At 65.3% G+C, this 114,856-nt stretch carries 103 protein-coding genes and 1 tRNA gene (2 of these 104 cut by a window edge); 47 read left to right on the top strand and 57 right to left on the bottom strand.

The window, feature by feature from the left end; translation table 11 throughout:
- Positions 1-1,570, bottom strand: partial view of an OPT family oligopeptide transporter gene (locus AC56LV_RS04115; RefSeq protein ID WP_499556162.1) — the 5' portion only. 677 nt of this gene lie to the left of the window's left edge; only the first 1,570 of its 2,247 coding nucleotides appear in the window; its start codon is at positions 1,568-1,570; its stop codon lies beyond the left edge, outside the window.
- 205 nt (positions 1,571-1,775) lie between these two features.
- Here AC56LV_RS04115 and AC56LV_RS04110 point away from each other — a divergent pair, with 205 nt between their 5' ends.
- Both AC56LV_RS04110 and AC56LV_RS04105 read left to right on the top strand, forming a co-directional pair.
- On the top strand, positions 1,776-4,205 hold the full coding sequence (locus AC56LV_RS04110) for a penicillin-binding protein 1A (RefSeq protein WP_499556777.1): 2,430 nt from the start codon (positions 1,776-1,778) through the stop codon (positions 4,203-4,205).
- Between the two features lie 96 nt (positions 4,206-4,301).
- Positions 4,302-4,661, top strand: coding sequence for a DUF1428 domain-containing protein (locus tag AC56LV_RS04105; protein WP_499556161.1), 360 nt, complete (start codon positions 4,302-4,304; stop codon positions 4,659-4,661).
- A 14-nt stretch (positions 4,662-4,675) separates the two neighbouring features.
- Here the strand turns inward: AC56LV_RS04105 and AC56LV_RS04100 are convergent, their stop codons facing one another.
- Entirely contained in the window at positions 4,676-5,905 is a 1,230-nt protein-coding gene (locus AC56LV_RS04100; RefSeq protein WP_499556160.1) for an AMP-binding protein, read from the bottom strand.
- Between the two features lie 154 nt (positions 5,906-6,059).
- Here AC56LV_RS04100 and AC56LV_RS04095 point away from each other — a divergent pair, with 154 nt between their 5' ends.
- The 7 genes from AC56LV_RS04095 (at position 6,060) to AC56LV_RS04065 (ending at position 12,447) form a co-directional block, all read left to right on the top strand.
- On the top strand, positions 6,060-6,482 hold the full coding sequence (locus tag AC56LV_RS04095) for a PAS domain-containing protein (RefSeq protein WP_499556159.1): 423 nt from the start codon (positions 6,060-6,062) through the stop codon (positions 6,480-6,482).
- On the top strand, positions 6,479-7,840 hold the full coding sequence (locus tag AC56LV_RS04090; protein ID WP_499556158.1) for a sensor domain-containing diguanylate cyclase: 1,362 nt from the start codon (positions 6,479-6,481) through the stop codon (positions 7,838-7,840). Before AC56LV_RS04095 ends, AC56LV_RS04090 begins: the two co-directional genes overlap by 4 nt.
- Positions 7,830-9,620 carry a putative bifunctional diguanylate cyclase/phosphodiesterase gene (locus AC56LV_RS04085; protein ID WP_499556157.1) on the top strand — a complete coding sequence of 597 codons (1,791 nt, stop codon included), beginning with the start codon at positions 7,830-7,832 and terminating at the stop codon, positions 9,618-9,620. The genes AC56LV_RS04090 and AC56LV_RS04085 overlap by 11 nt, the downstream gene beginning before the upstream one ends.
- A 116-nt stretch (positions 9,621-9,736) precedes the next feature.
- On the top strand, positions 9,737-9,997 hold the full coding sequence (locus tag AC56LV_RS04080) for a hypothetical protein (RefSeq protein ID WP_499556156.1): 261 nt from the start codon (positions 9,737-9,739) through the stop codon (positions 9,995-9,997).
- Between the two features lie 119 nt (positions 9,998-10,116).
- Complete coding sequence (locus tag AC56LV_RS04075; protein WP_499556155.1) at positions 10,117-10,389, top strand: hypothetical protein; 273 nt, start codon at positions 10,117-10,119, stop codon at positions 10,387-10,389.
- Between the two features lie 90 nt (positions 10,390-10,479).
- Positions 10,480-11,487, top strand: a complete 1,008-nt coding sequence (locus AC56LV_RS04070) for an HDOD domain-containing protein (protein WP_499556154.1) — start codon at positions 10,480-10,482, stop codon at positions 11,485-11,487.
- Positions 11,488-12,447, top strand: coding sequence for a 5'-nucleotidase (locus tag AC56LV_RS04065; RefSeq protein WP_499556153.1), 960 nt, complete (start codon positions 11,488-11,490; stop codon positions 12,445-12,447).
- Here AC56LV_RS04065 and AC56LV_RS04060 read toward each other — a convergent pair.
- Positions 12,444-13,763 (bottom strand): GDSL-type esterase/lipase family protein, encoded by a 1,320-nt coding sequence (locus AC56LV_RS04060; protein ID WP_499556152.1) that lies wholly within the window; start codon positions 13,761-13,763, stop codon positions 12,444-12,446. The genes AC56LV_RS04065 and AC56LV_RS04060 overlap by 4 nt on opposite strands.
- A gap of 157 nt (positions 13,764-13,920) precedes the next feature.
- Between AC56LV_RS04060 and mfd the strand changes: the two genes are divergently transcribed.
- The 3 genes from mfd (at position 13,921) to AC56LV_RS04045 (ending at position 18,771) form a co-directional block, all read left to right on the top strand.
- Positions 13,921-17,367 (top strand): transcription-repair coupling factor, encoded by a 3,447-nt coding sequence (mfd, locus tag AC56LV_RS04055; RefSeq protein ID WP_499556151.1) that lies wholly within the window; start codon positions 13,921-13,923, stop codon positions 17,365-17,367.
- Complete coding sequence (serB, locus tag AC56LV_RS04050; protein WP_499556150.1) at positions 17,364-18,218, top strand: phosphoserine phosphatase SerB; 855 nt, start codon at positions 17,364-17,366, stop codon at positions 18,216-18,218. Before mfd ends, serB begins: the two co-directional genes overlap by 4 nt.
- A 106-nt stretch (positions 18,219-18,324) precedes the next feature.
- Positions 18,325-18,771: a hypothetical protein gene (locus AC56LV_RS04045; RefSeq protein WP_499556149.1), complete on the top strand. Its 447-nt coding sequence runs from the start codon at positions 18,325-18,327 to the stop codon at positions 18,769-18,771.
- 32 nt (positions 18,772-18,803) lie between these two features.
- Here the strand turns inward: AC56LV_RS04045 and AC56LV_RS04040 are convergent, their stop codons facing one another.
- The 3 genes from AC56LV_RS04040 to AC56LV_RS04030 all read right to left on the bottom strand — a co-directional run bounded on the left by AC56LV_RS04040 (position 18,804) and on the right by AC56LV_RS04030 (position 20,606).
- Entirely contained in the window at positions 18,804-19,121 is a 318-nt protein-coding gene (locus AC56LV_RS04040) for a DUF805 domain-containing protein (RefSeq protein ID WP_499556148.1), read from the bottom strand.
- A 233-nt stretch (positions 19,122-19,354) separates the two neighbouring features.
- On the bottom strand, positions 19,355-19,669 hold the full coding sequence (locus tag AC56LV_RS04035) for a hypothetical protein (protein ID WP_499556147.1): 315 nt from the start codon (positions 19,667-19,669) through the stop codon (positions 19,355-19,357).
- Positions 19,670-19,838: 169 nt separating this feature from the next.
- Entirely contained in the window at positions 19,839-20,606 is a 768-nt protein-coding gene (locus AC56LV_RS04030; RefSeq protein WP_499556146.1) for a DUF72 domain-containing protein, read from the bottom strand.
- 134 nt (positions 20,607-20,740) lie between these two features.
- Between AC56LV_RS04030 and trxC the strand changes: the two genes are divergently transcribed.
- Positions 20,741-21,178, top strand: a complete 438-nt coding sequence (trxC, locus tag AC56LV_RS04025) for a thioredoxin TrxC (RefSeq protein ID WP_499556145.1) — start codon at positions 20,741-20,743, stop codon at positions 21,176-21,178.
- 75 nt (positions 21,179-21,253) lie between these two features.
- Positions 21,254-21,616 carry a DUF4870 family protein gene (locus AC56LV_RS04020; RefSeq protein WP_499453473.1) on the top strand — a complete coding sequence of 121 codons (363 nt, stop codon included), beginning with the start codon at positions 21,254-21,256 and terminating at the stop codon, positions 21,614-21,616.
- A gap of 30 nt (positions 21,617-21,646) precedes the next feature.
- Here the strand turns inward: AC56LV_RS04020 and AC56LV_RS04015 are convergent, their stop codons facing one another.
- The 4 genes from AC56LV_RS04015 to phaC all read right to left on the bottom strand — a co-directional run bounded on the left by AC56LV_RS04015 (position 21,647) and on the right by phaC (position 26,887).
- Positions 21,647-22,807, bottom strand: a complete 1,161-nt coding sequence (locus AC56LV_RS04015) for a cystathionine beta-lyase (protein ID WP_499556144.1) — start codon at positions 22,805-22,807, stop codon at positions 21,647-21,649.
- A 12-nt stretch (positions 22,808-22,819) separates the two neighbouring features.
- Positions 22,820-24,181, bottom strand: a complete 1,362-nt coding sequence (gene rimO, locus AC56LV_RS04010; protein ID WP_499456746.1) for a 30S ribosomal protein S12 methylthiotransferase RimO — start codon at positions 24,179-24,181, stop codon at positions 22,820-22,822.
- Positions 24,182-24,355: 174 nt separating this feature from the next.
- Positions 24,356-24,922, bottom strand: coding sequence for a polyhydroxyalkanoate synthesis repressor PhaR (gene phaR, locus AC56LV_RS04005; protein ID WP_499556143.1), 567 nt, complete (start codon positions 24,920-24,922; stop codon positions 24,356-24,358).
- Between the two features lie 204 nt (positions 24,923-25,126).
- Positions 25,127-26,887, bottom strand: coding sequence for a class I poly(R)-hydroxyalkanoic acid synthase (phaC, locus tag AC56LV_RS04000; protein WP_499556142.1), 1,761 nt, complete (start codon positions 26,885-26,887; stop codon positions 25,127-25,129).
- A 61-nt stretch (positions 26,888-26,948) separates the two neighbouring features.
- On the opposite strand from phaC, the gene AC56LV_RS03995 reads away from it, so the two are divergent.
- On the top strand, positions 26,949-27,194 hold the full coding sequence (locus AC56LV_RS03995) for a hypothetical protein (protein ID WP_499556141.1): 246 nt from the start codon (positions 26,949-26,951) through the stop codon (positions 27,192-27,194).
- A 24-nt stretch (positions 27,195-27,218) separates the two neighbouring features.
- Here AC56LV_RS03995 and pgeF read toward each other — a convergent pair whose 3' ends face one another.
- Both pgeF and AC56LV_RS03985 read right to left on the bottom strand, forming a co-directional pair.
- Positions 27,219-28,004 carry a peptidoglycan editing factor PgeF gene (gene pgeF, locus AC56LV_RS03990; RefSeq protein WP_499556140.1) on the bottom strand — a complete coding sequence of 262 codons (786 nt, stop codon included), beginning with the start codon at positions 28,002-28,004 and terminating at the stop codon, positions 27,219-27,221.
- Positions 28,001-29,098 carry an RluA family pseudouridine synthase gene (locus tag AC56LV_RS03985; RefSeq protein WP_499556139.1) on the bottom strand — a complete coding sequence of 366 codons (1,098 nt, stop codon included), beginning with the start codon at positions 29,096-29,098 and terminating at the stop codon, positions 28,001-28,003. Before AC56LV_RS03985 ends, pgeF begins: the two co-directional genes overlap by 4 nt.
- A gap of 65 nt (positions 29,099-29,163) precedes the next feature.
- Here AC56LV_RS03985 and AC56LV_RS03980 point away from each other — a divergent pair, with 65 nt between their 5' ends.
- Positions 29,164-30,003 (top strand): outer membrane protein assembly factor BamD, encoded by an 840-nt coding sequence (locus AC56LV_RS03980; protein WP_258837823.1) that lies wholly within the window; start codon positions 29,164-29,166, stop codon positions 30,001-30,003.
- A 97-nt stretch (positions 30,004-30,100) separates the two neighbouring features.
- Here the strand turns inward: AC56LV_RS03980 and yaaA are convergent, their stop codons facing one another.
- The gene (yaaA, locus tag AC56LV_RS03975; protein ID WP_499556776.1) at positions 30,101-30,880 is read right to left on the bottom strand and encodes a peroxide stress protein YaaA; all 780 of its coding nucleotides are present in this window, start codon (positions 30,878-30,880) and stop codon (positions 30,101-30,103) included.
- Between the two features lie 36 nt (positions 30,881-30,916).
- Here yaaA and AC56LV_RS03970 point away from each other — a divergent pair, with 36 nt between their 5' ends.
- Both AC56LV_RS03970 and AC56LV_RS03965 read left to right on the top strand, forming a co-directional pair.
- Positions 30,917-31,384, top strand: a complete 468-nt coding sequence (locus tag AC56LV_RS03970) for a putative toxin-antitoxin system toxin component, PIN family (protein WP_499556138.1) — start codon at positions 30,917-30,919, stop codon at positions 31,382-31,384.
- Between the two features lie 35 nt (positions 31,385-31,419).
- Entirely contained in the window at positions 31,420-32,577 is a 1,158-nt protein-coding gene (locus tag AC56LV_RS03965; protein ID WP_499556137.1) for a pyridoxal phosphate-dependent aminotransferase, read from the top strand.
- 30 nt (positions 32,578-32,607) lie between these two features.
- Here the strand turns inward: AC56LV_RS03965 and paeA are convergent, their stop codons facing one another.
- The 18 genes from paeA to AC56LV_RS03875 form a co-directional block, all read right to left on the bottom strand.
- The gene (paeA, locus tag AC56LV_RS03960; RefSeq protein WP_499556136.1) at positions 32,608-33,939 is read right to left on the bottom strand and encodes a polyamine export protein PaeA; all 1,332 of its coding nucleotides are present in this window, start codon (positions 33,937-33,939) and stop codon (positions 32,608-32,610) included.
- A gap of 109 nt (positions 33,940-34,048) precedes the next feature.
- Positions 34,049-35,107: a tetratricopeptide repeat protein gene (locus AC56LV_RS03955; protein WP_499556135.1), complete on the bottom strand. Its 1,059-nt coding sequence runs from the start codon at positions 35,105-35,107 to the stop codon at positions 34,049-34,051.
- Entirely contained in the window at positions 35,104-35,994 is an 891-nt protein-coding gene (locus tag AC56LV_RS03950) for an ExeA family protein (RefSeq protein WP_499556134.1), read from the bottom strand. The genes AC56LV_RS03955 and AC56LV_RS03950 overlap by 4 nt, the downstream gene beginning before the upstream one ends.
- Positions 35,994-37,826, bottom strand: a complete 1,833-nt coding sequence (mshL, locus tag AC56LV_RS03945) for a pilus (MSHA type) biogenesis protein MshL (protein WP_499556133.1) — start codon at positions 37,824-37,826, stop codon at positions 35,994-35,996. Before mshL ends, AC56LV_RS03950 begins: the two co-directional genes overlap by 1 nt.
- Before the next feature lie 21 nt (positions 37,827-37,847).
- A complete protein-coding gene (locus AC56LV_RS03940) occupies positions 37,848-38,210 on the bottom strand; it encodes a hypothetical protein (protein WP_499556132.1) in 363 nt (120 codons plus the stop codon).
- Positions 38,195-38,917: a hypothetical protein gene (locus AC56LV_RS03935; protein ID WP_499556131.1), complete on the bottom strand. Its 723-nt coding sequence runs from the start codon at positions 38,915-38,917 to the stop codon at positions 38,195-38,197. Before AC56LV_RS03935 ends, AC56LV_RS03940 begins: the two co-directional genes overlap by 16 nt.
- Positions 38,914-39,573, bottom strand: a complete 660-nt coding sequence (locus tag AC56LV_RS03930; RefSeq protein ID WP_499556130.1) for a PilN domain-containing protein — start codon at positions 39,571-39,573, stop codon at positions 38,914-38,916. The genes AC56LV_RS03935 and AC56LV_RS03930 overlap by 4 nt, the downstream gene beginning before the upstream one ends.
- A complete protein-coding gene (gene pilM, locus AC56LV_RS03925; RefSeq protein ID WP_499556129.1) occupies positions 39,570-40,502 on the bottom strand; it encodes a type IV pilus biogenesis protein PilM in 933 nt (310 codons plus the stop codon). Before pilM ends, AC56LV_RS03930 begins: the two co-directional genes overlap by 4 nt.
- Before the next feature lie 188 nt (positions 40,503-40,690).
- On the bottom strand, positions 40,691-41,149 hold the full coding sequence (locus tag AC56LV_RS03920) for a prepilin-type N-terminal cleavage/methylation domain-containing protein (RefSeq protein ID WP_499556128.1): 459 nt from the start codon (positions 41,147-41,149) through the stop codon (positions 40,691-40,693).
- Between the two features lie 270 nt (positions 41,150-41,419).
- Positions 41,420-42,664, bottom strand: coding sequence for a type II secretion system F family protein (locus tag AC56LV_RS03915; RefSeq protein ID WP_499556127.1), 1,245 nt, complete (start codon positions 42,662-42,664; stop codon positions 41,420-41,422).
- Positions 42,665-42,682: 18 nt separating this feature from the next.
- On the bottom strand, positions 42,683-44,386 hold the full coding sequence (locus tag AC56LV_RS03910) for a GspE/PulE family protein (RefSeq protein WP_499556126.1): 1,704 nt from the start codon (positions 44,384-44,386) through the stop codon (positions 42,683-42,685).
- A gap of 266 nt (positions 44,387-44,652) precedes the next feature.
- Positions 44,653-45,393 (bottom strand): PEP-CTERM sorting domain-containing protein, encoded by a 741-nt coding sequence (locus tag AC56LV_RS03905; protein WP_499556125.1) that lies wholly within the window; start codon positions 45,391-45,393, stop codon positions 44,653-44,655.
- 358 nt (positions 45,394-45,751) lie between these two features.
- Complete coding sequence (locus AC56LV_RS03900) at positions 45,752-48,103, bottom strand: carboxy terminal-processing peptidase (protein WP_499556124.1); 2,352 nt, start codon at positions 48,101-48,103, stop codon at positions 45,752-45,754.
- Between the two features lie 181 nt (positions 48,104-48,284).
- Positions 48,285-48,875, bottom strand: a complete 591-nt coding sequence (locus tag AC56LV_RS03895) for a hypothetical protein (protein WP_499556123.1) — start codon at positions 48,873-48,875, stop codon at positions 48,285-48,287.
- Between the two features lie 4 nt (positions 48,876-48,879).
- Positions 48,880-49,431 (bottom strand): thymidine kinase, encoded by a 552-nt coding sequence (locus tag AC56LV_RS03890; RefSeq protein ID WP_183551718.1) that lies wholly within the window; start codon positions 49,429-49,431, stop codon positions 48,880-48,882.
- Positions 49,432-49,521: 90 nt separating this feature from the next.
- Positions 49,522-51,774 (bottom strand): penicillin acylase family protein, encoded by a 2,253-nt coding sequence (locus tag AC56LV_RS03885; protein ID WP_499556122.1) that lies wholly within the window; start codon positions 51,772-51,774, stop codon positions 49,522-49,524.
- A 31-nt stretch (positions 51,775-51,805) separates the two neighbouring features.
- On the bottom strand, positions 51,806-52,597 hold the full coding sequence (locus AC56LV_RS03880) for a ParB N-terminal domain-containing protein (RefSeq protein WP_183553612.1): 792 nt from the start codon (positions 52,595-52,597) through the stop codon (positions 51,806-51,808).
- Positions 52,598-52,792: 195 nt separating this feature from the next.
- Positions 52,793-52,877, bottom strand: a tRNA-Leu gene (locus tag AC56LV_RS03875).
- 247 nt (positions 52,878-53,124) lie between these two features.
- Here AC56LV_RS03875 and paoA point away from each other — a divergent pair.
- From paoA to paoC (AC56LV_RS03855), 4 genes are all read left to right on the top strand, one after another.
- Entirely contained in the window at positions 53,125-53,772 is a 648-nt protein-coding gene (gene paoA, locus AC56LV_RS03870; protein ID WP_183551712.1) for an aldehyde dehydrogenase iron-sulfur subunit PaoA, read from the top strand.
- Positions 53,769-54,722, top strand: a complete 954-nt coding sequence (locus AC56LV_RS03865; protein ID WP_499556121.1) for an FAD binding domain-containing protein — start codon at positions 53,769-53,771, stop codon at positions 54,720-54,722. Before paoA ends, AC56LV_RS03865 begins: the two co-directional genes overlap by 4 nt.
- Before the next feature lie 3 nt (positions 54,723-54,725).
- Positions 54,726-56,933, top strand: a complete 2,208-nt coding sequence (gene paoC / locus AC56LV_RS03860) for an aldehyde oxidoreductase molybdenum-binding subunit PaoC (RefSeq protein ID WP_499556120.1) — start codon at positions 54,726-54,728, stop codon at positions 56,931-56,933.
- Between the two features lie 153 nt (positions 56,934-57,086).
- Entirely contained in the window at positions 57,087-59,288 is a 2,202-nt protein-coding gene (gene paoC / locus AC56LV_RS03855; RefSeq protein WP_499556119.1) for an aldehyde oxidoreductase molybdenum-binding subunit PaoC, read from the top strand.
- A gap of 28 nt (positions 59,289-59,316) precedes the next feature.
- On the opposite strand, the gene AC56LV_RS03850 is transcribed toward paoC (AC56LV_RS03855), so the two are convergent.
- Both AC56LV_RS03850 and AC56LV_RS03845 read right to left on the bottom strand, forming a co-directional pair.
- Positions 59,317-59,526 carry a hypothetical protein gene (locus tag AC56LV_RS03850; RefSeq protein WP_183551699.1) on the bottom strand — a complete coding sequence of 70 codons (210 nt, stop codon included), beginning with the start codon at positions 59,524-59,526 and terminating at the stop codon, positions 59,317-59,319.
- A 16-nt stretch (positions 59,527-59,542) separates the two neighbouring features.
- Complete coding sequence (locus tag AC56LV_RS03845) at positions 59,543-59,950, bottom strand: hypothetical protein (RefSeq protein ID WP_183551696.1); 408 nt, start codon at positions 59,948-59,950, stop codon at positions 59,543-59,545.
- Positions 59,951-60,080: 130 nt separating this feature from the next.
- Between AC56LV_RS03845 and AC56LV_RS03840 the strand changes: the two genes are divergently transcribed.
- On the top strand, positions 60,081-60,758 hold the full coding sequence (locus AC56LV_RS03840) for an SOS response-associated peptidase (protein WP_499453421.1): 678 nt from the start codon (positions 60,081-60,083) through the stop codon (positions 60,756-60,758).
- 135 nt (positions 60,759-60,893) lie between these two features.
- Positions 60,894-61,265: an Lcl C-terminal domain-containing protein gene (locus AC56LV_RS03835; RefSeq protein WP_183551690.1), complete on the top strand. Its 372-nt coding sequence runs from the start codon at positions 60,894-60,896 to the stop codon at positions 61,263-61,265.
- A gap of 30 nt (positions 61,266-61,295) precedes the next feature.
- Here the strand turns inward: AC56LV_RS03835 and AC56LV_RS03830 are convergent, their stop codons facing one another.
- Complete coding sequence (locus tag AC56LV_RS03830; RefSeq protein ID WP_499556118.1) at positions 61,296-62,741, bottom strand: M20/M25/M40 family metallo-hydrolase; 1,446 nt, start codon at positions 62,739-62,741, stop codon at positions 61,296-61,298.
- Between the two features lie 100 nt (positions 62,742-62,841).
- On the bottom strand, positions 62,842-63,978 hold the full coding sequence (locus AC56LV_RS03825; protein ID WP_499556117.1) for a metallophosphoesterase: 1,137 nt from the start codon (positions 63,976-63,978) through the stop codon (positions 62,842-62,844).
- Between the two features lie 196 nt (positions 63,979-64,174).
- On the opposite strand from AC56LV_RS03825, the gene AC56LV_RS03820 reads away from it, so the two are divergent.
- From AC56LV_RS03820 to AC56LV_RS03800, 5 genes are all read left to right on the top strand, one after another.
- The gene (locus tag AC56LV_RS03820; protein WP_499556116.1) at positions 64,175-64,666 is read left to right on the top strand and encodes a glycine zipper 2TM domain-containing protein; all 492 of its coding nucleotides are present in this window, start codon (positions 64,175-64,177) and stop codon (positions 64,664-64,666) included.
- Positions 64,667-64,940: 274 nt separating this feature from the next.
- A complete protein-coding gene (locus tag AC56LV_RS03815) occupies positions 64,941-65,903 on the top strand; it encodes a protein kinase domain-containing protein (RefSeq protein ID WP_499556115.1) in 963 nt (320 codons plus the stop codon).
- On the top strand, positions 65,900-68,260 hold the full coding sequence (locus AC56LV_RS03810) for an FtsW/RodA/SpoVE family cell cycle protein (RefSeq protein ID WP_499556114.1): 2,361 nt from the start codon (positions 65,900-65,902) through the stop codon (positions 68,258-68,260). The genes AC56LV_RS03815 and AC56LV_RS03810 overlap by 4 nt, the downstream gene beginning before the upstream one ends.
- Positions 68,221-69,795, top strand: coding sequence for a hypothetical protein (locus AC56LV_RS03805; protein ID WP_499556113.1), 1,575 nt, complete (start codon positions 68,221-68,223; stop codon positions 69,793-69,795). The genes AC56LV_RS03810 and AC56LV_RS03805 overlap by 40 nt, the downstream gene beginning before the upstream one ends.
- Before the next feature lie 7 nt (positions 69,796-69,802).
- On the top strand, positions 69,803-70,279 hold the full coding sequence (locus tag AC56LV_RS03800; protein WP_499556112.1) for an SH3 domain-containing protein: 477 nt from the start codon (positions 69,803-69,805) through the stop codon (positions 70,277-70,279).
- A 381-nt stretch (positions 70,280-70,660) separates the two neighbouring features.
- Here AC56LV_RS03800 and AC56LV_RS03795 read toward each other — a convergent pair whose 3' ends face one another.
- Positions 70,661-70,888, bottom strand: a complete 228-nt coding sequence (locus AC56LV_RS03795) for a hypothetical protein (RefSeq protein WP_499556111.1) — start codon at positions 70,886-70,888, stop codon at positions 70,661-70,663.
- Positions 70,889-71,139: 251 nt separating this feature from the next.
- Between AC56LV_RS03795 and AC56LV_RS03790 the strand changes: the two genes are divergently transcribed.
- Positions 71,140-71,388: a DUF7660 family protein gene (locus AC56LV_RS03790; RefSeq protein WP_499556110.1), complete on the top strand. Its 249-nt coding sequence runs from the start codon at positions 71,140-71,142 to the stop codon at positions 71,386-71,388.
- Positions 71,389-71,965: 577 nt separating this feature from the next.
- Here AC56LV_RS03790 and AC56LV_RS03785 read toward each other — a convergent pair.
- The 6 genes from AC56LV_RS03785 to AC56LV_RS03760 form a co-directional block, all read right to left on the bottom strand.
- Positions 71,966-72,232, bottom strand: coding sequence for a hypothetical protein (locus tag AC56LV_RS03785; RefSeq protein ID WP_499556109.1), 267 nt, complete (start codon positions 72,230-72,232; stop codon positions 71,966-71,968).
- A 221-nt stretch (positions 72,233-72,453) separates the two neighbouring features.
- Positions 72,454-73,191: a hypothetical protein gene (locus AC56LV_RS03780; protein ID WP_499556108.1), complete on the bottom strand. Its 738-nt coding sequence runs from the start codon at positions 73,189-73,191 to the stop codon at positions 72,454-72,456.
- Between the two features lie 68 nt (positions 73,192-73,259).
- Positions 73,260-75,389 (bottom strand): two-component system response regulator, encoded by a 2,130-nt coding sequence (locus AC56LV_RS03775; protein ID WP_499556107.1) that lies wholly within the window; start codon positions 75,387-75,389, stop codon positions 73,260-73,262.
- A 33-nt stretch (positions 75,390-75,422) separates the two neighbouring features.
- Positions 75,423-76,364, bottom strand: coding sequence for a polysaccharide pyruvyl transferase family protein (locus tag AC56LV_RS03770; RefSeq protein WP_499556106.1), 942 nt, complete (start codon positions 76,362-76,364; stop codon positions 75,423-75,425).
- Positions 76,365-76,385: 21 nt separating this feature from the next.
- Entirely contained in the window at positions 76,386-77,672 is a 1,287-nt protein-coding gene (locus tag AC56LV_RS03765) for a lipopolysaccharide biosynthesis protein (protein WP_499556105.1), read from the bottom strand.
- Positions 77,673-77,933: 261 nt separating this feature from the next.
- Complete coding sequence (locus AC56LV_RS03760; protein ID WP_499556104.1) at positions 77,934-78,410, bottom strand: GNAT family N-acetyltransferase; 477 nt, start codon at positions 78,408-78,410, stop codon at positions 77,934-77,936.
- A 175-nt stretch (positions 78,411-78,585) separates the two neighbouring features.
- Between AC56LV_RS03760 and AC56LV_RS03755 the strand changes: the two genes are divergently transcribed.
- The gene (locus AC56LV_RS03755; RefSeq protein WP_499556103.1) at positions 78,586-79,566 is read left to right on the top strand and encodes a PP2C family protein-serine/threonine phosphatase; all 981 of its coding nucleotides are present in this window, start codon (positions 78,586-78,588) and stop codon (positions 79,564-79,566) included.
- 138 nt (positions 79,567-79,704) lie between these two features.
- Positions 79,705-81,294 (top strand): FHA domain-containing protein, encoded by a 1,590-nt coding sequence (locus AC56LV_RS03750; RefSeq protein ID WP_499556102.1) that lies wholly within the window; start codon positions 79,705-79,707, stop codon positions 81,292-81,294.
- 201 nt (positions 81,295-81,495) lie between these two features.
- Here AC56LV_RS03750 and AC56LV_RS03745 read toward each other — a convergent pair whose 3' ends face one another.
- The 8 genes from AC56LV_RS03745 to AC56LV_RS03710 all read right to left on the bottom strand — a co-directional run bounded on the left by AC56LV_RS03745 (position 81,496) and on the right by AC56LV_RS03710 (position 94,054).
- Complete coding sequence (locus tag AC56LV_RS03745; RefSeq protein ID WP_499556101.1) at positions 81,496-82,386, bottom strand: pirin family protein; 891 nt, start codon at positions 82,384-82,386, stop codon at positions 81,496-81,498.
- 69 nt (positions 82,387-82,455) lie between these two features.
- The gene (locus AC56LV_RS03740; protein WP_499556100.1) at positions 82,456-84,732 is read right to left on the bottom strand and encodes a bifunctional serine/threonine-protein kinase/formylglycine-generating enzyme family protein; all 2,277 of its coding nucleotides are present in this window, start codon (positions 84,730-84,732) and stop codon (positions 82,456-82,458) included.
- A gap of 7 nt (positions 84,733-84,739) precedes the next feature.
- Positions 84,740-86,785, bottom strand: coding sequence for a coiled-coil domain-containing protein (locus tag AC56LV_RS03735; protein WP_499556099.1), 2,046 nt, complete (start codon positions 86,783-86,785; stop codon positions 84,740-84,742).
- A 133-nt stretch (positions 86,786-86,918) separates the two neighbouring features.
- A complete protein-coding gene (locus AC56LV_RS03730) occupies positions 86,919-87,923 on the bottom strand; it encodes a hypothetical protein (protein WP_499556098.1) in 1,005 nt (334 codons plus the stop codon).
- Entirely contained in the window at positions 87,920-88,999 is a 1,080-nt protein-coding gene (locus AC56LV_RS03725; protein ID WP_499556097.1) for a hypothetical protein, read from the bottom strand. Before AC56LV_RS03725 ends, AC56LV_RS03730 begins: the two co-directional genes overlap by 4 nt.
- A 30-nt stretch (positions 89,000-89,029) precedes the next feature.
- Positions 89,030-89,581, bottom strand: a complete 552-nt coding sequence (locus AC56LV_RS03720; RefSeq protein WP_499556096.1) for a hypothetical protein — start codon at positions 89,579-89,581, stop codon at positions 89,030-89,032.
- A complete protein-coding gene (locus AC56LV_RS03715) occupies positions 89,578-90,864 on the bottom strand; it encodes a hypothetical protein (protein WP_499556095.1) in 1,287 nt (428 codons plus the stop codon). Before AC56LV_RS03715 ends, AC56LV_RS03720 begins: the two co-directional genes overlap by 4 nt.
- Positions 90,865-90,955: 91 nt before the next feature.
- Positions 90,956-94,054, bottom strand: coding sequence for a penicillin-binding transpeptidase domain-containing protein (locus AC56LV_RS03710; protein ID WP_499556094.1), 3,099 nt, complete (start codon positions 94,052-94,054; stop codon positions 90,956-90,958).
- A 225-nt stretch (positions 94,055-94,279) separates the two neighbouring features.
- Between AC56LV_RS03710 and AC56LV_RS03705 the strand changes: the two genes are divergently transcribed.
- Together AC56LV_RS03705 and AC56LV_RS03700 are read left to right on the top strand one after the other, a co-directional pair.
- A complete protein-coding gene (locus tag AC56LV_RS03705; RefSeq protein ID WP_499556093.1) occupies positions 94,280-94,516 on the top strand; it encodes a hypothetical protein in 237 nt (78 codons plus the stop codon).
- 163 nt (positions 94,517-94,679) lie between these two features.
- Entirely contained in the window at positions 94,680-95,264 is a 585-nt protein-coding gene (locus AC56LV_RS03700) for a YXWGXW repeat-containing protein (RefSeq protein WP_499556092.1), read from the top strand.
- On the opposite strand, the gene AC56LV_RS03695 is transcribed toward AC56LV_RS03700, so the two are convergent.
- Positions 95,261-97,207, bottom strand: a complete 1,947-nt coding sequence (locus tag AC56LV_RS03695) for a S9 family peptidase (RefSeq protein ID WP_499556091.1) — start codon at positions 97,205-97,207, stop codon at positions 95,261-95,263. The genes AC56LV_RS03700 and AC56LV_RS03695 overlap by 4 nt on opposite strands.
- An 87-nt stretch (positions 97,208-97,294) precedes the next feature.
- Here AC56LV_RS03695 and AC56LV_RS03690 point away from each other — a divergent pair, with 87 nt between their 5' ends.
- From AC56LV_RS03690 to AC56LV_RS03680, 3 genes are all read left to right on the top strand, one after another.
- Positions 97,295-97,963, top strand: coding sequence for a ribonuclease HI family protein (locus AC56LV_RS03690; protein WP_499556090.1), 669 nt, complete (start codon positions 97,295-97,297; stop codon positions 97,961-97,963).
- A complete protein-coding gene (locus AC56LV_RS03685) occupies positions 97,957-98,616 on the top strand; it encodes an HD domain-containing protein (protein ID WP_499556089.1) in 660 nt (219 codons plus the stop codon). The genes AC56LV_RS03690 and AC56LV_RS03685 overlap by 7 nt, the downstream gene beginning before the upstream one ends.
- 68 nt (positions 98,617-98,684) lie before the next feature.
- Positions 98,685-99,953: a TCR/Tet family MFS transporter gene (locus tag AC56LV_RS03680; protein ID WP_499556088.1), complete on the top strand. Its 1,269-nt coding sequence runs from the start codon at positions 98,685-98,687 to the stop codon at positions 99,951-99,953.
- 192 nt (positions 99,954-100,145) lie between these two features.
- On the opposite strand, the gene AC56LV_RS03675 is transcribed toward AC56LV_RS03680, so the two are convergent.
- Positions 100,146-102,302 (bottom strand): TonB-dependent receptor plug domain-containing protein, encoded by a 2,157-nt coding sequence (locus tag AC56LV_RS03675; protein ID WP_499556087.1) that lies wholly within the window; start codon positions 102,300-102,302, stop codon positions 100,146-100,148.
- 275 nt (positions 102,303-102,577) lie between these two features.
- Here AC56LV_RS03675 and asd point away from each other — a divergent pair, with 275 nt between their 5' ends.
- The gene (gene asd, locus AC56LV_RS03670) at positions 102,578-103,429 is read left to right on the top strand and encodes an archaetidylserine decarboxylase (protein ID WP_499556086.1); all 852 of its coding nucleotides are present in this window, start codon (positions 102,578-102,580) and stop codon (positions 103,427-103,429) included.
- Between the two features lie 6 nt (positions 103,430-103,435).
- On the opposite strand, the gene AC56LV_RS03665 is transcribed toward asd, so the two are convergent.
- A complete protein-coding gene (locus tag AC56LV_RS03665; protein WP_499556085.1) occupies positions 103,436-104,407 on the bottom strand; it encodes a LysR family transcriptional regulator in 972 nt (323 codons plus the stop codon).
- A gap of 108 nt (positions 104,408-104,515) precedes the next feature.
- Between AC56LV_RS03665 and AC56LV_RS03660 the strand changes: the two genes are divergently transcribed.
- The 3 genes from AC56LV_RS03660 to AC56LV_RS03650 all read left to right on the top strand — a co-directional run bounded on the left by AC56LV_RS03660 (position 104,516) and on the right by AC56LV_RS03650 (position 106,598).
- Positions 104,516-105,112, top strand: a complete 597-nt coding sequence (locus AC56LV_RS03660) for an FMN-dependent NADH-azoreductase (protein ID WP_499556084.1) — start codon at positions 104,516-104,518, stop codon at positions 105,110-105,112.
- A gap of 139 nt (positions 105,113-105,251) precedes the next feature.
- Positions 105,252-106,046, top strand: coding sequence for a pirin family protein (locus AC56LV_RS03655; RefSeq protein ID WP_499556775.1), 795 nt, complete (start codon positions 105,252-105,254; stop codon positions 106,044-106,046).
- Between the two features lie 81 nt (positions 106,047-106,127).
- Positions 106,128-106,598 (top strand): hypothetical protein, encoded by a 471-nt coding sequence (locus AC56LV_RS03650; protein WP_499556083.1) that lies wholly within the window; start codon positions 106,128-106,130, stop codon positions 106,596-106,598.
- Positions 106,599-106,618: 20 nt separating this feature from the next.
- Here AC56LV_RS03650 and AC56LV_RS03645 read toward each other — a convergent pair whose 3' ends face one another.
- Both AC56LV_RS03645 and AC56LV_RS03640 read right to left on the bottom strand, forming a co-directional pair.
- Positions 106,619-106,891: a hypothetical protein gene (locus tag AC56LV_RS03645; protein WP_499556082.1), complete on the bottom strand. Its 273-nt coding sequence runs from the start codon at positions 106,889-106,891 to the stop codon at positions 106,619-106,621.
- Positions 106,870-107,370 carry a hypothetical protein gene (locus tag AC56LV_RS03640; protein ID WP_499556081.1) on the bottom strand — a complete coding sequence of 167 codons (501 nt, stop codon included), beginning with the start codon at positions 107,368-107,370 and terminating at the stop codon, positions 106,870-106,872. The genes AC56LV_RS03645 and AC56LV_RS03640 overlap by 22 nt, the downstream gene beginning before the upstream one ends.
- Before the next feature lie 430 nt (positions 107,371-107,800).
- Between AC56LV_RS03640 and AC56LV_RS03635 the strand changes: the two genes are divergently transcribed.
- Positions 107,801-108,775, top strand: a complete 975-nt coding sequence (locus tag AC56LV_RS03635) for a succinylglutamate desuccinylase/aspartoacylase family protein (RefSeq protein ID WP_499556080.1) — start codon at positions 107,801-107,803, stop codon at positions 108,773-108,775.
- 3 nt (positions 108,776-108,778) lie between these two features.
- Here the strand turns inward: AC56LV_RS03635 and AC56LV_RS03630 are convergent, their stop codons facing one another.
- Positions 108,779-109,075: a DMT family transporter gene (locus AC56LV_RS03630; RefSeq protein ID WP_499556079.1), complete on the bottom strand. Its 297-nt coding sequence runs from the start codon at positions 109,073-109,075 to the stop codon at positions 108,779-108,781.
- Between AC56LV_RS03630 and AC56LV_RS03625 the strand changes: the two genes are divergently transcribed.
- From AC56LV_RS03625 to AC56LV_RS03605, 5 genes are all read left to right on the top strand, one after another.
- Positions 109,068-109,364 carry an ArsR/SmtB family transcription factor gene (locus AC56LV_RS03625; RefSeq protein ID WP_343027329.1) on the top strand — a complete coding sequence of 99 codons (297 nt, stop codon included), beginning with the start codon at positions 109,068-109,070 and terminating at the stop codon, positions 109,362-109,364. The two genes, AC56LV_RS03630 and AC56LV_RS03625, sit on opposite strands and share 8 nt — an antisense overlap.
- A gap of 9 nt (positions 109,365-109,373) precedes the next feature.
- Positions 109,374-110,438 (top strand): alkene reductase, encoded by a 1,065-nt coding sequence (locus AC56LV_RS03620; RefSeq protein ID WP_499556078.1) that lies wholly within the window; start codon positions 109,374-109,376, stop codon positions 110,436-110,438.
- A gap of 242 nt (positions 110,439-110,680) precedes the next feature.
- Positions 110,681-113,335: an aminopeptidase N gene (gene pepN, locus AC56LV_RS03615; RefSeq protein WP_499556077.1), complete on the top strand. Its 2,655-nt coding sequence runs from the start codon at positions 110,681-110,683 to the stop codon at positions 113,333-113,335.
- A gap of 7 nt (positions 113,336-113,342) precedes the next feature.
- Positions 113,343-114,110: a hypothetical protein gene (locus tag AC56LV_RS03610; RefSeq protein WP_499556076.1), complete on the top strand. Its 768-nt coding sequence runs from the start codon at positions 113,343-113,345 to the stop codon at positions 114,108-114,110.
- A gap of 98 nt (positions 114,111-114,208) precedes the next feature.
- Positions 114,209-114,661 carry an acyl-CoA thioesterase gene (locus AC56LV_RS03605; protein WP_499556075.1) on the top strand — a complete coding sequence of 151 codons (453 nt, stop codon included), beginning with the start codon at positions 114,209-114,211 and terminating at the stop codon, positions 114,659-114,661.
- Here the strand turns inward: AC56LV_RS03605 and arsC are convergent.
- Positions 114,645-114,856: the 3' portion of an arsenate reductase (glutaredoxin) gene (gene arsC, locus AC56LV_RS03600; protein ID WP_499556074.1), read on the bottom strand. The gene runs 136 nt beyond the window's last position; only the last 212 of its 348 coding nucleotides appear in the window; its start codon lies beyond the right edge, outside the window; the stop codon is at positions 114,645-114,647. The two genes, AC56LV_RS03605 and arsC, sit on opposite strands and share 17 nt — an antisense overlap.

Genomic DNA, 114,856 nt, shown 5'->3' with positions numbered 1-114,856 from the left:
CCTGCGGGCCATGCAGCGTGCCGGTGTCGGTCAACCGGGACGCATCGACCGTCAGGCCTGGCGCCACCTGCGCTGCCGGCACGTACACGGTGCCAGCATCATTCAGCTTGAGCAGCACCGGCCCCAGGATCAGCGCCGATGCAAACGCGCCGCACAGGATCGCGTACTGCTGCATGCGCGGCGTGGAGCCCACCAGGTAGCCGGTCTTCAGATCCTGCGACGTGGTGCCGGCATTGCTGGCGGCGATGCAGACGATCGCGCCGACCGATAGCGCCGTCACGTAATACTGGCCGCCCGTCCAGCCCATCAGCAAGAAGATCAGGCAGGTAAACAGCAGCGTGGCCACGGCCATCCCGGAAATGGGATTGGACGACGACCCGATCTCGCCCACGAGCCGCGACGACACGGTCGCGAACAGGAAGCCGAACACCAGGATCAGCACCGCGCCGAGCACGTTCATGTGCAGCGGCGTCGCCAGCGAGATCACGGCGACGATCGCGAGGCACCCGATGACGACCCACTTCATCGGGATATCGCGGTCGGTGCGCAGCGAAGCGTCGGCGCTGCTGCCGTTCTTCATGCCGGCCAGGCCGCCGCGCAAGCCGTTCCAGATCGTCGGCAGCGAGCGCGCCAGCGAGATCAGGCCACCCGTGGCCACAGCGCCAGCGCCGATGTAGAGAATATAGGCGCTGCGGATATCGTCGCCCGTCATGTCGCGGATCGGGATCGTGCCGGGCGAGAGCGGCGTGCTGGCCAGCTCGCCGAAGAATTTGATCATCGGGACCAGCATCAGCGACGCCAGCACGCCGCCGGCGGCCATCGTGAAGGCGATGCGCGGTCCGATGATGTAGCCCACGCCCACCAGCTCGGGCGAGATCTCGGCGCCGATGCTACCCGTCTTGAGCGGCGCGCCGAACTCGAAGTTGACGGTGTCGCGCCACCCCTTGAACGACACGCTGAGCGTCTTGTACAGGATGCCGATGCCAAAGCCCCCGAAGATCAGCAGCGCGCGGCGCTTGGCGATGCGCGCCGCGTCGCTGCCGGCGATGCGCACTTCGCCTGCCGCGTCACGTGAGACGTCGGTGGCCGCGGCCTTGAGCACTTCGGCGCAGGCCGTGCCTTCCGGGTATTTCAGTTCGCGGTGCTGGTCGACGATCAGCGTGCGGCGCAGCGGGATCATCATCAGGATGCCCAGCAGGCCACCGAGCACGCCCACCAGCAACACGCGCGAGATTTCCAGGTCAAAGCCCAGGATCAGGATCGCCGGCATCGTTACCCCCAGGCCGAAGGCCAGCGATTCGCCGGCCGAACCGGCCGTCTGCGCGATGCTGTTTTCCAGGATCGTCGATTCGCGCGCGCCAAGCTGCTTCGCCACGCCGAACAGCGTGATGGCGATGACCGCCACCGGGATCGAGGCGCTGACGGTCAGGCCGACCTTGAGCACCAGGTACAGCGACGACGCGCCGAAGATCATGCCCAGGATGACGCCCATGATCAGGGCGCGTGGCGTCATTTCTGCCAGTTGGGCATGGGCGGGAATATACGGTTTGAAGCTTGAGTCGGGCGGCATGGTGTCCTTGTTGTCGGGCGTAGCTCGCCACTGCGGACGAACCGAAAGCAGGAATATCGCACATGCACGTACGGAAAGAAAGCGCGCGCTGAAAGCGGACTATAATCGCCCGATCCCGGCCCACCACGTGGCCTGCAGCAAGTTTCACAGTGAGAGTTCGGCATTGAAAGCGACCAACCAACAGTCCGGAAAAACCCTGCTGGGCATGAAGCGCGCGTACGCGTACGTGCTGATCTTTTTCGCTGTGCTGTTGCTGATCGCGGGCGGCCTGGCGATCGGTGTGTGGAGCGCGATCAGCGCCAAGGTGCCGCCGATCGACGCCGTCACTGACTACCGCCCCAAGATCCCGCTGCGCATCTACACGCAAGACAATGTGCTGATCGGCCAGTTCGGTGTCGAGCACCGCGACTTCGTCCCGATCGCGAAAATCCCCGCGATGATGAAAAGCGCCGTGCTCGCGATCGAGGACACGCGCTTCTATGAACACGGCGGCATCGACTTCATCCGCGCGATGGGCGCGGCCCGCGCTAACCTGCGCGGCGGTTTCCGCCAGGGCGCATCCACCATCACGATGCAGGTCGCGCGCAACTTCTTCCTTACTAATGAAAAGACCCTCACGCGCAAGCTGACCGAAGTCGCCCTCGCCTACAAGATCGAAAACTCGCTGACCAAGGACCAGATCCTCGAGCTGTACATGAACCAGATCTACCTGGGCCAGCGCTCGTACGGTTTTTCGAGCGCCGCGCGCAGCTACTTCGGCAAGACGCTCGATCAGCTGTCGCTGGCCGAGACGGCGATGCTGGCCGGCCTGCCGCAGAATCCGGCGCGCACCAATCCCGTGTCGAATCCAAAACGCGCAGCGGCGCGCCAGCACGCCATCCTCAAGCGCCTGCTCGAACTGGGCACGATCACCCAGGCGCAGTACACCGCGGCGCTGGCCGAACCGCTGCGCGTCAAGCGCGACGCCGGCCAGAAATTCGATACGCCGGCCCAGTATGTCGCGGAGCTGGCGCGCCAGGCGGTTTACGAACAGTTCGGCGAAGAAGCCTACACACGCGGCATTGTGGTCACGACGACGATCCGCGCGGCCGAGCAAAAGGCCGCGTATGAGTCGGTGCGCCGCAACGTGCTGGCCTACGATGGCCGCCATGGCTACCGCGGCCCCGAGGCGCGCGTCGAGCTGCCAACGGAGCCCGAACAACGCGACGAAGCCATTGCCGATGCGCTACAGGCGCGCCGTTCCAGCGACGGCTTGCTGGCCGGTGTCGTGCTGGCGGCCAGCACGAGCCAGGTACGGGTGACGCTGCTGTCCGGCGAAGACATCGTCGTCAAGGGCGCCGGCCTGAAGTTCGCCAGCCCCGGCCTGCAGCCAACGGCGCGCGAGTCGCTGCGGATCACGCCGGGCGCGGTCATCCGCGTCAGCAAGGACAAGGCCGGCGACTGGGCCATCGTGCAGGTGCCGCAGGTCGAGGCGGCGTTCGTCGCGATCGACGCCGACACCGGCGCCTACCACGCGCTGGTCGGGGGCTTCGACTACAACCTGCAAAAGTTCAACCACGTGACGCAGGCGTGGCGCCAGCCGGGATCGAGCATCAAGCCGTTCGTGTATTCAGCCGCACTTGAAAAAGGCTATTCGCCCACCACACGCATTCTCGATGCGCCGATCGAACTGCCCGGGGCCAGCGAAGACAATCCGTGGCGCCCGCAAAACGACGACGGCGTGTTCGACGGCGAAGTCACGCTGCGCCAGGCGCTCGTCAAATCCAAGAACGTGCCGACCGTGCGCGTGCTGCGCGCGGTGTCGGTCGATTTCGCGCACCAGTATCTCGAGCACTTCGGCTTCGACCTGGCGCGCCATCCGCGCAACTACACGATGGCGCTGGGCACGGGCGCCGTCACGCCGCTGCAGCTGGCCGGCGCGTACTCGGTGTTTGCCAACGGCGGCTACCGCGTCAAGCCCTACCTGATCCAACGCATCGTCGATGGCAATGGCAGCGTGATTGCCGAAGTCCCGCCATCCCAGGGCCCGCAGGAAGCCAACCGCGTGATCACGGCGAGAAATGCCTTCGTCGTCGACAGCATGCTGCGCGACGTGGCCCGCTTCGGCACCGCCGCCGGCTCGGCCAGGCAGCTCGGCCGCACCGACCTGGCCGGCAAGACCGGCACCACGAACGATGCCATTGACGGCTGGTTCGCCGGCTACGCGGGCAAGGTGGTGGCGGTATCGTGGATGGGCTACGACGAACCGCGCTCGCTGGGCGGCCGCGAATTCGGCGCGACGCTCGCAATGCCGATCTGGATTGATTACATGCGCGTGGCGCTGGCCAAGGTCCCGCCGCAGGAGCGCACGCCGCCGGACGACCTGGTCAACGATGGCCAGGACTGGATCTATCCCGAATACGCGGATGCGACCGAAACGCGCACCATCGACATCGCGCTCGCACCGCCGGCTGCGCCCGTCGACGAATTCCAGCAGCCGCTCGACGATGCGCCGCTCGAAGGACCGTCGCCGCTGGAGGCCCTGCCCAACGTGGCGCCGTCTGCGCCGGTGCAGCCGCCCCAGCAACCGCAGCCGCCCGCGCTCCCCCCGCAACAGCCCCCGCAAGCGCCACCACCCGACAACAGCCTGTGGTAGCCTGAGGTTCCCGGCATCAGCGTCGGGAACCTCGTGCGCCGTGTACTGGTTGGTTAAAGACGCGCGCCGCGCATCCAACCGTCCAGGGAGATCCACATGGCATATGTCGATGGTTTTGTCCTTCCGCTTCCCACCTCCAGCATCGAAGCATACCGCGCCCAGGCGCAGCTGGCCGGCGCCGTCTGGCGCGAGCATGGCGCACTTGAATACCGTGAATGGATCGCCGACGATGTTCCGGCCGGCGTGCACACATCGTTCCCGCAGAGCGTGCAACTTGAAGAAGGCGAAACGGTGATCCTCGCCTGGGCCGTCTACGAATCGCGCGCCCATCGCGACGAGGTCAACGAAAAAGTCATGAACGATCCGCGCCTGGCCGCCATGATGCAGCCGGGCGGCGTGCCGTTCGACGGCAAGCGCATGTTCTTTGGCGGGTTCGAGAACTTCGTCACGCTCTAGACCCGCACACGCCGCTAGACGTCGCTGTCGATGATCCAGTCGGCCAGCTTGCCGCTCGCCCCACGCGGCAGGCGCGGCCCGAACGAATAGGCCGCCGGGCATTCGGGCGCTGCCAGGCGCTCGCTGAGCCAGGCCTGCAAACCGGCCTGCAGACCGGCGTCAAGCGTGACGCCGTCACGCACCACCACAAAGGCCTTGAGCCGCTCGCCTTCATCAGGCCGCATGCGGCGCACGCTCGCCTCCAGCACGGCCGGATGCAGCCGCAGCACATCGGCCACATAGCCCGGAAACACATTGATGCCGCCGACCTGCACCGCCTGGTCGATGCGCCCGTCCGGCTGAAAACGCCCGTCGTCGCGCCACGCCAGCCGGTCCTGCAACACCGCTGGCTGACGCGTCCCGTCCGGACACTGGCGCTCCAGGTCATTGGCCTGACCAGTGCGTGACCAGTACGGGAACAGCGTATAACCGCCCTCCGGTTCGTCGCGCCAGCCGACGCCGGCGGTCTCGGAGCTGCCATACACCTGCACCAGCCGCGCCAACCCCGTGCCGAGCGCAGCGCGGGCCACATCTGGCGGACACGGCGCCGTCGACGTCACGCCGACGACGTCCGGCGCCAGCGGCCCCGCAGCCTGGCCGAACGCGCGCCACAGATCGGGATGCCCGATGACGAGGTCGCCCGCCGTCAGCCGGGCCGCCAGCGCCGCCGGCGCGTGCCCGCGCAGGTCGCACACAGCGTCGATACCCAGGCGGCGCGGCAGCAGGACCGTAAACAGGAAGCCATAGATATGGTGCGCCGGCACCAGGCTGACGATGCGCCGGCGGCCGGGCAGCAATTGGGCGAGCGCCTCGACCTCTTGCCACAACAAGGCCAGCGGATGCGTGCATGGCTTGGGGGTGCCGCTGCTGCCCGAGGTACGAAACGTCAGCGCGCTCCCGTCCGCATCCAGGCCGGCGCGCGCCGCGGCCAGCCAGTCTGCCAGGCGCGTGCGCACCAGCAATGGCGCGTCGGCCGTCCCCTGCAAGTGCAATTGCGTTTCCAGCGCCGACGCCAGACCCATCAGCTCGAGGGAATCGGCGCCCAGGTCCACGCGCAGATCGAGCGATGCAGGCCAGGGTTGCGCCAGCGTCTGCCTGCCAGGCCGCAGCGCCGCCAGTTCTGCGCCCAGCAGGTCGGCGACCAGGCGCTGCAAGCCCGTCCCGTCGCGCCACCAGCAGGCCGCATCATCCGGTTTATGTGTCATGAAATGTGAGAACATGAAGAGGAAAGCATGGTGACGTTGAAACGTGAGGCTGTCAATTTGCCGCGGACTGTGGTGAAAGACACATTCTCGCAATTAAATAGTGAATTGTTGCAATCGGGCAATTGACACGTGTTTATTGCACATGGCAACATCGATGACCAATATCCAATGGCCGCGCGTCGGCACCCAATTCATGACTTTTGCCTTTGACTTTCCCGAGCTGGCCACCCGACTCGACGCGTGTTCTTCCGAAGAACTGGACCAGCTCGATTTCGGCGTCATCGGTTTCGACGCGAACACCGAGGTCAACCGGTACAACGCATTCGAGTCGCAGGCCGCCGGCCTGTCGCCACAGCGCGTCCTGGGCCAGCCGCTGTTCACCAACGTCGCACCATGCATGAACAATTTCATGGTCGCGCAGCGTTTCGATGACGCGCTGGAACAGAATAATGCCCTCGACGAAACCATCGACTACGTCCTGACGCTGCGCATGCGTCCGGTAAAAGTCGCCCTGCGCCTGCTGTCCACCCCGGGCAACGCGACGCGCTACGTTCTCGTCAAGCGACAGCCAAAGTGACTGACGACCTCGCCCAGCTCAGCGCGGAATACGAGGCGCTGATCCAGTTCCTGTATCTCGCCCCGGTTGGGCTGGTGCAGCTCGACGGCGATGGCGACATCGCCATGATCAACCCGATCGCGGCCCAGCTCCTGATGCCGCACTCGCGCAATGGCGGGCTGGACAACCTGTTCGTCGCGCTCGAGGACATCGCGCCCGACCTGCGCAACCTGTGCCAGCAAAGTACAGTCCAGAGCGGCAAGATCTGCGACGGCATGCACGTGCACCTGCATGCCGGCAGCGGCTGCAGCAAGCGCATGCCGCAGATCCTGTCGATCACCCTTCTCCGGCTCGACGCCAGCCGCATCATGGCGGTCATCGACGACATCACCGAGCAGGTGCGGCGCGAATGCCGCCAGCGTCAGAACGACGCCTGGCTCAATGCGGTCCTGACCGGCATCACCGATTACGCATTGGCCAGCCTGGATTCCCAGGGCCGCCTGTGCGAATGGAACCCCAGCATCGGTCGCGTGACCGGCTTCGGCCCCGCCGCCGAGGGCCAGAGCTACACGATGTTCTATCCAGACGATGCGATCACGCCCGAGCGCGCGCTGGACCGCCTGCGCGAAGCCGACGCCGACGGCTGGGCGCTGGACGAAAGCCGCCTGCTGCGCGCTGACGGCAGCGCATTCTGGGGCAGCGTGATGATCGCACCGCTGCCGGAAGCCGACCGTGACGCCGCCGACGGCGCGCCGAGCCTGCCCTGCGAAGAGGGCCCGGCCTACTGCCTGATCCTGCGCGACGTGTCCGACAAGCGCGACATCGCCGAGCGCCGCCGGCGCGAAGCGTTCAGTGACCACCTGACTGGCCTGGCCAACCGCCGCGCGCTGTTTGACGCGGCCAGCCAGGAGTTCGAACGCAGCCGCGCCGCGCCGCGACCGACGGCGATGATCATCCTCGACGCCGACCACTTCAAGGCCATCAACGACCGCTACGGGCATCCGGGCGGCGACGCCGTGCTGCAGCACCTGGCGGCGATCCTGCTCGACTTCTTCCGCGAAGTCGATGTCGTGGCGCGCATCGGCGGCGAGGAATTCGCCGTGCTGCTGCCGTCGACCGACCTGGCGCATGCGCTGGATCTGGCCGAACGCCTGTGCGCGCGCGTCGCGCTGGACGCCAAGAGCTTCGACGGCCAGGCGATCGTGTGCACGATCAGCGCCGGCGTGGCGGTCTCGGTTGACGGCCAGTGCGGCGTCGACCTGCTGATCAAGCAGGCCGACCAGGCCCTGTACACGGCCAAGCGCGCAGGCCGCAACCGCGCCCTGGCCTGGCAATCCGAAACCGTCGCTGCCCCCCAGGAGGCGCTCGATGGAGCCTAAAGTGCAGCACGAGGCGGTCGACGCCTATGAAGCGCTGGTGCAGTTCCTGTACCGGGCCCCGATCGGCCTGGCCCAGACCTCGCTCGACGGCACGGTCGACATGCTCAACCCGATGGCGTCGCGGCTCCTGATGCCGCTGGCCACCGCGCAGGGCCTGGACAATCTGTTCGACGTGCTCGCGCCCGTGGCGCCGCATCTGGCGTCGATGGTCGAGGCCTTTCTCGAACCGTCCGGCATGATCTGCGAAGGTCTGCGCCTGCCGGTGGGCGTGCCGCACGCCGCCAGCGGGAGCCTGCAGGTGCTGGCGCTGAACCTGATGAAGCTCGACCCCGAGCGCCTGATGGCGACCGTGGCCGACGCCACGTTCGAAGTGCAGCGCGAGCAAGAGGTGCTGTCGCGCCGCCTGCGCAACGCCGCGCGCACCGACAACCTGACCCGCATGCCCAACCGCGAAGCGGTGCGCGACGCGCTGCAGCACCTGCTGGCGCAGCCGGTGTCCGACGTCGGCTTTGCGGTGCTGACCGTCAATTGCGACCGCTTCCGCCAGCTCAATGACAGCCTGGGCCAGGCGGTCGGCGACCATCTGCTGATGCACATGGCCGACCGCCTGCGCGGCGCGCTGCGCCCGGCACTGGGCCGTATTGAACCGGGCACGCAGGCCGGTCAGCTCGCAGCCCGCACGGGCGGTGACGAATTCGTCGTCCTGCTCGACGGCCTGCGCGGGCGCGCCGACGCCGAACGCATCGCGCTGCGCCTGCTCGACGCGCTGGCCCACCCTTACCTGGTCGACGGCCACGATATCGTCTGCGGCGCCAGCGTCGGCCTGGCATGGAGCCTGGACGACCCGGAGATCGCACTGCGCGAGCCGGACGACGTGCTGCGCGACGCCGGCATCGCGATGGTCGAGGCCAAGCGGACCGGCGGCAACCGCCACGTGGTGTTCGCGCCGAGCATGCGCGAACGCGCCGCACGCCGCGCCGGCATCGAAGCCGAACTGCGCCAGGCCCTGGTCGAAGAACAGCTGTTCGTCGTGTACCAGCCAGTCGTGCGCCTGCTGCCGTGTGGCGGCGTCGATTACGCCGCCGGGGTCGAGGCACTGGTGCGCTGGCGCCATCCGGTGCGCGGCATCGTGCCGCCGATCGACTTCATCGAAGTGGCCGAGGAATGCGGCCTGATCGGCATGCTGGGCGACTTCGTCCTCGAACGCGCCTGCCGCGACTTTCTTGACTGGCGCGCACGCCTGGGCGAGCGTGCCCCCGGCCTGATGGCCGTGAACCTGTCGCGCGCGCAGCTGGCGCAACCAGGGTGGATCGACGGCGTGCGGCGGATCCTGCGCGACACCGGCATGCCGCCGGGCTGCCTGCAGTTGGAGGTGACCGAAAGCCTCGCCGCGCAGGACCAGGATATCCAGCAGCGCCTGCACGACCTGAAGGCTCTGGGCATCCAGCTGGCGCTGGACGATTTCGGTACCGGCTATTCGTCGCTATCGAGCCTGCACCTGCTGCCCGTGGACACGGTCAAGATCGATCGCTCGTTTGTCTGCCAGGCCGATACCAGCGCCCATCATCGCGTGCTGATCGAAGCCACCGTCAAGGTTGCCCGCAGCCTGGGGATGACCACGGTGGCCGAGGGCATCGAGACGCAGTCTCAGCTGGACGTGGTGCGCAACCACCTGTGCGACAAGGTGCAAGGCTATTTCTACAGCAGGCCACTACCGGCTGCCGAGCTGCTTGCCTGGCTGGCCACCCACGATGCGGAAGTTCACTGCCCCCTGCACTGACGCTTGCGCTGACGTGCGCTGGGCGTGTCGTCCTACAAGAATGAACTCTTTGTTCCTATTCGTGTAAACCCGTAGTGGCTTGATGATAAGACAACTTAATCATCACGGAGACTACCATGACACGCACCCTCGGAACCGCACTGATCGCAGGCATGATGGCATTTGGCCTGGCAGCATGCGACACCCCAAGCAAGACGACCGACAGCATGTCGGGCTCGAGCAGCACGATGTCGACCACCGGCTCGGCGCAGGCCCCAAGCACCAACGCAGGCCAGGGTAGCTGGAATTCGGGCGCCACCGGTGCTACCGGCGTGAACAGCGCCTCGGGCACCACCAGCAACAACGAGCCAGTCACCAACTCGGCCACCGGCCGCTGATCCGGCAGCAGTAGCAGAAGCACGATCCCACAGCGGTGCACCGTGCGCGTGGGTAGTCAGTCGGCCACCTCCAGGTGGCCGCACCTGACCATGTCATTCAACTCTCAAGGAGCAATGCTATGAAAACTCTTCACACCGCACTCATCGGCGGCATCATGGCCTTCGCACTGGCCGGCTGCAACACCACCGACACCATGGGCACCAACAGCAGCAGCGGTTCGTCCTCGATGGGCTCCACTGCTGCCGGTTCGACCGGCAATGCGACGGTCGATGCACAAATGGGCATTACCCCAACCAATGGCACCAATACCGGTGCGCCAATGGCCACTGGCACTGCAAACACGCCAACCAACACTGGTCACACGACGACCAGCTCGGATACGAAGCAGTAATGTGATTCACGCATGGCCGGGTCCCCGGTCGTGCGTCGGGCTGGCGCGGTAGAATCGCTCCATGCCCATATTTTTCCAGATCTCTTTCCCATGAAGCGCTGGCTCGCACGCCTGTTCGGTGCCGTGCCCGCAGGGCCTGTCGACCACTCTCCCTCCCCGTCTACCTTGCCGCCGTCCGATGCCGTGACCGCGCCGATCGCTCACGAGCAGCCCGCGCCTGACCTTGACCTCGCGTTTTTCCATTGGCTGGCCGGTCCTCACGTGACGGGTGCAGCAGGCGACGAAACCCTGGTGCTCGACGAACTGGCGCGGCTCGTGCGCGACCCGCACACCGCAAGCACGCTCGTGCCGCGCGTGCCGGCCGTGATCCCGCAAGTGCTGCGCAGCCTGCGCAGTGACGCCGCCTCATCGGCCGACCTGGCGCGCCAGGTGGCGCAGGACGCCGTGCTGGTGGCGGAAGTCCTCCGCGAAGTCAACAGCCCGTACTACCAGCCAAGTTCGCCAGTGCACAACCTGGAAGGCGCGCTGCTGCTGCTTGGCCAGAACGGCCTGCGCATGCTGCTGGCGCGGGTGGCGTTTCGCCGGATTATCAGCCTGCAGACCAGCCGCCTGGCGCGCCTCGTCGCGCCGCAATTGTGGAATCAGTCCGAAAAATGCGCGCAGGCGGCCAGCCTGCTGGCGCCCAGCCACGGGGCCGATCCGTTCGAAGCGTATCTGGCGGGGCTGATGCACAATGTCGGCCTGGTGGTGGCGCTGCGCGTGATCGATGGACTGCTGCCCACCGGCGGTTTGCCAGACAGTGATGCCTTCGGCCTGCGCCTGGTGCATGCCGCGCGCCTGATCTCCGCCGGGATTGCCGGCCAGTGGGAACTTCCGCCGGCCATCGGCCACGCCATTGCGCATCTGGGCGACGCCGCGACCGTGTCCACCAGTCTGCCCGCTGCGCTCGGCGAGGCCGACCGCCTTGCCAAGCTGCACATGCTGGCCGGGGGCGGCCAGCCGGTATTCGTGGGCGCCGCGGCAGCCTTGCCGGCAGGCCTGCGCCAGGTCTACGATACCTTCAACGACACCGACAACACCAACCGGCAGGACACCTGAATGCCCTTTCCCATCGAAGAAAAACTCGTGATCGGCGTTGCTTCCAGCGCGCTGTTCGACCTGTCCGACTCGCATCAGGTGTATCTGGACGAGGGCCCGGAAGCCTACCGCAGCCACCAGGCGCGCCAGCGCGACGTGATCCTGGCGCGCGGCGTCGCGTTCCCGTTCATCCGGCGTTTCCTGAGCATCAACCGGTGCTTTCCGCAACAGGCGCCCGTCGAAGTGGTGCTGTTCTCGCGCAATTCGCCCGAAACGGGCCTGCGCGTGATGCGCTCGATCGCCCACTACGGCCTGGACATCTCGCGCGCCGTGTTCATGAGCGGTAAATCACCCTACCCGTACCTGCCCGCGTTCAACACGGCCCTGTTCCTGTCCGCGAACGAAGAGGACGTCAAGAGCGCCATTGCGGTCGATTACCCGGCCGGTCTCGTGCTGCCGTCCGCGATCGCCGACGAAGAAGACGACATCGAGCTGCGGGTGGCATTTGACTTCGACGGCGTCATCGCCGACGATGAATCCGAGACGGTCTACAAGCGCAACAACGACCTGGGCGAGTTCCACGCCCACGAAACCCTGCACATGGCGCGCCCGCACCAGCCTGGCCCGCTGGCCCGGATGTTTCGCAAGCTGGCCATGCTGCAGCAGCTGGAACACGACGCACAGCAGGCCGACCCGGACTACCGCCGCATCGTGCGTATTGCCATCATCACGGCGCGCAGCGCGCCGGCGCACGAGCGCGTCGTGACGACGCTGGGCAGCTGGGGCGTGTCGGCCGACGAGACGTTCTTTCTGGGCGGGATGGACAAGGCGCGCGTGCTGTCGGTGTTCAAGCCGCACATCTTTTTTGATGACCAGCTCACGCATCTCAAATCCGGCCCGGGCGGCACGATCCCGATGGTGCACGTACCGTTCGGCGTTGCGAACCGGCGCGTTGTCGAACGCACGGACACAATTCCCTAGAGCCGCGGCAGCGCCATCAGGCGGTCGAGTTCCGGCTGCATCGCCTTCGCCCAGATCGCATAGCCCGCTTCGTTCGGATGCAGCAGGTCGGGCATGATCGTCTTGCTCAGCGTGCCAGCCGGCGTCAGGAATGCGCGGTTCACATCCAGGAACACGACCCGGTTGCCATCGGCCAGCGCCGGCAACTGCGCATTGATTGCTTCGTTGGTGCGCCGCAGTGGGCTCTCGGGCGTCGCATCGCGCGGGAAGATCGCCACCAGCAGGATGCGCGTGCGCGGCAGGCGTTGCTTGATCTCGTCGAGATTGCGGCGAATGCCCGCCACGGTACTGGCCGGGAAATCGCCGCGCAGGCCCGTGTTGTTGGTCCCGATCATCAGCACCGCCACCTTCGGATCGAGACCGTCGACGGCGCCATTCTGCAATCGCCACAACACGTTTTCGGTGCGGTCGCCCCCAAAGCCGAGGTCCAGCGCATCAAACTTCGCATAGTGCGTCTGCCAGACGGGCGCCCCTTCCTTTTCCCAGCCCTGCGTGATCGAGTCGCCGATGAAGACCAGTTGCGGGCTGCGCGCTTCGCGCACCATCTGCTGTGCCTCGTCCAGTTTCTGGCGATGGCGGGGCAACCACCAGTCGATCGACCAGGCTTCGTCGAGCTTGGCGGGCGTGACGGCCACGGTGCGCCAATCTGCGCATGCCGTGTTGGGCGTGCCGCCCGCTGCAATGGCCACGTTGGCGATGCTGACCTGGCCGCTGCCCGTGCCTTCCAGCGCAAACGGCCTGGCGACCTGCGAGAAATCGTCGCCATCGCGCGCGAAGCACGACAGCGCCAGCACGACGCGCTGCCAGCCCTTGCCCTGCGCGGCGCGCCCCGGAAGCACGTACGGCACCTGGCGTTCGCAGGATGGACCGCACCCGACCTTGACCATGAGGCCACCGGCGTCGAGCGCATCGACCTTCAGGTCGAACGCCAGCGTGCCGCGCGCCAGGAATGGCCGCAGGTCCCGCGGCGCCGTTTGCAGCGCCACGCCGCTTTTCCAGATCTTGCGCCATTGCAGCGTGAGCGCCGCGCCGCCCTCGGTCCGTTTGCTGCGCACAAGTTCAATGGCGCTGTCCGGGAAGGTCGTGCGCAGCGCGGCGTCAGCGGTGACCTTTTCGCCATCCAGCCGGTGCGTGGTATCGGGCGCCAGCGCCAGGATGGCGACACCGGGTCGCGGCGTATCGCCCAGCAGGACCACCGGCGCTGGCGGCATCGCACTGGCTGCTCCGCTCAGCAGGTATGAAACAAGCATTGGCAAGGCCGTGTAGACAGGGCGCATCGTATCTCCATTGTTTTTATGTTAGCGCAATCATGCCCGTGATTCAGTTTCAGGACAAGCCGCCGCTCTCCACGCGGCGCGGCGGGCGGACACGCCTTCGACTATAATTGGCGACCACTTTCCAGCGCATTTTTCACGGATATCTCAAGCACGCGGCATGCCTTTCGACCTCGAGAAACACCTCCCCAAAGCAGGCCATCGTTTCGTCCTGCCGCTCCTTCACGGTTCGTCCGACGCCTATGCGCTGGCGGTTGCCGCCCTTGCTCTCAAGGCCCAGGGCCAGATGCTCACCGTCGTCGTGGCCAATGCCAGCGACGGCCAGCGGCTGCTCGATGAAATCCCGTGGTTCGCCGATGGCAAGCTGGCCTGCCACCTGCTGCCGGACTGGGAAACGCTGCCGTACGATGCGTTCTCGCCGCACCAGGACCTGGTGTCCGAACGCCTCGCCACGCTGCACGAGATCCGCAACGGCCAGTGCGATGTGCTGATGGTGCCTGCGACCACGGCGCTGGTGCGCCTGGCGCCGCCGTCGTTCCTGGCGGCCTATACCTTCTTCTTCCGCCAGGGCGAGCGCCTCGACGAAGCACGCCTCAAGGCGCAGCTGACGCTGGCCGGCTACACGCATGTGTCGCAGGTGATGTCGCCGGGCGAGTACTCGGTGCGCGGCGGCCTGATCGACCTGTTCCCGATGGGTTCCGCCCTGCCCTACCGGCTTGACCTGTTTGGCGACGAGATCGAATCGATCCGCACGTTCGACGCCGACACCCAGCGCTCGCTGTACCCGGTGCGCGAAGTGCGCCTGCTGCCAGGCCGCGAATTTCCGATGGACGAAGCGGCGAGAACCGGCTTTCGCGGCCGCTGGCGCGAACGCTTCGAGGGCGATCCGTCACGCTCGCCGATTTACCGCGACATCGGCAACGGCATCGCCGCTGCCGGTATCGAGTACTACCTGCCGCTGTTCTTCGACTCGACCTCGACGCTGCTGGATTACCTGCCGGACGGCGCATCGCTGGCACTGGTCGGCGATATCGAAGGCGCGATCAACCGCTTCTGGATGGACACCGAGTCGCGCTACCGCTTCCTGAAAAGCGACCGTGAGCGCCCGATCCTCGAGCCGACCGAACTGTTCCTGAGCACCGAGCAGTTCTTCACCTGCATCAAGCCGCACGGCCGCTGGAACATCGCGCGCGACCCGCTGGCACCTGCATCCGAACTGTCGGCGCCGATTCCCGATGTTGCCGTCAACCGCCGCCTGGACGATCCGCTGGCCAGCCTGCGCACCTATCTGTCACGCAGCGACACGCGCGTGATGATCTGCGCCGATTCGGCCGGCCGGCGCGAAACGCTGCAGCAGTACTTCAGCGAATACCGGCTGGATCTGACGCCGGTCGAAGGCTTCGAGGGCTTCCGCGCCAGCGACGCCCGCCTTGCGCTGGGCGTGGCGCCACTGCAGGCTGGCTTCGAGCTGCTCGATGCGGGCGCCGGCCACCTGGTGTTCATCACCGAGACCGAGCTGTATGCCGGTTCGGGCCGGCGCGCCGGCAAGAAGAAACAGGAAGCGACGAGCCAGGTCGAGTCGATGGTGCGCGACCTGTCCGAGCTCAAGATCGGCGATCCGGTTGTGCACATCAACCACGGCATCGGGCGCTACATGGGTCTGACCAGCATGGACCTGGGCGAAGGCGAGACCGAGTTCCTGCACCTGGAATACGCGAAGGACACAAAGCTGTACGTGCCGGTCTCGCAGTTGCACGTCATCGCCCGCTACTCGGGCACGGCGGCCGAAGACGCGCCGCTGCATTCGCTCGGCTCGGGCCAGTGGGAAAAGGCCAAGCGCAAGGCGGCCGAGCAGGTGCGCGATACGGCTGCCGAACTCCTGAACCTGTACGCGCGGCGCGCGCTGCGCCAGGGTCACGCGTTCGAATATTCGAACGTCGACTACGAAAACTTCTCGCAGAGCTTCGGCTTCGAAGAGACGCCCGACCAGGCCGAGGCGATCCACAACGTCATCAAGGATATGACGTCTGGCCGCCCAATGGACCGGCTGGTGTGCGGTGACGTCGGCTTCGGCAAGACCGAGGTCGCGCTGCGCGCGGCGTTCATCGCCGTCATGGGCGGCAAGCAGGTCGCGATCCTTGCGCCGACAACGCTGCTGGCCGAGCAGCATGCGCAGACCTTCGCCGACCGCTTTGCCGACTGGCCCGTGAAGATCGCCGAGCTGTCGCGTTTCCGCACCGGCAAGGAGATCAACAATGCGATCAAGGGCATGGCCGACGGCACGCTCGACATCGTGATCGGCACCCACAAGCTGCTCTCGCCGGATGTGAAATTCACGCGCCTGGGCCTCGTGATCATCGACGAAGAGCACCGCTTTGGCGTGCGCCAGAAAGAAGCGTTGAAGTCGTTGCGCGCCGAAGTCGACGTGCTGACGCTGACCGCGACGCCGATCCCGCGCACGCTGGGCATGGCGCTGGAAGGCTTGCGCGACTTTTCGATCATCGCCACCGCGCCGCAAAAGCGCCTGGCGATCAAAACTTTCGTACGGAGCGAAGACGGCTCGATCATCCGCGAAGCCTGCCTGCGTGAACTCAAGCGCGGCGGCCAGATCTACTTCCTGCACAACGAAGTCGATACCATCGAAAACCGCCGTGCAATGCTGCAGGAGCTGCTGCCCGAGGCCCGCATCGGCGTGGCCCACGGCCAGATGCACGAGCGCGACCTCGAAAAAGTCATGCGCGACTTCGTGGCGCAGCGTTTCAACATCCTGCTGTGCACGACCATCATCGAGACCGGCATCGACGTGCCGACCGCGAACACCATCATCATGCACCGCGCCGACAAGTTCGGCCTGGCGCAGCTGCACCAGCTGCGCGGGCGCGTGGGCCGCTCGCACCACCAGGCGTATGCCTACCTCCTGGTGAGCGACGTGCAGAACCTGACCAAGCAATCGCAGCGCCGCCTGGACGCCATCCAGCAGATGGAAGAACTGGGCAGCGGCTTTTACCTGGCCATGCACGATCTGGAAATCCGGGGTGCGGGCGAAGTCCTGGGCGAAAACCAGTCCGGCGAGATGCTGGAGATCGGCTTCCAGCTGTATTCGGACATGCTCAACGAGGCGGTGCGCTCGCTCAAGGCCGGCAAGGAACCCGACCTGGCCGCACCGCTGTCGTCGACCACCGAGATCAATCTGCACGTGCCCGCCCTGCTCCCGGCCGATTACTGCGGCGATGTGCACGAGCGCCTGTCGATCTACAAGCGTCTGGCCAATTGCGAAAGTGCGGATCGCATCGACAGCATGCAGGAAGAGCTGATCGACCGCTTCGGCAAGCTGCCCGAGCCCGTGAAGGCGCTGGTTGAGACGCACCGGCTGCGCATCGCCGCCAAGGCCGTGGGCATCGTCAAGATCGACGCCCACGGCGAAGCGGCCAGCCTGCAGTTCATGGAAAAGCCGCCGATCGATCCAATCAGGATCATCACGCTGATCCAGAAGAACCGCCACGTCAAGCTGGCCGGCCAGGACAAGCTGCGCATCACGGCCAGCATGCCCGACCTGTCGGCGCGCGTGAACCAGATCAAACAGACCATCAAACAACTACTCGCATGAACACGACGATGAATCTGGTGCTGCAAGGCCCACAGGCCGACCAGGCCACGCTGGCACGCCTGGCGCAACTGGCCAATCCGCAGCGCACTATGGGCCTGGGCGCGCATGCGTTGCGCTGCGAAGGCGTGACATTCGACGCCGAGCTGAAACAGCGCATCGACGCTGCTACGTTCGAGGCTGGCGTGGACGCGACCTTCATCGCCCCCGGCCGCTCGCTGGCCGATGTGCGCCTGGTGGCGATGGACATGGATTCGACGCTGATCACCATCGAGTGCATCGACGAAATCGCCGACATGCAGGGCCTCAAGCCGCAGGTGTCCGAGATTACCGAGGCAGCGATGCGGGGCGAACTCGATTTCTCGGAAAGCCTCAGGCGCCGCGTGGCCCTGCTGGCGGGGCTGGACGCGGGCGCGCTGCAACGGGTGTATGACGAGCGCCTGCGCATCTCGCCGGGTGGCGAGGCGATGCTGCAAGCCGTGCAGGCGGCCGGCATCAGGACGCTGCTGGTGTCGGGCGGGTTCACGTTCTTTACCGAGCGTCTCGGCGCGCGCCTCGGGCTCGACTACACGCACGCGAACGTGCTCGAGATCGCAGATGGCAAGCTGACTGGCCGCGTCGTCGGCGGGATCGTCGATGCGGAAGAAAAGAAACGTACCGTCGAACGCGTTTGCGCTGAACTGGGCATCTCGCCATCGCAGGCGGTCGTGATGGGCGACGGCGCCAACGACCTCGCCATGATGAGCGTTGCCGGACTGTCGGTGGCGTTTCGCGCCAAGCCGGTCGTGCGCGCGCAGGCCGATGTGGCGTTGAACTTTTCCGGGCTGGATGGGTTGCTGACGATTCTGGCCTGATGGCTGACCACGCTATGTACCGGTAGTTTGCAAGCTGTAACAGCGTGTAAAACCGTGCGCCGCCTTGTCCGCAAGCTCGTATGATGGCTTGATCAGGAGGAGCGCCATGAAAAATCTTGCCATCATTATCGTGTCTCTGGGCGCGCTGGCCGGTTGCGCCGCGCCAGGCCCCTACTACAGCAATCAAGGTTATGCCCAACCGGCAGATCCGAGCCAGTGGCGTGTCGTGTCCGTGACGCCCGTGCCGATCGGCACCGGTGCACGTGTGGCATCGTCGGGTGGCAGCACCGTCACCTCGACGCCCGTGCCTGCGACCAGCTATTCGACGCCGTACTATACGCCGCAGCAGCCGGTGTATGTCCAGCAGCAACCCGTGTATATCCAGCAGCAGCCGGTCTACGTACCGCAGCCAGTGTATGTCGAACAGCCGAACTACTGGTATCCGCCGATCTCGATCGGACTGGGCTTCGACTTTGGCCGCAGCAGCTGGCGCGGCCATCGCGGTCGAGGCTGGGGCGGGCATATCGGGTCGCATTTCCCGTACCGCAGATAATGCACAACGAAGCCGGCTGATGCCGGCTTTTTTTATGCATCAATACTGGTGACTTTGCTCTTTTGGGCCAGAAACACGATCAGCACAAGCGAGCCGATGAAGGGAATGAGAATAAGAAGCTGCCACCAGCCACTTCTGCCGGTGTCATGCAGCCGACGAGAGGCGCTGGACAGGGACGGAATAAGCAGTGCTACCAGCCCGATGAAATTAATGACGTCAGGCGAGAAGTACAGTAGAACCGTGACAAGCACGTTGAACAGATAAAACCACCAGAACTCGGACCTGACAGCGGTACCACTAAAATCCGCGTACTTCTTCAAACAGCGAATGACTGCAGTAGACATGTTCATCGAGTTGGCATTTTTCGTTCTATTTGACGAGGAATCAATTGAGCGCCCGTTGGACCGGCACAGTTCATACGCTGCCCGTCATCGGTGCTCAAGCAGATAAAGTCAGTACATGGCCGAATCTGACACTCGACTCACTATATCAGGCGGCGAGCAACGAAAACGCGCAGACTGTCACAGTGGTTGAAAAGAAAAGCGGGGGTTATCGATTCTGATTCTGGCCGGATGCTCGGCGATCAATTTGCAAACAGATCGTGCGAATCGAGAATGGCCCATGCGATCTCGGGCCGCATGTTCAGGCAGCGCCGCACTGCAGCCGGCACGGATTGCCGCACCTTCTTGCACAGACCGGGCCGGTCTTCGAGCACGATCACAATGCCACGCACGCTGCGCACTTCATTTGGCCCCGGCGCGATGTGCAGCGTCGCGCCAATGTTCTTGTGGATCAGTCCCTGCACGTGCTGCAGGTCGGCGTAACTGTCGACGCGCTCGATCCGCTCGATCAGCTTGAGCTCTTGCTGGCGCGTGATCATCAGTGGTCGCTGATCCAAGTGAGGATCGGCCAGGACGCGCGCCCGGTCGCAGACGCAGGCACCCGGTGGGCACTCGACGCGCAGGGGCACGGCGACAGGCTGCGGCCCTGGGTTCTGGCCCGGCTCTGACTGGACGGCGGTGGATGAGTTCACTCGGACAGCACGGTGACGTTTGGACCCGCTGATTCTACCCCCCCCAGTCGCCCGATGGAGCAACTTCATGCGCCATCAGTTCGAGCGCATTGGGCACGGCCGCGCCCTCGGCTGTATTGTCGAAGATGCACCACACCGTGCGCCCCGCCGCGACCTCGCAATCGATGCGGCTGCGCCAGCGGACGATCTCGTCAGCCGGATACGCGGAATAATAGATACGCGGCGCGCCGTGCAGGCGCACGTAGACGTGGGTATCGCTCGTCGGCTCGTGCTCACCGGGCTGGCCGGCAGCAGGATCCGCGATGACGCGTACTACGCCGCACTCGCGCAGCGTCGCCGTGGCAGATTCCGAAAACCAGCTGGGGTGACGCGCTTCGAACGCAATGCTGCACCCGAAACGTTCACGCACCTGTCCGAAGAATGCATGCGCCAGCACGTCGTCGAAACCGAAACGCGGCGGCAGCTGAACCAGCAGGCAGCCCAGCTTGTCGCCCAGCATGCCGGCTTCGCCCTGGAAACGGTCAAGCAGCGCATCGACATCACGCAACCTGGCGTCATGCGTGATCGCGCGTGGCACCTTGACCGCGAAGCGGAAGTGTTCGGGCACGCTGGCGGCCCAGCGCGCATAGGTTTCGGGCTTGTGCGGCCGGTAGAACGATGAATTGATTTCCACCGCAGGGAACACGGCGGCATAGCGCTCAAGGTGGCTACCCTCTGCCGGAAACGCGGCGAAGTCCTTGCTCCCAAGGCTCCAGCCGGCGCAGCCGACCAGGGGGCTGCCGGGGGTATTCTGCTCAGGCATACGATCGTCTCATTTGTATTATTGCAACCATTCTAGCGAGCCGGGGCAGCGGGCGGCGCATGGCAGCGTGCAGGCGACGTCAAGGCGGAGCCCCGCTTACAATAAGGGCATCGTATCGAACGGAGGAAGCCAGCATGACCGAACCAACCCACATCGTTTGCCCGCACTGCGACGCCGTCAACCGCATGCCGCACTCGCGCCTGCAGGACGCGCCCACCTGCGGCAAATGCGCGCAGCCGCTGTTCACGGGACGTCCGCTGGACGTCGACAGTGCGCGCTTCGAGCGCCACATCGGCCGCAACGATATTCCCGTGCTGGTGGACTTCTGGGCCGAATGGTGCGGCCCATGCAAGATGATGGCGCCGGCGTATGCCCAGGCGGCCGGGCAACTCGAGCCCGCCGTACGCCTGCTGAAAGTGGACACCGAGCGTGCGCAGGATCTGTCGGCGCGCTTTGCGATCCGCAGCATCCCGACGCTGGCGCTGTTCAAGGGCGGCCGTGAAATCGCGCGTCAGTCCGGCGCGATGGATGCGGTGCGCCTGAGCGCCTGGATACGCCAGCACACTGGGTAAAGCGGCGCGGTAGCGACCGCTGATGGTGCTGCTACAATGGCAACAAAGGGGGTTGTCCCCGCACGAGGAGACGGTATGTCGCAAGAACTGATTCTGGAACGAGGCGTCGAAGACAACAAGCACTGGGCGCGCATCCTGTATGTGATCCATGCGCTGACGTTCTTCTTTTCGCTCGGCATGCTGTCGATCGTGCCGGTGATCGTCAACTACATCAAGCGCCCGGACACGGCCGGTACGATGGTCTACACCCACCACACGTGGATGATCCGCTCGTTCTGGTGGTACGTGGTGTGGATGGCGGTTGGCGCGGTGCTGTTCGCCACCATCATCGGCATTCCCGCCGCGTGGGTGGTGTGGCCCGTGGCGTGGATCTGGAAAGCGTATCGCCTGATCCGCGGCTTCATCGATCTGAACAACAACCGCGCGATGCCGGTGTAAAAAAATGGGGCCAGCGGCCCCATTTTCATGTCATAACGCGTTGAAGGCCTGGGCCAGATCGGCGATCAGGTCGGCCGGGTCTTCCAGACCCACATTGAAGCGCACCAGTACCCCGCCCTCCCACTGATCGCGCAAGCTGTTGATCCGGTACGGCATCACGAGGCTGTTGGGTCCGCCCCAGCTGTAGCCGATGCCGAACAGGGTCAGCGCATCGACCATGCGATCGACCTGCGCCTCGTTCAATCGTGCGTCGAACACCACCGAGAACAAGCCACCTGCCCCGGTAAAATCGCGCTGCCAGAACGCATGGCCCGGGCAATCCTCGAATGCCGGATGCAGCACCTTCGCGATCTCGGGCCGTGCCTTGAACCAGGCGGCCAGTTCGCGCGCGCTGGCGTCGTGCCGCTCGAAGCGCATCTTCATCGTCGGCAAGCCGCGCTGCACCAGATACGCATCGTCCGGGCTCACGCCCAGGCCCAGGCGCATGTGCGCCAGCGCCAGCCGGTCGTTCAGCGCGCGGTCGCGCGTGATCACGGCGCCCATCAACAGGTCGGCGCCGCCCGACTGGTACTTGGTCAGCGCATGCATGACGATGTCCGCGCCCAGATCGAACCCGCGCAGCGCGAGGCCGGCCGACCACGTGTTATCGAGCGCCACCAGCACGCCCCGTTCGTGCGCCGCGTGGCACAGGGCCGGCAGATCGGGCACTTCCATCGACACCGAGCCCGGCGCCTCGGCCCACAGCAGCTTGGTGTTCGGCTGGATCAGCGCAGCGATGCCGGCGCCGATCATCGGATTGTAATAGCGTGCAGTGACGCCGAAATCCGCGCTGAGCCAGCGGCCCAGTTCACGGTTCGGGTTGTAGACGTTCTCGGGCAACAGCACATCGTCGCCGCTTTTGAGCAGCGCGAAGTCGACCATCGCGATCGCCGCCAGGCCCGACGGCGTGAGCAGGCAATGGTTGCCGCCCTCGATCTCGGCCAGCTTGCCTTCCAGCGTGAACGTGGTCGGCGTGCCATGCAAGCCGTAGGTGTAGGCGGTCTTGTCTGTCCAATGGCTCGCGCGCATCGCCGCCGTGTTCGCAAACAGCACGGTCGACGCGCGGTGCGTCGCCGGCGGGAAGGCGTCGAACCCCGCCGGTGCGACATAGTCGCTATGGACCAGCGTGGTCTGGATCGACTTGGCGCTCATGGGCTCAGCCGCTTAGACGGGATTGGCCCACAGGTCGTGCGCATCGGCCTTCGTGATGACGACATCGGCGAACTGGCCGACGACCAGTTTGCTCTTGCCCGGCACGAGTGGCCGCTTGATGTGCACGACGCCGTCGATCTCGGGCGCATCGGCGCTCGAACGGCCGATCGCTTCGCGCGCGCCCACTTCGTCGATCAGTACGCGCAGCGTCTTGCCGACCTTGGCCTGCAGGCGCTTGGCCGAGATCTCTTCTTGCAGGAGCATGACGCGCGCGCGGCGCTCTTCACGTACTTCTTCCGGCACCGGGTTCTCGAGCAGGTTGGCCGTCGCGCCTTCGACCGGCGAATAGGCAAAGCAGCCCAGGCGATCGATCTGCGCTTCTTTCAGGAAGTCGAGAAGATACTCGAATTCGGCCTCGGTCTCGCCCGGGAAGCCGGCGATGAAGGTCGAACGGATCGTCAGGTCCGGATTCATCGAACGCCATTTCAGGATGCGCTCGAGGTTGCGCTCGCCGCTGGCCGGGCGCTTCATGCGCTTTAAGACATCCGGGTGCGCGTGCTGCATTGGAATGTCGAGGTATGGCAGCACGTGGCCATCGCCCATGAACGGGATCGCATGGTCGACGTGCGGGTATGGGTAGACGTAATGCAGGCGCACCCAGGCGTCGTACTGGCGCGCGAGCTGGCCCAGCGCTTCGACCAGCTGCGTCATGTGCGTCTTGATCGGGCGGCCATTCCAGAAGCCGGTGCGGAACTTGACGTCCACGCCGTAGGCACTGGTGTCCTGCGAGATCACGAGCAGTTCCTTGACGCCCGACTTGAACAGGTTCTCGGCTTCGACCAGCACTTCGTCGATGCGGCGCGAGACCAGGTCGCCGCGCATCGACGGGATGATGCAGAAGCTGCAGCGGTGGTTGCAGCCCTCGGAAATCTTCAGGTAGGCGTAATGCTTCGGCGTGAGTTTCACGCCGTGGTCCGGCACCAGGTCGATGAACGGATCGTGCGGCTTTGGCAGGTGCAGGTGGACCGAGTCCATCACCTCGGCCAGCGCATGCGGACCGGTCACGGCCAGCACCTTCGGGTGCACCTTGGTGATGATGTCGTCGCCGGCAGCATCCTTCTTGGCGCCCAGGCAGCCGGTGACAATCACCTTGCCGTTTTCGGCGAGCGCTTCGCCGATGGCGTCGAGCGACTCCTGCACGGCAGCATCGATGAAGCCACAGGTGTTGACGATCACGAGATCCGCCCCGTCGTACGAGTTGGCGGTTTGATAGCCCTCGGCGCGCAACTGGGTCAGGATCTGCTCGGAATCGACCAGCGCTTTCGGGCAGCCAAGCGAGACAAAGCCGACCTTCGGCGCAATCACGCCGGGCATGGGCGCCGGAATGATGACGCCAGGCGCCTTGGCTGCGGCAGCCAGGCTGCTAGAGTTGGCGGAAGGACTACGACGAAGTTCAGTCATGGGCAGCGGAAAAGTGTTTGGGCAATCCGCGATTGTACCTGAACCGGGCCTCGAAGGTGAGGCCCTGCTGCCCGAATACCGGGTGGTTTATTTCTTGTCCGTCGGCGGGGGCGTCATGCCCGGGAACGGGAACACGCCGAACATCGCCTTGCTCTGGCTTTGCATCTGTTCCTGCATCTGGATGAACAGGTTCTTGCTCTGGTCGATGTAGTTGTTCATCATGCCCTGCATCATCGGGCCCTGGACGTTCATGAACTGGGTCCACATCTCCGGACTGAACGGCTTGCCCTCGATCGCGCCGGCGGCGTTGCTGGTGAACTTGTTCTGGATGTCGGTGAACGCCTGGACGTTCTTTTCCAGGTACGAGCCCATCATGCCCTGCATCGCATGGCCGTAATAGCGGATGATCTGCGCCAGCACCGAGCTCGAGAACATCGGCACGCCATTCGCTTCTTCTTCGAGGATGATCTGAAGCAGGATCGCGCGGGTCAGGTCTTCGCTGCTCTTGGCGTCGACCACCGTGAAATCGTCAGCGTCGAGCACCAATTGCTTGACGTCCGACAGCGTAATGTAGGAACTGGTCTGCGTGTCGTACAGGCGACGGTTGGGGTATTTCTTGATCAGGCGTTCTGCACTCTTCTTCACACTGCTCATCTCTGGTTCCATGGTCTGCGGCGCCGCTTCATGAGCCGCGCACTTATGATTATTCTGGCCAGCGTGGCCGGCTCGTCTCCACCCAGCCCACGGCCGAATCGACCGTGGGGGATAACAGACACCTTACCATGCAATTGTGGCGGTTGCAGCAATTACCAGATGCATCACAAGTATGGCTTTTATGTCAATACGTAGCATCGACTGCTAGTCGGCCCTGACCTGCACATAGCGCCCCGGCGCTGGCTCGGACGGTGGATAGTCGCTGCTGCCAGCGACGCTTGGGGCCGGCACTTGCGCGCCGCCGTTCTCCGCCAGAAATTTCGCCCACGCCGGCCACCAACTGCCTTTGTGCTCTGCAGCACTCTCGAACCAGGCAGCATCCGTCTTCGGGCGTGACTTGCCACCCTTGTCGTTGGCCCAGTAACTGCGCTTGTTTTTCGAGGCCGGGTTGATCACGCCGGCGATATGGCCCGACGCACCCAGCACGAAGCGGTTCGCTTTCGGGTTGCCGGGATTGAGCAACTGCATCGAGGCGAATGCCGCCGTCCACGGCACGATATGGTCTTCCTTCGAGCCATAGACGAACACCGGCGCATCGATGGCGCCCAGATTGACCGGCACACCGCACACCGTCAGTGCGCCCGGTTGCTTGAGCTTGTTTTCCAGATACATATTGCGCAAGTACCAGCAGAACATCGGCCCTGGCAGATTGGTGCTGTCAGCGTTCCAGTACAACAAGTCGAAAGCCGGTGGTTCCTTGCCCTTCAGGTAATTTTGCTGGACATAGTTCCAGACCAGGTCGTTCGGCCGCAGCGACGAGAACGTCGTCGCCAGGTCGCGGCCCGGCATCAGGCCGCCAGCGGCGAGCTTCTGCTCGCGCAGCGCTACCTGGGTTTCGTCGATGAACACCTCGAGCACGCCGGCGTCCGAAAAGTCCAGCAGCGTGGTCAGCAGCGACAGGCTGGCTGCCGGCTGGCGCCCGCGCGCCGCCAGCACGGCCAGCGCCGTGGCGGCGATGGTGCCGCCGACGCAGAAGCCGAACACGTGTGCTTTCTCTTGCCCGGTAATCTCTGCCACGACGTCGAGCGCGCGGATCGCGCCATCTTCGACGTAATCGTCCCAGCGCAGGTGCGACTGGCTGCGGTCCGGGTTGCGCCAGGAGACCATGAACACGGTGTGGCCCTGCTCCACCACGTAGCGCACCAGCGAATTTTCGGGCTGCAGGTCGAGGATGTAGAACTTGTTGATGCACGGCGGGATCATGACCAGCGGCACGCTGTGCACGTTCGCCGTGGTCGGCGTGTACTGGATCAACTGGAACAAGTCGTTTTCGAACACGACCTGGCCGGCCGTATTACCGACATTGCGGCCCACTTCGAATGCTGCTTCATCCGATTGCGAAATGCGGCCCTTCTGCATGTCGATCAGCATATTGCTCAGGCCCTTGGTCAGGCTTTCGCCCTGGGTCTCGATCATGTGCTGCTGCGCTTCCGGATTCGTGGCCAGGAAGTTGGCGGGCGACATGGCGTCGATCATTTGCTGGACCGAGAAGCGCAGCTTCTGGCGCTCGCGCGGACCGACCTCGACCGCATCGGCCATGGCCATCATGCATTCGGCATTCAGCAGGTACGAAGCGGCCGAGAACGCCGACAGCGGATTGCCGCGCCATTCGGCTGCCGCGAAGCGCCGGTCGCTCAGCTCTGGCGTCTTGCCCAGCATGACGTCTTGCCACAGCTGGGTTGCTTTCTTGAGATAATCGTCACGGATCGCTTCCATGCGGGCCGTGTCGATGCCGGCGCCGGCGTCTTTCAGGAAACCGGCCAGCGGACTGGCGCCGCCAGGGGCCGGCATCACTGGCATGGCTGGCATCGTGGACATCATCGTCATCCAGGGCTGCCAGGCGGCAGGATCGGACCATTGGGACAACCAGGCGGCGGCAAGCGCTTGTGGATCAGGCATGTTCATGTGGGCATCCGTTGTTAGAATCGCGTGTCTTCAACCAGGAACTACAACAAGGAACTACTGCATGTGGATCGTTGCCATTGCCTGGATCTATGTCGTGGTGCTCATGGCAGCAACCGAGCCGACCGTCGTGGGCGGCATCATGACCTTCGTGTTTTATTGCGCACTGCCATTATCCATACTTTTTTATATCACCGGCGCGAGACGGCGCCGCGCGGGCAGGCAAACGGCGCAGTCACGGCGTCACGCCGGTACGCGGCGGGAGTCGCCCGCAGAGGACATGGATGACGGGGGCGGTGACGGCGACTGAGCCGTACCGCATCGCGCACCGGGTCTATTCAAGCCAGATAACACTGGCCTGGCGGCCGGTCACGCCATCGCGGCGGTAGGAATAAAACCGCTCCGGCGCACTGGCCGTACACAACCCGCCACCATGCACGCGTTCGACACCGTCACGCGCCAGCATCAAGCGGGCCAGCGTGAACATGTCAGCGAGGTATTTACCGGGGCGACCCGGGTAGGCAGAGAAGCAGGCACGTGTTGCGTCACCCGGCAGCGCCGCGGCAAATGCCGCCACCACGTCGTCGCCAACCTCGAACGCATCGGGACCGATAGCCGGCCCCATCCACGCTGTGATCTCGCCCGCGCCGGCCGCACGCATGGCGCGCACGGTCGAACCCAACACCCCACCGGCCAAGCCGCGCCAGCCGGCGTGCGCCGCGCCCACCACCTTGCCATCCAGATCGGCAAACAGCACCGGCAGGCAATCGGCAGTCAGGATGGCGCACACGACGCCAGGCATCGTGGCGATGCTGGCGTCGCCCGTGCGCACCGGCTGGCTCGGGCCCACAGTGCCGGCGTCGACGACGTCAGCGCCATGCACCTGGGCGATCCAGGCCGGACGGCCCGGCAGCCAGGCTTGCAGCAAGGCGCGGTTGGCGACGACGGCGTCTGGCGCGTCGTTTACGTGCAGGCCCAGATTCAAGCCCCCGCCGCCCTTGCCGTCGTCGTACGGACCGACGGAGACGCCGCCATCGCGGCTGGTCGCCAGCGCGCCGACGGTTGCCGGCAAGTCCGGCCAATCGGGCCAGACCAGCGCTGACCGGTCCAGCGTGCTCATGCGCGGTAGGTGACGACGCCGTTGTCGTCGTCCGCGGCGTCCTCGGTCGCCGTGCCGAACTCGCCCAGCTCCGGCTCTTCGATCCCTGCACGCGCGATCAGCTCGGCGAAATCGCCGGCCAGCGGCACGGTCCATTCGCATTGCTCACCAGTGGTGGGATGCACGAGGCCCAGACGGCGCGCCTGCAGCGCCTGGCGCGGGAACACTGGCGTCAGGTGACGCTTGCCGTAGACGGCATCGCCGACAAGCGAAAAGCCCAGCGACTGCATGTGCACACGAATCTGGTGGGTGCGGCCTGTTTCAAGGCGGCAGCGCACCAGCGTGACCGGACGCCGATCGAGCTCGCCGGAAATAACGCGCTCGTAATGGGTGATCGCCGGCTTGGCGAACGGGCTGCTCGAGACGGCCATCTTGACGCGGTCTTTCGCGTCGCGCCCCATCGGACTGTCAATCGTGCCGGACAGGCGCGGCGTGCCCCACACCAGCGCGAAGTATTCGCGCTTGACAGTGCGCGCCTGCAGCTGGCGCACGAGGTCGGTCTGCGCGGCCAGCGTTTTACCCACGACCATCAGGCCACTGGTATCCTTGTCGAGACGGTGGACGATGCCGGCGCGCGGCACGCCGACCAGTTGCGGGCAGTGATGCAGCAGGCCGTTGAGCAGCGTGCCGGTCCAGTTGCCCGAACCCGGGTGCACGACGAGGCCCGCCGGCTTGTTGACGACCATGATGTCGTCGTCTTCGTACACGATGGTGAGATCCATCGCTTCCGGCGCGAACGCCGTGTCTTCAGGCGCAGCTTGTGGCACGACGACAATGGCTTCGTCGCCATAGGCCGTGTCCTTGCCCCGGGCCGGTTTACCGTCAACCGTGATGTGGCCGCTTTCGAACCATTGCTGCAGGCGGCTGCGCGAGAACTGGGGCACCAGGCCAGCCACTACCTTGTCGAGGCGCTGGCCGCAATGTTCTTCTTGCAGCGCCAGGGTGATGGGCGACAGATCGGTGCCTGGCAACGGGACGAACCCGATCTCCAGTTCATCGTCAAAATCAGGGTCAATCGGTAAATCCGCCGGATTCGGCGCAGGAGTTAATATCACGTGAGTCCCATCGGCTATAATCAGCCGTTCGTTGAATCTAGGTAAAACATTTCTTGCAAAAAGCTATGCAAAAAAAATTGTCTGTGTTGGTCGCTACTTGCGCCCTCGTCGGTCTGTCGGCATGCAGTATGCTGCCAAAGGCCAAGGACGAGTCCAAAAACTGGTCGGCGGAGAAATTATACGCTGAGGCGCGCGAAGAGATGGCAGGTGGGCACTACGAAGCCGCAATCCCGTTGTTCAACCGGCTCGAAACCAACTTCCCGTTCGGCGTGTACGCAACACAAGCGCAGATGGAAGTGGCGTACGCCCACTACAAGTCGGCTGACCAGGCGCAAGCGCTGGCGGCGGTCGAGCGCTTCATCAAGCTGCACCCGAACCACCCCCAGGTCGACTACATGTACTACCTGCGTGGCCTGATCAATTTCAACGATCAGCTCGGGTTCTTCAGCTTCGTGTACTCGCAGGACCCGACCGAGCGCGATCCGCGTGCAACGCGTGAAGCGTTCGCGGCGTTCAAGGCGCTGGTCGACAAGTACCCGAACAGCAAGTACGCGGCCGACGCGACCGAGCGCATGAGCTACCTGATCAATGCGATGGCCCAGTACGAAGTGCACGTGGCGAATTATTACTACCGCCGCGGCTCGTACCTGGCGGCGCTCAATCGTGCCCAGGATGCGGTGACCAACTACACCGACGCCCCGGCGCGCGAAGAAGCGTTGTTCATCATGATCCGCTCGTACGACAAGCTCGGCATGCCGCTGCTGCGCGACGATACGCAGCGTGTGTTCGCGCTGAACTATCCGGACAGCTACTTCCTGAATCCGAACGCACGCGGCGATGCGCCGTGGTGGAAGTTCTGGTCCAAGGGTGGCGCCAAGGCGGCGCCGAAGGATGCAGTGCAGTAGGGTGGACGGCTGTGCCGTCCACGCGTTCACACCTCGGTGCGCGATAGGCAAAGGTGATTTGAACGCGTGGGCGGGGTACCCGCCCACCCTACGACGTTTACGCGACAGCGTCGGCGATGCGGCGCCGGAACACCCACGAGCGCTCGTTTGACGCCGCCGGCTCGAATGCGTAGCCATCCATATCAAAGTCCTTGAGCCCCTCGGGATCGGTGATGCCGTTCTCGGTCGCATAACGCGCCATCATCCCCCTCGCCCGCTTGGCATAGAACGAAATGATCTTGTACTGGCCGTTCTTCCAGTCCTGGAACACGGGCTCGATGACGGGCGCGGCCAGCAGCCTGGGCTTGACCGACTTGAAGTACTCGGTCGAGGCCAGATTCACCAGTGCCGCCGAGCCGTTCTCTGCCAGTTGCTGGTTCAGGGCAGCGGTGATCGTCTCACCCCAGAACGCATACAGATCCTTGCCGCGCGGGGTAGCCAGCCGGGTGCCCATTTCCAGGCGATACGGATGCATCTGGTCCAGTGGCCGCAGAACGCCGTACAGGCCCGACAGGATGCGCACGTGGCGCTGGGCAAACGTCAGCGCCTCAGTGTTCAGCGTACGCGCATCGAAGCCCGTGTACACGTCACCATTGAATGACATGATCGCCGGCCGCGCTTCACCATGATCGACATCCCAGTGGGCGTAGCGCCCGACGTTGAGCATCGACAGCGCGTCGGACAGGTCCATCAGTTCGCTGATCGATGCGGGTGAATGGCTGCGCAAAACCTCGATCAGTTCGCCTGCATGGGCAATGAAGTCGGGCGTGGACTGGTGCGGCGTGGTCAGAGGCGATTCGAGATCGAGGGACTTGGCGGGAGACAGGACAATCAGCATGGCCGTACGAAACTTTTCCATAAATAAACAACCGACATGATAACCGCTCCAGCCCCAACCATCGTCATCGACACCAATGTGCTGCTCGACCTGTTCGTGTTCCACGATCCGCGCTGGACCGACCTGCTCGCCGCGATCGAATCGAAGGAGATCGACGCCATCACGCGCGCCGACTGCCGCGCCGAATACCTGGCCGTGCTGCACTATCAGCACCTGCCGCTGGACGACGACAGCCGCCTGGCGGCCGCCGCCCGCTTCGACGCCCTGCTGCGCCTCGTTGACATCGATTCGAAAGCGATTCGCCTGCCCGTGTGCACCGACCGCGACGACCAGAAATTCATGGAGCTCGCGCGCGACGCCGGCGCGTCGATCCTGATCAGCAAGGACAAGGCGCTGCTCAAGCTCGGGCGCAAGACGGCGCAGGCGGGGCTGTTTCGCATCATGCTGCCAGAGGTGTGGGTCGCTATGTGGCGCCAGGCCAGGGCCGAAGGCACGCTAGAATAAGGCTTTACCCAACTGCTTTCGATCAGGATGCATTCATGAGCCTTCCACCGCTGGTCTCCCGCCTGCCGCACGTCGGCACCACCGTGTTCACCCGCATGTCGCAACTGGCCATCGACCATGGCGCCGTCAACCTGGGCCAGGGTTTCCCCGATTTCGCGTGCGATCCGGCGCTGGTCGACCTGGTGACCGACGCAATGCGCGCCGGGCATAACCAGTATCCGCCGATGACCGGCCTGCCGGCACTGCGCCAGGCGATCGCGGCCAAGATCGAGGCGACCTACGGTCATCGCTACGATGCGAATACCGAAATCACTGTGACTGCCGGCGCCAGCCAGGCCATCCAGTCGGCGATCCTGGCTGTCGTACACCCGGGCGACGAGGTGATCGTCATCGAGCCGGCCTACGATTGCTATGCGCCGGCCATTGCGCTGGCGGGCGGTGTGGTGGTGCCGGTGACGATGCGGCTGGACGCCGATGGCTACCGCGTGGAATGGGCCGACGTGCGGGCCGCGGTCACGCCGAGCACGCGCATGGTCGTCATCAACACGCCACACAACCCCACCGGCACGATCCTGCGCCAGGCCGATCTCGAGGCCCTGGTGGCGATCGTGCAGCACACGCAGATCCTGGTGCTGTCGGACGAAGTCTACGAGCACATGGTGTTCGACGGCGAGCCGCATGCATCGGTAGCGCGCCATGCTGCGCTGGCCGAACGCGCGTTCGTTGTGTCGAGCTTCGGCAAGACGTTTCACGTGACCGGCTGGAAGATCGGCTATGTCGCCGCGCCGGCAGCCCTGATGGTCGAGTTTCGCAAGGTCCACCAGTACAACGTCTTTTGCGTCAACGCGCCGATGCAGCACGCGATCGCCGCTTACCTGGAGGACCCGGCGCCGTGGCGCGACCTGCCGGCGTTCTACCAGGCCAAGCGCGACCTGTTCCGCGCCGGGTTGACCAAGTCGCGCTTCACGCTGCTGCCATCGGACGGCACCTACTTCCAGTGCGTGCGCTACGACGCGATCTCGGATCTCGGCGAAGCGGACTTCGCCGAATGGCTGACGCGCGAGATCAAGGTGGCCGCCATTCCCGTCTCGGCGTTCTACAGCCAGCCGAAGGAATCGCACGTGGTGCGTTTCTGCTTCGCGAAAAAAAACGAGACGCTGCAGCTTGCGCTGGAGCGTCTCGCACGGTTGTAGGCTCAGTCGTAAGCGCAGTTTCGCCGATATTTAGTGGGCGGCAGGCGTCGCCGCCCCGAGCGCCTTCTGCCCCGGGTCGAGGCGCTTGACCAGTATCTGGTCGATCCGGTGATGGTCGACGTCGAGCACCTCGAAGCGCATGCCTTCGTATTCGACGCTGTCGGTCTGCTTGGGCACCTTGCGCAGCATGAACATCATGAAGCCGGCCGCCGTTTCGTAGCGCTCTTCTTCCGGCAGCGACTGCAGGTCGATCACGCGCTTCATCTCGGCCACCGGCGTGCTGCCGTCGATCAGCCACGAACCATCTTCGCGCTGCATCGTTTGCTGGTCCGCTTCCAGCGGGCTGCCCCAGCGGCCCATCACGGTCACCATGATGTCCGACAGCGTGATCACGCCAACCACAAACGCATACTCGTTGATGACGACCGCGAACGTCTCCTTGCTGGAGCGGAAGCGGTCAAGCAGCTCGGACAGCGTCAGGCTGTCCGGGATGATCAGCACCGTGCGGATCGTCGATTCGCTCAGGTGAAAGTGCGACTGGTTGTTCAGCAGGCGCACCAGGATGTCGCGCGTGTCGACATAGCCGACCACGCGATCGATCACGCCGTCGCAGACGGGGAATTTCGACAGCGAGTGCGCTGCGATCTTCTGGCGCACGCTCTCTTCGGGTTCGGTCAGGTCGAAGAACACGATGTTCTCGCGCGTCGTCATCGTCGACGTCACGGCGCGCGACTCGAGTTCGAACACGTTCTCGATGAAGTGCTGCTCCTGCTTTTGCAGCACGCCGGCCTGCGCGCCCGCTTCGACCACGGCCGAAATTTCATCGAACGTGATGCGGTCTTCGCGCGTCATGTTGATGCCGAATAGCTTGAACAAGCCGTTGGCGATCACGTTCAGTGTCCACGAAAACGGCTTGAACAGGCGGATGACGAACAGCACCGGGCGGATCACCGCCATCGCCGTCGTCTCGGGCGAGATCAAGGCCAGGCGCTTGGGCATCAGGTCCGAGAACAGCACGAACAGCGTGGTGACGAACACGAACGACAGCGTGAAGGCGATGTTTTCGCGGCCCGGGCCCGTGTAGAACACAGACAGCCACTCGAGGAAGAACGGGCGCAGCGCCCCTTCGCCCAGGATACCGCCGAGGATCGCAATGGCGTTCAGGCCAAGCTGCGAAGCGGCAAAGAAGTCGGCCGAATGCGCCTGCAGCGCCATGACCTTGCGGGCACGGTCATCGCCCGCCTCGGCCAGCAATTTGAGTTTGATTTTGCGGGCGCCTGCCAGCGAAATTTCGGTGAGCGACAGGAAGCCCGCCGCAAGCACCAGCACGGCCAGCAAGGCCAAATGTTCGAACAAGTTCATGGGACACCCGGGGTACTGTTATTGGGTCACGCTCGTTGACCGGGGAGCTGCGCAGGGGTACCTGCGCAGGCATGACACTTTACCATGCCCGCCCTCCCCGGCGGCGGCCTCAACGACCGGGTTGGCCCAGCCGGCGCTCGACGAAGGCCTGCAGTTCGGGCGACAGCGTCCCGCTGGCCTGCGCCTGCATGAAGGCGGCGCGGCTTTCGGCGTCGCGCTTGTCAGCCTGCAGCGCGATGCCCAGGCCCATCCACCACACACCGTTGCCGGGCGAGCGCTTGAGCGCGGCCTGGTAATGATCGGCCGCTTCATGCACACGGCCTTCGCGCTGCAGCACGCCGGCCAGGAATGCGTGGTACTCGCCATTGCCCGCCGCATAGGGCAGCGTGCGCGTCATGGTCTCGATGGCCGGCCCGCCCCGTTCGAGCTGCAGGCGCGCCAGCAGCATCGCCAGCGCCGGCTGGCGCGCGTCGATTGCGAGCGCGGCCTGCAACTGGCGCATCGCATCGTCCGGACGGCCCGCTTCGATCAGCAGGCCCACCAGCGTCTGGCGCGCCGCTTCGTGGCGCGGATCGATCTGCAGGCCCGCTTGCAGCGTGGCGATGGCTTCCGTCACGCGGCCGTCTTCCAGCACGCCGAGCGCGCGCCGGTAGGCGTTTTCGGCCCGTTGCGACGGCGTGTCGGTGCGGCCGGCAGGCGGCGCAGCCGGTGTGTTCTTCGCCACCGAAACCGTGCGTGGTGCGGGCTTGGCGGTTGGTGCCGGAGCGACCGGCCTGACACGCTTGGGCGCCGGTGCTGGTGCCGGTGTGGGCTCGGGTGCTGGTTCCGGTGCCGGCTCCGGCTCCGGTGGCGGCGCTGGCACGGCTGGCGCCACATCGACCACCTGCACCGGCGCCGCCGCCGGCATGTCCACTACCACCGCCGTGCGTGCCGGGGCCGGCGCAGCCGCCAGCATGGCCGGCGTTGGCGCAGGCGCCGTCTGCATCATCTTCCAGCCGGCGACACCGGCGCCGACCGCCAGCAGCGCGCCACCAAACAGCGCCGCGCGCAGCACCGGTCCACGCCGCTCGGGCGCCGCCACGGGCCGCACGTCGGCCGGCAGCGGCGCCGCGCCAGGCTGGCCGGCACGGGCATCGAGGTCCTTGAGCATCTTGTTAATGGGGCTCATGGCGCCACCACCCAGGCAAACACGCCAAGGGCGCCCATGACGATTGCGCCGCCCGTCAGCCACTGGCGGATCGCGCGGCCCACACCCACCGTGTCACGCGCAGCGATGGCGACATGGCCACCTGCGACCTGCTGCTTGCCCTGGCCATAACTGAGCATCATCGCCTTGTGCGCCATGATGTTGACCAGGCGCGGCACGCCGCCGCTGGCCTGGTACAGGCTGCGGATCGCGGCGCTGGAAAACAGCCGCGCGCCGGTGAAGCCGGCCACGCGCAGCCGGTGCGCCAAATAAAAATCGATGTCGTCGCGGTTCAACGGTCCCAGGTGGTAGTGGAACGTGATGCGCTGGGCCAGCTGGCGGATCGAGTCCAGTTGCAGCTTGCGATTGAGCTCGGGCTGGCCGAACAGGACGATCTGCAGCAGCTTGCGCTTTTCCGTTTCCAGGTTCGTCAGCAGCCGCAGGGCTTCCAGGCTGTCGACGGGAATGGCCTGCGCTTCGTCCAGGCACAGCACGACGCGCAGGTCCTGCGCGGCCAGTTGCAGCAGGCGCAGGTTGATCGCCTTGAGTAGCTGGTGCTGGTCGACGTCGCGCTCGAGCACGATCTCCAGTTCGTCGGCCAGCGCCAGCATCAACGTGCGCGGTTCGAGGTACGGGTTCGGGATGTAAGCCGTGACGAATCCCTCACCGAGCGTCGCCATGAACTTGCGGCACAGGAGCGTCTTGCCGGTGCCGACTTCGCCCGTGATCTTGATGAAGCCTTCGCCGCTGCGCGCCGCCACCAGGAGCGTGTTGAGGGCTTCCTGCGAACGCGGGCTGCCGAAGAAAAAGCTGGTATCCGGCGTGATCCCGAACGGCAGCTCGCGCAGGCCAAAATGCGCCGCGTACATCAGTCAACGCCCCAGCCAGCAGCACGGCTGCGGGGATCGAGCTGCTCGATGCGGCGGCTCGCGTCCATCATGTCTTCGCTCCAGTCGCTGGCGCCTTCGACGATGGTCGGCTTGATCAGGACAACCAGCTCGCGCTTCTGGTTGGTCCGGTTCTTGTTGCGAAACAGGTTGCCCAGGAGCGGGATCTTGTCGGCGCCCGGCAGCTGGTCGGTGTCGCCGGTGGAGGCCTGGCGCATCAAGCCGCCGATGGCAACCACTTGCCCGTTACGGCCGCGCACGATGCTGTCGAGTTCCGACGTGCTCGATGCTGCCAGCGGCAGGCGCAGCGTGCCGCCCGAGCCCAGGTCGACATCCTTGTTGACGGTGGTGACCTGGCTGACCGACGGGTGCACGTGCAGCAGGATATTGCCATTGGCGTCGATCTGCGGCGTCACGTCGAGCACGACACCGGAGAAGAACGGCTGCACCGTCACGCTCGGGCTGACGATGCTGCCGTTGTCGCCGGTCGTGATGTTGTTGGTCACACCGGTGACGAAGAATTCATCGGTGCCGATCTTGAGCACGGCCTTCTGGTTGTTCACCGCGGCGATGCGGGGGCTCGACAGCACGTGCACACTGCCCTGCGACTCGAGGAACGTGATCAGCGCCGCGAAGTTATTCGTCTGGAAGGCGAAGCCGAACAACGAACCGGCCGCCGTGGCAGCATTCGACAGCGAGAAGCCGGTGCTGGCCGCGAGGCCCTGGCCGCTGTTGATGACAGGCGGCTGGCCGCCCGTGTACGGCAGTGGCGCCAGGTTGGCGCCGGGCGAGATCAGGCCACCGGAAACGCGGTTCGGGTGCGAGCCGCGGAACGATGCGAACGAGGCCCAGTTGATGCCGCTCTGGAAGCTGTCGTTGAGTTCCACCTCGAGGATCTTGGCTTCCAGGATCACCTGGCGGTCGACGGACAGCTGGGTGGCCTTCAGGTAGGCGTCGACGTTGCGCAGTTCGTCCGGCATCGCGCGGATCACAAGCACGCCCGATTGCGGGCTGACGACGACGCTGCGCCCGCCTTCTGTCGAGCCGACGATGGCGGCAATCGACAGTTTTAAATCGCCCCAGAAGTCGTTGTCCGAGTGTGTGCGCACGTCGGTGCTGTTGGTCTGGGTCTGGCCGTTGCTGCTGTTGTTGTTATTGTTGTTGCCGTTGTTACCGTTCTGGTTGCCGTTGTTCTGGCTGCGGTTGTTGTTGCCGCCACCGCCGCCGCCGCCGTTGTTATTGTTGTTGCCATTGCCGGCGTCGGCCACCGAAGTGGAAGACACGCGCAGATTGGAACTGCCGCTGCGCTGGGCCGTCAGGTAATTCACATGGAACATGCGGGTCTGCATCGTCAGCGGGCGGATCGCGATGCGGGCGCCGTCGATCTTGTAGTCGTAGCCATACATGTCGCGCACCGCTTCCAGCGTTTCGACCAGCGTCACGTCCTTCAGGTTGGCGCTGATATTGCCCGTCACGTCCGGGTGCACGAGCATGTTGTAGCGGGTGCCGGCCACGATCGAGCGGAAGAACTGCTGCGCCGGGACGTTGTTGAAGGCGACGTTGAAGCGCTCTTCCAGCGCCGGCCTGGCCTTGGGCAGCTGGCTGGCCAGCGTCGCTGCCGGCGGCAGCAGCGCATTGGCCACCGCGTCGTCCACTGCGGGGCGGGCGCCCTGCTGGGTGCTGGCTTTCGTCAGCTCTTTCGTGATCGCGTCATAGGTGGCGTTCTGTGGCGCGCTCTGGCAGCCGCCAAGGAGCACGGTGACGGCGAGCGCCACGGCCAGCGCGCGCGGCGCCATTACAAACTTGGGTGTCATGGTGGGTACGTACTTCATTGGTTAGCGGGCAACCGGCGTCATGCCGGACAGCGGTGCATCCATGCGCAGCACCTGGCGCGCGTTGCCGCGCACGAGGATGACCTCGCCAGGCTTGATACTCGTGATCCGTGCGCCCTTGTAGCTCTCGCCCAGGCGCAGCGTCTCGCCGTCGATGACGGCCACGTGGCGCCCGCCCGCATGCGGCGCGATCAGCACCGATTGCAGGCGCGGGACATCGCGCTGCACGGCCGGATCGAGCGCGATCCGGTCCATGCCGGCCGGCGGGCGGGTCGGGTCCTGCAACGGCTGCGCGACGGCAGGCAGCTGGCACAGCGCAAGGCATGCCAGCACGGTCTTGGTCAGGTTCTTCACAGCTTCATCCATTGTCGGTCCAGGCTGAGCGTATGCAGCGTGAGCGTCAGGCGCGCGGTCGGATAGGTTTCGACGTCGAGCTGGGCGCGGCCCCAGAACATCCGCGTCGGCATCGCGTCGAGTGTGCTCATGTAGTCGACCATGTCGAGGTAGTTGCCACGCACGGTGACTTCGACACCGTGCCGGTACAGCAAGGGCACGTCGCCCCCCGCTGCAGGCGCAGGTGTTGCCGGCGCTGCCGGTGCTGCCGTGGCTGCCGTGGCTGCAGTGGCGCCCGGTGCGGCCAGCGGTTCGGCCGGCAGTGTCCGCATCGAGACGAGCTTGAGGCGGCCGTTGGCGCGCAGGATGCCTTCGACCAGCGGTCCCATGCGCTCGGGCGGCACCAGGCCGTGTTCAAGCGCCAGCAGCTCGCTGCCCAGTTGCCCCATCTCCTGCTGCATCGTGTTAAGGCGGGTGCGGGACTGGGCGTCGGGGTCGATCCGGGAAGCCTCCACGCGCGCCGTGATCTCGCCATCGATGGCGGTGCTCGCGGCCTGCTGTTGCTCAATCTGCGTGCGCAGCGCTGCCTGCTTCGCATCCTGCGGCGCCAGCACGAACGTGTGCCCGGCAAACACCAGCACGGCGATGGTGGCGCCGAACACCATGCCGCGCTCGCGCAGCGACAGGGCGTCGATACGCGCCGCAAGCTGGAGCACGCGCTGCCTGATCGACGCGCTCATGGCCGTGGCTCCTCGGCGACCGACTGCAGGCTGAATTCGACATACGGCGCGGCGCGGGTGGCGGGCTGGCCGTCCGCGCCGGGCGCGGCTGCCGGCACCGGCAGCGGCGCCGCTTCGCCGATTTGCAGGCTGGCGAACGACTTGCCCTGCATCAGGGGCTCGCTTGTCAGGCGATTCAGGTAGCCAGGCACCATGGCCGGGTCCATGGCACGGCCGCGGATGCCGATCTGGGCGCCGCCCGCATCGACCGTCACGCCGGTCAGCCACAGCCCCGGCATGCTCTGGCGCGCGAGGGCCTTGAAGTAGCCGCCGAAGCCGTTCGTGTCACCCAGTTCGCCCCGTGCCAGCGCGCCCGATACGTGGCGCATGGCGGCCAGCTTGCGGTCGGCGCCAAGGAGCTGGTCCGCCATCGTCGCGTCTTTCGCCCGCGGCACGAATTCGGTATTGACCGAGGCCAGGCGTGCTTGCTGCTTGTCGAGCTGCACCGCACCGGCATCGGCCTGCTGCTGCAGTTCGGCCGTGCGTATGCTCCCCATCAGTGCCAGGCCGGCGATGCCGACGACGATCACGCCGGCGGCCAGCGCCAGCTGCGCTGCCGACAGCACGTGCTTTTGCGGCTGGAACGCCGGATTGAACAGATTGATTTGCTGGCTCATGCGCCCTCCCCGTCCCGCAGCGCGCCGCCGATGGCCAGGAAAAAGCGCTGCTGCTGGGCCAGGTCGGCCAGCTCGGGCGTGCGCGACAGGTCGAACAGGCTCGCCAGGTTCAGCGTTTCGACCGGCGTGTACAGATTGCTGGACAGGTATTCGTCGAGCCCCGTCACGGCCGATGGGCCGAGAATGAGCTTGGCGACGCTGATGAACGAATACTGGCGTTCGAAATGGTCGAGCGAGCGCTGCAGCTCGAGCGTGATCTTATCGAAGCTCGCGTTCTTGCGGTCGTGGTCGGGTTCGAGCAATTGCGCCAGCGTGACATCGAAGCGGCGCGACAGGTAGAGCTCGCCGCGGTACGACACCGTCAGCAGGCCACCGTCATTGCCAAACGACAGCATGGCAATGCCGCGGCCTTCCGGCTCGAGCATGGCCGACAAATTGCGCTGAGCCATTTCCGGGATATCGATGGCGGCCAGTTCGACCTTGGCGTCCAGGAACAGTTTCTGGCGCGGCGCGATGATGCTGTTTTTTGCCGCGACAACGAACACCGATTGCTGGGCGCGCGAGTTGGCGTCCAGCGCGATGTCGAGCACGTCGATGGTGGCTTCGGCGGCGGGAAAGTCGAGGACGTCCTTGAGGCGCCAGCGCATCGCCGTTTTCATCTCTTCGCGTGGCACGCTGGGCGCTTCAACGTTGAGCATCTGGTATTCGCCGCCACTGAGCAAGGTGCTGCAATGGCGTAGGCTGGCCTGGCTGTCGCGGCCAACCTTGTCGATGGCCTCGGCAACCGATGGGGCAGTCACCGGCGCGGCAAGGCGCAGGACGGGCTTGGCGTCCGGCATGCGCTCGACACTGGCGGCCAGCACGTGCTCGCCGGCAATGACAAAAGCGAGCCAACCGGTTTTCTTCCTGGATTTCTTAAACAAACGCATGCAGGCCGCTGATTGTTAGCAGTAAAGGTCGTCACCGACAAAGTCTTGATTATAGACAAGAGTGATTGAGAGAAATCACAAAAAATCACAGTATCGGTGATGTTGATGTGCAGCATGTGGCAACCATGCCACCAGCGATAAAAAAAGGCGCTGCCATGGCAGCGCCTGTTCGATCGGCTACTGGCGAATTATTCGCACTTCTCGGTATTAACGACGATGACTGGCGCTGGCACGGCAGCCGTGGCTTCGTTGTAGGAGACAAAGCACGTTCCATTCAGCGCTGCCGGCATGTTAGCTGGCCTGAAGATGATTTGCTGACCATTCGGCGTCGGCGTGTATTCTTTTGGATCCAAACCGGCTGCCAATGCGATCGTGCCTTGGGTTGGGTAGCCAAAGAGCATGTCAATGCTTGCTCCTTCAACGACGATTGTGCTCGCGTTATTGATCAGCCACTTACCATGCAGCATCGACGACGCAGCGGAGATCGCGCCCCTCGCGCCTTTCAGCGAGGCCCCGCGTGCATCGCCACTCAGGCTCGCGAACTTCGGCAGCGCCGTTGCTGCAAGAATGCCCAGGATGACGATCACGACGATCAGTTCGATCAGGGTGAAACCGCCTTGCGCGCCTTTGTTGAAACCTTTGTTCATCGCTACTCTCCGTATGATTGAAAGGATGAAAATCCTTTCGACTGTATGATTGAGGACCGGTGCACCAAGGCACGCAGTAGACCGATCCCTCTGATATCTTTGCCCTCATCCCGGCCTGACGGCGGAGAGCGCACAAAGAATTCTACATTGGCCTAGGGAAATTTCGATATACAGGAAGAACTTTCCACAAAGTATTTTGAGCTAACGCGAATTTCCCGCCCGGCAACCCCCGATTTGGTGCCATTACGCAACACTCGTCTGCGACCCGTGTTATTTCGGATGCAATGCGGCCTGTCCCAGATCCCAGATCGGCAGGAAAATACCCAGCGCCAGAATCAGCACCATAACGCCCAGGAAGGTAATCAGGATCGGCTCGATCTGGCTCGAGAGCGTCTTGAGCTCATAGTCGACTTCGCGCTCGTACATCAGGGCGATCTCATCCATCAGGTCATCGATCGAACCGGTTTCCTCGCCCACGGCGATCATCTGCAGGACGATCGGCGTGAACACGTTCGCAGCGGTGGAGGTACGCAGGATGCTCTCCCCGCGCTCAACGCCATCGCGCATCTGGTCGATACGCGAACTGAGATAGGCGTTATCCGCCGTCTGCGACACCACCGTCAATGCCTGCACGATCGGTACGCCACTGCGCAGCGACAGCGCGAAGCTCCGCGCAAAGCGCGCCATCGTTCCTTTGTGGATGATCTTGCCGGCAACTGGCAGGCGCAGCTTGACGCGGTCCCAGATCAAGCGGCCATTCACCGTGCGGGCCCAGGCCTTGAAGCCGACGATCGACGCAACGGTCACGCCAGCGAGTGCTGGCCACCAGGCGATCGTGAATTGCGAGGTCGTCAGCAGCACGCGCGTCATCAAGGGCAATTCGGCGCCAAACGACGCGAACACCGAGGCAAACTTGGGGATCACAAAAATATTCACGACGACCATCGCCAGCACCATGGCGATGACAACAAAGGTCGGATACCGCAGCGCCGTCTTGACGCGCTCGCGCATGTCGCGATCGAACTCGAGGTGATCGAACAAACGCAGGAAGACTTCCTCCAGGCGCCCCGTCATTTCACCGACCTTAACCATCGACAGGTAGAACGGCGTGAACACGAGCGGGTGGCGGCCCATCGCGATCGACAGCTCACGGCCGGCGTCGAGCGACTCGCGCAGGTCCTTGATGATGCGTGCGAACGACGTGCTGATGGCCGACTCCTGCAGACCGGCCAGCCCGCGCATGATCGGCACGCCTGATTTCAGTAGCGTGTAGATCTGGCGGCTGAACAGTTGCACGTCCATCGACGTCACCTTTTTTTCGAACAGGCGCTCGCGCCAGCCCAGGCTGCTGCCAGCGCCGCCGCTGGTCGCGCGGCGCTTGGTCACGCTGATCTCGAGCGGCGTCACGCCGCTGCCGAACAACTGGTCGGCGACGGCGCCGCTGTCGGCGCCTTCGAGCACGCCCTGCAGCAACTCACCGCGTCCGTCGCGGCCTTTGTAGGCGAAAAATGGCATCGTTTATTGGCCCTCGCCTTAATCGTCGAACTGGTTACTGACCCGCATCGCCTCGGAGATCGTCGAGCGCCCCTGCACGGCCAGGCTCACCGCATGGCGGCGCAGCGTGTCGCCGCGCATCTCGGCCTGGGCCACTTTCAGGAAGTGCCCCGGATCAGGATGGTTGACGGCCTCGGTCACGGCGCGCGTCATTTCCAGCAATTCATAGACGCCGGTACGGCCCCGGTAGCCGGTGCCATTGCAATGCGAGCAGCCCTTGCCGTGGAAGAAGCGCGTCGTCGCGGCGAGCTCTTTCAGTTCCGAGCGCAGCCATTCGACTTCGTTTGCGGCCGGCTGGTAGTCGACCGTGCAGCTCTCGCAGATCACGCGCACCAGGCGCTGGGCCAGCACGGCCTGCAGCGAGCCGCCGACCATGTAGCGCGGCACGCCCATGTCCATCAGGCGCAGCGGCGTGCTGGCCGCATCGTTCGTGTGCAGCGTCGAGAGCACCAGGTGACCCGTCATTGCAGCGCGCAGGCCGATCTGCGCCGTTTCCTGGTCGCGCATCTCGCCGACCAGCACGATGTCCGGGTCTTGCCGCAGCGCCGAGCGCAGCACGCGCGCAAACGAGAGTTCGATCTTGTCGTTCACCTGCACCTGGTTGATGCCAGACAGGCGATACTCGACCGGGTCTTCGACCGTGATCAGTTTTTTCTCGACCGAATTGAGTTCGGCCAGCGCGCTGTAGAGCGTCGTCGTCTTGCCGCTACCGGTCGGCCCGGTGACCAGCACCAGCCCGTTCGGGCGCGCGACAATCGCGCGGAACCGCTCCACCAGGCGCGCCGGCATGCCGATGGCGTCCAGGCGCAGATTCGTGCCGCCCTGGTTCAAGAGGCGCATGACGACCGATTCGCCGTACTGCGTCGGCATCGTCGAGATACGCACGTCGATGCGCTGGTTGCGCACCTTGACAGCAAACCGGCCATCCTGCGGCAAGCGTTTTTCGGAGATGTCCAGGTCGGCCATCAGCTTGAGGCGCAGCGCCAGCGGCGTGGCCACTTTCAGGTCGGCCTCGGTCTGCAGGTGCAGCACGCCGTCGATGCGAAAACGGATCTGCAGGCGCCCGTCCTGCGGTTCAATGTGGATGTCCGATGCGCGCACCTGGGCGGCATCGTCGAACACCGATTGCAGCAGCTTGACGATCGGCGCTTCTTCAAGCCCCGGGTTGGCCGCCAGCGCACCGAAGTCGATGGACACGTCGCCCAGGTCGGCTTCGACCTCGCGCGCCAGGCCCGTGATCTCGCCGGTGCGGCGATAGATACGGTCGATCGCGCCCAGCACTTCGGTCTCGTTGACCACGGCCAGCTCGACGCCCTTCTTGATCAGGCGCGCGATTTCATCGTAGGCGAACAAATCGGTCGGGTCAGACACGCCCACCAGCATGGCGTCGCCCCGGTCTTCCAGCACCAGTGCGCGAAAACGGCGCGCAGCCGTCTCGGGCAACAGCCGCACCAGGTCGGCGTTGATGTTGTAGAACTTGAGGTTGATATACGGAATATCGAGCTGGCGCGCCAGTGCGCCGGAAATCTGGTCCTCGGTAACATAGCCGCTTTCGACGAAAACACGCCCGAGCTTGCGGCCGGTGCGCTTCTGGTCCGCGAGGGCTTGCTGGAGTTGTTCTTCACTCAACAGCTTTTGTTGCATCAATACTTCGCCGAGACGCACTTTCTCTGGCCGTGCCATACCGTTCCTTGGTCTAATTCTTGCAGCAGAGATTCTATGCCAGAAAGAATAAAAATTGATTCAAGGAATTAAAATGTGTCGGCTTTTGGCGTCATCCTATGGCCGCACAATGACGAAATCCTATCGAAACCTGCAATCGCAGCATTCCAGGCTGACAAACCCGGCGTCAGACTACTGATGCCCAAATGCCTATGGCGCCAGACCAGGCTGGCGCCATATTGATCGGGCAGCGCATCATGGCCGCCCTGCGGTGCAAGTCAAGATGCTTACTTGACCTTGCGACGGCGGCCGATCATGCCCACGCCGGCCAGACCAGCCAGCATCAGCGCGATCGTACCTGGCTCAGGCACTTCGTTGATCTCGTTTGGCAGGATCAGGCTCGGGTCAGCGGCGACCGGTGCTGCTGCGCCCGCATCCGTTGCTGGCTGGGTGGCATTGCCACCACCCATGTCGCCCGTCACAGGCGGCAGGCTCACCTCGACGCTACCGCTGCCACCGGCTACTGGCGCGGTGCCACCGCTAGCCGCACCGGTGCCAGTGCCGCTACCACCAACTGCCGCGCCGCCGCCGACAGCGCCGCCAGCCGCTGGCGATGTTGCGCCGCTGCCGCTCTGACCGGTTTGCCCTTGTACGATCTTGACGCCGTCGCCATCGTTGATGACTGCTGCCGAGTTACCAAAGCGCGCTGCCAGCAGGCCGTTACCGGCGCTCAGCACGTAGCTCGCGTCGATGCCTTGCTGCACGAACAGCTTCTGGGCATCCGATTGCGACAGACTGGCGCTGGCTTTGCCGACGAGCACTGACGTCAGGTCCGTATTGGCATTGTGCGCAATGCCGCCGACCAGGCTGACACCGCTACCGAGCACACCGGAGCCAATAACACTGGAACCGTTGCCCGAGTTCCAGCCGGTTTGGAACACCGGTTGCGAAGCCGAGGACACGACATCAGCCTGGGCTGCGCCTGCAGAAATCAGAAGCGATGCAACAACGAGGTGGCGAATTGACATGAACGTAACTCCTAGGAAAGTAAAAATTATTATTTTTGCAAGCACGAAGCCATCCTAGCATGCGTTTCGGAAAGGGAACTATCGGTTGCAATCAAATTGTGCATCCCATTTATCGTCATAAAACGGTTGACTCATGCCAATATGTATTTGAAAAAAGCATAATTCGCATATTCCAAGCGAAAAGATAGAAATTTAGTGATCAGAATCCGCAAAGCAACCTAGATACTTTTATGACAATTCTCGTATTATTTTGTCACCATCGTCACGTCAGACGGGTGGTATGAATGAAAAAGGCTGCATCCGGGAGGATGCAGCCTTTTTTGTGTGGCGCGACGTCGTCGCGCGACGAATGAGACGCTTACTTGACGTTGGCGCTAACCGCGCCGCCCGCTGGCGCGACGACCATGTACGGCATTACGCGCGATGCCATCCGCGTGTCCGTCTTGAGCATGCTCACCTCATCGGCGAGGATGTTGGCCGCCTCTTGCAGCATGACGTCCTTGGCATCCTTGGCCGCCTTCTCTGCTGCCAGTTCGGATTGCAGATTGCGCTCGTCTGCCTGCAGGCCATCATCCTGACGGGGCGTACCGCGCACGGCGACGACCGATTTCTTGGCCTTGGTCGGGTCCGGCGCTTCGGCGCGCTTTTCCTTGCTGCCCGGGCCGCTGACAGGTTCATCCGGCGTCGCCGACGTGCCACCCAGGCGGGCTTCACGCAGCTTCGAGCGGGCATCCTGCGTATCGCGCTCCTTGCGGCGGATGGTCTCGTTCAGCGAAATCACGTTCTCCTTGCGCAGCTTGAGCACTTCAGCGATGTCTTCCTGCAGGAACTGGAAGTCCTTGTCCTTGGCGATGCGCGCTTCATGCCGTTGCTGCAGCGGCGCCACCAGTTCCTTCAGGTCGCCCGCCGGCAGGTAATTGGCCGGCTTGATCGCCACCCATGGCAGGGCGTTGTCGTACGACGATTCGCCAAAGCTGTCGAGGTCGGTCATGACCGGCAGCTTGATGTCCGGCGTGACGCCGCGCAGCTGCGTGGTGCCGCCATTGATACGGAAGAACTGGGCGATCGTCATCTTCAGCTCGCCGTAGCGGGCTTTTTCACCCGGTGCGAAGCGGTCAAGGTCGATCAGCGTCTGGACCGTGCCCTTGCCGAAGCTCGGCTCGCCGATCACGATGCCGCGGCCGTAATCCTGGATCGCCGCTGCAAAAATCTCGGACGCCGAAGCCGAACCACGGTTGATCAGCACGCCCATCGGGCCATCCCACGCCAGGCCGGCCTTGACGTCGCTTTCGACTTCGACGCGGCCTTCCGCCGTGCGTTGCATGACAACCGGGCCCTTGTCGATGAACAGGCCGGTCAGTTCGACGGCCTCGGTCAGCGAACCGCCGCCGTTGTTGCGCAAGTCGATCAGGACGTTGTCGACCTTGTCTTTCTTGAGCTCGACCAGGATGCGCTCGACGTCGCGCGTGGCGCTGCGGAAGTCTTTTTCACCCTTGCGGCGGCCTTCGAAGTCTTGATAGAAGGTCGGCAGCGCGATCACGCCGATGCGGCGCTCGACGCCGTTTTCCTTGACCTTGATGATCGACTTCTTGGCGGCCTGCTCTTCCATGCTGATCTTGTTGCGGACCATCGAGACACTCACGTGCTTGGCGTCGACGCCGCCGTCGCCCGGGATCACGTCGAGGCGCACGGTGGTGCCCTTCTCGCCGCGCACCAGCGCGACCACGTCGTCCAGACGCCAGCCGAGCACATCGGTGAACGGGGCATTGCCCTGTGCAACGCCGACGATGCGGTCGCCCACCTTGAGCTTGCCGGACTTTTCAGCCGGGCTGCCAGGCACGACTTCGCGGATGATCGTGTAGTCGTCGCGCGACTGCAGTACGCAGCCGATGCCTTCCAGCGACAGGCGCATCGCGATATCGAAGTTGTCGGCCGAGCGCGGACCAAGATAGTTGGTGTGCGGCTCGATGGCGGTGGCATACGCGTTCATGAACATCTGGAACACGTCTTCGTTGTTCAGCTTGCCGATGCGGTTGACGTAGTTCTCGTAGCGCTTGTCGAGCGTTTCGCGGATCGATTTATCGTCCTTGCCGGCGAGCTTCAGGCGCAGCCAGTCGTTCTTGACGCGCTTGCGCCACAGATCGTGGATTTCGTCTTCGCTCTTGGCCCACGCCGCTTTTTCGCGGTCCAGCTGCATCGTCTCGTCGGTCGAGAAGTCGAAGTTGCCCTTGAGCAGACTACGCGCGTACGCCATGCGTTCGCCGAAGCGCTTCTGGTACATGTTGTAGATCGAAAACGGCGCGCTCAGGTCTTCGTTGTTGATGGCGTCGTCCATCTTCGTGCGCAGGGCGCCAAAGCTGTCGAGGTCAGCCTGCACGAAGTACAGCTTTTCGCTGTCAAGTCCTTCGAAGTATTTATCGAAAATCTTCGCCGACATCGCGTCGTCGAGCGGGACGGGGCTGTAGTGGTAGCGGCCGAGCACGCGCGAGGCCCACAGCGCGGCCTGGGTCTGGGCAGCGATCGGCTTCATGTCGGCGGGAACGGCCGGGGTGGCGGATTTGCCGGCGGGCTTGGCAGCAGACTTCGCCGAATCGGCGGGCTTGGCCGGAGCCGGTGGCGTTGCGACGGCAGCGGATTTCTCGGGCTGCGCGGTCACCACATGGGCGGACATGGCAAACGCCATGGCGGCGAGGAGCACGTGCTTCTTCATTCTGCGATTCTCCGAACGGGATTCCTGTTGCGGTTGCGGCATGGCGCAAGGCAAACCTGCCATACCGCGCTTTTCGCTTCATTCTACAGGTAGATCAGCCTGTTAGCGCCGGCCTGACCCGCTTGCGGCGCCGCAAATGCTGACAATTAAGGTTGCCGTAAGCCTGCCCACACCCCTGTATTTACCCTTTGACAAGCGTCAATAGCGCGTCGCCGTAATACCAGAGCACGGCGAGCAGGATCAGCAGCGGCGCCCACGGCCACGAGCGGGCGGCCAGCTTCCAGTCGACCGGCGACGGCCAGAACGACAGGAACTGCGGCGCGAGAAACACCATCAGCGCGAGGTCGACCGGCTGGAAGGCCAGCCCATGGCGCGTGCGCCACCAGGCCACGCCCAGCGGCACGAACAGCACCAGGAGTGGCGCCAGCGCGGCCGGCGCCGCGTTATACCAGCGCAGATTGGCAAACGTGACCGAGCCGAGTTCCCAGTTGTGCCCGCCGGCCTTGCTGCCCCTGGCCCGCTTGATGCGGCGCGGCAGCACGCTCATCCCGACGGGTTCGGCATTGGTGAGCAGACCCACCGAGAAATGCGCCAGCTCGTGGCACAGCGTGCCGGCAGCGGTGAATACGAAAAAGACAGGGTGCGCGGCCGAGGCAATCCACAGCAGGAAGGCCAGCGCTGCCGATGGAATCAGGTAGATCAGGATGTCGGGCGACGCGGCTGCCATGGCGCAGGCGGCGGCGGGAAGCCAGGCGCTGCAGCCGGCGAGCATCGCGTCAGCGTGCGTAGAAGCAGCGCCCGCACGCCTGGCGGTAGCTTTCGTTGCCGCCGATACTGACCTGCTCGCCCTCGCGGATACGGCGGCCCTGCTCGTCGACGCGGATATTCATCGTCGCCTTCTTGCCGCAGGTGCAGATGTTCTTGATTTCCTCGATATCGTCGGCCAGCGCCAGCAGATAGGCCGAGCCGGGGAATGGCTCGCCACGAAAGTCGCTGCGCAGGCCGTAGCAGATCACGGGCACGCCACGCAGCTGGGCCAGCTGGTGCAGCTGGCTGACCTGGGCCGCCGTCAAAAATTGCGACTCGTCCACCAGCAGGCAGGCGACGTTCTCGACCTGGTCGAGGAAGTTGGTGTCTGCGTGAAAGACTTCGGCTGGCCGCTGCGCGCCCAGGCGCGACGTAATCACGCCGACGCCATAGCGGTTGTCGATTGCCGCCGTGTAGAGCTTGACTTGCTGGCCCTGCTCTTCGTAGTTGTGCGCGACCTGCAACAGGGCCGTCGATTTGCCGGCGTTCATCGCCGAGTACCTGAAATAAAGTTTGGCCACTGCCCTGTCCTGCCTGTCTATCCAATGCGACGAAGGCTGCGATTATAGCGTGCCGGTAACCTGGATCGCCAGCCAATCGCCACCGGATTTTCACTTGCCCGGATGGTATTTCCGCTCGAGATTGCGCTCGATATCGTCCTTGTAGAACAGCACGTCCTTGAACTCGCCGCGCGCATACATGGCAGCCTGATCGTTGAAGTGCGGCGAACGGGGATCGCTGCTCTGGCCGCCGGCCAGGATGCTCTTGGCGCGCACCTTCGGGCCGAACTCGACGGCGGCGACGAAGCTGTTGCCGCGGTCGCCATAGATACGCTTGGTCGTTTGTTTGGCCGTCATGCCGAACGAGGCCAGCGAGCCCCAGTTGGCGGACGTGAACGGCACCGGAATACTCGGCTTGCTGTCATCGTATTGCTGGTCGACCGCGCCCGAGAGGCGCTGGAAGCGGTTGATCTCGCCCCATGGCGTGCGCCAGTCGCCGAAGTCGGCCGTCAGTTTGTCCGACGCGCGCAGCAAGCTGTCGAGCCGGTCCGCCGGGCTCAAGCGCTGGGCGATGTAGTCGACCGGCGGAATCGTCTCGAGTTTTGCGCGCGCGCCGTGCTGCGCCACAAGGTCCTGGCCCCAATACACGGCCAGCGACGTGGGGACCGAGTCGATGGCGTAGCGCATGTTCCAGCTGCGCAGCGCGTCGATCTGTTCGGCCAGCGCCGCCTTGCGCGGGTCTTCCGGCGGCAAGGCGTCGTAGTCGGCAATGACGGCCGGCACCAGCGGCTCGAACGCCTGCAGGCGCGTGTCGTACGAGGCCGCGATCAGGCCGTCGATATCGAGCCCCTTCGCCTCCTTGAAGACGCGCGCGGCATTGCGGCCACGCGCATTTTCGGGCAGCGACCACATGTACGACGGGTAGTTAGCGCACTTGGGGCTGCTCACGCCGGCCGCCGTGCAGGGCCAGTTGTTGGTGTTGAAGATGTAGCCGCTGGCCGGGTTGAACAGCGTGATGGTCTCGTCGATCTCGTGCAGGCGCTGCCATTCGTTGGCGGGATTGCTGCCGTCCACCGGGCGGGTCCAGTCCACGCGCGGGTCGCGTTTCGGGATGAAGTTACCGTGGAAGTAAGCGATATTGCCCTTGGCATCGGCATACACCGTGTTGTTGGACGAATTGGTGCGCAGCTCCATGGCCTTGTAAAAGGCGCTGTAGTCACGCGCCTTGGTGCGGGTGTACGACTGGGTCAGCGCATTGAGCGGGTCGTCCATCAGCTTGACCGATACCCACTTGCCGCCCTCGGCGCGCACGACGGGGCCGTGGTGCGTGAAGTAGGCGGTGACGCTGCGGCTGGCCATCGTCCCATCGGGCATCCTGTACGGCAGCGCAATGGCGACCTTGCGCATCGGCGCCTCGTGCTTGCCGTATTTGTAGAAATACTCGCCGTTGCGGTCGACGACCGTTTCCAGGTATTCGTCGATGACGTCGCCGCCACCGGACGTGTGCATCCAGCCCAGCTTGTCGTTGAAGCCCTGGTAGATGAAGAACTGGCCCCAGGTCACGGCGCCATAGGCATTCAGGCCCTCTTGGCTGACCATGTGCACTTCGGGGCGGAAGTAGAACGACGTGTGCGGGTTGATCATCAACAGCGCGTGGCCATTGGCGCTCAGTTTCGGCGCGATGGCAAAGCCGTTCGAGCCGCGCGGTTCGGGAGCGAAGCCGCGCGAATCCTGGCGCTGCGTGTTCAGTTGCGCCAGCGCCGGGCGCTTGCCATAGAACGCGGCCAGGTCGGCCAGCTCGATCGACTCGATATCACCGCCGATGCTGCCTTCGCTGAACGTGAGCGCCATCCACGGCTCGAAGTGGGTCAGGAGCTTCGGCTTGACCTCGGGATGCGTGTACAGGTAATAGTTCAGGCCATCGGCAAACGCCTTCATCAGGTTCTGCAGCCAGGCGGGACTGGCCGCATATTGCGCCTGCATGGCGGCCGGCTGAACGTACAGCTTCATGCGCAGGTCGCGCCAGATCTCGGCCTCGCCCTCGACTTCGGCCAGGCGCCCCATCGCATTGATGTAATTGAGTTCGATGCGGTTGAAGTCGTCCTCGGCCTGCGCATACAACGTGCCGAACACGGTGTCGGCATCGGTGCGGCCAAACACGTGCGGAATGCCCCACTTGTCGCGCATGATCGTCACGCGCTCGGCCGTTGCCTTCCAGCGCGCGACCGTGGCCGCGCTCGGCGCAGCTTGCGCGCTCGTGGCCGTGATCGGCGTCTTTTTGGGCGCAACGGCGAACGATGGCGCGGCGGCGCCGATCAGGAGCAAGCCGAGCAATGCCGGCGTGAACGAACGTGACGTGGGCATGGGGGCTGGCTCCTTGAGGACGTGGCGAGGTTCAGTCGGCGCCGAGACCGGCGTTGACGAGGCGTTGCTTGAGGCGTTCGTTTTCAGTCAGCAGCGTGGCAAGGCGGTCCTTCATCGCCGCGCGTTCGCTGCGCAGCGTAGCCAGCTCGTCGGCTGGATCGACCACTTCTTTCTCTTTGCGCGGGCGGGCCGCACTTTTCTGTTCGCGCACCTGGCGCGCGGCCTGCTGCAATTCCTTGCGCCCGCCGGCCACGGCGGCCAGCTGCGCCGACTCGGGCAACTGCGCCACATTGGCGGCGGCATTGATCGAGATGGTGCCCGTACGCACGGCTTCGCGCAGCTCGGGCGTGGCCGCTTTCTGGATGCGTTCGATCTGGCTGATCGTGTTGCTCGACACGCGCGCCGCACGCGCGACATCTTCACGCGTGTTCCATGGCGGGGATCCGGCATCGGGCGCGGCGTCGGCATCGCCTGCCTCATCGGCAGGACGTTCGGCCACGCGGGCCGAGACGATCTCTTTTTTCTTCAGCGCCAGCACACCGCGCTGGAAGTCCGAGACGCTGCGGCGCGCCAGGTGGTTATCGATCATCCACAGCATGACGTCCTCGATCGACTCGAACGTGTTGTTGTGGACGGTGCGGAACGGGATGCCGTGCTTCTGGCACAGCTCGTAGCGGTTGTGGCCGTCGATCAGCGTATCGCGCCAAAGTACCAATGCATCGCGGCAACCTTCGGCGAGCAGGCTGCGCTCGAGCGCGGCTTGTTCGATCGGGCTGAGTGGATCGACGAAAGAGCGCAATTCGTCGTTGATCGTGATATTCAATTCGGGTCCTTGCATGTCGTGCTGGGGAGTGTCGTGGTGCGGCGGCGGCATTGAGGCGCCGGATGGCATGCTACACCATCCGGCCGAGGCCGCTGACCTGCGCTTGCCATGACGGAATGTATGGACAGTCGCACATCGGAGCGAGTGCATCGGCGCTGTCGCGCCATGATCGGCGTGGAGCGCCAGGATAATTCGTGGTGCGGGCAGCCGGAATCGAACCGGCACGCCTCACGGCGGCAGATTTTAAGTCTGATGCGTCTACCAATTTCGCCATGCCCGCGCCGCCCGGATTGTACTACGTGGAGCAACCCGGGTGTTAGTGGCTGAGCTGCGCCGCTGGATTTAAACACGTACTCTCAACATGGCTATTAAACCAAAATGCTTCAGGTTTCAAGGGAGCGCGGCCTTCACGCGAGCTGACATAAAATCAATTCATTATCTTGTCATTTCTTTTCGCCTGGGCGGCGCCATCGTCTCGACGCCAACGCCACGGTGAACAACGTACTGTATAGAAGGAACTTCCAAACATGGAACAATTCAGGGAAATCAAGCTGTCCCGGCGCGATGTATTGATCGCCGGCGCAGTATCGGCCTCGGCCGTTGCAATGCCGGGCGCAAACGCGCAGACGGCCGCCAACGCCCCGGCCGCCAACCCGGAGCCGGTCAAGGTCGGCGTCTCCTTCAACGTCAACGGCAAGGATGTCACGCTCGAACTCGACACGCGCACGACGCTGCTCGATGCACTGCGTGAGCACCTGCACCTGACCGGCTCGAAAAAAGGCTGCGACCAGGGACAGTGCGGCGCCTGCACCATCATCATGGATGGCCGCCGCATCAACTCGTGCCTGTCGCTGGCGATCATGCACGACGGCGCCAAGATCACGACGATCGAGGGCCTCGGCACGCCGGACAAGCTGCACCCGATGCAGGCTGCCTTCGTCAAGCACGACGGCTACCAGTGCGGGTACTGTACCCCGGGCCAGATCTGTGCCAGCGTGTCGGTGATCGAAGAAATTCGCGCCGGCATGCCGAGCCACGTCACGGCCGACCTCAACGCCAAGCCACAGATGACCGTGGAAGAAATCCGTGAGCGCATGAGCGGCAACATCTGCCGATGTGGCGCCTACTCCAACATCATCGACGCCATCAAGGAAGTCGGAGGGGTCAAAGCATGAAGGTCTTTACTTACCAACGCGCCACCACGCCTGCTCAGGCTGCGCAAACCGTCGCCCGCACGCCAGGCGCACGTTTCATCGCCGGCGGCACCAACCTGCTCGACCTGATGAAGCTCGAGATCGAAACCCCGGGCGCCCTGGTCGACGTCAATAAACTGGGCTTCGACAAGATCGAGCCCACCGCCAACGGCGGCCTGCGCATCGGCGCCTTCGTGCGCAACACCGATCTGGCATCGGACCCGCGCGTGCGCAAGGATTACGCCGTGCTGTCGCGCGCCCTGCTGTCGGGCGCCTCGACCCAGTTGCGCAACAAGGCAACGACGTCGGGCAACCTGCTGCAGCGCACCCGCTGCTCGTACTTCTACGACACCGCGCAAAAGTGCAACAAGCGCGAGCCGGGCAGCGGTTGCGCCGCCATCGGCGGCTTCACGCGCAACCTGGCCGTCGTCGGCACCAGCGACGCCTGCATCGCCACGCACCCGAGCGACATGGCCGTGGCCATGCGCCTGCTGGACGCCGAAGTCGAGACCGTGCGCGCCGATGGCAGCAAGCGCACGATCCCGATCGCCGATTTCCACCGTTTGCCGGGCAACACCCCGCACATCGAAACGGTGCTCGAACCGGGTGAACTGATCACCTACGTGACCCTGCCAAAACCACTGGGCGGCGTGCACGCGTACAAGAAAGTGCGTGACCGCGCATCGTACGCGTTCGCGCTGGTGTCGGTTGCCACCGTGATCCTGCCGGACGGCAGCGGCCGCGTGGCCGTCGGCGGCGTGGCGCACAAGCCATGGCGCGTCGAAGCCGCCGAGCAGCAGATGGGCGCCGGCGCCAAGGCCGTGGCCGATCGCCTGATGGCCGGCGCGAAGACCACCGAAGAGAATGCCTTCAAGGTTCCTTTGGTACACCGTATTTTGGCCGCAGCAATGCAAGACGCAAAGAAAGCCTAAGCCATGAAATTCCTCACTCCAGCAACCACCAATCCGATTGACCGCATGCGCTATGTCGGTCAGCCGACCAACCGCATCGACGGCAAACTCAAGACTACCGGCACGGCGCCCTACGCGTACGAGCATCACAAGGACGTACCGAACGCCGCGCAGGGCTTCGTCGTCGGTTCCGGCATCGCCAAGGGCCGCATCGCATCGATCGATATCGAAGCAGCGCGCCGCGCACCGGGCGTGCTGGCCGTCGTCACCGCCGAGAACGCAGGCAAGCTGGGCAAGGGCGACATGAACACCGCCCACCTGCTGGCCGGTCCGAACATCCAGCACTACCACCAGGCCGTCGCGCTGGTGGTGGCGGAGACGTTCGAGCAGGCGCGCGCTGCTGCGCATCTGGTCAAGGTCAAGTACACGGTCCAGAAGGGCCGCTTCGACCTGGACGCCGAAAAAGGCAATGCCGTCAAACCCGAGGGTGAATCGGATCCGCCGGATACCAAGACGGGCAACTTCGCGCGCGGTTTCGAGACTTCGCCCGTCAAGCTCGACGCCACCTACCACACGCCCGACCAGTCGCACGCGATGATGGAACCGCATGCCTCGACCGCCTTCTGGGAAGGCGACAAGGTCACGGTCTACACGTCGAACCAGATGGTCGCCTGGTGCCGCGGCGACCTTGCCAAGACGCTGGCCATCCCGAAAGAAAAAGTGCGCGTGATCTCGCCGTACGTCGGCGGCGGCTTCGGCTCGAAGCTGTTCCTGCGCGCCGATGCGCTGCTGGCAGCCCTGGGTGCGCGCGCGGCCAAGCGGCCGGTCAAGGTGTCGCTGCACCGCCACCTGATCTTCAACAACACGACGCACCGTCCGGCAACGATCCAGCGCATCCGCATCGGCGCCGGCCGTGACGGCCGCATCATGGCCATCGGCCACGAAACCTGGAACGGCAACCTGCCAAAAGGCAGCGCCGAAGTGGCGACCGCGCAAACGCGCCTGCTGTACGCCGGGGCCGATCGCATGACCGCCACCCGCGTGGCCGAGCTCGATCTGCCGGAAGGCAACGCGATGCGCGCACCGGGCGAAGCGCCGGGCATGATGGCGCTCGAAGTGGCGATGGACGAGATGGCCGAAAAGCTGAACATGGACCCGGTCCAGTTCCGCATCCTGAACGACACCAAGGTCGATCCGGAAAAGCCGATCCGCAAGTTCTCGGAGCGCCGCTACATCGAGTGCATGCGCATGGGCGCCGACAAGTTCGGCTGGGCCAAGCGCAATGCGAAGCCGGGCCAGGTCCGTGAAGGCCGCTGGCTGATTGGCCATGGCGTGGCGTCCGCCTTCCGTAACAGCCCGGTGATGAAATCGGGCGCCCGCGTCAAGCTGGGCACGGATGGCCGCGTGACGGTGGAAACCGACATGACCGATATCGGTACCGGCAGCTACACGATCATCGCGCAGACCACGGCTGAAATGCTGGGCGTGCCGCTCGATCGCATCGATGTGCGCCTGGGCGACTCGGACTTCCCGGCATCGGCGGGTTCGGGTGGCCAGTGGGGCGCCAACAGTTCGACATCGGGCGTGTACGCAGCCTGCGTCAAGCTGCGCGAGCAGATTGCCGCAAAGCTGGGCGTGAACGAAGCCGACGCCGAATTCGTCGACGGCACCGTGCGCGTGGGCAGCAACAGCCAGCCGCTGATCAAGGCGGCGGCCGGTGGCGAACTGGTTGGAGAAGACACGATCGAATTTACCGGCGGCCTGGACAAGAAAAACCAGCTGTCGACCTTTGGCGCGCACTTCGTCGAAGTCGCGGTCGATTCGGTCACCGGTGAGACGCGCGTACGCCGCATGCTGGCCGTGTGCGCAGCCGGCCGTATCCTGAACCCGATGCAGGCACGCAGCCAGGTCATCGGCGGCATGACGATGGGTATCGGCGGCGCGCTGATGGAGCACCTGGTGGTCGACAAGCGCCTGGGCTTCTTCGCCAACCACGACATGGCAACCTACGAGGTCCCGGTGCACGCGGACGTGCCGCACCAGGAAGTTATCTTCCTCAAGGAAGAAGACGAAATCTCGTCGCCCATGAAGGCCAAGGGCATCGGCGAGCTGGGTCTGTGCGGTGTTGCTGCGGCAGTTGCCAACGCGATCTACAACGCAACTGGCGTGCGTGTGCGCGAGTATCCGATCACGCTCGACAAGCTGATCGAAAAGATGCCGCTGTCGGTTTGATGTTGTTCTGAAGTGCCAGTGGCGGAGGCATGATGCCGTTCGCCACATTGCCCTCGTGGCCCCGTCCCCTGGCGGCCATGAGGCGCTCCTCTCTTTTTCCGGTGCACCGAACCCCTCCCCCGCGCCATGCGGAGGCGAACAAAGGCCGAGCCCATGAAATTTACTACCCCTGCTACCACTAATCCCATCGACACGCTGCGCCACGTCGGCAAGCCGTACGACCGCGTCGATGGCCCGCTCAAGTGCACCGGCCAGGCACCGTATGCCTATGAACACCACGCTGCCGTACCGGACGCCGCCCACGGCGTGATGGTCGGCGCCACGATCGCCAAGGGCACGATCGTGAGTATTGACGATGCGGCAGCCCGCCGCGCGCCCGGTGTGCTGGCCGTCGTCACCGCCGCCGACGCCGGCGCACTGGGCAAGGGCCAGAAGAATACGGCCCGGCTCCTGGCCGGGCCCGAGGTCATGCACTACCACCAGGCCGTTGCCCTTGTGGTCGCAGAGACATTCGAGCAGGCGCGCGCCGCCGCCCACCTGGTCAAGGTCAGCTACCGCGAGGCCAAGGGAAGCTTCGATCTGGCCAGCGTCAAGGACAGCGCTACCCCGCCCAAGGGCGAACGCAACGCGCCGCCCGACACCCGCGTCGGCGACTTCGAGCACGCATTCGACAGCGCTCCGGTCAAGCTCGACGCCACCTACACGACGCCCGACCAGGCGCATGCGATGATGGAGCCGCATGCGACCACGGCGCGCTGGGACGGCGACAAGCTCACAGTATGGACCTCGACCCAGATGGTCGACTGGTGCCGCACCGATCTGGCCAAGACGCTCAATATCGGCAAGGACAAGGTGCGCGTCGTCGCGCCCTACATCGGAGGCGGCTTCGGCGGCAAGCTGTTCCTGCGCACCGACGCCGTGCTGGCCGCGCTGGGCGCCCGCGCTGCCGGCCGCCCCGTCAAAGTGGCCCTGCAGCGCCATCAGATCTTCAACAACACGACGCACCGGCCGAAAACCATCCAGCGCCTGCGCATCGGCGTGGGCCGCGACGGCCGGATCCAGGCTATCGGCCATGAAACATGGAACGGCAACCTGCCGGGCGGCCGGCCCGAGGTCGCCACCCAGCAAACGCGCCTCCTGTACGCGGGCGCGCACCGGATGACGGCGACACGCGTGGCCGTGCTGGATCTTCCGGAGGGCAATTCGATGCGCGCACCGGGCGAGGCGCCGGGCATGATGGCGCTGGAAATCGCGATGGATGAACTGGCCGAGAAGCTCGGGATGGACCCGGTGCAGCTGCGCATCCTGAACGACACGAAGGTCGACCCGGAAAAGCCGAACCGTCCATTCTCCGAACGGCGCCTGGTCGAATGCCTGCGCACCGGGGCCGAACGCTTCGGCTGGAAGAATCGCAATGCGAAACCGGCCCAGGTCCGTGAAGGCCAGTGGCTGATCGGGCACGGCGTCGCGGCGGCTTTTCGCAACAGCCCCGTGGTCAAGTCGGCCGCCCGCGTGCGCCTGGGTACGGATGGCATCCTGACCGTCGAAACGGACATGACCGACATCGGCACCGGCAGCTACACGATCATTGCGCAGACGGCTGCCGAGATGCTGGGCCTGCCGCTCGAACGCGTGAAGGTGAAGCTGGGCGACTCGGACTTTCCCGTGTCCGCCGGCTCGGGCGGCCAGTTCGGCGCCAACAGCGCGACGGCCGGCGTGTACGCGGCCTGTGCCAAGCTGCGCGAACAGATCGCGGCCAAAATGAACATGACGGACCCGGTGTTTGCCGACGGCGCCGTACGCGCTGGTGGCGCCAGCCAGCCGCTGGCCAAGGCGGCCGAGGGTGGTGAGCTGGTGGCCGAGGACGTCATCGAATTTGGCGATCTGGCAAAAAAGAACCAGCTCTCGACCTTTGGCGCGCATTTCGTCGAAGTCGCGGTCGACTCAGTCACGGGAGAGACGCGCGTGCGGCGCATGCTGGCTGTCTGCGCGGCCGGCCGTATCCTGAACCCGAAGTCGGCGCGCAGCCAGGTCATTGGCTCGATGACGATGGGTGTGGGCGGCGCGCTGATGGAGCACCTGGTGGTCGACCAGCGCCTGGGCTTTTTTGCCAATCACGACATGGCGACCTACGAGGTGCCCGTGCATGCCGACATCCCGCACCAGGACGTGATTTTCCTCGACGAGGAAGACGAGTATTCGTCGCCGATGAAGGCCAAGGGTGTGGGTGAACTGGGGCTGTGCGGCGTAGCTGCCGCGATTGCCAATGCGGTCTACAACGCCACTGGTGTGCGGGTGCGCGAGTATCCGGTCACGCTCGACAAACTGCTGGAGAAGATGCCGCTGTCGGTGTAGTTTGTTGGGGCCGACGCTGCCGCCGGGATCAGGCTTGCTGGCCGAGCATGTGCCAGGCCATGGCGCAGCAGAGGATCACGACGCAGGCCAGCAGGCCGTAGACGAAAATGCGCATCGACGTGGCCAGGCCGGTCACGGCGCGGTTGGCGTTATCGCCGAGCTTGCCACGCTTGCGCGCGCTATTCATCAGCATCGAAAAAAAGATGAACAGCGTCGCGCAAATCAGGACGACTTTCATAACGGCCTTTGTTTAACTAGGTACGCACGGCCACGAGCACGAGCGCCACGACCGACAGCAGACCGGACAGCGCTGCCGTCGCGCCCATCCACGTCATCTTCTGGCGCTGGGCATCCATCTTGGCGATGAGCTGCGCATTCTGGTCGGCCAGGTTGGCGATGATTTCGGAGGCCGAACGCATCTGGTTGCGCAGATCGGTGATCTCGGCATCATTGCGCTCGACGCTGCGAATCAGGATATCGAACACGTCTTCTTCTTGCCCCGCCATCCCAGGGGCTACGCCCATCGGCTCATCGGGCATGCCTTGCCGGTTGCGGTTGACCGTGTCCCACAGCCGCCGCGCGCCATTGGCCACCTGCGGCGCTGCGCTGATTACGTCGCTCCAAGGAACGGTTCTTAATACTGTCCACCAACCTGCTGCCATACCTGCTCCTCATCAATCGTTGTATTCCTGAGCATACCATTGCGGCGTGCTGCGGCCAAATGCCACACGCGTCGCGCGCCCGCAGAACACGGTGCGACGCGTCCAGCCGCCTTGCGCTACCATTACCCGCATGTGTGGACGAATTGACCAAAGCCAAACGGCCCGTTACTACGCCAGCGTCATGGGCTGGCTCGACGCCGTATATGACAGCGAATCCGAACCGGCCTATAACGTGCCGCCCGGCACGTATCGCCCTGTGCTGCATCTGCAGGACGGCGAGCGGCGCGTGGACGACGTGTACTGGAGCTACCAGGCGCGCTGGGCCAAGGGCAAGGTGCCCGTGACCATCAACGCGCGTATGGACAAACTGGACAACCGCTACTGGCGCGGCCTGCTCAAGTCGGGGCGCGCGCTCGTGCCTGCCTCGGGCTGGTACGAGTGGACGGGCGAAAAAGGCAGCAAGCAGCCGTGGCATATCCACCGCAAGGATGGTGCGCCGCTGTTCATGCTGGCGCTGGCCAACTTTGGCAGTTTTACCGAAAACCGCGCCGAGGCCGGCTTTGTCATCGTGACCGACGACGCCTCGGGTGGCATGCTCGATATCCATGACCGGCGGCCGGTGGTACTCGACGCCCAGGATGCCGAACGCTGGCTCGATCCGGCGCTCTCGAGCGAAGAAGCATTGGCGCTGGCCCGCTCGGCCGCCCTGCCCCCGGATGCATTCGTCTGGCACGAAGTGAGCACGCAGGTCAATCGCGCCGGCGCCGGTGGACCTGAGGTGGCGCAACCCATCGACAGCGACGCCTGAGCCGTCCCGCCGCGCAATCCGGCGGTGCGACTACCCTGAAACCCGGCCGTTGTCTGATCTGGATCGAACCGGGGATGCAACCAAACGTCGTGTTCGCCAGTCTTACCGGATTGCTACCACACGTGAGGTGAATCCATGGGCGAATACATGCAAATCCGGGGCCTGCTGCAAGAGGGTGAAGAATACGCTGGTCTCATCCTTGGCAAAGACGACCCCGACTACCACCTGGTCCTGCTGCCAGGCGACAGCGCGGACGTCAGCTGGCCCACGGCCGCCGACTGGGCCGCCAGCCAGGGCGGCGCCCTGCCCACGCGGCGCGAGCTGGCGCTGCTGTTTGCCAACCTGCGCGAATCATTCCAGCGCGACTGGTACTGGTCCAGCGAACCGCACGCCACGCGCGCCCAGCTGGTCTGGGGGCAGAATTTCGCCAGTGGCATCCAGACCATCTACGGCCGGCCGTACCGCGGGCATGCGCGCGCGGTACGGCGGATCAGTACGGCGGCCTGAACCGCGGGCTGAACCGCGGCCTGACCCGCGTCACAGCGCCGGCACGCTGGAGCGGCCAATTGGCTGCTCCATATTGGCCAGGTACCAGGCCGTCGCCGCCATCAGCGCCACGTTGCGGCGCAGGCTGTCGGGATCGACCTTGTCCAGCGTGTCGGCCGGCGTGTGGTGGATATCGAAATAGTTCGCCGTGTCGACGATCGGCGCGAAGCTTGGCACGCCTGCGCGTTCCAGGCCGGCCAGATCGCCCGTCGCCAGCACATCCTGGCGCTGGAACACGCCGGCGCCGATCGGCTGCAGGGCCGCTTGCAGGGGCGCGAACAGCTTGACCGACTGCGGCGTCACGCTGGCGCGCAGGCCGAACGGGCGGCCAACGCCGTTGTCGCTTTCGATCGCGCCGAAGTGCTTGGCGGCGTTCGCCTGTTCGGCGGCAAGATAGGTGCTCGCGCCGCGCATGCCGTTTTCTTCGTTCATCCAGGCGATGAAGCGGATCGTGCGGCGCGGCCGGTAATCAAGTTTTTTCAGTACGTCGAACACAGCCATCGCACTGGCCACGGCGGCAGCGTCATCGTGCGCGCCGGGCGACAAGTCCCACGAATCGAGGTGGCCCGAGACGATGACGATTTCTTCCGGCTTGTCCGTGCCCGGCAGATCGGCGATCACGTTGAAGCTGTCGGCGTCGGGCAGGTTTTTCGGGGTCAGCACGAGTTTGAGCTTGACCGGGCCGCGTTTGGCCAGGCGCGCCATCAGCATCGCGTCTTCGGCCGTCACGGCGGCTGCCGGGATGCGCGCGTCGTCCGACAGGCCGGACGAACCCGTGTGCGGCAACCGATAAGCAGCGCCACCGACGGAGCGCACCAGTGCGCCGACAGCGCCCAGCTCGGCCGCCAGGCGCGGGCCGTTGCGGCGGTAGTTCGAGCCCGCACCATAGGCCGGGCCGGCCAGGCCGCGGTCGGCCATGTGCTGGTCGAAGGCAACGTCGAACAGAACGATCTTGCCCTTCACTTCGGCAGAGCGCGCCTTGAGTTCCTCGAAACTGTTTAATACCACCACCGGTGCGACGAGTCCCTCGGCCGACGTGGCGCCCGAGCCACCCAGCGCGGTCAGCACGATGCGCTGGGTGATGCCTGCCGGGCGGCCCGTGTAATCGACCAGTTCGCCCGTCTCGATCCCGCGCACCCAGTGCGGCACCTTTACCGGCTGCAGCGTCACCTTCGCGCCCAGCTTGCGCATGGCGTCGGCAACCTGGGTCACTGCTGCCGCTGCGCCAGGCGAACCCGACAGGCGCGGGCCGATCAGGTCGGTCATGTCTTCCGTGCGTTGCCAGGCGTAGTCGCTCGTCATCGCCGATTCGCGGATCTTGACCAGCGCAGCAGGATCGTTGCCGGGACTGGCGGCCAGGGCTGGTGTCACGATCAGCGCGCCAGCGATGGCGCCCAAAATGGGGAGACGGCGAAGATGGCGAACGGGGAAGTTCATGCGGGAATCCTTGCGGTATTGGAAAGATTCAAACAATAGCGCATCCGGCAAGGTTTTGCCCCCACTTTCCTGATGAAGGGGCCAGGCCCAGGCCCGGCTATCAGGCCGCCACCAGGCGCACCAGCGTGATTTCCGACGGCGCGCCGAAGCGCTTCGGCGGGCCCCAGTAGCCGGTGCCACGGCTCGTGTACACCCACATCTCGCGCACCCGGTTCAAGCCAGCCACGAACGGCTGCTGCAGCGGCACGAACAAATTCCACGGGAAGAACTGGCCGCCATGCGTATGGCCCGACAGTTGCAAATCGAACCCTGCGGCCGCTGCCGCCGTCGCGCTGCGCGGCTGGTGCGCGAGCAGCACGCGCGCACCGATGCCGGCCGGCGCGCCGGCCGCTGCGCGTTGCGGATCGCTCTTGTGCTCGGGGTGGAAATGGTGGGCATGATAGTCGGCCACGCCCGCGATCATCAGGCGCGCGTCGCCCTTGTGCACGATCACGTGCTGGTTCATCAGCACATTCAGACCCAGGCGACGCACTTCGACAATCCACTCGAGCGCGCCCGAGTAGTACTCGTGGTTGCCGGTCACGAAATACACGCCATCGCCCGCACGCAGGCGGCCCAGCGGCTCGGTGTGCGGCGCCAGGCGCTGCACGCTGCCGTCGACCAGGTCGCCCGTGACGGCAATCGCGTCCGCTTCCAGCGCGTTGACCTTGTCGACAATCGCATTCAGGTAGGCGCGTTTGATGGTCGGGCCCACGTGCACGTCCGAAATCTGCGCGATCGTGTAGCCGTGCAGCGCTGCGGGCAAGTCGCGGATCGGCACGTCCACCTTGACGATGCGCGCGACCCGGCGCGCGTTGGCATAGCCGATCAACGTCACCGCCAGCGCGACCAGCGGCACCGCCAGCGCGCTGATATACAGCACCGGGGCCGTCACCGCGCCAACGACCATCAGGACGAGCAGCACCAGATCGCGCAGCATGGTGGCGACCAGCAACGACGAGAACAGGCCCATCGACAGCAAGCCGACCCAGGCGACGGCATCGGACCAGCGGCGCCGGCGCATCGAGGCCGACATCAGCCCGACCGGCACCAGGATGCCCAGCAGGCACAACAGTAATCCGGCAATCAGGTTGCCGACCATGCCGAGGGCCAGGTCGGGCAACAGGCGCATGCCGATATACACCAGCAGCATGACCATCAGGAAAAGAACGACAAGGAAGCTTCGGCTTGGACGCATGAGGGAAATAGATGAAAAGCAATAGGAGCTACATGGGGCACATGGGCCGAGATGCAAGCGAGGATGTTACAGACCGGGCATGACTTGTAAAAATCTGTATTAGCAGATGGCACTATTTAAAACCAAGAATATAGTGATTCCTACCCGGTGAGCGAGAACATCATTCCGATCTCCGCCGGGGTAAAAAGGAAAAGCCATGTTGAAATCGAAGACCTTTGGTGCTGTGCTGCTGGCCGCCGTCGCCGTATCGCCGGCGGCAATGGCCGGCGATCGTGGTACGAATACGGCCATCGGCGCCGTGCTCGGTGCAGTCGTTGGCCACACGGTCGGCGGTACCGGCGGCGCGGTGGCGGGCGGTGTGATCGGCGCGGCCGTGGGCAACTCCGTCCACTCGCGCGACGACCGTCGCCACTACGGCGATCGCGGTAACTATTACGACAATCGCGGCGGGTATTACCAGTCGCAACCGGCCTACGTCCAGCAGCGCCCGGTGTACGTGCAGCAGCGCCCTGTGTATGTCCAGCCACGCCCGGTGTACGTGGAATCGCGTCCGGTGTACGTGCAACCGCGACCGGTCTACGTCGAATACCGTGACGGTGGCCGCGGCTGGGACCGTCATGACCGCCGCGACCGTCATGATCGCCATGACCGCTGGGACCGCGATGACCGTCGCGGCTACGGCCGCTAACCCCGAAAGCCGCGCACTGCGCGGCTTTTTCTTTGCCCGCAGCCCAGCCGGGGTCAGGTCTGACATTTGGACACGATCTCAGCTTTAGCCACTTCCAACGTGTCATTCCCAGTATCGGCGGGCCCTTGGCAAGCCAGGTTTGACTTGGCGACTGTCGAGATCGTGTCCGAATGTCAGACCTGACCCTGGCTTTTGCGCTGCGCTATGCCAGTCCTTTCTGCTTCCCTCCGCTTTGCTTCCCCATCGGCGGATTGCGCCATGCTCGGGGGACACCATGTACGACGCAGGCACCGTCATTTCGCTCACCGGCGGCCAATACCGCCTGCGCGAACCGCTGGCCGGGGCCGCCTATGGCGTCGTCTGGCGCGCCGACTGCCTGCACGCCACCGGGGCCGTTGCCCTCAAGCTCGTCAATCTCGACCAGATGGCGCGCGCCCCGGCCGCATTGCGCACCCGCTGGCTGGACAGCGCCAACACCGAGATCGCGTTCCTGCGCAGCCTCGCGCCATGGGATGGCCGCCACATCGTGCGCTTGCTCGACAGTGGCGAGCATCTTGGGCTGCCGGCACTGGCCCTGGAACTGCTCGATGGCGACCTGGCCGCCTACCTGGCGGAGCAAATCGCTGCCGGCCGCACGATCGCGCCGGCACGCGCCTTGGCCTGGACCGGTCAGGTCAACCAGGCGCTGGCCAAAGTCCACGCCAATGGCTGGCGCTACCTCGACCTGAAACCGGGCAACCTGCTGCTCGATCGCGCCGCCGACACCCTCAAGCTTGCCGATTTCGGCACCAACCGGCGCCTGGACGACTTGCGCGCCCATACCTATGCCGGTACCGCCAACTGGCAGGCACCGGAACAGTTCTTCCCCGACGCCGACGGCTACGCCACCGAAGCGCGCACCGACTATTTCGCCCTCGGCGCCCTCTTCTATTACCTCGTCTGCGGCCGCCTGCTGCGTTACAGCAGCACCTGCGGCCAGGCCTGGCAAACGCATGGGCGTGATGGCGCAGCCACGCTGCTGGCCACGCACCAGGCGCGCCCGCCCGTGCTGCAACTCGATGAAGCGGCGCTGTTCGCCAACCACCTGGGCCAGGCCGCCGTGCCGGGCCTGGCGCTGCTGCGCCGCCTTCTGGCCGACAGCCCTGCCGAGCGGCCGCAGCATGCACTGGAAATCAGCCGCCTGCTCGGGCAAGCGACCAGCCTGCTCGGGGCCGAGCCAGCCAGGAGCGCAGCATGACACCCAGCCGCCAGCGCATGTCCTTCGGCGCCGCGACGGTCTCGGTCCTGCTCGCGCTGCTGTGCGCCGTGCAGTTGCTGGCCATCTTGCGCGCGCCTGCCGCGTGGCTCCCGCGCGAGATCGCGGTAACCCTGCAGCCGGGCACATCGATCGTACTGGGCCGCGCGGAACTGGGCGCGCCACGCGCCGCCACGCGCCAGCTGACGCTGCGCCGCGATGCCGGCGGTGCGTGGTGGCTGCGCAATCTGGAGCCGGTCCAGCCGATCGTGCTGCGCCGTGGCGACGCCCGGGTGCGCAGCAGCGACGTGCCGCTGGAGCGCGGTCAACAGATCCAGACCGGCGCCACACGCTTCGAGGTGCTCGCGCAGGATGCCGGCAGCGTGACGCTGTCGAACGGCGAGCGTACCTGGCGCTACGACGGCGCCACGCTGCTGCAGGACGGCGCACTGCAGCCGGCCTGCCCCAACGCGCCCCTCGCCAGCCGCGCGCTCGCGCTGTGGAACCGCGTCACGCCGCCCCCCCTTGGCCTGGCGCGGCCCGTCAGCCTGGGGGGCCTGCTGTACTGCGGCAACCGGCTGGCCAGCAGCACGTTCGAAGCGGGTATTGCGTCGCTGGGGCATCTGCCGGATGGTCGTGTCGCACTGTCCGTACGGGGCGATCAGCCGGTACTCGTCTCGACCGCGCACGGCTGGGAAGACGCTGCCCAGCGCGAGCAGCCGCTGGCGGCCACCGATGCCTTTACCGTCGGCCGCACCGTCTTCACGCTGGCGCCAAACGGCGACATGCTGCACTTGACGCCATCGGGCCAGGTCGCGCTGTACAACGCCCCGCAGGTCCAGTTGCCCGACGCCGTGCGCTGGCAGTGGCAGGAACGCACGCTGTTCACGCTGCCTGCCCCCACGCCGCTGGCCTGGGCCGCCGCGCTAGGCGTGCTGCTGCTGGGTGCGGTCAGTGTACTGCCCCTGCTGCGCCAGCGCGTCGCCCGCGCAAGTGTCGCCATGCCGGTGATTGCGGCACTGATCGCCGCCAGCGCCACACTGCTGCTGGTGGCACAACGCAGCGGCGGCACGCCCGGCGTGGGCGTCTCGCTGCTGCTGGCCTGGGCCACACTGTGGCTGACCCTGCGGTTCCAGGCGCGCATCAGCTTGCTGTCCGCCGCCGCCGTGCTGCTGCTGGGCGCCGGTCTGCTGGTGCAGCTCGAGATGGGCCTTGGCGCAAGCGACACGGCCTGGCTGCGCCATTTCCAGAACTCGACCGCGCTGCTGGGCCTTGGCTTGCCCAGCGCGCTGCTGCTCTTGTCCTCCGTCGGCCGCAACAACCTGTCCCGCCCCGTCACCGAACGCGTGCTCTTGGTCCTGGCCGGGATCGCGCTCGTCGGCGTACTGCTGCAGGTGTGCTTCGGCAGCGAGACGGGCGTGTTCGACATCCAGCCGTTCGAATTCGCGAAGTTCGCGCTGGCCGCGCTCAGCGCCCACTGCCTGGCGCTGGTGGCCGGCGGCGCCACGCACCAGCAGCGCAACTGGCGCTTCTGGCTGCGCATGGCTGCGCCCGTGCTGTTGTTCGTGTTCCTGCTGGCCGTTGCGCTGGTTCGGGTCGATGATTATTCGCCGCTGGTCCTGCTGCTGGTCTGGAGCAGCGCGATGGCCCTGGTCTGGTGCGCGAGCCGTGGCCGGCGCGCGGCCCTTGTCACGACCGCTATCGCCATCTGCCTGCTGATGGCTGGCGGCGCAGCAATGCGCAGCAGCGGCGCATTGCTCGGGGCGATGGGCTTTTACCCTGAACGGTTCCAGGTCTGGAGCGCACCGACCGTCCACCCGCACACGGGCCAGCAGATGCTGCTCGGCGCGCGCGCCATCGCCCAGGGCGGCTGGCTGGGGGCCGACAATGCCTTCGGTCTGGCGGCGCTGGGCGGGGCGGCCGGCGACGCGCTGGCAATCCCCGCGATCCAGGATGACTTTGCGCCCGCCTTCCTGCTGCAGCGCCACGGCCTGGCTGCCGGCCTTGCGCTGTGGACGCTGCAGGCGCTGTTCCTGGTGGCGCTGGTGCGCGTCGCGGCGGGCGCCTGGGGCCGCGCGCTGGCCGCCAACGATTTCCGGCGCGCCTGGCTGGGACGCTTCCAGTGCTTCGCGCTGTGCGGCGGCGCTGCCTTCGTCGCCGGCCATCTGCTGCTGGCGTGGGGCACCAACCTGGCGATGTTCCCAATCATGGGCCAGCCGATGAGTTTTCTGTCGGCTGGCGGCTCGCACCTGCTGTTTTTCATCTGCCCCCTGCTAGCGTTTGGCATGGCAAGCACCCCATTCAACGAGGAGATTCAATCATGCCGGTCTATGTCCAACACGAAGTCCTGGGCAAGGTAGAAGACGTGTTCAACGCCGACGCGCTGTGGCAGGCGCCCGGTCTGTCGCTGTTCTCGCGCCGCGCGCTGCTGCGGGACCTGCTCGAACGCTCGCCGCGCGAACTGCGCGGCCGCGCGGCGACCCGCTGCTTCTCGCATGTGACGCTGGTGCTGCCGCAGGACGACGTCGACGACGACCGTCACCTGACGCGCGGCGCGCGCGTGCGCGACCTGGCGCAGTCGCTGGCCGCGCTGCACCAGAAGGATTTCGGCGACCTGCTCGGCGGCGATGAGGTGCGCTACTTCATTTCGGGCGACGAGCGCATCGCGCCGGGCGAAGTGCAGGTCAAGTTCGGCCACGCCGTCTACCTGCCGGCGCCGGGCGAACAGGTGCAGTACACGGTGACCGCCTCGCGCGACAGCGCGATCTGGCAGCCGGTATGCGCGATCTACCCGAACCAGCGCCTGACCCTCGTTGGCATGGATCCCGCCAACGCCACGTTCGCCGTGCCTGGCTGGCCGTTCGGCCCGGACGGCGGCCTGCTCCTCGTGAATGACGGACCGGAAGCGCCCCTCGAACTGCAGGTGCGCCCGAAAGACAGTTTCGACTGCGTCTTCGACACTGCCAATGGCTACTACGTCCTGCGCGGAAAAGGTGCGAGCGCCCAGCGCCTGCTGCTCAGGATCAGCCGCGCCGGCGCAGCCCTGAAGCCGCCGATGTCGGTGGCGGCTGCGCCTGCAGCCTCAGCTGCCCCAGCCACCGCACTCCAGCGCAGCCCCGCTGTCTGGAAGTCGCGCAGCAGCACGCCGCCGGCCGACCTGACCGCGATGCCGCTGGCAGCGCCAGCGCCCGTGGCCACCCCGGCGCCTGCACCGACGCCAGAAGCCGACGCCACCTATGCGCCCGTCGCGCGCCATCGCATCACGCTGGCCGCGCTGGCCTTGCCGCGCCTGAGCCGCTATCGCGACACGGGTGCACAGGCGCTCGAAGTGGGCCTCGACGCGCAACTCGTACCTGCTGCGCCGGGCAAGGACAACGTGATCCGCTTCGCCATCGACGATGCCGACGAACTGCACGCGATTACGCCGGCCGGTCGCCAGCGTATTGCCGTGCCGTCGCAGTTCTCGCCGATGGACGGGGCCAGCATCGGCCTGCTCGCCGCGCCGCAGTCGATGGCAGAGCGCTACAGCGCCCTCCTGGTGCTGCCGCAAGGCCCGTCGCAACCGGCGGCAGGCGGCTCGCGCCTGACGTTCGGACGCGGCATGCCGTCACTGGCCGCGCTGCGCGTGCTAGATGCGCCGCAGTTCGTGCGCCAGGCCGACGGCGGCGCCGCCAGCGCCGACCGCCTCGGCCTGTCGCGCAGCGCCTTCAGCTGGGAAGCATCTAGCGATGGCCTGCGCGTCGTGCGCCTGTCGCCGAGCCAGGCGCTGTACCACCTGGACGCCGAGCTGACCCTGGTCGCGCAGATCGACGTGGCCACCCAGGATGCCCCTTACCTGATCCCGCCGGGCCACCACCTGGTGGCGGGCCATTATGTGCTGCGCTTCGACGCCTGAGGCCAGCATGCCATCGTCGACCCACATCGCGGCGCATTTCGCCACGTACATTGGCGCGTTCGGCGCGGCCCTCGTGCTGACGCTGTGCGCCTGCGCGTGGCTCACGCCCCGCGCCTGGTGGCGCCGGCCCAACGCCCGCGCGCTGGGCGTGCTGGTCGCCGGTACCGCGGCCGGCGGCGCGCTGCTGCTGGCGTTGTTTGGTATGCCCGGCGCGCTGCCGCCACCGGTCCAACTCGCCGAAGCGCCGCTGCCGGCAAACGACGTGCCCGTGGCCGGCGAGCCCTACCGCGTGCGCGATGCGCTCAACCTGCGCGTCGCGGGCGGCATCGGTGCCGAGCGTTTGCTGGTGGTGCCGGGCGGCGCACGCGTGATTGCGACCGGGCGCCGCGATGGCGACTGGTGGCAGGTGCGCGCTACGCTCGATGGCAAGGATGTCGAAGGCTGGGCCAGCAGCCTGTGGCTGCGGCGCGCGGACGAACGCTGATTTCCAGCGGCGCCCACGCATAGCGAATGATTCCGGGGCTGGCGTACTTCGATACGCACCGCCATTCTGCGTGCAGTTGATGAAGCGTAGCCCGAGACCCAGGACCCCGCCGCGATCGGCGTCATACCGAAGCCGGCCAGCGTGCGCCGTTCCTGTCTCTGCCTGTCCAGGCACGGCCTGAATGCGCTGTGAGTAGTGGCCAGTTGCGCGTGGCTGATTAAAACAGGGCAAAAAAAGCTTTTTGGGTCTAAATCGGTTCAGCTGAAACTGCAGCGATACAGCAAGCGACAACCCGTAAAAACACCTGAGAAAAATGCTAGCCCGCTACGACGCGACCGTAAGACCGCATCGGTCCGTTAGCTTACCGGAATTAGTTACTCGTTAAGCAACACGCTTCAGTCGGAAGCCTTTACCTTGCATGCACAATTTGATAAGTTCTTGCTGTTCAGTCACTGGAGTCTTGTTGAGCTTGACTTGATACTGACATTCTGAAATAGCATCAGTTTTTTGATGCGACGATGCGCCTTCTTTGACATAGTCAAATTTAGGGGTGGAGGCACAAGCTGACAAAAATGCAGCGACGAGAACGACTGAAAAATTCAATTTCATAATAGTCAGATAAAATTTGTTGATTAACTTATAACAAGATGCACAAAGGCAACTTATAATAACTGATCGAAGAACTGAGCGGAATTAAAAAATGGTGACGTTGGTAAAAAAGAACAGTAAATCCTCCTGCCCATGCTGGTGTCCGATAACCCTCTCAGTTCGCTTTGATCTGCACAGGCTGGTTGCTGAACAGCTGACTCAGAAACAGCAGACGCTCCAGTGTTGAGCGCCCGACGACGAAAGTATCTCTGATGATGGAACTACGCGAACAACTCAAGGGAGTGAATGACGAAGCGACGTTTCTCGCCTTTGTCCAAGCGCTAACTTTCGACCGAAAAAATGATGCTGAACGCTGGGAAAATAGGTCTATTCAAGACTTTCTGGACTCTGCGTGCGCCTGGGCTGAAGATTCAACATTCGGCGCTCAGCAAGGTCTCTCAGAAGCATCACCGTGGAGGAAATTCGCAACGTTTCTATACTGCGGAAAGTTCTACGAATAACGAAGCCAATTCGAGCGTACTTGATCGCTAACGAAAGTCAGCAATGGATCGACAGCTATCTGTCGAACAGCAGGTGACTTGCCACCCGGCGATCTACCATGCTGCGGCAAATGGTCCAGTTCGCTAGAATCAGTCTTTCGACGTTTAACGAGAACACGAATTGATGAGCACTCCAGATCGAACTCACTGGAGTGTCCATAGGGGACGGGTTTGCCTTATCTTGCAAAAATTTCGCAACATTTATGTTAACGATAGCGGCGATAGGCGCAATGCAACACGGGCATTCGATGTTCTAAATGTCAAATTGGCAGATTTTTCTCCGCCTTCCAGAGTGCGTGAACTACACCAGAGCCTGCCCTTGTAATCGGCAAGCACTCCTCTACCTTGATCCACGGTGGTTTCTCAAAATACTCGTATCAACCTATGGCTGCGGCGTTTGTGCATAAATCCTCGTCACTCAAATGTTCTAAGTTTTTTTTGACTTCCGAACGATTGCCTGGAACGCCGGGATCAGCATCCATTCATAGAAAGCCATTAACGTCGCGAGCAGCCTGTTGCTGCGCCGCGCAGATGACGGTTAATTCCCGGCGGCGTGCTTACACACCTCGTCGCTGGCGCTGAAGCTCAGCGCCAGCGCATACGTCTCGCTCGTGTAGCGGGTAATCACCAGCCCCTGCACGCTGCCGTACGTGCCGCCGTTCTGCGCGCGGTCGGTCAGGCACACCTCGAGATCCTCGACGCCGTCGCCGTTGACGTCGCGGCGCCCCGTCACCTGCATGCGAACATACCAGTCCCCGGGAACGTCATAGATCAGGTCGTTGTCCGTCGCCGTAGTCGGCGTCATACCGAAGTCGGCCAACGTGCGCTGCCCAGGTCTGTTTCGAGGCGGTCCAAACGAGCTTCGGATACTGGCAAGGTCGAAGTGGCTGGCCAGGAACGGGCCTAGCCCCTGCTGCGGAAAATGGCTGACGACAGGGGCCGCACGCAGCACGCCCGCTGTCCCCAGGCAGGTAAGGCTGACGGCCAGCAACATCAACGTCTTCATTAGGGTCTCCGGTAAATCGCTCAATCACGCGCAGTCCGCCATTCCTGCTGCCGGGCCGGTTCTTCATCCTTCGGACAGGTCGTGTAGCGCTGCTTGCCGTGCTTTTCGAACATCTCGACACCGGTCGTCGGCGCGCGGTCCGTCAGGCAGTAGGTGCCGTTTCCGGTAATCACACGGGTGCGCCGCGCGCCGTCGCCCGTGTTGTTGACCAGTTCGACGACGCGCGGCGCCTCCCACAGGCGCGGGGGCGCCATCTCGCGCGCATGCTCGATGCCGCGGCGCAAGCGCAGTTGCGGGCTGTCCGGCGGGAGCACGATCGTCGGCTGGCGTTCCTTGCGCAATGCCCGATCGATGTCGCCGATGCTGCGGCGCGCGCTGTCCATGATCGCGGCCGTGCTGGGGATGGCGGGTTCAAGCGGCGCTGGCGGCGCATCCGGCGCCGACGCGGTCACCGGAGCCGGTGCCGGTGCCGGATTTTGTACCGGCGTCTCTGCCTGCACCACAGGAACAGACCGCAGCGGTGTACTGGACTTCCGAGTTAGCGCAGCCTCCGCTTGAACCGGCGGGACGACGGCAATGCGCGGCACCGGCAGCGGCACACGCAGCCACAGCATCGCCGCATCGTCCCCCTCAACCGGCGCCGGCAACGTGCGCGCCATCTGCCACGCGAGAATCAACAACGCATGCACGAGCAACGTGGCCGCCAGGCCCGCGCTGCGGGGGTCATTCAAACGGTAACGCCAGGTGGCCCGGTTCATCTCCGCAGTATAGCCACCCCGATGGCGTCACTTACTCAACAATTCTCACCGCAGCGAGCCGTCTTCCGTCACGCGGCGGCAGACACCGGCGCCTTGGCAGCGTGCAGCGCCATCAGCGACGTCACCAGGTGCGCCGGCAGCGGACGGCTGACCAGGTAGCCCTGGATCTGGTCGCACCCGTGCGCCAGCAGGAAGGCCTTCTGCGCCGGCGTCTCGACGCCTTCGGCGACGACCTGCACGTTCAGGCTGTGCGCCATCGTGATGATCGCGTTGACGATGGCGGCGTCGTCGGCATTCGTGGTCACGTCGCGGATGAAGGCGATATCGATCTTGAGCTTGTCGATCGGAAAACGGCGCAGATAGGCCAGGCTCGAATAACCGGTGCCGAAATCGTCGACCGAGACCTGGATGCCGTGTGCACGCAGATTGCTCAGGCACTGCATCGTGCGCTCGGTGTTGATCATCAGCGACGTCTCGGTCAGCTCCAGTTCCAGCAGTGCGGCCGGCACGTCATGCTCCGCCAGCGCGCGCAGTACGTCGCCTTCGAGGTCGCCCTCGGCGAACTGGCGCCCGGCGATATTGACCGACACCTGCACCGGCCCCGTTGCATGAAGCGTCCACGCCTTGATCTGGCGGCAGGCCGTGTCGATCACCCAGCGGCCCACGCGCACGATCAGCCCTGTCTCTTCGAGCACCGGCACGAACAGGCCCGGCGACACCAGCCCGTGACCGGGCCGGTCCCAGCGCAGCAGCGCTTCGACACCGGCGATGGTGTCCGCGCCGAGCAGCAGCTTGGGCTGGTAATACAGTTCGAATTCCTCGTTCTCGACTGCCTTGCGCAGCGCGTGCTCGAGATCCTGGCGCTGCAGCGCATCGGCATTCATCTGGGCCGTGAAGAAGCGGTAGGTGTCGCGCCCGGCCTGCTTGGCCTCGTACATGGCGGTGTCGGCGTACTTGATCAGCACCTCGGGGTCGGCGCCATCCTGCGGATGAATCGTGATGCCCACGCTGGCCGTGACGATCACCTCGAACCCACGCAGGTTAAACGGCGGATACAGCACCTCGGCGATCCGGCCGGCCACGGTCGCCGCGTGCGCCGGGTCCTGGTCGAGCATCAGGATCAGGCCGAATTCGTCGCCGCCCAGGCGCGCGACGGTATCGCGCTCGCCCACGCAGGTGGCCAGGCGCGCGCTGAACTGCACCAGCAATTCGTCGCCCATGGCGTGACCGAGCGTGTCATTGACGTTCTTGAAGCGATCAAGGTCGAGAAAGACCACCGCCACGCTGGGACTGGCGCTGTGGGCTGCCCGGACCGTGCCGTGGAGCGCCTCGTAGAACCAGGCGCGGTTGGGCAGGCCGGTGAGCACGTCGTGGCTGGCCTGGTACTGCAGGATTTGCTGCGCGACCCTGCGCTCGGTGATGTCGCGCACCACGCTGACGATGATCCAGTCATTGCCGGACAACAGGGCCTGGCGGTGGATTTCAACGTCCACCAACCCGCCATCCTTGCAATGCAGCGTGACCTCGCTCAGCCTCGGTTTGATCCGGCCGCCCGGCGTGGGCTCGAACATCGCTTCCAGTTCGTCGTGGGTCGCCGCGCCCAGAGCCACCGGGCCCAGGGCCAGCATCTCGGCGCGCGTGTAGCCCAGCATGGCGCAGGTGGTGTCGTTGACTTCGACGAAGCGCATCGTGTCGCGGCTGACCAGCATGAGCGCGTCCGGCGTCGCATTCATCGCCGTGCGAAAGCGCAGCAGGTCGGCGGTGCGGGCGGCGATTTTCTGCTCAAGCACCAGCACCTGGTCTTCCAGGTCGCCCATGTCCTTTAGCCGCAGCAGATTGCGCACCCGCAGTCCAAGCTCCGTGGGGTCGACGGGTTTACTCAGGAATTCCTCGGCCCCGGCCTCCAGTCCCGCCTGGCGCATGCCGGTGTCCTCCACGCCGGTGACCATGATGATCGGGATATTCTCGGTCGCCGGGTCGGCCTTGAGGATGCTGGCCACCCGGCAGCCGTCGATGCCCGGCATCGTCTGCGCGATCAGGATCAGGTCCGGCGCTTCGGACGCGACCGAGGACAATGCCTCTTCCCCGCTGGCCGCGCTTGTCGTCTCATAGCCTCCGGGCGCCAGCAGGCAGGCCAGCCGGTCGCGGCTCTTGGCTTCATCATCGACGATCAGGACAGTCGGGGCAGAGGTGGTCATGAGGTACTATCCTTGGAAAAAGCGGGCATGCAGTCAGACCTTCACCAATCGCACCAGATCGCTGTGAGCGGTCCATTCGTCGATGTACGTGGAATTCTTGCCGTAACTGTTGTCGATCACGGTGTGGTGCTTATCCATCAGGCACGCCAGGATGTGGCCGTGCAGGCGGTCGGTCACGATATGGTCATGGCGCGCGAACAGCGCCACGGCCCTGGACGAAAAGCGCTGCGCGACCGGTATCCAGTACCATGGCCCGATCAGCTTCTTGCAGGTTTGCCAGCCGCGCTTGATAAAGGCGGCCTGAATGCGCCAGGCAAAATCGATCAATCGCTTTTCGGTGCCCACGACCTCGATCCAGTCGGTTCGGGTATCGAATTGCGCATCCTTCAGCGACGCCGGTACGACCGGCTTTTCCGTATCCACGCGCTCGATGCGCAGCACGCCGCTGGCCCTGCCGCCGCTGGCGATCGGATACAGGTGGTGCGCCATATCGGGCGCCAGATACACATTCCCGGAAAACAGATTCGCAATCTGCTGCGACGCTTTATCTCGAACAAAAATGTGGACATCGGCATGCCGCCGGAACACGGCGACCGACCGGTCACGCGTCGCTTCACTCGCAAAGAACACGGTTTGCGGCAACATCACGATGCGGTTATCCGGGAAGCGCGTGATGATTTCTTCGCGTATCTCGTTGATATTCGCGTAGAGGTCGCCGAAATTGCCGCCCCCGTGAAACACCAGGATATCGCCCGGCTTGACCCATGACGGATCGAATGCCCACGACGTCGATATCGTGCGCGGCGACAGGCGCTTTTTCTTGAAGAACGCCAGCGTGCCCTGCATGATGAGCAGATCGCCGATATTGTCGTGCATCGGAATATCGATGTAATGAAAGTCTCTGCCCTTCAGCAAATCATGAATGGTGTCATGCTTGTTTTGCAGATCCTGCATCATCAAACGATGGTTACTCAAGGCTACTCCCGAAAAATCAAGTTACTTGGCGCGCGTTAGCAGCCGGCGCAGGATGGCAAGGTCGCCGCGGGTCGGGATGAAATCGGGCATCGGCTCATTGAGCCGGCGCACCCCGAGAATGATCGTCGTGATCAAGCGCAGACACGCCCCCGCCAGCATCAGCCCCGCCAGCCAGACATACGTATTTTCCTGCGGCAGAAACGGAATGGCGATCAGCACCGGGACCACGGCGATGATCTGGCGCGCCAGCACCAGCCCGGGTTGTCCGGCCGCGGTGAAACGCTGCGCCAGCGTCCAGCTGGCGCCGCCGATCACGCATTCGAACAGCAAAATCGCAAACGGCATCGTCATCGCCGCAAAGGACTTGCCATAGACAAGGTTGAGCAGCCACGGCGACAGCGCACCGCCGATCGCGGCCAGCACCATCAACGGCACAAACGTCACGCGGAAGGTATTGCGCACCGCCTGGCTCAGTGCCTGCTCATCCCGGCCGGCAAAACGCGAAAACAGCGCGACCGACGCCGATTCCTGTACCGCGCCGATCAGGCGCGACGTGGTGAATGCGAGCGCATAGAAACCGTATTCGCGGATGGTGCCGCGATTGAGCAGGAACAGCTTGTCGAAATTGACCAGAAATAAGCTCAGCAACCCAATGCCCTGCTGGTGAAAGCCATAGCGCAAGACGACCCAGGGCTGTACCGGGTCCTTGACCTCGACCTTCAATTGCCAGACCCGGTGCTTGCGCGCCCACCACAATCCCATGACCGTGACGCCAATCAGCATCAGCAATTGCGTGGCCAGGATCTGTTCAAAGGTCACCACGTCGAACCACAGCACCAGGGGCAGCATCAGGACCAGATTCCCGAACACCTGCGTAAAGCGCAGGATGTTGAAGAAATGCAGATCCGAGTGCAGTTGGGTGAGCGTGAAAATATAGATCTGGCTTGCCATGAACGCGGCAAACGCCAGGATCAGCCACATGAACCGGTGCAGCTGCACCGCGTCGCTCAATTGCAACCCGGCGGCGGCCAGCGCAGTGGCAAAGATGCTGATGCTCAGCAGCGACAGAAGAAGGAAGCGCAGATACGGAAACTGCCGCGCCGCACCGAAGTGATACAGATAGCTGCTGCCCATGCCGCACTGCGCGACACCCGCAGACAGCGAACAGACCAGGATAGCCGCCGACAGCAGGCCGCGCCCTTCCGGCCCCAATATGCGGGCGGTAATGACGGATGAGATGAATCCCACCACGGTCATGCCCATGGTGGTCATCAGGGTTTTGCCGAACGCGCGCGAAATGGAAGGCATTGACGGCGCTGTCGCGCTCATGCCCGTGTCTCCCATGCTGTCTTGGGCAGGACGTTTGCAGAAAATGTGCGAATCAGGTTATTCAGAATCATCATCAAAACTCATCGAGCACGGCGCACCAATGCGTCGCTCACGCCCGATCGATACGGACCGACTGCCATTGTAACCTGCTGCCAAAACGAAAAATTTTGTCGCGAGGCAATATATACTGAAAGTGCACAGCGCGTCACCTTATGCTTGCACGACGAAGGTCCGACCCGCTCAATCCCCCGCCCAGGCGAGGTGCATCGGATTGAACGACAGTCCCTTGACGCACTGGGTCGGCCCCACGCGCACGAAGCCGAGCCGCTCATACGCCGGCACGGCGTAGTTCGACGCGTTGACCGTGAAATTGCCGTCCCCGCCGCGTGCGATGGCGGCGGCGCGCGCGGCGTGCCACAAGCGCCGCGCCAGTCCCTGCCGCTGCCAGGCCGCGCCGACGAACAGGTGAAACAGATGACTGTTGTCGCGGATCGCGATAAAGCCGGCCAGCCGGTCGCCATCGAGCGCCACATGGCAGACGTGCCCGCGTGCCAGGTAGCCGCGGATGCCTTGCTCGTCATTCTCGGCCAGGAAGGTGGCGGCCCCGAGCGGCGTTGATTCGTGCACGATGAATTCCAGCGCCAGGCTGCGCAGCAGCGTGGCCATGGCCGGCACCAGGACCGGCACGTCGGCAGAATCGAGGGGGCGGATGTCCATGGCGCGTTGCGAAAAGGTGATGGAGAAACGTCAACATACCATGACCGGTGTCCCGGCTTGCAAATTCATTGCCCGTGGGCGACGCGGATAACAGCAGCTGTTCAACGCATGAATTGCCAATAAACAGTAGTACAGTGGCATCACTCAGAGTCATCACACGATTACGCCCCAGCCCATGCCGCCAACGCTCGCCGACTTTCGCTTTGCCCCCTCCTTCGATGTCGCCGTGACCAGCCGTGTGGGTGTGGGGCCCGCTACCCGTAGCGAAAACCAGGATAACTTCGTCGTCATCGATTTCGACGGCCGCGCCTGCCATCTGCACGACCAGTTCCCGGTCATCACGACGATTGTCGGCTGGCCTGCCGGGCATGGCCGTCTGGCAGTCCTCGACGGGATGGGGGGCCATGGCCACGGGCGCGAAGCGGCCGAAGCGCTTGCCGCTGGCCTTCTCGCCATGCCGCCCTGCACGACACTCGATGCGCTGGCGGCCCACCTCGATGTCCTGCACGCCACGCTGCAGGCGCAGTTTGCCGATGGCGCCGGCGCGACGGGCCGGCCCGGCACGACGCTCACGCTGCTCGAACTGCCGCCCGGCGCCGCGCCGCTGCTGTACCACGTGGGCGACTCGCGGCTGTATGAACTCGATGCGCAGCACGCGACGGCGCTGACGATCGACCATGTGCCGGCCACCGGCGCCGCACTCGCAGGCCGGCTTGGCGAAGCCGACTGGTGGCGCGACGTCCATGGCCGCCACGCGCCGCAGATTGCCCAGGCCTTCATTCTGGGCAATGCCTTTGCCGATCCATCGCGCTTGTCTGACGGGCTGTTTGCGCTCACGCCCGCGAACCTGCCATGCTGGCTGGCCCACCTGCCCGACCGCCGCGCGCTGCAGTTGCGGGCCGACGCAGCGTATCTGCTGGCCACCGACGGCTTCTGGTCGTGTGCGCAGCCCGACGTGTTTGTCGCGCGCTGGCCGGCACTGCTGGGCGATTCTCCAGCTGCGGCAACGCTCCTCAAACGCCTGTTCGGACTGATGGAGAACGATCCGCCAGCTGGTTTGCAACCGGATAATCTAACCGCGCTCGTGCTGCGACCCCTGCCCCGCCACGCCGACGAAACCGCCTTGCCGCTGGACGACGACGGCGCAAGTTATTGAACGTTGGAAAGATGGCAAAATAAGTTGATTTCGTAGGTAAATAATGTTGATAATCAACGAGCTCGGTGCGCCGTGCCTGCTGAAAACAGCGTAAGCTTGCAATACCGTTTTCGAACTTTCCTGACTGGTCAATCTGACATGAACCGCTGCCGCAATCCCGCGCATCCGCACTGCACCGTCTGGGTCGCCCCCGGCGAGGTGCGGTGCGCGCACGGGCATGCCCAGCCCGAGGCTGCGGCCGGTGCGTACCAGGCGCACGCCGCGCCGTTGCCGCCGTCGGCAAATGCGGTGGTCGATGGCTTGCCAGCCAGTTTCGATACAATCAGCGCCGTGCGTACGCGCCGTGACACGGTCGTCCCGGCCACGCCACCAGCGCCGACCAGCCTGCAGCGCCCGCAACTGCACATCAGCGGGTTCGATCCGCGTGCAGCTGGCGGCCGTCAAGCACTGCGGCTCGAGTTGCGCGGCATGCCGATGGATTGCGCGCCCGACGTGCGCATGCTCGTGCATTCGGCGCTGCGCCTGCACGGCGGCGAGAGCTACTGCTTCCAGCGCACTTCGCGCGGCGACTGGCGGCCGCTGTTTCTCGAATTTTCATCGCGCGGCCTCGAACACGGCCAGTACCGCATCGAGATCGAACTGCACAGCCGCCACGCCCATGCGCCCGACGCCAGCCGCACCTGGACCTGCTCGCCCGTGATCCTGGTGCCGCGCCAGGATGCCAGCCTGGGTGAAATCCACCAGACCTTCCTCGCCACGCACAAGAATGTGCGCGTCACGGCCGACGACGCCGGCATTGCCCGCGTCAATGCACCGGGCGGCGGGCGCATCGATATCGATGTCGTGGCCCGCAACGCATCCATCGCCCACCTGAACCTGGACGGCGGCAATGGCAGCGGCAAGATTGACATGGGCATGACCACCATTGCCTGGGACGAAGACCTGATCGAGATCGACCTGCCGGCCCAGCCGGCCACGCATCCGTGCCTGACCGACAGCGCGTGCCTCGTGCACGCCGAAGCCGATTCGGCCACGCAGCGCCACGTGCGCCTGTTCGCGCTCGACGAATTCATGCTGGGCCGCTTCGAGTTCGACGCGCCCGACGCCGACGTATTGCTGGCCCACCATGGCGAAACCGGCATGGATAGCGGTGGCCTGACGCGCCGGCTGTCCGGTCGCCATGCCATTATCCGCCGCAGCCGCGCCGGGTTCGAGATCGAAGACGTGTCACGCTACGGCTTGCTGCTCGACGGCGTCTGGCCCGGCAAGCACATGCCGGTGCAGCTGCGCCTTGGCATGCGCATCGAACTGACCGCCAGCATCAAGGGCATCGTCACGCTCGAAGTAACGGCGCTGCTGGCGCATGCGGTCGTACTGCACCGGCTCGATGCGGGCGCACGGGCCGAGTGTTTTTATCTGATGGCGCCGGATGCCGTGCCGCCCGTTGGTCAGGCCGCACTCAACGGCGCCAGCGCTGGCGTCCAGCCGATGGCGCTGCCGCGCGCCGCCGCCCTGCCGCTGCTGTTCCACCGTCATGGCGGCTTTTGGCAACGTGACCGGGCGAACGGCCGCGACGCGCCGCTGGCGATCAGTGGCACGCTCGACCGGGTGCAACAACCCGGCATCGGCATGGCGGCGCGCTTTGTCCCCAATGCCTATCCCGAGGCGCGCGCCGACCGCCGCAGCGTCGACCGCCGCAGTTTGCTTGCTGCCGCCCTCAGCGCCTGATCAGCCGTAGGACGGCACCAGCACCAGAAAAACCAGCGCCGCACCCGCCAGCAACACGGCTTGCAGGGCGAACACGATCGCCGGCGCACGCAGGTGTTCAGGAATTTTCATGGCATCTCCTCCCTCGTATTGACACGCGCAGAGTGATCCCAGATTACGCCCGCCCGCACCGAACCGGCGCGCGTTAGCCGCGCGGCAAGGTCAATCGCGGCGCCAGGTTGGCGGCCACTGCGGCAGCGGAATGCGTTCATTGTCGCCCGCCAGCGGCACGAAGCGATCGTTTTCCCAGTCGCGCGCTGCCTGTTCGATGCGCTCGCGGCTACTCGACACGAAGTTCCAGAAAATAAAGCGCTTGCCGTCGAGCGGCGCCCCGCCGATCACGACAAAACGCGCGCCGGCAGCGGCGCTCACCCGCACCGCCGCCCCCGGCTCGAGCATCGCCATCGTGTTGGCGGCCACCGGCTCGCCGTCGATCTCGATCGTGCCGAACGGTGCGTACAGCGCGGTTTCATCGGGCAAGTCGTCCAGTTCGATGGCCGCCCCGGCCGCCAGTTGCACGTCGAGGTACAGCGTCTGGCTGAAAGTCGGCACGGGCGACGTCTGGCCGAACGCGCTGCCCACCAGTAGCCGCACCGTGACGCCCGGCAGTGCAATTTCGGGAATCTGGTCGGCCGGCGTGTGGCTGAACGCAGCAGGCGTTTCTTCGTGCTCGCGCGGCAGCGCCGCCCACAGTTGCAGGCCGTGCGTGCGGCGCGTGCGCTCGAGCAGATCTTCAGGTGTGCGCTCGGAATGCACGATGCCGCTACCGGCCGTCATCCAGTTGACGGCGCCCGGTTCGATGCGCTGCTCGGTGCCCAGGCTGTCGCGGTGCATGATCGCGCCCTCGAACAGGTACGTGACCGTGGCCAGCCCGATGTGCGGGTGAGGCCGCACATCGTGACGGGCGCCGGCCGGCGCTTCCACCGGACCCATATGGTCGAAAAACAGAAACGGGCCGATGGACTGGCGGGCTGCAGCGGGCAACAGGCGGCGCACGGTGAAACCGCCGCCCAGGTCCTTGTCGTGGGATCGAAACAGGTGCGCGATGGCCATGGCAGGTGTCGTAGAAATGAAGGCAATGCCTGACTGTACACCGGATCGCCCGGCGCCTTCCAGTCTTGTCTACATCAGTTCGCGCACCACGCGCAGGCCGACGATGTCGTTCGACAGCACGGCCGAGAAACCGTTGCGCAGTGCCGAGCGCAGATAGCGCGGGTTGTACAGCCACGAGCCGCCGCGCAGGATGCGGCGCACCTGGTCGCCGCCCGTTTCCCAGGCGCTGCCGTCGCCCGGTGCGCCGTCGTAGTTCTCGTGCACGACGTCCTGCACCCATTCCCAGACATTGCCGTGCATGTCGTGCAGACCCCAGGCATTCGGTGCGAAGGTATCGACCTTCGTGGTGCCGTGCCGGAACTCGCCGCGCGGCCCGCCGTTATAGGTGAACGTGCCGTCGAAATTGGCCTGCGTCGTGGCGATCGTGTCGCCCGTGTTGAATGCGGTCCTGGTACCGGCACGGCATGCATATTCCCATTCGGCTTCGCTCGGCAGGCGATAGCGCTTGCCGGTCGCTGCGCTCAGCCACGCCACGTATTGCAGCGCGTCGAACCACGTCACGCCAACCACCGGATGGTCGTCGGTTTGCGGGAAGCCCGGCGCAGCCCAGTCGACCTCGCCGGCCGGCTGCCAGCTGCTTGCCTGCGCGAAGGCGCGCCACTCGCCCACCGTCACCGGATAGCGGCCCATCGCAAACGGACGCTCGATGCCGACCCAGTGCTGCGGGGTTTCACGCGCGATCCAGTTCTTTTGCGAGCCGGCCGCCATCGCGATGCGGCGCTCGTGCTCGGGAGAACCCATCTGGAAGCGCCCCGTCTGGATCAGCACCATCGCCGGGCCACTGCCGCTGCCGTCGATGAAGGCGTCGCGCAGGATGCCGGTGTCGGCGACCGGCGCCGCCGCCGTCGGCACATCTGCCACTGCCACGGCCGCCGCTACGTCGGGCGCCCGTTCCTGGCTGACGGGGTCGCTCACAGTGCCCGCAGCAGCCTCCTCGCGCGCCTTTTTCTGCTGTGCCAGATAGGCTGCCGCGGCCTTCAGTTGCGCGGCCTTGCGCGCTGCTTCCTCTTTGGCCGCCTGGGTCTTGGCGACTTCTTCGTCGCGCCGTGCCAGCAGTTGCTGGCGCAGCGATTCCTTGCGCGCCAGGCGTGCCTGTTCGGCCTCGAGCCGTTCGCGCCGCTGCTGTTCGCGCAGTTGCACGCGGCGCTGCTCGTCCTGCTGTGCCTTGATGACGGCGGCCGCCTCGGCCTCGATCGCGCGCCGCGCAGCCAGTTCGCGCGCCACGCGTTCCTGCTCGATGCGCTCGCGCGCGTCCTGCGCGGCCTGTTCGAGGGCGGACGGCCCGGCCGCCGCGCGGATCGCAGCGAGCAGCGCGTGTACGCTGGCCGGGCGCGCCGCAGGGTCGCGCCCGAAACCGCCGCGCAGCACCTCCCACTGGCGCGCGCCCAGCGTTTCGGGCACCGTGCCGCCCGGTTCGCCAGGCAGCACGCCGGTGAGCAGTTGGTGAATCATGACCGCGACCGCATACACGTCCAGTGTGGGCTCTGGCGTGCGGCCTTCGATCGCCGCTTCCGGCGCGCGGTAGCCGGCCGTGCCGGACGTGGCCGGTGCATCGAGCTTCGACGCCGGGCCGCTGGCCCGCGCGCGCGCCGCGATGCCGAAGTCGAGCAGCTTGACGTCGCCCTTGGTCGTGACGAACACATTGCCCGGCTTGATGTCGCGGTGGACCAGGTGATGCCGGTCCCACGCATAGTCCAGCGCAGCGGCGACCGGGTCGAGCAAGGCCAGCACGCGCGCCAATGGCAGGCGGCCTTCGCGCGCCAGAACGGCGTCGAGGTCCTCGCCTTCGAGGTATTCCATGATGAGGAAAAAGCTCGACGTGGCCGGGTCCTGCGCCCACTCGTAGACCCGCACAATATGCTCGTGCGCCAGGCGCCGCGCGCGCGTGGCTTCCTGGATCAGGAGCTTGGCGTGGCTGGCGGCGGATGTCGCATGCGCCGGCAGGATCTTGAGCGCGACCTGGGCGCTGTGCCCCAGTTCGGCGTGCGTGGCCAGGTCGGTCGCCTGCCACACCTGGCCCATGCCGCCGTGCGCGATCAGGCGTTCGAGCCGGTAGCGCCGGTTTTGCGGGCCGATTTCCTGCCCCGTCATCAGGCCGATTTCGGTGCCCGGGCGCGCTGCAGGTGCAGATGCGTCGTACAGCGCGTCCGGATCCGCAGGCCGCTCGCCGGGCTGGTAGGCCGCGTCGAGGATCGCGTTCTTGCGCAGCTCGAACTCTTGCCGGCTCAACAGGCCGTCGTCGTGCAGCGCGCGCAGTTCGCGGATCTTGTCGATGGCAGTTTGCATTGATCGATCAGGCAGACGGCGCCCCGCCGCAGGCGGCGCACACGCGATCGTCGCGTTGCAGAGCATGACCGTGGACGCACTGGCGCGCACCCGCCACACCGGCCTGCGCATGCAGGGCAGCCTTGTTCACGTCGTTCTGCAGTCGCAAGAGGTCGAGCTGATGGCGCCGGTCCTTGTCCACTTCGTGTTCGCGGCGCGCCTGTTCGTCGCGCACCAGCTGCGCCGCCGCGCGCGCTGCTTCGCCCAGGTCGACCTTGCCGGCGCCGGCCACGCCGGCCAGCGCCGTCAACTGGTCGGCATCCATGTCGGCATGCACGCGCGTTTTGAGGTAATCGGCCAGCACGACGGCATTGGCGGCGTCGGCCAGGGCCAGCTTGGCCGTATCGTCCATCGCGCCCAGCGCCGCGGCGCGTTCCATCGCCAGGCGGGCAAGCGCGATCTCGTGTGCCCGCTCGCCCGCACGCGCCGCCTCGCCCAGACCGGCACGGCGTTCGTCGGCGTGCAGCGTCACGTCCTGCAGCGAGCGTGCCTGCAATGCTTCGAGCTCGATCGTGCGCTGCAGTTTGTCCTGCTGGGCCTCGGCATCGAGCTTGCCGGCGCCGCGCCGGGCGCCCTCGATGCGCTGGCGCGCCTGTTCGTCTTCCCATTCCTGCGTACGGCCTGCCTCGCGCAGGCGCGCATCGTTGGCCAGTTTCAGGGCCTGATAGCGCGCCTGGTATTCGGCTTCGTCGATGTCGCGCATGCGGCGCGCCGCTTCGGCTTCGCTCTCGCGCAGGCGAATCAGTTCGTCACGCTGGCGCGTTGCGTCCTCGATCAGGCGCGCCTGGTCGATCTTGTGGCGGATCTGCTGCTGCAGCAACTGCTGCGAGAAGCGCTGCTGCGCCGACTGGCGCGCATGCTGCGCTTCCTGCTGGGCACTGGCGACTTCGGCGCGCATGTGCACACCGGCCAGCGTGCGCAAGTGCTGCCACTGCGCCGCTTCGTCGGCGCGCTGCGCGCCCTTTTGCGCGGCCTCGTGCTGCAGCTCGGCCAGCACTTCACCGGCGCCCTGCGCCAGCGCCTGCTCGCGCGAGTTCGCTTCGAGGATGCGGCCATACAGTTCGATCTGGCGTGCCCGCACGCCGTGTGCGCGGTCGGCGCCCTGCAGCGACATCTCGGCGCGCGCGATCGCATCGTCCTGGCGCAGCTCGGCGCGCCGGATGCGCAGGCGCGCTTCTTCTTCGCTGCGCTTGATGCCCTGCCATTCTTCGGCCGTGTACAGCTCGTCCAGGTGGCGCTTGTGCGCCAGTTGCACATGCTGCTCGTCGGCCGCCAGCCACATGCTGCCCACGCGGGCGCGGTTGGCGTCGTATTTATCGTGGCGCAGCTCCACCGTCTGCACACTCGTCACGGCCAGGCCGTAATCGGCCAGCAGAAGCTTGAGGCCACCCTGCAGGCGTTCGTCGAATTCTTCGCGCAGCGCGCCGCCGGCCGCCATCTCGCGGATCGAACGCGCGCCGATGAATTCCAGCGCCAGCTGGCGCACTGGGTGGGCCAGCAGTTCGCGCAACTCGGGCGTGCCGATGGTGCCAGGCGTGGTCATGAAGTGGCGTGCAAAGGCCGGGACGTTTTCAATTTTGATGCTGACCGTAAAGCGCACCGAAATGGCAAGCTGCTCGCAGGTGGGGATGTCATCGAAGTCGAACGGCACCGGCAGTGCCGTTGTGCGCGTGACGAGGATTTCGGCGTGCTGGTCGCGCAGCAGATGGTTCAGGCGCGTGAAGAAACCTTCGAGTTCGTATTCGCCCTGCGGCACTTCGGTCGCCTTGTCGCCCTGCAGGATGAAACCGCGCGCCGTGGCGGGTACGCGCAGCGTCTTGACGAACAGCCCGGACAATTCGCGCAGGCCAAAGAACACCGCCAGTTCATCGGGCGCGGGCACCCAGCGGTTCTCGACCAGCACCGGCTTGCTGCGCGGCGCCCCCAGGATCACGCCGCAGCCCGCGCAGTAGCGTGCATCAGCCCCATTCTTGCGCTCGCACCGCGGGCAGCTGGCGCCGTTTACTCCGAACATGTGCAACATAGCCGACTCCGTTTTCTCTCTTGCCTTCTGCTTGCCAACCTGCCGTCCAAGCCACCGATTCTAGCAGCGCACTGTCTGCGGCCGCGGTGCGCTCGCGCACGCCCGCGATGTCAAACCAGTGATCTCAAATGATGCCGATGCGCTCCACACAGGCCAGGCTCGCGCCGCGCGCACGCAGCGCTTCGCGCATCCCCTGCGGCAGCGCACCTTCCCATGCCTTGGGCAGCAGGATGCGGTCGCCCGGCCCCGCTTCGCGCAGGATCAGCGCGCACTTCGGCGCCAGCGCATCCACGGTCTCGACCCTGCCCGCATGCCAGGCGCTCGACGTGCCGGTGGCGATCACCCGGCCCCGCGCCATGAATTCACGGCCGCGCGCGATGCGGTCGGCCATCACCAGCGCCAGACCGTACGAATCGCCGGAAAAGTCCGTCTCGCCAAACCGCACCGTCGTTTTCCATTGTCCCTGGCCACGCCCGTCAAAATGCCGGGCGCCGGCCAGCACAGCCCGCACCTGGCCCTGGCGCAGCGCGTCCAGGTCGGGCACGCTGATGGCATCGTCGTCGGCGTCAAGCGCACCGGCCAGCGGCCGCACGCTCACCTCGACCCAGCCGAGATCATCGTGCTCGCCGCCGCTGTGCAGCGGGAACCAGGCGCGCGCGCTGGCCGTGGCTGCGACAGGATCCGGCTGACCCGTCAGCGCGCCCAGGTGCGGCAAGGCGTCCGGGCCGCCCGCCAGCACGCCGTCGGGCACATTGACCAGGGCACGGCCATCGATCCGGCCCAGGTGCCAGGCGTCGGACCAGCCATTGGCCACCACGGGTCGCGCCGCTTGAAACACGCCGCGCACGATGCGGTCGGCCAGCACGGCGGCCAGTTCCCAGTCGCGCGCGGCCGGATCCAACGCGCGATCTGCGCTGAGCACCACCTGGTCGCGGCTGTCGTAGCGCGGCTCGGTATGGCGCGCCAGGCGCACCACCTGCTGCATCCGCTCGGCCTGCGCCGGCGCGCCGGGCACGCTGCACTTGACGTCGGCGCGGCCCGCGCGCGGGCGGCGCGTGGCGGTGATCGTGAGCATGCTGCCGTCCGGCAGGATGCTGCGGCAGCTCGCTTCGAACACAGGCGCCGTCATGCTGCCACCTCGTCCTGCACGTGCGTGACGCGGCGCGCGCTCATTTCGGCCTCGAGATTGGCGACGATGCGATCGGCTTCGTCGAACAGCACGTCGAGCGGTCCTTCGCCGGCGACCTTCATGCGTGCCAGCAGTGCCCAGGCTTCATCGAGCGCGGCGGCGGCGCGGCGACTGTGGCGTGCGCGGCGCAACTGCTCCTGGGGTTCCAGTGGCTGACCGGGCGCAGCCAGTTCGAGCGCCGGCATCGTGCCGACCGACAGGCTGACCAGGTCGAGCCGGCGCAGCAACTCCTGGTGCTGGCGGAACCGCCCCTGATCGGCCGGCAGCACTGCCATGCGCACCGCGCACATCAGGCAAGGCAGTTCCAGGAACAGGCGCCGCAATGCGCGGGCATCTTCGCAGGCTGGCACGAACGCTTCGGCTGGCATCGCAGCCGCTGGCTCAGCCGATACTGCCGCCGTCACGGGCACGGCCTGCGCCGCCAGCCGTGCTTCCAGCAGCGCCGGGTAATCGTGCGCCGCACCGAGGTCAACCGGCACGCAATCGTCGACCGTCACGCCAAAGCGCGTGTACATCAACTGGTTGAATCCGGACCGGAACGTGTTCCACTCTTCGAGCGTCGTGCAGGGCGGCAGGTCGAAATTGCCCTGGGCCAGCTCGCGCTGCAGCGCCGTTTGCGCCAGCGCGCCAAAGCCCGCGAGGTCGACCGTGCTACCCGCTTCGCTGGCCAAAAACAGGTCGAAACGCTGGTGCGTGGCGCGCGGATCACTGGCATCGACGGCAAAGCTCACGCGCAGGCCAATCTCCGGCGCGCCGGCAAACGGGACGAGATCACAGGTGTACGGCCCCGGATGGACGCACCAGGCGGTTTCCCCATCGAGGGCTGCGATGCGGCTGCCGGCCGCCAGTCGGCGGCTGCGGCCACCGCGGTCGACCAGCACGACGGCGCACGGCGCAGGAATGGTGATCCCGGCTGGCGCCGGCAACGCGATTGCCACGCTGCCGAGCAGGGTCGCGTCGAACGCGTCCTGCCGTGGCGGGCGTCGCAGGGGATTCCTGAACAGTGAACCTAGCATCGTTATCCTTGAGCGAATTCGGGAACTGCACTATGTGGATGGGGGCACGGGCATCACATCGAAGCACGCCCCGTGCCGTTGAAAATGGACCGACGGGGTGGCTGCAAACGGCCACGGGCCTTCGCACTCGCCGTCCGCGTCCAGGCTGCCCTGCACGATCACGCTGCCGGCGCCGTCGCGCACGGCGATCGCCGCGCGCGCAGCCAGCAGTTGCGCAGCGCCCGGCGCGTCCAGATCGAGCTGGACGACCACGCCGGGCACGCCGCCCTGGTCGACGAAGTGCAGGCGCCACATCTGGTCATCCGTGCGCAGCACCTCTAAAGGCGCGCCGCTGTCGGCCGCGCGGAGCAGTCCCGCGCTGCCGGTCCAGGTCATGTGCTGCGTGCGGCGCACATCGGCCAGATGGCGCATGCGGCGCAGCGTCAGGGGCGACGCCTGCAGCGCCGCGCGTTCGCCGTGCGTCAGCGGCCGGCTGCCGTTCAGCGCCTGCAGCAGGACGGCGTCGGCCAGCATCAGGCCATCGCCTTCCACGCGGCGCGCCAGCAACGCGCCGGCCTGCAGTTTGCGATCCAGGTTCGTCATGCCCATCGTTGTTCCTCCTGTAGTCCAGCCACCTCGTTCAAGCGCAGTATCGCGGCGTCGCGCCGCTTGCGCAGGGTTGGCAGCGAGACGCCGTCGAGCTGGGCCAGTTGGCCCATCGTCGGCAATTCGCCCGTGGCGGGGTCGCACCATTCGGAAGGGTAACAGTCGTCGAATGGCCCGAGCAGCTTGAGGTACACCGCGAGGCGTACCGGCAAGCTGTCCTGCGCCATCCGGCGCGCCGCCCAGCTGGCATGGTCCTCGACCGTCGCTGCCACTACCAGGTAGTTGGGGGGCAGTGAAACGCAGGGCGCGATGCAGGTCAGTGGTGCAGTCATTGGCGCTTCGATGTCCGGATCTGCATCCAGATCGATGTCCAGCGCTTCCTGGCGCGCTTCAAGGATCTGGTCCGGGCCCGGCGTACTGCCCTGTTCGGACTCGTTCAGCACGCGCCAGTAATCGTCGAGCCAGGCGTCGGCCGCGCTGGCGTCCTGCAGCCAGTCGCTGTCGCGGTTGGCCGACAGCGCGTCGTACTCGCCGATTTCGCGCAGCATCGCGCCGATCTTGTCGGGATTCGATTTGAGGCTGGCGAAGCGTTTCGAGCGCGTGTGCAATGGGCCGGGTGCGCCCGTGTGCGCCTCCTGGCTTTCGCTCCAGCGCAGGATCCATTCGGGCTTGCAGTCGGCGATCGAGCGCAGCTGACGCACTTCGATCGGCATCGCCTCAACGCTGCGGCCCAGGATCGCGCCGACCTGCGGCCCATGTTCGCGCCAGCCCTCGAACAGGCGCGCGATGTCGTGGTAAGCCGTGTCGAGCATCCGGTACGCGTACATGCGGTTCGGGCTGCAGGGCCGGCCGCACGCCACCTGATAGTGATCGCTGTCGACCTTGTCGCGCAACACCGCATACAGGTCATTGAATTTCTTGCGCAGCAGCGCGTCGCCGCCCGGTTGCGTCCAGAACGGGCCGATGCGCGCAGATTCGGAGGCCACGGCCGTGCACAGTGCGGCCCAGTCGGCGGGCCGCGCCTGCAGTTCGTAGACGAGGCTCAGGGCCAGCTCGGCGGTCGTCTCGCCGTAGCTGTTACCGGGGGCATGCGCGCGGCTGCCGCCTGCGTGCAGGATCGGCGCGACCGCCTCGACATACGCGGCCAGCGACGCGTCCGTATCGGCGCCCTGCAGACTGGCAGGGTCGATGCGGGCGAGCGCCTGCAGGGAACACTGACCCAGCAACTTGCGGACCTGCTCCCAGCCGTGCTCCTGATACCGGGTGCCCGGTAAACGCATACCTTCCTCGTCCTCGATTTCGCTGCGCACGTGTTGCACAGTGAAATAGATGATGCCATACAACTACAGCATTCAGGCGCGATGGAGACCCCTATTTGTGCCTCTTTTCCAACGACTGCCCGGCCATGGATGCCAGCAGCGCTGCCACGACCGGCGCCGCATGGCCTCCGCCCGTCAGCGCCGAATGACTGACAAAGGCGGCAAATGCCAGCCGGCGGGTCTGGCCCGGCAAGCTGCCCGGCTCCAGGTAACCCATGAACCAGACCGTGGCCAGATCGTCAGTGCCGACCGGCGCGGTGCCCGTCTTGCCATACAGGCCGGGGCGCAGTGCAGAGAATGCCGGGCTGCGGAATGCACCGGCCGCCGTACCGTAATCGATCACGCCCTTCATGCCGGCGCGTACGCGGTCCAGCCGCACGCCAAGAGGCGCGCCCTCGCTGGACGCAGCGTCGCGGCCGTCAAGCGCCAGCAGCAGGCGCGGTGTCACGCTGCGCCCCTCGCCGACGCTCGCGGCCACCAGCGCCATTTGCAGGGGCGTGGTCTGCATGCGCAGGCCAATTGCCATCTGGCGCAATTCATGGCGGCTGTGGATCGGATCGAGCTGTGACGCGGACGCCGACAGCGCATCCCAGTCGCTCCAGCGGTAATCCGGCGGGAGCAAGCCGCCGTCGAGCCGCAGCGGCTCACCAAAGCCCAGGCGCGCCGCCATCGCGGCCACCGGCCGCGCCGCATCGAGCGCCCCCGGCTCCAGCGCGGTGGCGCCCGGCATGCCCCCGTCTGGCTGGCCGAGCAGCGTGCGGTCGCTCAACTCACCGGCCCAGGCAAACCACGTATTGACGCTGTGCGCTATCGCGCCGGCCAGGCCCAGGCGGCCGTCTGCGGCGCGCGCACCGATGATCTGGTCACGGAAATTGGTGATGCGGGCGCGCGTGCCGCCCGCCGGATAGCTGGGCGCATCGGTGCGGAAGTCGTAGCCGCCATCGCCCGCAATGCGGTCGACCTGCGGCAATGGCAAGCCGCCCAGCAGCGCGTCGAGCTGCTTGTCGCCGCGCGCGGCCTGCTCGAGCCCGAGCGCGGTGATCACCTTGAAGGTCGAGCCGGGTGCGCGGTGGGCGCCGCCGTCATGCTGGAACGCGGCGATGCGCAGCGGGCTGCGGGCCGGATCGGCGCGGTCGAAGTCGCGGACCTCGGGCCAGTTGTCGGGCGCAGCGGTGTGGCCGCCGCTCGATGCCGCCGCCAGGATGTCGCCCGTGCCGGCGTCGAGCAGCACCAGGCCGGCGCGCCGCTCGGCGGGCGCGGGCTGGGCGCCACGGCAGACGCGCCCATCCCACTGGCCGCCCTGCTGGCCTATGCAGTCGAGCAGCACCTGGGCCCGCGCTTGCAGCGTCAGATCGAGCGTCAGGCTCGCCGCATGGTCGCTCCCGCCCAGGCGCGCCAGCATGCCGGCCACGCTGCCATCGTGCTGGCGGTGCACGCCGAGCAGCGGCGCCAGGCCGGCCAGCGTCGCGTGGACCGACGGCGCGCCATCCTGCCACAGGGCTTCGCCGTTGCGATCGGTCAGGCGTACCGCAGCGCCGGCGGGCCGCACGCTGCGGCGGCCAGCCGGCAGCGCCTGCCACGCGAGCGTTCCCCGCTCGACCTTCAGATGGCGATAAGGCGCGTCGGCGCCGCCGGACAATCTCGCCAGGTCGAGCGGCTCGATCTCGACCTTGACCGATGTCGCGCCCGGCAGTGGCGACAGCAGCAGGTGCGCCACGGCGCCCGCGTCCGGACAGGCGCGCCCGTCGCAGACGCCGCGGGCCGCCACCGTGGCGCCCAGCACACTGCGCACGCGGCCGGCGACCAGCAGTTCCAGCGGCCTGCCTTCTGCTCGTGTGCTCAGGCTCAAATTCAGGATCACGAGGCTGCCACGCCGCCCGCCCTCCCAGCCGCCGACACGATTCCACGGCGCCCAGTCTTGCGGCAACTGCGCGAACAGGCGCATCGCTGCCAGCGGCAGGCCCGCCTCGCGCACGGCCGGAGTACCTGCCACTGCCGCTTGCCAGATTGCCGTTGCGCCGGGCCGCACGCGCCACGCCACCAGCCGCCGTTCACTGTTAAAGACGCGCACCTGTTCGCGCACGAAGGCGCCGTCGGCCCGGTGATGCAGGCGCTCGAGCAGGCGCCGGTCGCCTGCATCGAGTTGAAAATCCTGCCAGCCGGGCAGCGGCGCGCGCACGGCCTCGTCGGCCTGAAGCCAGGCCAGCAAGTCGCGCGGCGCCAGTTCGATCAAGCCGTCGCGGCCAAGGCGCAGCAAGCCGCGCGCCCGCAGCACCTCGAACAGCGCCTGGTCTTCCAGGCCGGTGCCCGGGACCAGCGGCACGGTCCATACGCCGGGGCGCAAGCGCAATGTGACGGGGGCGCCGACTGCCGGGAAGGCCTGCACGAAGGCCGCTTTGGCGACTTGCTCACCAGGCTGGAAATGCTGCAGCACCAGTTCACCGGCCTGCGGGCAGGCGCCGCTCGGCTGGCGCGTGAACCGCAGCGCTTCGCCACGCCACAACAGCCAGCCTGCTCCGCCCAGCGCAGCCTGGCCCTGGCGCGCATGCGTCGCCACCCCGCCAGTCGCGTCGCTGATCCAGCTGGCGGTGCCGAAGCCGGCACTCCAGCCGATGGCCAGGCCAGTCACGGCGTTGCCCGTGATGTCGATGCGCGGCATGGCCGAGCCGTCGCGCGCCAGCAGCACGCTGCGTGCTGGTCCATTGCTACTGCGCGCAAGCGCTGCCGCTTCGCTGAACGGATAACCGACGCGCAGCGGCAGCAGCCGTCCGTTCGCCGGGTCGAGCATCTGTGTGCACAGGTCGACCCGGACCGCCGGCCCGGTCTGCATGCCGCTCGCAATGACGAGCGCCAGTGCCCCGCGCTGCGTCAGCGACACGCCGCTGTCGGCCGGCACGACGAGTTCCAGGCCCGGTGCCAGCGGCTGCAGCGCTGCCAGTGCCTGCGCGCCAGGAACATCCTGCGCATCGTTCGGCAACGCACGCGCGTGCAGCGCCAGCGCGACCGCACCGCCCATCACCAGCGCCAGCGCGGCCCAGGCCCAGGCCGGGCCGAGCGAAATTGTCCAGCCCCGGCGCAGATTGCGGGCGCGCCGCCGCGCCGTGCGCGACGCGGCGATGTTGCGGGACAGGGTGGCGAAGGGGCCGGTCATGCACGTTTCCCGAGGATAGCGTGGCGCCCATGCGCCGTTGCGCAACGCTAGCGGAGGGGCGGTGAAACCGCTGAGCGGATTGACGCTGCGCGCACAGGTTCAGGGCCGCCCTGATGCAGCTCACCCCCCATTTTCTGCGGCTCGTCGCACACCGCTGGAAGCCTTGCGGGGACGCGCCTAAAGTACACACATCGACACACCACTCACCCACCAAGGAGAAGCAAAATGAACGTCCTCAAACACATGGAAGCCGTCTTCATCGCCGCCGCCCTGATCGCTGTTCCTGTCGGCTATCTGGCCAAGGTATCGGACGCCAACGCCAACGTCTTCAATGCAAGCAGCGCGGCAATCGCCAGCGGCGCCAAGATCGCCACCGTGACCGTCACCGCCAAGCGCCTGAACAGCGTCGAGAAGTCGCAACTGCTGGCACTCGACACCGTCACCGCAGCGAGCCGGCTGTGACCGCGGTCGGTCGTCGCGGCGCCCCCAACGGGCGGCGCGCGGCGGCCAGGTGGACGGCAAACGCCACCAATCTGTGTCAGATGTAATAACTTGCTTCAGGCTTCGCGTCACCGATCCCGGATTGCTATATTCCGCTTATCCGCTTACGGATCTGGAGACGACCATGAAATCCCCGCTTATTCTTGCAGCCCTGATCGCCATTGGCGCGGCTGCCGCCATCCCGCTGTCTGCACAGGCCCAGCCGCATGTCTCGGTCGTGATCAGCAGCGCCCCGCCCGCCCCCATTTACGAGCGCATCCCCGGTCCGCGTCGCGGCCACGTCTGGGCGCCCGGCTACTGGGAATGGCGCGGCCATCGCCATGACTGGGTGCCCGGCCACTACGTCGTCGCGCGGCCTGGTTATGTGTACGCGCCGCCGAGCTGGCACCATCGCGGCAACCGCTGGGTGATGGAACCGTCGCGCTGGAACCGCGGCCCGCGCCACCACTACGGCCCGCAGCCCGTGTATGTGCGCGGCCATGACGGCTATGATCGCGACCGCGGCTACCGCGACCACCACCGTGATCGCGATCGCCACCACGGCAATGGCCGCGGGCGCGGACCGGACTTCGACCGTGACGGCGTACCGAACTACCGCGACCGCGATCGCGACAACGACGGCATCCGCAACCGTCACGACCGGGACCGCGATGGCGACGGCGTGCGCAACCGCCATGACAGCCGGCCGGACAATCCCTATCGTCGTTAATTGACTTCCTGGCGTTTCAGGTGCTTGTCCAGAAACGCCAGGATCTTCGCGCTCGCTTCGGTCTGGTTTTTCTTCTTCGAGAAACCATGGCCTTCGTCATCGAACACGACATACTCGACGTCGACCTTGTTCTTGCGGACCGCTTCCACGATCTCGTCGCTTTCAGGCCGGATCACGCGCGGATCGTTCGCGCCCTGGATCACCATCAGCGGTTTGATGATGCGGTGCGCGTGGAACAGTGGCGACGTCTCTACCAGAAATTCCTTGTCCTTGACCGGGTCGCCGATCTCGTCATACAGCGCCTTGCGCTGCGCTTCCCAATACGGCGGAATGCTCTCGAGCGTGCGCACCCAGTTACTCACGCCAAAGATGTCGATGCCGACCTTGAATGCCTCGGGCCGGAACGCCAGCGCCGCCAGCGTCATGTAGCCGCCGTAGCTGCCGCCCATGATCCCGATGCGCTCGGCATCGATGTACGACTGGCTGGCCAGCCACGTCTTCGCTTCGATGCAATCCCACAGCGGCTCCATGCCATGCTTGCGGTCGTCCGCGCGGAAAAACGTCTTGCCATAGCCCGAGCTGCCCCGGTTGTTGATGCCCAGGACCGCGTATCCGTGATTGACCAGGTACTGGATCTGCGCGCTGTAGCCACGCATTGTCTGTCCGCCTGGCCCGCCGTGCACGTACACCACCGCTGGCACCTTTGCATTCGGCGCTGCGCCCTTCGGCTTGTAGTAAATCGACGGGATCACCGTGCCGTCGAACGATTTGAAGCGCACGACTTCGGCTTCCACCAGGTCGTTCGGATCGATGGCCGGGTTCAGGCTGCGCGTGAGCTGGGTGGTCTTCTTGCTGCCAAAGTCGTGCACGTACAGGTTGTTCGGCGAGCGGTCGCCATTCAGATAGAACGCCATCAGGCGGCCACTGGCCGAGAACGTCACCTGGCGCATCTCGCCGCCCGGCAGCTTGGGCAGCGTGACCGGTTTGCCGGCAGCGTCGAACACGCGCACGTCGATGCTGCCGTCGCGGTTGACGATGCTGACCCGGTTGGCGCCATTGCGCGAGTAGCTGGTATCGAGCAGGTCCCAGTCGGCTTTCTCGACATCGCTCGTCGCGCCACTGGCCAGATCGTATGCGGCGATGCGCGTGAACTCGCCGCCGGCATTGGTGGTGAATAGCAGGCGCTTGGATTGCGGATCGAACGTGGCGGCCGAATGGCTGGCCGGTGCAGTGTGCGGCGTGATGTGCTTCATCGTGCGCGTCGGCAGGTGATACACGTAGACGTCGCTGTCGGACGTGGTGCTGGACTTGTCGAACGCGAGCCAGTTGCCGTCGCGGCTGATGTCCGAGACGTTCATGCCGCTGTCGTTCTGGTACACCATCGTGCGGTCGTAGCTGCCCGCGTCGTACAGATAGATGTCGAAGAATTTCGGATCGCGCTCGTTGGTGGCGACGTAGAAGCCGCTGCCATCGGGCTTCCAGCCGGCGAACGAGGCCTTCAGTTTGCCGGGCGTCAGGTCGCGCTCCTTGCCGCCTGGTTCAAGCACGTACAGGTGATTTTGCTCGTCGCCGCCCGTGTCGCGCGTGAACAGGATGCGGTCGTCGTTGTAGAAGTAGCCCACCGCGTAGGTCGAATCGCCGGTGGACGTGGTCAGCGCGCGCGGCGTGCCGCCGCCCACGGGCAGCGTGTACGCATTGAAGATGCCGGACGCGTTACTGCTGAACAGGATCTGCCGCTCGTCCTTGCTGAACGAGGCGCCGGTCACGGAGGTCGTCGCCATGAACTGCTCGATGGTGTAGCGCTTGCCCGGCTTGAGCGGTGCTTTCGCCAGCGGCTGCGCGCCGGGTTTTTCAACCTGCGCCGTGGCGTGCAACGGCATCGACGCGGCGCCGACCAGCACGGCGAACAGGGACAATCGGACTGCATGGCGGGACGGACGCATCACTTCTCCTCGTGTTGGACAGCATCGATCCAGTGTTTCAAAAGTCTTAACTTCTGTCAACGAATCAAGATCGGTTATGCTCTCGCCATGAACGACCTGAGCCTTCTGCGCGCCGCCGCATTCAAGACCGAACTGGCGGCCAGCCGGCGCCTGATGACGCGCGCCGGCCTGAGCGAACTTGAGGCCCTTACCCGCACGCTCACGCACAGCGCTGGGCTGGCTGGCCTGGCGCACCTGCTGGCCGAACGCGCCGCGTTGCGCCAGCATGCGGCGCAGCAGTCAGACCGACGCGCAGCGCTGGCCAGCGCAGCACGCACACGGGGCGCGGGGGCTGGCAAGACGGCGTGGCGGGCCTGGTTCGACGGCTCAGCGCGCCCGAATCCCGGTCACTGCGGCATCGGCGCCGTCCTCGAAGGCCCGGGCGGCGTGCGCGTCGCCATCTCGCACGACGCCGGCTACGGCAACAGCAGCGAAGCGGAATACCTGGCCCTGATCGCCGTGCTGGATGCGGCTGTCGTGCACGGCGCGCACGATGTGCTGGTGGTTGGCGACAGCCAGGTCGTGATCGACGACGTGAACGGCCCCGCCAGCGCAAGTGCGCCCAGCCTGCGTGAGTACCGCGACCGCGCCTGCGCCCTGCTCGCGCGCCTGCCGCAGGCGCAGCTGCGCTGGATCCCGCGCCACAAGAATTCAGAGGCCGATGCGCTCTCGCAGCGCGCCGTGCCGCCTCTTTTACCGGAAACATCAACATGCTAGAACGTACTCCGACCGATTTCGCCGCCTGGCGCACACAACTCATTGCGCTGGCGGCGCAGGATGCCGGCACCGACGGCGCCCACGATGGCGCCCACCTCGACCGCGTCTGGCGCAACGCCCAGGCCCTGCTCGCGCACCACCCGGAAGCCGACCGCCTGGTGGTGCTGGCGGCCAGCTATCTGCACGACCTGGTGAACCTGCCGAAGAACGACCCCGCGCGCAATCAGGCGTCGCGCCGCTCGGCCGAACTGGCGCGCGAGTCGCTCGCGCCGCTGGGCTTCCCGCCCGAGAAACTCGACGCGGTCGCCCATGCCATCGAAGCGCACAGCTTTTCGGCGGCAATCCCCGCCACCACGATCGAGGCAAAAATCGTGCAGGACGCCGACCGTCTCGACGGCCTGGGCCTGGTGGGACTGGCGCGCATGTTCTACATCGCGGGGCGCATGGAAAGCGGCCTGGCGCATCCGACCGATCCGCTGGGCGACGACCGCGCGCACGACGATCGGCGCTATGCGCTCGACCACATCGTCGTCAAGCTCGACAAGCTGCCGGACATGATGCAGACGGAAGCTGCGCGCGCCGTGGGCCGTGAACGCCTTGATCAGCTGATGACGTTTCGGGCGCAGTTCGCGGCCGAGTGGAGCGGCGCCTGACGTTTGCTAACGGCATGCAGGCGTTGCCGCAATGCTAAGATAGGCGACCGCCAACTGCCGAGGTGTCCATGACCAGTACGACCACCGTGCCGCAAGCATCTAGCGGCAACCTCAATTTCGTGCTGGTCTGCGTGTTCATCGACATGCTCGGCATTGGCCTCATCGTACCCGTGCTGCCGCTGCTGGTCGGGCAGTTCGTCGAAGGCGCCGACATGCGCGCGCTCTGGTACGGCGTGCTGGCCACCGTGTTCGGCCTGCTGCAATTTCTGTTCATGCCGGCGCTGGGTGCGCTGAGCGACCGCGTCGGCCGGCGCCCGGTACTACTGTATTCGATGGGCGGCATGTGCCTGAACTTTCTCGTCACGGCCTGGGCGCCCAGCCTGGCCTGGCTGTTCCTCGGGCGCGTCATCGGCGGCATGTCGTCGGCCAGCATGTCAGTGGCCTCGGCCTACGCATCCGACATCTCGACCCGCGAAAACCGCGCCAAGAGCTTCGGCAAGATCGGCGCCGCCTTTGGCCTGGGCTTCATCTGCGGGCCGATGCTCGGCGGCGTGCTTGGCGAGAGCAACCTGCACCTGCCGTTCTACGTCGCCGCCGCGCTCTCTGGCGCGAACCTGATATATGGCTACTTCGTCGTGCCCGAGTCGCTGGCACCCGGCGCGCGCCCGCCATTCGCATGGGCGCGCCTGAACCCGTTCACGGCGCTGATGCGCCTCGTGCGACGCCAGGACATCCGCGGTCTCGTCGTCGCCGTGTTCCTGGCCACCTTCGCCCAGATGATGCTGCAATCGACCTGGGTGCTGTACACCACCTTCCGCTTCGACTGGACGCCGCGCGACAACGGCATCGCCCTGTTCTGCGTGGGCCTGACGTCGGTCATCGTGCAGGCCGGGCTGCTGGGCATCCTGATCCGGCGCTTTGGCGAACCGCGCCTGGCCCTCCTGGGCCTGGGCTCGGGCGCCATGGCGTATGCCGCCTACGCCCTGGCGACCGAAGGCTGGATGATGTACGTCTTCATCATGTGCAATGTGCTCGCCTACGCCGCCGGCCCGGCGCTGCAGGGGCTCGTCTCAAAATCCTCGCCGCCCGACCAGCAGGGCGAGTTGATGGGCTCCCTGCAGTCGATCGGCAGTCTCGCGGTGATCATCACGCCACTGCTCGGCACGGGCATCCTCAGCGCCGTAAGCCACTTGCCGCAATCGGACTGGCGCGTCGGCAGCAGCTTCTACCTGTGCGCGCTCATGCAACTGCTGGCGCTGATCGTAGCCTGGCGCTACTTCTGCAGCCACAAACCGGACGAACCACAAGGCCAGATCCAAAGCCGGGGTCAGGTCTGACATTTGGACACGACCTCAGCATTGAGCACTTGCCTGGATGACGATTGCGCAGTTTTCGACGTGGGTTCAGGCACCAGTGCCGGAATTGATGCATTTGCCAAGAAATAGTGCTGAGGTCGTGTCCGAATGTCAGACCTGACCCCCGCTTTTTGACCCCCGCTTTTTTTGGGCGCTACTTCAAGGATCACAGCATCAAAACGCCAGCTGATACGTGAGCGTGGCCCGCAGCGGCCCGGTGAAATAGAACCTGCGTCTTTCCAGGCCCGTTACCGGGTCGGCGTACGACGGCTCGAAGCCTTCATTCTCGCGCAGCAGATTGGCCAGCGACAGCCGCAGCAAGCGCTTTGTATCGATGCGCCAGGCGGCGTACGCGTCCAGGTCGGTGCGCGGCGCGGTGTAATAACCGCGATTGGCTGTCACGCGTACCAGGCCGTTGCGCTTGTGCGCCACGCTGCTGCCCAGCGTCAGCGCGCCCCGGCGGTAATCGATCCCCAGGTTCGCCGACAAGGGCGTTTGCCGTTCGAGACGGTTATCGGGGCCGGGTACGGATTCGACGCGCGACCAGTGGCGCGCCACGCCCGCCCGCACGTCGATTTCCGGCGCATCCGCAAACAGGGACTTGAGCGGAAACTTCGTTTCCAGCTCTACTGAGCGGGTCTCGGCGCGGCCGTCGTTCACCGGCGTGAAGATCCAGCGGTAGCCGTCAAAATAAATGCGGTTGCTCGTGTAATCGTCAATGCGGCGCAGCGAGGTGGCGATCGACACCATCGCATTCTCGGCCCAGTAATGCTCGTACCCGGCGTCGATGCCCCACGCCAGTTCGGGTTTGAGGTTCGGATTACCCTGGAAGTCGGCCTCGGTGGCGCTGTTGTTTTCGAACGCCTGGCGACGCGGCAGCAGGTTCCACAAGTCCGGCTCCTTGTAGGTGCGCGTGAGTGCAAAGCGCATCTGGTCGCCCTTGCGGCCCGGGATCTTCCACAAGGTCTGCACCACCGGACTCCAGACCCCGGAGCCCGTGCGGGTCGAGGCAAACGAGTTGCCGGATGCGCGCGTGCGGATGCCCTCCCAGCGCAGGCCCAGGTACATCGACCAGTGCGGCGTGATGTCCCATTCGTCCTGCGCATACATGGCGAGCCGGGTCACGCGCGCGTCGAACGTTTCGTCCAGCGCCAGCCCGGACGGGAATGCGCGCACACGATCCTGCTCGACGCGCGTTTCATCGCGCCAGGTGACGCCGCCATCCCACCCGGCGGCCAGTGCATGGCCGGTGCCGAGTTTGCGCATGGCCTTGCCGGTTGAATTGACGCCCCGGTCGCGCCGCGCGCCGTCGATGCGCCCGTCCGTCTCGGGATCGCCGGCCGCGTCGCGCCCATCGCGCAGACTCACATTCTCGCTGCGCTCACCCGTCAGGCCAAGCTTGGCTTCGATGCTGGCGCCGGACGGGAAGCCCCTGCTCCAGCGCAGGTCGGTGCGCGCGGTTTCGTCATCGGCGCGGTAGTGCGTGACCAGATCGGGCGCAGGTGGCGGGCCGCCGATCAGCGTGGTGACAAGGGCATGGCCACGGTGGCGAAACCGGGTCACGTTCACAAACGTTTCGGACGTGATCTTGTCGCCGCCAGCCAGTGTCCACTCCAGGCGCGGCGTCAGGTTCAGGCGTCGCATGCGGCCACGTTCATCGGTCGCCGTCGTGCGCAGCAGGTCGATGGCGCCGTCGGTTCCCGTGTTTTCCAGCACCATGCCATTGACGCGGTCGAACCGTTCGCTCACGCCATCGCCGGCCAGCGACCAGGCGAAGCCCTCGCGCCGGTCGCTCAGTTGCAGGGACGCGCTTGGCCCCCTGAACACATCCGAACCGAGCATGCCCAGCTTGAATTCGCGCTCCCGTGTCTTGGCCACGTGGCGCAAGACGATGTTGACCGTGCCGGCCACCGCCTGCGTCGACAGGTCTGCCGTCGCGGCGCGCAGCACCTCGATGCGCTCGACCACCTCGGGCGACAGCGTGTCGAAGCTGAAGTTGCCAGGTGCCCGTTCGCCGTTGATCAGTACCTGCGTGTAGCCGGCGCCCAGGCCACGCAGCTGGATCGTTCCGCCCTGACCACTGCTGCCGTCAACCGTCACACCGGGTACGCGCCGCAGTGCATCCAGGATGGAGCGGTCGCCGTAGCGCGTGAGTTCGTCGCGCTTGATGATGATGCGGGTGGCGGTATCGTCGCGACGCGCGTCGTAACCGGCAGCGCTGCCCCGGATGTCTACCTGCGGGATGCCAGGTTCAGTCTGGGCAGCTGCCGGTATCGGCAGGCTTGCAGCGATCAACAGAGACACGGTGTAGTACGTTGGCAGATTCGTCACGGCGGCTTCTCCAGGTTATTGAACACGCCGGGCCAGAATATGCCACTTTGTAGCAAAGTGTAAACGTAAATATAGAAATCTTTGATTCTATAAATGAGCATCAATCATTACTATTGAATGGAATCTAAAGATAATAGCCAAGCGAATGCTTGCACTGTCCGCCATCCCCCGGCTACCTGCGGTACACTCGCCTCAACAGTGTTAAAAGCGGCAACAGAATTTCCGTCTGACATGCCCAGCTATAATGCGCACTTTTCCGCGAAAGGCGATCGACCGTGTCCAGACTCAAAGTCCTGCCCCAATATGTGATGCCGAAGCAGGCAATGACCAACTTCGCCGGCCGCGTTGCCGGCCACCGTGGCGGGTCGATGACGACTGGCCTGATCCGTTGGTTCGTGGGCAAATATGGCGTCGACATGAGCGAAGCGGCCAATCCGGACATCGCCAGCTACCCGAGCTTCAACGAGTTCTTCACCCGCGCCCTGCGCGATGGCGTGCGCCCGCTGGCCCAGGCCGATTACGTGTGCCCGGTCGATGGTGCGATCAGCCAGTTCGGGGACATCGATGACCACCAGATCTTCCAGGCCAAGGGCCACAAGTTCACCACGGCCGAACTGGTCGGCGGCGACCAGACGCTGGCGGCGCACTTCCAGCATGGCCACTTCGCCAACGTCTACCTGAGCCCGAAGGATTACCACCGCATCCACATGCCGTGCGACGGGCGCCTCACGCGCATGATCTATGTGCCGGGCAAGCTGTTCTCGGTGAACCCGACGACGGCGCGCGGCGTGCCGGGGCTGTTCGCGCGCAACGAGCGCGTCGTGTGCGTGTTCGACAGCGACGAATTCGGGCCATTCGTGATGACGCTCGTCGGTGCAACGATCGTCGGCAGCATGGCCACCGTCTGGCATGGCGTCGTCAATCCGCCGCGCATGGCGCGCATCTGCGACTGGCAGTACGAGCCGGGCCAGGTCACGTTGAAAAAAGGCGACGAGATGGGCCGCTTCCTGCTCGGCTCCACCGTCGTGATGCTGTTCCAGAAAGACGCGATCCGCTTCAATCCGGCCTGGGCGCCCGAGGGCAAGGTACGCCTGGGCGACGTGATGGGCAACCGGCCGCTGCGCTAACCGGACTCAGGCAACGTCCGACGCACCGTTCTCCAGCGCGGCCTTCGCCCTGAAGGCCGCAGCGATCTGCTCCGGCCCATGACCATGGGCGGTACAGGTCTCTTCCATCATCGCCAGAAATGCGCGCGTCTTGGCCGGCATCAGCTTGCGGCTCGGGAACACGGCCCAGCCATTCGCGGTCGGCATCTCCCACTCCGGCAGCACCCGCACCAGTTCACCCGTCTGCATGTACGGTTCGGCAAACAGCGTCGAGCTGAGCGCAATCCCGGCGCCGCGCGCAGCGATGCGCGCCAGCAGGTCGGGGGAATTGGCCGTCAGCCGGCTTGGCAGCGCGCGCTGCCAGCGCACCTTCCCGCGAATCAGCGTCCACGGCATCGGGCCGCCGCTGCGGCTCAGGATGCACAGCACATCGTGCGTCGCCAGGTCGTCGGGATGTTCAGGAATGCCGTGGCGCGCCAGGTAAGCCGGTGATGCGAACAGGCCGGGCTGCTCGAGGATGAACGGACGCGCGCTGAGCGTGGCGTCGTCCGGCAAGTCGCCCATGCGGATGGCAATGTCGAAATTCTCGGCCACCAGGTCGACCCGGCGCGGCGTCAGATCCATCTCGAGCGTCACCGCCGGATAGCGCTCGAGAAAGCGCGCGATCACGTGGTTCAGGGTGCTGTTGGCGAAGTCGCCCGGCGCCGAGATGCGCAGCTTGCCGCTCGGCTCACCCTGGCGGTGCTGGGCCAGCGCGCCGGCCGCCTCTACTTCGTCGGCCAGGCGCCGCGCGTGTTCATACAGGCTCGCGCCGAATTCCGTTACCACCAGCTTGCGCGTCGTGCGCTGCAGCAGCCGCTCGCCGAGGGTCGTTTCGAGCAGCGCCAGGCGGCGCGACACGGTCGACTTCGGCAAATTGACGCGATCGGCCGCGCGCGTAAAGCTCCCCGCCTCGACGATGCGGGCAAACAGCAGCAGGTCATTCGGTTCGACGTCCATGATTGTCCCATCAGCAGAATAATGTTATCCATTTTACGGGCTTTCGCATTGTTTTTGGAAAGACTAAAGTAGACCCATCGCTACTCCAACCACGAAGGGACCACCACCATGAACATCCTGCACATCACCTCGAGCATCCGCGGCGACGCCTCCGAATCGACCCGCGTCACGCAACAGATCGTCGACAAGCTGGTCGCCGCCAACCCGGGCGCGACCATCGTGCGCCGCGACCTGGGCGCGGCCCCGGTCCCGCTGCTCGACGGTGCAGCCCTGGGCGCGCTGTTCACGCCGGGCGAGCAGCGCACCGCCGCGCAACTGGCGCGTGTGGAGCAGGACGATGCGCTGATCCTCGAAGCACAGGCGGCCGACGTGATCGTGCTGGGTGCCCCGATGTACAACTTCTCGATGCCGGTGCAGCTGAAAAGCTGGTTCGACGCCATTGCCCGCGCTGGCGTGACGTTCCGCTATACCGAGACCGGTCCGGAAGGCCTGCTCAAGAACAAGAAGGTCTATGTGGCCGCAGCGCGTGGCGGTGTGTATGAAGAGGCGCAGGATCCGCAAGTGCCGCAGATGCGCGCGCTGCTGGGCTTCCTGGGCCTCTCGGACCAGACCTATATCTACTCGTCGGGCATGGCGATGGGCCCCGATGCCGTGGCTGCGGGCCAGGCAGCGGCCAACGCCGCCATCGAAGCGGCACTGGCGTAATACTGGCAACACCCCGGCCGCCGTCAGGCGGCGCAACCAACAGGAGAACAGATTGACCACTACCGTCCCGCAGCCGGTCACCACGGCGCCTATCGTCAAAAGCCGCGGCGTCGAGCGCATCATCAACGGGCAGTTCGTGATGGATGGCGCGGGCGTACGCATCAACCGTATCCTGACTGGTCCCCTGCAGCGCCGCCTGGACCCGTTCCTGATGCTCGACGCCTTCGGCAGCGACAAGCCGGGCGACTACATCGCCGGCTTTCCGGAGCACCCGCACCGGGGCTTCGAGACCATCACGTACATGCTGGCCGGGCGCATGCGCCACCGCGACAGCGCCGGCAACGAGGGCCTGGTCACCGATGGCGGCGTGCAGTGGATGACGGCCGGGCGCGGCGTAATCCATTCCGAAATGCCGGAGCAGAACGCCGGCCTGATGGAAGGGTTCCAGCTGTGGCTCAACCTGCCCGCAAGCGACAAGATGACGGCGCCGTGGTACCGCGACATCCCGCTCGAGGAAGTACCGCGCCTGACAACGTCTAACGGCGTGACCGTGCAGGTGATCGCAGGCCGCACGCATGGCATCGACGGCGCGGTGCAGCGGGCGCATACCGAGCCGCTGTATCTCGACCTCGAGATCCCGGCCGGCGTGACGTTCGAGCAGCCGATTCCGGCCGGGCACAATGCGTTCGTTTATGTGTTTCGCGGTGAAGCCGTCATCGACGGGAAAGGCGTGCCGCAGACGCGCATGGCGATCCTCGACAATGCCGCCGGCGCCGACGGCGTGCGGATCAAGGCGATCGCACCCACGCGCCTGCTGATACTGGCCGGGCGCCCTTTGAGCGAGCCGATCGCGCAGTACGGACCGTTCGTGATGAATACGCAGGCCGAGCTGCATCAGGCGGTCGAGGATTTTCGCGCCGGGCGTTTCGCGTAAGCGCTTCGTCAGCGGCCATTCTACGTACCTGGCAGGCATGCGCTACACTCTCGGCATGACACAAGCGCAACACAGCCTGCCATGGCACTGCTAGACACCCTGGGCGACCTGCTCGCCCGCGCCAGCTACGCGCTGGGGCTGGAAAACGCCGACCGTTTCCCGCCCGGTCACGCCGCCACGTACACCCGCTGGAACAAGGCTTACTTCGACATCCCGTCCGACCTGAAGGCCGAGCGGATGGAAACCATCATCTGCGCGGCCATCACCAACACGCCCTATGTGTTCGGCGAGATCCGTAATCCCACGCCCCGCATGCAGCGCGCGCTCCTGGCCATCATCGAAGCACGCCTGCGCCGGGCCGATGCGCCAGCAGATCTGGTGGCGCTGCTGATCAAGGCGTACCGTCAGCCGCACACGCCCGACATCGTGCCTGGCCTGCGCGCGACGATCGCGGCAAACGCGCAGTTTGATGCCAATATTCAGGCGCATGCCGTGCTGGCGTATCTGGGCGATGCGCCAGCGGGGTTTGGCGTGATCGAGGCGCGGGGCTAGTCCAACCAATCGATCGATGGTCAGGCCACTGTCCCAACTTCGTTGGCAGTCAATTTCACGTATTGGATGTTCAACGTGATGGCTTCATCGTAGCGAAGCACAAAACTATCGCCGTCGACTGGATAAAAGCGCTCGATGTCTTGCCCGTCCGCGCCCTTGTCGGCCGACATCGGGCGGCGCTTGACTCTCTGAAGAATAAGCCGGTCGAGCTGGCCTTCTTTGTCGAAGTAAAAATTATTGAGCACCCCGACGTACAGTACCGCTTCCTTTCCTACCTCGACGATTGCGGACACGTAGATGAGGTCAGGCTCATCCTGCTTTTCAAAGTCGGCGCCAGTAAGCAGGTAGTACCAGGGCGCGTCATGAAATCGGAATACGAACCAGCAACCGTATCGATACGGTCAAGTTTGAACGTGGAAATCGCACGACGTATCAGCGCTGGTACGACATGCGATGCGACCAGCAATGAGATGAAGTAAGCTGAAATCGCACCGAACTGACTTGCGACTTGTACGTTGCCTCGTGCCTGCGTTGCAGCATGCGCAGAGAGCAAGTTCATCAAGGTCAGTGGATCAAGCCGAAAGCCAACCAGCGAAGAGATGCTTAGCCAGACTGCATGCAGGATCAGCGAAAACAGCACACCTTCTGCCGCCACGCGGCCGAATGGAGAAAAATCAAGTGACTCGCTCTCTGTCCGTTTAAGCCCACTACGAAATACGAATCCTGGTAGCGGCACCAGAAATGCGATTAACGCAGGCAGCGCCAGGTTCATTGGTAACGATCACGTCAGGCTGCTTTTGACGCTTTCGGCACGACTCTTGCACTGACCTGCATGGCGCGACCGTCCTCGCCACGAATGACGAACTGACCGGTCACGGCGGATTTCTGGACACCCGCGCGCGCAGTTTTGCCGAGCACGAAATCGAGCAGCTAATCACTTGCTTGAGGATCAGCCAAGAGCTGCGACGCCAGTTTGCTTTTGACCGCTTTCATGCACCCACTATGCCACAAGTTATCGACGAATGCACCGTCCACTGGCCATCTCGACCACCGCGCCTGCGTGCATCCGGCAGTACCAGGAAACGCCGATTTTGCCCCACGTGTCGAGCGATCGACAAGCGCATTCGGGCTTCCAGGAAGTTGCGTGATGCGCTGAGTTTACCGATAGAATATCGCCACTATTTCAACTGCCCATATCGCCCATGACTTCGCCCCGCCAGTTCCAGTTCAAATCCATCAACTACACCGGCCTGCAGCCGGGCCCGCGCGTCATCATCATGGGCGCGACCCACGGCAACGAGGTGTGCGGCACCAAAGCCATCCGGCGCGTGATGGACGAGATCGACAGCGGCGCGCTGCACATCGCGGCCGGCAGCCTGACGTTCGTCCCGATCGTCAATCCGCTGGCGTACCAGCAAGTCACGCGCAATGGCGACCGTAACCTGAACCGCGACCTGTTCCCGAAAGCGAACCCGCAGGATTTTGAAGACCAGATCGCGAACTGGCTGTGCCCCCTGCTCCGCCAGCACGACGTGCTGCTCGATATCCACTCGTTCGCCGCCACGGGCGAGCCGTTCGTGATGGTCGGCCCGCTCGACAATGACGGCCCGCTGCAGCCGTTCCGCCACGCCGAAAAAGAACGCGCGTGGGCGCGCCGCCTGGGCGTGCGCCGGTTTGTCGATGGCTGGCTGGCGACCTATGGCGACGGCGTGCAGCGCCGCAGCCGCAGTGCCGACGAACTGGAAACGGTGTTGCGCTACGGCGTTGGCACGACCGAATACATGCGCAGCACGGGCGGCTACGCGCTGACGCTCGAAGCCGGCCAGCACGACGATCCGGCCGCGCCCGATGTCGCTTACCGCGCCATCATGAATACGCTGGCGCATCTGGGCTTGATTGCCGCGCCCGACCCCGTGCCCGTTGATTTTGACGCCATGGAAGCGCTGTCGATGGTGGTCGTGCACGACAAGCTGCACGCGGATGACGCGTTCTCGCGTCCCTGGAAGAGCTTCGATCCGGTGGCCGAAGGTGAACTGATCGGCACCCGCGCCGACGGTACGCCCGTGACCGCCGAATTCGGTGGCCGCATCCTGTTCCCGGCCGCGAGCGCTGCCGCCAACACCGAGTGGTATTACCTCACCCGACCGAATCCGCTGTTCGGGCGCGAACAGAACTAATCGTCACGCCGGCCACAGCAGCTTGAGCATCACGATGCCGCTGATGATCAGCGCGATCGCCAGCAGGCGCAGCGCGCCGGCCGGTTCGCCCAGCATCAGCATCCCGAAGATCGCCGTGCCGACGGTGCCGATGCCGGTCCAGATGGCATAGGCGGTGCCCAGCGGCAGCTGGCGCAGCGCCAGGCCTCCACCGACCCCAAAGCGAAAATCGGACCGCCGCCAGCAGACTTTTTTTGAATATCGTAAGATGACGATATTCGGATCGAAAGATCCCGATATAAGGAACCAACCGATGGACATCGACGCGATCCACAAGGCCCTGGCCAACCCGGTGCGGCGCCAGATCCTGCACTGGCTGAAGGATCCGCAGCAGCATTTCAGCGAGCAGGAACACCCGCTCGAGATGGGCGTGTGCTGCAAGCTGATCGACGGGCGCACCGGTCTGTCGCAATCGACCGTGTCAGCGCACCTGGCCACGCTGCAGCGCGCGGGGCTGGTAGGCACGCGCCGCGTCGGCCAGTGGGTTTTTTATCATCGCAACGAGGAAGCCATCGCGGCCTTCCTCGCCCAATTGAACGACGCAATCTAGGAAAACAAGATGACTACCATGTTTGATCCGATCAAGGTCGGCGCCCTCGAGTGGCCTAACCGCATTGTCATGGCGCCGCTGACCCGCTCGCGCGCCGATGGCGGTGGCCGTGTCCCCAATGCGCTGATGGCCGAATACTATGTGCAGCGCGCTTCCGCAGGCCTGATCCTGTCCGAAGCCACCTCGGTCACCCCGATGGGCGTGGGCTACGCTGACACGCCGGGCATCTGGTCCGATGAGCAGGTCGAAGGCTGGAAGCTCGTGACCGACGCCGTGCACGCTGCCGGCGGCCGCATCTTTTTGCAACTGTGGCACGTCGGCCGCATCTCCGACCCGTCGTTCCTGGACGGCCAACTGCCGGTGGCCCCATCGGCGATCAAGCCCGACGGCCACGTGAGCTTGCTCCGCCCGAAGCGTGAATATGTCACCCCGCGCGCGCTGGACATCGAAGAAATTCCGGGCATCGTGTCGGCCTACCGCAAGGGCGCCGAGAATGCCAAGCTGGCCGGCTTCGACGGCGTCGAAATCCACGGCGCCAATGGCTACCTGCTCGACCAGTTCCTGCAGGATTCGACCAACCAGCGCACCGACGTGTACGGCGGCTCGATCGAGAACCGCGCACGCCTGCTGCTGGAAGTGACCGATGCCTGCATCGACGTCTGGGGCGCCGACCGTGTCGGCATGCACCTGGCGCCGGCACGCGACTCGCACGACATGGGCGACTCGACGCCGGCCGAAACCTTCGGCTACGTGGCGCGTGAACTGGGCCGCCGCAAGATCGCGTTCATCTTCACCCGCGAAGGCCAAAGCCCGGACGAACTGGGCCCGATGATCAAGAAGGAATTCGGCGGCGTGTGGATCGCGAACCAGCAGCTGAGCAAGGAAAAGGCCGAGGAACTGATCACCAGCGGCACGGCCGATGCCGTCTCGTGGGGCCAGCTCTACATCGCCAACCCGGACCTGGTGGAACGCCTGCAACTGAACGCACCGCTCAACAAGCCGAACCCGGACACGTTCTACCATCCGGGCGCGACCGGCTACACCGATTATCCGGCGCTGCCGGCCACGGTGTAAGCATCCCTTTCTCCGCGCCCTCGCCCGCTCTTGCCGGCGAGGGGCGGCGCTTCTTCGAACAGGACCTGCGGGTCCTGTTTTTTTGTATTGACGCCAGATTGAAGCATATGCATGCCATATGCATGGCCAAAAAAGGTTAGCTGTGACGGGTGTCCAGCCGCGAACGTTAGTGATATTCTTGCGCGATTGTTAGATTGTTACTGTGCGCACGTCTCGATGCGCCTACCGAGAGAGGATTTTCAGTGAACGTTCCAGCACACCGCGCCATGGCGCTCGCCATCGCTTCCGCCATCGCCCTGGGCGGCGCCGTCCACGCTGCGCCGGCAGCCCAGGGCGCCCGCGCCGAGACGCCGTTCCTGTCGCAGGTCGACGCCTTTGCCCGCTCTGCACGCGTATCGAACGTGGACTATGTACTGGACTTCACGCTGACCGGCAAGGAAACCTTTGCCGGCACCACGACCGTCACGTTCGACCTGAAGGATGCCGACGCGCCCGTCACGCTTGACCTCAAGGACGCCACCGTCAAGTCGGTCAGCGTCAACGGCAAGCCGGTCGCCACGCGCTACAACAAGTGGTTCGTCACGCTCGACGCAGCCAGCCTGGCCAAGGGGCGCAATACGGTCGTCATCGATTACGAGCGCCTTCACAGCACCAATGGCGAAGGCCTGCACCGCATGGTCGATCCGGCCGATGGGCGCGTCTACACCTATTCGCACTTCGAGCCGGTCGCCGCCCAGCAGATGTTCGCGGTGTTCGACCAGCCCGACCTGAAGGCCAGCTACACGGTGTCGGTCACCGCGCCGCGCGACTGGCACGTGGTCACGACCACGCGCGAAACCAGGATCGACGAGCGTGGCGCGAACCGCCACTGGACCTTCAAGACCACCAAGCGACTCAGCCCGTACAACTTCTCGCTGCACGCCGGCCCGTACCAGGTCTGGGAAGACAATAGCGGCAAGTACCCGATGCGCCTGTTCGCACGCCAGTCGCTGGCCAAGCTGGTGGTCCCGGCAGACTGGTTCCGTCAGACCAAGGCCGGCCTCGGCTTCTTCGAAGAATACTTCGGCGTCCCGTATCCGTTCGAAAAATACGACCAGCTGATCGTGCCGGACTTCCTGTACGGCGCGATGGAAAACGCCGGCGCGATCACGTTCGCCGAAGCGCGCTATGGCGTGGCCAATATGACGGCCGAGCAGAAGCAGTCGCTGACCGAAGTGATCATGCACGAGATGGCGCACCAGTGGTTCGGCAACCTGGTGACCATGAAATGGTGGAACGGCCTGTGGCTGAACGAAAGCTTCGCGTCCTTCATGGGCGTGCTGGCGACGGTCGAATCGACCGAATTCAAGGATTCGTGGCAGAAGTTCTACCAGAGCGGCAAGCAGCGCGCCTACATCCAGGACCAGACGGCCAGCACGCACCCGATCGAAGTGCCGGTGCCGTCGTCGAGCAATGCCTTTGACAACATCGATGCGATCACCTATTCGAAAGGCGGCTCGACGCTCAAGCAGTTGCGCCACCTGCTGGGCGAAGACGTGTTCCGCAAGGGCGTGCACAACTACCTGGTCAAGTACTCATGGAAGAACGCGACGCTCGACGATTTCATCGGCAGCCTCGGTGAAGCGGCGGGCCGCGACCTGTCCGGCTGGACCAAACAATGGCTGTACAACGCCGGCGTGAACACCATCGCCGCAAACTACAGCTGCAGCGGCGGCAAGATCCGCAACTTCACGCTGGCGCAAACCGCGCCATCGAAAGACCTGCCGACGCTGCGCGAACAGCGCGTGCAGATCGGCGCTTTCAAGATCGACGGCGGCAAGCTGACGCTCGTGAAGAACGTTCCCGTCACCTACACCGGCGCCAAGACCGCGGTGCCGGACATGAACGGCACGGCGTGCCCGGATCTGGTTTACCCGAACTACCAGGACTGGGGCTACGCCAAGGTCAAGCTGGACAAGCGCTCGTTCGCCACCGCGCGCACCAGCCTGGCCAAGGTCGATGATCCGCTGCTGCGCGCGATGCTGTGGCAGAGCCTGTGGGATGGCGTGCGCGACGCCGAGATGCCACTGAACGACTTCATCGCCGTGGCGCTGAACAATGCGCCGCTCGAGAAGGATTACACGCTGCTGGGCGATGTGCTGGGCAAGGTCAGCGAGTCGAAGGCCTACCTCGATGCGATGAATCTGGATAACGCCTACACGCGCCAGACCACGCTGGCACTGGAAAAGATGGCATGGGACGGCGTGCTGGCCAACAAGGGCAATGCCGACTTCCAGCGCCGCTGGTTCAATCAGTACGTCAGCGTTGCCAGCAGCCCTGACGCGCTGACGCGCCTGGCCGGCATCCTCGATGGCAAGGTCGATGCGGCCGGCGTGCCGGTGGGCCAGCCACAGCGCTGGTCGATCATTGCGCGCCTGAACCGCTACAACTACCCGGGCGCGTTCGACCTGATCGCGCAGGAGTCCGTGCGTGACAAGTCGGACGCCGGCCAGATCGCGGCCGTGGCAGCCACGGTCGTCCGCCCTGACGCCGCCGTCAAGGCGGACTGGGTCAAGCAGATCGAAGACCAGAAAACGGCGCTGCCGTTCTCGCGTATCCGCACCGCGATGGGCAGCATCTTCCCGGCCGAACAGGGCGCGCTCAATGAGCGCGATGCCGATGCACGCCTGGCGCGCCTGCCGCAGGTGGACAAGACGGGCGGCCCGGTCTTCATGCGCGCGTATGCGGGCACGATGATCCCGGCGACCTGCACGCCGCAAAGCGTGGCGCGCCTGAGCCGCGCAGCGGCCACGATGACGGACCTGTCGGCGTTCACGCGCCGCACGCTGCTCGACACGCTGCAGGACGATCAGCGCTGCGTGGCGATCAAGGCAAAGCTGAGCGCACCAAAAGGCTGATCGCCACATGCTGGCTGCCGGGGTCATGACGCCGCGCCGCACGCCCGGCTGGCCACTTGCACTCACCCTTGGCCTGCACCTGCTGCTGGGCTGGTGGTGGTTGCAGGCGACGGGCGTGCGGGTGCTGCCGGCAGATCTGCCGGCGCCCCGTGAATTCATCGTGGTGGCGGTGCTGGCGCCTGCGACTTCCCGTTCTTCCGCTGCACCCGCTGCACCCGCTGCGGCAGCGTCACCACGACCGCGCGCAGCGCAGGCAGTTCCTGCGCGCGCTGCCCCGTCGGCGCCGCCAGTAGCGCTACCGCCAATCACACCAGCGCCTGCAGACACTGCGCCGCCTGCTGCCACGAGCGAACCTGCTGCAGATCCCTTCCCCGCCCCGCCCGGCTCAGCACAAGACACCACCGCCACAGGCGACGACAGCCTGGCGAGCCGCGGCAAACGCGCGGCAGGCGCGGTCGATCACGAGCTGCGCAAGGGGAAGCTGGCGCCGCTCGACCCGGGCGACAGCAAATGGCAGCGCTTCGCAGAGGCCGTCGGCAATGCCCGCGTGGACACCTCGCGCACGCTGATATCGGAAAGTTATACGGCGCCGGACGGCGTTGTCGTGTACCGTTTCCGCCTGGGCGGGCGTACCTGGTGCCGCACCGGCGGCGGCATCAGGCCGAGCCCGTTCGGCGCCCAGGCTGGCGGCGCGGCGCTGTTCGACACGGCCGGTGGTGGTGGCTTTGCTGGCACGGTCCGATGCCCGACCCGGGTGGAGTTCAAGCCCGACTGAACTGCCGGCACGCGTCGCATAGTCGCCATTCACCGTCGCGCGACCCTGCCGTAAAATGGCCGGACTTGCGGCCCCGTGCCGCTCACGGAGACAACACATTGAACTGGGATTATCCGCAACCGTTCATCCTGGCGGTGACGCCACAGGCCGGCGACATCGATGGCCTGAACCATACAAATAACGCGGTGTACGTGCGCTGGTGCGAGCAGGCCGGCTGGGCGCACTCCGACAGCCTCGGCCTGTCACTCGATGACTACCGGCGCCTGGACCGGGCAATGGCGATCCGGCGCGGCGAATACGATTACCTGCTGCCCACGTTCGTTGGCGAAGCGCTGCGCCTGGCCACCTGGCTGGTGGGCGGCGACGGCAAGCTGTCGATGGAGCGGCGCTTCCAGCTGGTGCGCGACAGCGATGGCGCCACGGTGCTGCGCGGCCGCTGGGACCTGGTCTGCATCGAACTCTCGAGCGGCCGACCGCGCCGCATGCCCGCCGAATTCCTGGGCACGTACATGCCGGTGATCGTGGACGGCCCGCCTACAGGATCTCGCTGACGCGCGTGAACGGCCGGCATAGCCGCACGCCATTGGGTGTCACGACAAATGGCCGCTCGATCAGGATCGGACGCGCGACCATCGCGTCCAGCAGCGCAGCGTCGCTGGTGCCCGGCTGGTCCAGTCCCAATTCAGTGAAGACCGCTTCCTTGCTGCGCACGGCCTCCCGCACCGTGATGCCCGCATCGGCAATCA

Source organism: Telluria sp. RB2R28 (genome assembly GCF_059685835.1).
Note: the sequence above shows the minus strand (reverse complement) of the source record. Positions and strands in the feature narration are given on the sequence as shown.

Bases quoted from the DNA above. Each gene is read 5' to 3' on its own strand.
- AC56LV_RS04110 (WP_499556777.1), top strand. From the start codon at position 1,776: ATGAAGCGCGCGTACGCGTACGTGCTGATCTTTTTCGCTGTGCTGTTG.
- AC56LV_RS04105 (WP_499556161.1), top strand. From the start codon at position 4,302: ATGGCATATGTCGATGGTTTTGTCCTTCCGCTTCCCACCTCCAGCATC.
- AC56LV_RS04100 (WP_499556160.1), bottom strand. From the start codon at position 5,905: ATGACACATAAACCGGATGATGCGGCCTGCTGGTGGCGCGACGGGACG.
- AC56LV_RS04095 (WP_499556159.1), top strand. From the start codon at position 6,060: ATGACCAATATCCAATGGCCGCGCGTCGGCACCCAATTCATGACTTTT.
- AC56LV_RS04085 (WP_499556157.1), top strand. From the start codon at position 7,830: ATGGAGCCTAAAGTGCAGCACGAGGCGGTCGACGCCTATGAAGCGCTG.
- AC56LV_RS04080 (WP_499556156.1), top strand. From the start codon at position 9,737: ATGACACGCACCCTCGGAACCGCACTGATCGCAGGCATGATGGCATTT.
- AC56LV_RS04075 (WP_499556155.1), top strand. From the start codon at position 10,117: ATGAAAACTCTTCACACCGCACTCATCGGCGGCATCATGGCCTTCGCA.
- AC56LV_RS04070 (WP_499556154.1), top strand. From the start codon at position 10,480: ATGAAGCGCTGGCTCGCACGCCTGTTCGGTGCCGTGCCCGCAGGGCCT.
- AC56LV_RS04065 (WP_499556153.1), top strand. From the start codon at position 11,488: ATGCCCTTTCCCATCGAAGAAAAACTCGTGATCGGCGTTGCTTCCAGC.
- AC56LV_RS04060 (WP_499556152.1), bottom strand. From the start codon at position 13,763: ATGCGCCCTGTCTACACGGCCTTGCCAATGCTTGTTTCATACCTGCTG.
- mfd (WP_499556151.1), top strand. From the start codon at position 13,921: ATGCCTTTCGACCTCGAGAAACACCTCCCCAAAGCAGGCCATCGTTTC.
- serB (WP_499556150.1), top strand. From the start codon at position 17,364: ATGAACACGACGATGAATCTGGTGCTGCAAGGCCCACAGGCCGACCAG.
- AC56LV_RS04045 (WP_499556149.1), top strand. From the start codon at position 18,325: ATGAAAAATCTTGCCATCATTATCGTGTCTCTGGGCGCGCTGGCCGGT.
- AC56LV_RS04040 (WP_499556148.1), bottom strand. From the start codon at position 19,121: ATGAACATGTCTACTGCAGTCATTCGCTGTTTGAAGAAGTACGCGGAT.
- AC56LV_RS04030 (WP_499556146.1), bottom strand. From the start codon at position 20,606: ATGCCTGAGCAGAATACCCCCGGCAGCCCCCTGGTCGGCTGCGCCGGC.
- trxC (WP_499556145.1), top strand. From the start codon at position 20,741: ATGACCGAACCAACCCACATCGTTTGCCCGCACTGCGACGCCGTCAAC.
- AC56LV_RS04020 (WP_499453473.1), top strand. From the start codon at position 21,254: ATGTCGCAAGAACTGATTCTGGAACGAGGCGTCGAAGACAACAAGCAC.
- AC56LV_RS04015 (WP_499556144.1), bottom strand. From the start codon at position 22,807: ATGAGCGCCAAGTCGATCCAGACCACGCTGGTCCATAGCGACTATGTC.
- rimO (WP_499456746.1), bottom strand. From the start codon at position 24,181: ATGCCCGGCGTGATTGCGCCGAAGGTCGGCTTTGTCTCGCTTGGCTGC.
- phaR (WP_499556143.1), bottom strand. From the start codon at position 24,922: ATGAGCAGTGTGAAGAAGAGTGCAGAACGCCTGATCAAGAAATACCCC.
- phaC (WP_499556142.1), bottom strand. From the start codon at position 26,887: ATGAACATGCCTGATCCACAAGCGCTTGCCGCCGCCTGGTTGTCCCAA.
- AC56LV_RS03995 (WP_499556141.1), top strand. From the start codon at position 26,949: ATGTGGATCGTTGCCATTGCCTGGATCTATGTCGTGGTGCTCATGGCA.
- pgeF (WP_499556140.1), bottom strand. From the start codon at position 28,004: ATGAGCACGCTGGACCGGTCAGCGCTGGTCTGGCCCGATTGGCCGGAC.
- AC56LV_RS03980 (WP_258837823.1), top strand. From the start codon at position 29,164: ATGCAAAAAAAATTGTCTGTGTTGGTCGCTACTTGCGCCCTCGTCGGT.
- yaaA (WP_499556776.1), bottom strand. From the start codon at position 30,880: ATGCTGATTGTCCTGTCTCCCGCCAAGTCCCTCGATCTCGAATCGCCT.
- AC56LV_RS03970 (WP_499556138.1), top strand. From the start codon at position 30,917: ATGATAACCGCTCCAGCCCCAACCATCGTCATCGACACCAATGTGCTG.
- AC56LV_RS03965 (WP_499556137.1), top strand. From the start codon at position 31,420: ATGAGCCTTCCACCGCTGGTCTCCCGCCTGCCGCACGTCGGCACCACC.
- paeA (WP_499556136.1), bottom strand. From the start codon at position 33,939: ATGAACTTGTTCGAACATTTGGCCTTGCTGGCCGTGCTGGTGCTTGCG.
- AC56LV_RS03955 (WP_499556135.1), bottom strand. From the start codon at position 35,107: ATGAGCCCCATTAACAAGATGCTCAAGGACCTCGATGCCCGTGCCGGC.
- AC56LV_RS03950 (WP_499556134.1), bottom strand. From the start codon at position 35,994: ATGTACGCGGCGCATTTTGGCCTGCGCGAGCTGCCGTTCGGGATCACG.
- mshL (WP_499556133.1), bottom strand. From the start codon at position 37,826: ATGACACCCAAGTTTGTAATGGCGCCGCGCGCGCTGGCCGTGGCGCTC.
- AC56LV_RS03940 (WP_499556132.1), bottom strand. From the start codon at position 38,210: ATGGATGAAGCTGTGAAGAACCTGACCAAGACCGTGCTGGCATGCCTT.
- AC56LV_RS03935 (WP_499556131.1), bottom strand. From the start codon at position 38,917: ATGAGCGCGTCGATCAGGCAGCGCGTGCTCCAGCTTGCGGCGCGTATC.
- AC56LV_RS03930 (WP_499556130.1), bottom strand. From the start codon at position 39,573: ATGAGCCAGCAAATCAATCTGTTCAATCCGGCGTTCCAGCCGCAAAAG.
- pilM (WP_499556129.1), bottom strand. From the start codon at position 40,502: ATGCGTTTGTTTAAGAAATCCAGGAAGAAAACCGGTTGGCTCGCTTTT.
- AC56LV_RS03920 (WP_499556128.1), bottom strand. From the start codon at position 41,149: ATGAACAAAGGTTTCAACAAAGGCGCGCAAGGCGGTTTCACCCTGATC.
- AC56LV_RS03915 (WP_499556127.1), bottom strand. From the start codon at position 42,664: ATGCCATTTTTCGCCTACAAAGGCCGCGACGGACGCGGTGAGTTGCTG.
- AC56LV_RS03910 (WP_499556126.1), bottom strand. From the start codon at position 44,386: ATGGCACGGCCAGAGAAAGTGCGTCTCGGCGAAGTATTGATGCAACAA.
- AC56LV_RS03905 (WP_499556125.1), bottom strand. From the start codon at position 45,393: ATGTCAATTCGCCACCTCGTTGTTGCATCGCTTCTGATTTCTGCAGGC.
- AC56LV_RS03900 (WP_499556124.1), bottom strand. From the start codon at position 48,103: ATGAAGAAGCACGTGCTCCTCGCCGCCATGGCGTTTGCCATGTCCGCC.
- AC56LV_RS03895 (WP_499556123.1), bottom strand. From the start codon at position 48,875: ATGCTCGCCGGCTGCAGCGCCTGGCTTCCCGCCGCCGCCTGCGCCATG.
- AC56LV_RS03885 (WP_499556122.1), bottom strand. From the start codon at position 51,774: ATGCCCACGTCACGTTCGTTCACGCCGGCATTGCTCGGCTTGCTCCTG.
- paoA (WP_183551712.1), top strand. From the start codon at position 53,125: ATGGAACAATTCAGGGAAATCAAGCTGTCCCGGCGCGATGTATTGATC.
- AC56LV_RS03865 (WP_499556121.1), top strand. From the start codon at position 53,769: ATGAAGGTCTTTACTTACCAACGCGCCACCACGCCTGCTCAGGCTGCG.
- paoC (WP_499556120.1), top strand. From the start codon at position 54,726: ATGAAATTCCTCACTCCAGCAACCACCAATCCGATTGACCGCATGCGC.
- paoC (WP_499556119.1), top strand. From the start codon at position 57,087: ATGAAATTTACTACCCCTGCTACCACTAATCCCATCGACACGCTGCGC.
- AC56LV_RS03850 (WP_183551699.1), bottom strand. From the start codon at position 59,526: ATGAAAGTCGTCCTGATTTGCGCGACGCTGTTCATCTTTTTTTCGATG.
- AC56LV_RS03845 (WP_183551696.1), bottom strand. From the start codon at position 59,950: ATGGCAGCAGGTTGGTGGACAGTATTAAGAACCGTTCCTTGGAGCGAC.
- AC56LV_RS03840 (WP_499453421.1), top strand. From the start codon at position 60,081: ATGTGTGGACGAATTGACCAAAGCCAAACGGCCCGTTACTACGCCAGC.
- AC56LV_RS03835 (WP_183551690.1), top strand. From the start codon at position 60,894: ATGGGCGAATACATGCAAATCCGGGGCCTGCTGCAAGAGGGTGAAGAA.
- AC56LV_RS03830 (WP_499556118.1), bottom strand. From the start codon at position 62,741: ATGAACTTCCCCGTTCGCCATCTTCGCCGTCTCCCCATTTTGGGCGCC.
- AC56LV_RS03825 (WP_499556117.1), bottom strand. From the start codon at position 63,978: ATGCGTCCAAGCCGAAGCTTCCTTGTCGTTCTTTTCCTGATGGTCATG.
- AC56LV_RS03820 (WP_499556116.1), top strand. From the start codon at position 64,175: ATGTTGAAATCGAAGACCTTTGGTGCTGTGCTGCTGGCCGCCGTCGCC.
- AC56LV_RS03815 (WP_499556115.1), top strand. From the start codon at position 64,941: ATGTACGACGCAGGCACCGTCATTTCGCTCACCGGCGGCCAATACCGC.
- AC56LV_RS03810 (WP_499556114.1), top strand. From the start codon at position 65,900: ATGACACCCAGCCGCCAGCGCATGTCCTTCGGCGCCGCGACGGTCTCG.
- AC56LV_RS03805 (WP_499556113.1), top strand. From the start codon at position 68,221: ATGCCGGTCTATGTCCAACACGAAGTCCTGGGCAAGGTAGAAGACGTG.
- AC56LV_RS03800 (WP_499556112.1), top strand. From the start codon at position 69,803: ATGCCATCGTCGACCCACATCGCGGCGCATTTCGCCACGTACATTGGC.
- AC56LV_RS03795 (WP_499556111.1), bottom strand. From the start codon at position 70,888: ATGAAATTGAATTTTTCAGTCGTTCTCGTCGCTGCATTTTTGTCAGCT.
- AC56LV_RS03790 (WP_499556110.1), top strand. From the start codon at position 71,140: ATGATGGAACTACGCGAACAACTCAAGGGAGTGAATGACGAAGCGACG.
- AC56LV_RS03785 (WP_499556109.1), bottom strand. From the start codon at position 72,232: ATGACGCCGACTACGGCGACGGACAACGACCTGATCTATGACGTTCCC.
- AC56LV_RS03780 (WP_499556108.1), bottom strand. From the start codon at position 73,191: ATGAACCGGGCCACCTGGCGTTACCGTTTGAATGACCCCCGCAGCGCG.
- AC56LV_RS03775 (WP_499556107.1), bottom strand. From the start codon at position 75,389: ATGACCACCTCTGCCCCGACTGTCCTGATCGTCGATGATGAAGCCAAG.
- AC56LV_RS03765 (WP_499556105.1), bottom strand. From the start codon at position 77,672: ATGCCTTCCATTTCGCGCGCGTTCGGCAAAACCCTGATGACCACCATG.
- AC56LV_RS03760 (WP_499556104.1), bottom strand. From the start codon at position 78,410: ATGGACATCCGCCCCCTCGATTCTGCCGACGTGCCGGTCCTGGTGCCG.
- AC56LV_RS03755 (WP_499556103.1), top strand. From the start codon at position 78,586: ATGCCGCCAACGCTCGCCGACTTTCGCTTTGCCCCCTCCTTCGATGTC.
- AC56LV_RS03750 (WP_499556102.1), top strand. From the start codon at position 79,705: ATGAACCGCTGCCGCAATCCCGCGCATCCGCACTGCACCGTCTGGGTC.
- AC56LV_RS03745 (WP_499556101.1), bottom strand. From the start codon at position 82,386: ATGGCCATCGCGCACCTGTTTCGATCCCACGACAAGGACCTGGGCGGC.
- AC56LV_RS03740 (WP_499556100.1), bottom strand. From the start codon at position 84,732: ATGCAAACTGCCATCGACAAGATCCGCGAACTGCGCGCGCTGCACGAC.
- AC56LV_RS03735 (WP_499556099.1), bottom strand. From the start codon at position 86,785: ATGTTCGGAGTAAACGGCGCCAGCTGCCCGCGGTGCGAGCGCAAGAAT.
- AC56LV_RS03730 (WP_499556098.1), bottom strand. From the start codon at position 87,923: ATGACGGCGCCTGTGTTCGAAGCGAGCTGCCGCAGCATCCTGCCGGAC.
- AC56LV_RS03725 (WP_499556097.1), bottom strand. From the start codon at position 88,999: ATGCTAGGTTCACTGTTCAGGAATCCCCTGCGACGCCCGCCACGGCAG.
- AC56LV_RS03720 (WP_499556096.1), bottom strand. From the start codon at position 89,581: ATGACGAACCTGGATCGCAAACTGCAGGCCGGCGCGTTGCTGGCGCGC.
- AC56LV_RS03715 (WP_499556095.1), bottom strand. From the start codon at position 90,864: ATGCGTTTACCGGGCACCCGGTATCAGGAGCACGGCTGGGAGCAGGTC.
- AC56LV_RS03710 (WP_499556094.1), bottom strand. From the start codon at position 94,054: ATGACCGGCCCCTTCGCCACCCTGTCCCGCAACATCGCCGCGTCGCGC.
- AC56LV_RS03705 (WP_499556093.1), top strand. From the start codon at position 94,280: ATGAACGTCCTCAAACACATGGAAGCCGTCTTCATCGCCGCCGCCCTG.
- AC56LV_RS03700 (WP_499556092.1), top strand. From the start codon at position 94,680: ATGAAATCCCCGCTTATTCTTGCAGCCCTGATCGCCATTGGCGCGGCT.
- AC56LV_RS03695 (WP_499556091.1), bottom strand. From the start codon at position 97,207: ATGCGTCCGTCCCGCCATGCAGTCCGATTGTCCCTGTTCGCCGTGCTG.
- AC56LV_RS03690 (WP_499556090.1), top strand. From the start codon at position 97,295: ATGAACGACCTGAGCCTTCTGCGCGCCGCCGCATTCAAGACCGAACTG.
- AC56LV_RS03685 (WP_499556089.1), top strand. From the start codon at position 97,957: ATGCTAGAACGTACTCCGACCGATTTCGCCGCCTGGCGCACACAACTC.
- AC56LV_RS03680 (WP_499556088.1), top strand. From the start codon at position 98,685: ATGACCAGTACGACCACCGTGCCGCAAGCATCTAGCGGCAACCTCAAT.
- AC56LV_RS03665 (WP_499556085.1), bottom strand. From the start codon at position 104,407: ATGGACGTCGAACCGAATGACCTGCTGCTGTTTGCCCGCATCGTCGAG.
- AC56LV_RS03660 (WP_499556084.1), top strand. From the start codon at position 104,516: ATGAACATCCTGCACATCACCTCGAGCATCCGCGGCGACGCCTCCGAA.
- AC56LV_RS03655 (WP_499556775.1), top strand. From the start codon at position 105,252: ATGGATGGCGCGGGCGTACGCATCAACCGTATCCTGACTGGTCCCCTG.
- AC56LV_RS03650 (WP_499556083.1), top strand. From the start codon at position 106,128: ATGGCACTGCTAGACACCCTGGGCGACCTGCTCGCCCGCGCCAGCTAC.
- AC56LV_RS03640 (WP_499556081.1), bottom strand. From the start codon at position 107,370: ATGAACCTGGCGCTGCCTGCGTTAATCGCATTTCTGGTGCCGCTACCA.
- AC56LV_RS03635 (WP_499556080.1), top strand. From the start codon at position 107,801: ATGACTTCGCCCCGCCAGTTCCAGTTCAAATCCATCAACTACACCGGC.
- AC56LV_RS03625 (WP_343027329.1), top strand. From the start codon at position 109,068: ATGGACATCGACGCGATCCACAAGGCCCTGGCCAACCCGGTGCGGCGC.
- AC56LV_RS03630 (WP_499556079.1), bottom strand. From the start codon at position 109,075: ATGTCCATCGGTTGGTTCCTTATATCGGGATCTTTCGATCCGAATATC.
- AC56LV_RS03620 (WP_499556078.1), top strand. From the start codon at position 109,374: ATGACTACCATGTTTGATCCGATCAAGGTCGGCGCCCTCGAGTGGCCT.
- AC56LV_RS03610 (WP_499556076.1), top strand. From the start codon at position 113,343: ATGCTGGCTGCCGGGGTCATGACGCCGCGCCGCACGCCCGGCTGGCCA.